This window comes from Streptomyces sp. NPDC001407, from assembly GCF_042895325.1.
Taxonomy (GTDB): Bacteria; Actinomycetota; Actinomycetes; order Streptomycetales; family Streptomycetaceae; genus Streptomyces.
On the sequence record NZ_JBIAWF010000005.1, the window covers coordinates 56881 to 172223 of the forward strand.

At 72.9% G+C, this 115343-nt stretch carries 96 protein-coding genes and 1 tRNA gene (1 of these 97 running past the window's edge); 41 read left to right on the plus strand and 56 right to left on the minus strand.

Features of this window, described 5'->3' with window-relative positions; genetic code table 11:
* The first annotated feature begins 22 nt into the window (after positions 1-22).
* From ACFY1P_RS09525 to ACFY1P_RS09535, 3 genes are all read left to right on the plus strand, one after another.
* Positions 23-1051, plus strand: a complete 1029-nt coding sequence (locus ACFY1P_RS09525) for a glycosyltransferase family 4 protein (protein WP_361529527.1) — start codon at positions 23-25, stop codon at positions 1049-1051.
* A gap of 169 nt (positions 1052-1220) precedes the next feature.
* Positions 1221-1544: a hypothetical protein gene (locus ACFY1P_RS09530; RefSeq protein WP_361529503.1), complete on the plus strand. Its 324-nt coding sequence runs from the start codon at positions 1221-1223 to the stop codon at positions 1542-1544.
* Positions 1545-1697: 153 nt separating this feature from the next.
* Positions 1698-2390, plus strand: a complete 693-nt coding sequence (locus ACFY1P_RS09535; RefSeq protein WP_390750316.1) for a hypothetical protein — start codon at positions 1698-1700, stop codon at positions 2388-2390.
* Positions 2391-2544: 154 nt separating this feature from the next.
* Here ACFY1P_RS09535 and ACFY1P_RS09540 read toward each other — a convergent pair whose 3' ends face one another.
* Together ACFY1P_RS09540 and ACFY1P_RS09545 are read right to left on the minus strand one after the other, a co-directional pair.
* Entirely contained in the window at positions 2545-3288 is a 744-nt protein-coding gene (locus tag ACFY1P_RS09540) for a 3-keto-5-aminohexanoate cleavage protein (RefSeq protein WP_361529509.1), read from the minus strand.
* 15 nt (positions 3289-3303) lie between these two features.
* Positions 3304-3909, minus strand: coding sequence for a TetR family transcriptional regulator (locus ACFY1P_RS09545; protein ID WP_361529512.1), 606 nt, complete (start codon positions 3907-3909; stop codon positions 3304-3306).
* Between the two features lie 96 nt (positions 3910-4005).
* Between ACFY1P_RS09545 and ACFY1P_RS09550 the strand changes: the two genes are divergently transcribed.
* A complete protein-coding gene (locus ACFY1P_RS09550; protein ID WP_390750317.1) occupies positions 4006-4827 on the plus strand; it encodes a carboxymuconolactone decarboxylase family protein in 822 nt (273 codons plus the stop codon).
* A gap of 31 nt (positions 4828-4858) precedes the next feature.
* Here the strand turns inward: ACFY1P_RS09550 and ACFY1P_RS09555 are convergent, their stop codons facing one another.
* The 17 genes from ACFY1P_RS09555 to ACFY1P_RS09635 form a co-directional block, all read right to left on the minus strand.
* The gene (locus ACFY1P_RS09555) at positions 4859-6271 is read right to left on the minus strand and encodes an aspartate aminotransferase family protein (protein ID WP_390750318.1); all 1413 of its coding nucleotides are present in this window, start codon (positions 6269-6271) and stop codon (positions 4859-4861) included.
* The gene (gene dxs / locus ACFY1P_RS09560) at positions 6268-8220 is read right to left on the minus strand and encodes a 1-deoxy-D-xylulose-5-phosphate synthase (protein ID WP_390750319.1); all 1953 of its coding nucleotides are present in this window, start codon (positions 8218-8220) and stop codon (positions 6268-6270) included. Before dxs ends, ACFY1P_RS09555 begins: the two co-directional genes overlap by 4 nt.
* A gap of 83 nt (positions 8221-8303) precedes the next feature.
* Positions 8304-9470, minus strand: coding sequence for a flavodoxin-dependent (E)-4-hydroxy-3-methylbut-2-enyl-diphosphate synthase (gene ispG / locus ACFY1P_RS09565; protein ID WP_361527167.1), 1167 nt, complete (start codon positions 9468-9470; stop codon positions 8304-8306).
* 5 nt (positions 9471-9475) lie between these two features.
* On the minus strand, positions 9476-10498 hold the full coding sequence (gene hpnH, locus ACFY1P_RS09570; RefSeq protein WP_361527169.1) for an adenosyl-hopene transferase HpnH: 1023 nt from the start codon (positions 10496-10498) through the stop codon (positions 9476-9478).
* A 5-nt stretch (positions 10499-10503) separates the two neighbouring features.
* Positions 10504-11154, minus strand: coding sequence for a 1-hydroxy-2-methyl-2-butenyl 4-diphosphate reductase (locus tag ACFY1P_RS09575; RefSeq protein WP_361527171.1), 651 nt, complete (start codon positions 11152-11154; stop codon positions 10504-10506).
* Positions 11154-13157, minus strand: a complete 2004-nt coding sequence (gene shc / locus ACFY1P_RS09580; RefSeq protein ID WP_390750320.1) for a squalene--hopene cyclase — start codon at positions 13155-13157, stop codon at positions 11154-11156. The genes ACFY1P_RS09575 and shc overlap by 1 nt, the downstream gene beginning before the upstream one ends.
* 115 nt (positions 13158-13272) lie before the next feature.
* Entirely contained in the window at positions 13273-14337 is a 1065-nt protein-coding gene (locus tag ACFY1P_RS09585) for a polyprenyl synthetase family protein (protein ID WP_361527175.1), read from the minus strand.
* A gap of 71 nt (positions 14338-14408) precedes the next feature.
* Positions 14409-15881: a hydroxysqualene dehydroxylase HpnE gene (gene hpnE, locus ACFY1P_RS09590; RefSeq protein WP_361527177.1), complete on the minus strand. Its 1473-nt coding sequence runs from the start codon at positions 15879-15881 to the stop codon at positions 14409-14411.
* 82 nt (positions 15882-15963) lie between these two features.
* Positions 15964-16914, minus strand: coding sequence for a presqualene diphosphate synthase HpnD (hpnD, locus tag ACFY1P_RS09595; RefSeq protein ID WP_390750321.1), 951 nt, complete (start codon positions 16912-16914; stop codon positions 15964-15966).
* A complete protein-coding gene (gene hpnC, locus ACFY1P_RS09600; protein WP_361527209.1) occupies positions 16911-17777 on the minus strand; it encodes a squalene synthase HpnC in 867 nt (288 codons plus the stop codon). Before hpnC ends, hpnD begins: the two co-directional genes overlap by 4 nt.
* 445 nt (positions 17778-18222) lie before the next feature.
* Positions 18223-18990: an ABC transporter ATP-binding protein gene (locus tag ACFY1P_RS09605; RefSeq protein ID WP_361527211.1), complete on the minus strand. Its 768-nt coding sequence runs from the start codon at positions 18988-18990 to the stop codon at positions 18223-18225.
* A gap of 25 nt (positions 18991-19015) precedes the next feature.
* Positions 19016-19960, minus strand: a complete 945-nt coding sequence (locus ACFY1P_RS09610) for an ABC transporter permease (RefSeq protein ID WP_390750322.1) — start codon at positions 19958-19960, stop codon at positions 19016-19018.
* Positions 19961-20038: 78 nt separating this feature from the next.
* Positions 20039-20935 (minus strand): glycosyltransferase family 2 protein, encoded by an 897-nt coding sequence (locus tag ACFY1P_RS09615; RefSeq protein ID WP_390750323.1) that lies wholly within the window; start codon positions 20933-20935, stop codon positions 20039-20041.
* Positions 20932-21717, minus strand: a complete 786-nt coding sequence (locus tag ACFY1P_RS09620; protein ID WP_390750324.1) for a CDP-alcohol phosphatidyltransferase family protein — start codon at positions 21715-21717, stop codon at positions 20932-20934. Before ACFY1P_RS09620 ends, ACFY1P_RS09615 begins: the two co-directional genes overlap by 4 nt.
* Positions 21695-22756: an iron-containing alcohol dehydrogenase family protein gene (locus ACFY1P_RS09625; RefSeq protein WP_116214710.1), complete on the minus strand. Its 1062-nt coding sequence runs from the start codon at positions 22754-22756 to the stop codon at positions 21695-21697. The genes ACFY1P_RS09620 and ACFY1P_RS09625 overlap by 23 nt, the downstream gene beginning before the upstream one ends.
* Complete coding sequence (locus tag ACFY1P_RS09630) at positions 22744-23481, minus strand: phosphocholine cytidylyltransferase family protein (protein WP_361527187.1); 738 nt, start codon at positions 23479-23481, stop codon at positions 22744-22746. The genes ACFY1P_RS09625 and ACFY1P_RS09630 overlap by 13 nt, the downstream gene beginning before the upstream one ends.
* Positions 23478-25286: a DUF5941 domain-containing protein gene (locus ACFY1P_RS09635; protein WP_361527213.1), complete on the minus strand. Its 1809-nt coding sequence runs from the start codon at positions 25284-25286 to the stop codon at positions 23478-23480. Before ACFY1P_RS09635 ends, ACFY1P_RS09630 begins: the two co-directional genes overlap by 4 nt.
* 288 nt (positions 25287-25574) lie before the next feature.
* Here ACFY1P_RS09635 and galE point away from each other — a divergent pair, with 288 nt between their 5' ends.
* From galE to idi, 3 genes are all read left to right on the plus strand, one after another.
* Complete coding sequence (galE, locus tag ACFY1P_RS09640) at positions 25575-26558, plus strand: UDP-glucose 4-epimerase GalE (protein ID WP_390750325.1); 984 nt, start codon at positions 25575-25577, stop codon at positions 26556-26558.
* Between the two features lie 170 nt (positions 26559-26728).
* A complete protein-coding gene (locus ACFY1P_RS09645; RefSeq protein ID WP_390750326.1) occupies positions 26729-27673 on the plus strand; it encodes a cation diffusion facilitator family transporter in 945 nt (314 codons plus the stop codon).
* Between the two features lie 56 nt (positions 27674-27729).
* Positions 27730-28341, plus strand: coding sequence for an isopentenyl-diphosphate Delta-isomerase (idi, locus tag ACFY1P_RS09650; RefSeq protein ID WP_361527193.1), 612 nt, complete (start codon positions 27730-27732; stop codon positions 28339-28341).
* Here the strand turns inward: idi and ACFY1P_RS09655 are convergent.
* On the minus strand, positions 28316-28819 hold the full coding sequence (locus tag ACFY1P_RS09655) for an ATP-binding protein (RefSeq protein ID WP_361527195.1): 504 nt from the start codon (positions 28817-28819) through the stop codon (positions 28316-28318). The genes idi and ACFY1P_RS09655 overlap by 26 nt on opposite strands.
* A gap of 201 nt (positions 28820-29020) precedes the next feature.
* Complete coding sequence (locus tag ACFY1P_RS09660; protein ID WP_361527197.1) at positions 29021-29590, minus strand: DUF308 domain-containing protein; 570 nt, start codon at positions 29588-29590, stop codon at positions 29021-29023.
* Between the two features lie 78 nt (positions 29591-29668).
* Here ACFY1P_RS09660 and ACFY1P_RS09665 point away from each other — a divergent pair, with 78 nt between their 5' ends.
* Complete coding sequence (locus tag ACFY1P_RS09665; RefSeq protein ID WP_390750327.1) at positions 29669-30427, plus strand: enoyl-CoA hydratase/isomerase family protein; 759 nt, start codon at positions 29669-29671, stop codon at positions 30425-30427.
* A 100-nt stretch (positions 30428-30527) separates the two neighbouring features.
* On the opposite strand, the gene ACFY1P_RS09670 is transcribed toward ACFY1P_RS09665, so the two are convergent.
* Both ACFY1P_RS09670 and ACFY1P_RS09675 read right to left on the minus strand, forming a co-directional pair.
* On the minus strand, positions 30528-31151 hold the full coding sequence (locus ACFY1P_RS09670; RefSeq protein WP_361527201.1) for a DJ-1/PfpI family protein: 624 nt from the start codon (positions 31149-31151) through the stop codon (positions 30528-30530).
* A 32-nt stretch (positions 31152-31183) separates the two neighbouring features.
* A complete protein-coding gene (locus ACFY1P_RS09675; RefSeq protein WP_390750328.1) occupies positions 31184-32152 on the minus strand; it encodes a GlxA family transcriptional regulator in 969 nt (322 codons plus the stop codon).
* Positions 32153-32282: 130 nt separating this feature from the next.
* Between ACFY1P_RS09675 and ACFY1P_RS09680 the strand changes: the two genes are divergently transcribed.
* From ACFY1P_RS09680 to ACFY1P_RS09690, 3 genes are all read left to right on the plus strand, one after another.
* Positions 32283-33155: a hypothetical protein gene (locus tag ACFY1P_RS09680; protein WP_390750329.1), complete on the plus strand. Its 873-nt coding sequence runs from the start codon at positions 32283-32285 to the stop codon at positions 33153-33155.
* A gap of 83 nt (positions 33156-33238) precedes the next feature.
* Complete coding sequence (locus ACFY1P_RS09685; RefSeq protein WP_361527207.1) at positions 33239-35614, plus strand: Tex family protein; 2376 nt, start codon at positions 33239-33241, stop codon at positions 35612-35614.
* Positions 35615-36041: 427 nt separating this feature from the next.
* Positions 36042-36854, plus strand: a complete 813-nt coding sequence (locus ACFY1P_RS09690) for a pentapeptide repeat-containing protein (protein ID WP_390750330.1) — start codon at positions 36042-36044, stop codon at positions 36852-36854.
* 27 nt (positions 36855-36881) lie between these two features.
* Here the strand turns inward: ACFY1P_RS09690 and ACFY1P_RS09695 are convergent, their stop codons facing one another.
* The 4 genes from ACFY1P_RS09695 to ACFY1P_RS09710 form a co-directional block, all read right to left on the minus strand.
* Positions 36882-38330, minus strand: a complete 1449-nt coding sequence (locus tag ACFY1P_RS09695) for a M1 family metallopeptidase (protein ID WP_390750331.1) — start codon at positions 38328-38330, stop codon at positions 36882-36884.
* Between the two features lie 16 nt (positions 38331-38346).
* Positions 38347-42564, minus strand: a complete 4218-nt coding sequence (locus ACFY1P_RS09700; protein WP_390750332.1) for a Pls/PosA family non-ribosomal peptide synthetase — start codon at positions 42562-42564, stop codon at positions 38347-38349.
* A 361-nt stretch (positions 42565-42925) separates the two neighbouring features.
* Positions 42926-44563: an ABC-F family ATP-binding cassette domain-containing protein gene (locus tag ACFY1P_RS09705; protein ID WP_361533433.1), complete on the minus strand. Its 1638-nt coding sequence runs from the start codon at positions 44561-44563 to the stop codon at positions 42926-42928.
* Between the two features lie 109 nt (positions 44564-44672).
* Entirely contained in the window at positions 44673-46652 is a 1980-nt protein-coding gene (locus ACFY1P_RS09710) for a Xaa-Pro dipeptidyl-peptidase (RefSeq protein WP_390750333.1), read from the minus strand.
* Between the two features lie 186 nt (positions 46653-46838).
* On the opposite strand from ACFY1P_RS09710, the gene ACFY1P_RS09715 reads away from it, so the two are divergent.
* Both ACFY1P_RS09715 and ACFY1P_RS09720 read left to right on the plus strand, forming a co-directional pair.
* Complete coding sequence (locus ACFY1P_RS09715; protein ID WP_390750334.1) at positions 46839-48347, plus strand: M1 family metallopeptidase; 1509 nt, start codon at positions 46839-46841, stop codon at positions 48345-48347.
* A gap of 166 nt (positions 48348-48513) precedes the next feature.
* Positions 48514-49227 carry a MerR family transcriptional regulator gene (locus ACFY1P_RS09720; protein ID WP_361533424.1) on the plus strand — a complete coding sequence of 238 codons (714 nt, stop codon included), beginning with the start codon at positions 48514-48516 and terminating at the stop codon, positions 49225-49227.
* Positions 49228-49602: 375 nt separating this feature from the next.
* Here the strand turns inward: ACFY1P_RS09720 and ACFY1P_RS09725 are convergent, their stop codons facing one another.
* The 10 genes from ACFY1P_RS09725 to ACFY1P_RS09770 all read right to left on the minus strand — a co-directional run bounded on the left by ACFY1P_RS09725 (position 49603) and on the right by ACFY1P_RS09770 (position 62616).
* Positions 49603-51768 (minus strand): 3-hydroxyacyl-CoA dehydrogenase NAD-binding domain-containing protein, encoded by a 2166-nt coding sequence (locus tag ACFY1P_RS09725; RefSeq protein ID WP_390750335.1) that lies wholly within the window; start codon positions 51766-51768, stop codon positions 49603-49605.
* A gap of 71 nt (positions 51769-51839) precedes the next feature.
* Positions 51840-53054 (minus strand): acetyl-CoA C-acetyltransferase, encoded by a 1215-nt coding sequence (locus tag ACFY1P_RS09730; RefSeq protein ID WP_361529767.1) that lies wholly within the window; start codon positions 53052-53054, stop codon positions 51840-51842.
* 64 nt (positions 53055-53118) lie between these two features.
* Positions 53119-54261, minus strand: a complete 1143-nt coding sequence (locus ACFY1P_RS09735) for an acyl-CoA dehydrogenase family protein (RefSeq protein WP_390750336.1) — start codon at positions 54259-54261, stop codon at positions 53119-53121.
* The gene (locus ACFY1P_RS09740) at positions 54258-55397 is read right to left on the minus strand and encodes a CaiB/BaiF CoA transferase family protein (protein ID WP_390750337.1); all 1140 of its coding nucleotides are present in this window, start codon (positions 55395-55397) and stop codon (positions 54258-54260) included. The genes ACFY1P_RS09735 and ACFY1P_RS09740 overlap by 4 nt, the downstream gene beginning before the upstream one ends.
* Positions 55398-55535: 138 nt before the next feature.
* Positions 55536-56603 carry an acyl-CoA dehydrogenase family protein gene (locus ACFY1P_RS09745; protein WP_390750338.1) on the minus strand — a complete coding sequence of 356 codons (1068 nt, stop codon included), beginning with the start codon at positions 56601-56603 and terminating at the stop codon, positions 55536-55538.
* Complete coding sequence (locus tag ACFY1P_RS09750; protein WP_361529755.1) at positions 56603-57772, minus strand: acyl-CoA dehydrogenase family protein; 1170 nt, start codon at positions 57770-57772, stop codon at positions 56603-56605. The genes ACFY1P_RS09745 and ACFY1P_RS09750 overlap by 1 nt, the downstream gene beginning before the upstream one ends.
* A 28-nt stretch (positions 57773-57800) precedes the next feature.
* Positions 57801-58994 (minus strand): CoA transferase, encoded by a 1194-nt coding sequence (locus ACFY1P_RS09755; RefSeq protein ID WP_361529752.1) that lies wholly within the window; start codon positions 58992-58994, stop codon positions 57801-57803.
* 56 nt (positions 58995-59050) lie between these two features.
* A complete protein-coding gene (locus ACFY1P_RS09760; RefSeq protein ID WP_390750339.1) occupies positions 59051-60472 on the minus strand; it encodes a CoA transferase in 1422 nt (473 codons plus the stop codon).
* Positions 60473-60541: 69 nt separating this feature from the next.
* On the minus strand, positions 60542-61279 hold the full coding sequence (locus ACFY1P_RS09765) for a helix-turn-helix domain-containing protein (RefSeq protein WP_361529746.1): 738 nt from the start codon (positions 61277-61279) through the stop codon (positions 60542-60544).
* Positions 61280-61680: 401 nt separating this feature from the next.
* Positions 61681-62616: a dihydrodipicolinate synthase family protein gene (locus tag ACFY1P_RS09770; protein ID WP_390750340.1), complete on the minus strand. Its 936-nt coding sequence runs from the start codon at positions 62614-62616 to the stop codon at positions 61681-61683.
* A 245-nt stretch (positions 62617-62861) separates the two neighbouring features.
* Here ACFY1P_RS09770 and ACFY1P_RS09775 point away from each other — a divergent pair, with 245 nt between their 5' ends.
* Together ACFY1P_RS09775 and ACFY1P_RS09780 are read left to right on the plus strand one after the other, a co-directional pair.
* On the plus strand, positions 62862-63368 hold the full coding sequence (locus ACFY1P_RS09775) for an inorganic diphosphatase (protein WP_361529740.1): 507 nt from the start codon (positions 62862-62864) through the stop codon (positions 63366-63368).
* Between the two features lie 17 nt (positions 63369-63385).
* Positions 63386-64912, plus strand: coding sequence for a hypothetical protein (locus ACFY1P_RS09780; protein ID WP_390750341.1), 1527 nt, complete (start codon positions 63386-63388; stop codon positions 64910-64912).
* A 29-nt stretch (positions 64913-64941) separates the two neighbouring features.
* Here ACFY1P_RS09780 and ACFY1P_RS09785 read toward each other — a convergent pair whose 3' ends face one another.
* The 3 genes from ACFY1P_RS09785 to ACFY1P_RS09795 form a co-directional block, all read right to left on the minus strand.
* Complete coding sequence (locus ACFY1P_RS09785; RefSeq protein WP_361535307.1) at positions 64942-65355, minus strand: SsgA family sporulation/cell division regulator; 414 nt, start codon at positions 65353-65355, stop codon at positions 64942-64944.
* A gap of 127 nt (positions 65356-65482) precedes the next feature.
* Positions 65483-66664: a histidine kinase gene (locus tag ACFY1P_RS09790; protein ID WP_361535304.1), complete on the minus strand. Its 1182-nt coding sequence runs from the start codon at positions 66662-66664 to the stop codon at positions 65483-65485.
* An 85-nt stretch (positions 66665-66749) separates the two neighbouring features.
* Positions 66750-67049 (minus strand): YciI family protein, encoded by a 300-nt coding sequence (locus tag ACFY1P_RS09795; RefSeq protein ID WP_361535301.1) that lies wholly within the window; start codon positions 67047-67049, stop codon positions 66750-66752.
* Between the two features lie 169 nt (positions 67050-67218).
* Here ACFY1P_RS09795 and ACFY1P_RS09800 point away from each other — a divergent pair, with 169 nt between their 5' ends.
* The gene (locus tag ACFY1P_RS09800) at positions 67219-67923 is read left to right on the plus strand and encodes an endonuclease V (RefSeq protein ID WP_390750342.1); all 705 of its coding nucleotides are present in this window, start codon (positions 67219-67221) and stop codon (positions 67921-67923) included.
* Positions 67924-67938: 15 nt separating this feature from the next.
* On the opposite strand, the gene ACFY1P_RS09805 is transcribed toward ACFY1P_RS09800, so the two are convergent.
* Positions 67939-68946 carry a DMT family transporter gene (locus tag ACFY1P_RS09805; protein ID WP_390750343.1) on the minus strand — a complete coding sequence of 336 codons (1008 nt, stop codon included), beginning with the start codon at positions 68944-68946 and terminating at the stop codon, positions 67939-67941.
* Positions 68947-70307: 1361 nt separating this feature from the next.
* On the opposite strand from ACFY1P_RS09805, the gene ACFY1P_RS09810 reads away from it, so the two are divergent.
* From ACFY1P_RS09810 to ACFY1P_RS09840, 7 genes are read left to right on the plus strand one after another with little or no spacing between them, the layout of a single operon-like run.
* A complete protein-coding gene (locus ACFY1P_RS09810; protein WP_390750344.1) occupies positions 70308-71150 on the plus strand; it encodes an alpha/beta fold hydrolase in 843 nt (280 codons plus the stop codon).
* A complete protein-coding gene (locus ACFY1P_RS09815) occupies positions 71147-72712 on the plus strand; it encodes an amino acid adenylation domain-containing protein (protein ID WP_390750345.1) in 1566 nt (521 codons plus the stop codon). Before ACFY1P_RS09810 ends, ACFY1P_RS09815 begins: the two co-directional genes overlap by 4 nt.
* 24 nt (positions 72713-72736) lie before the next feature.
* Positions 72737-73000, plus strand: a complete 264-nt coding sequence (locus ACFY1P_RS09820) for a phosphopantetheine-binding protein (RefSeq protein WP_361534119.1) — start codon at positions 72737-72739, stop codon at positions 72998-73000.
* The gene (locus tag ACFY1P_RS09825) at positions 72997-74166 is read left to right on the plus strand and encodes an acyl-CoA dehydrogenase (protein ID WP_361534122.1); all 1170 of its coding nucleotides are present in this window, start codon (positions 72997-72999) and stop codon (positions 74164-74166) included. The genes ACFY1P_RS09820 and ACFY1P_RS09825 overlap by 4 nt, the downstream gene beginning before the upstream one ends.
* A 17-nt stretch (positions 74167-74183) precedes the next feature.
* The gene (locus tag ACFY1P_RS09830; protein WP_390750346.1) at positions 74184-75410 is read left to right on the plus strand and encodes an acyl-CoA dehydrogenase family protein; all 1227 of its coding nucleotides are present in this window, start codon (positions 74184-74186) and stop codon (positions 75408-75410) included.
* Positions 75407-76648 carry an MFS transporter gene (locus ACFY1P_RS09835; protein ID WP_390750347.1) on the plus strand — a complete coding sequence of 414 codons (1242 nt, stop codon included), beginning with the start codon at positions 75407-75409 and terminating at the stop codon, positions 76646-76648. Before ACFY1P_RS09830 ends, ACFY1P_RS09835 begins: the two co-directional genes overlap by 4 nt.
* A gap of 25 nt (positions 76649-76673) precedes the next feature.
* Positions 76674-77222, plus strand: coding sequence for a flavin reductase family protein (locus ACFY1P_RS09840; RefSeq protein ID WP_361533366.1), 549 nt, complete (start codon positions 76674-76676; stop codon positions 77220-77222).
* Positions 77223-77277: 55 nt separating this feature from the next.
* On the opposite strand, the gene ACFY1P_RS09845 is transcribed toward ACFY1P_RS09840, so the two are convergent.
* Positions 77278-78726, minus strand: coding sequence for an MFS transporter (locus tag ACFY1P_RS09845; protein ID WP_361533369.1), 1449 nt, complete (start codon positions 78724-78726; stop codon positions 77278-77280).
* Between the two features lie 167 nt (positions 78727-78893).
* Positions 78894-78981 (minus strand) — tRNA-Leu (locus ACFY1P_RS09850).
* Between the two features lie 106 nt (positions 78982-79087).
* Here ACFY1P_RS09850 and ACFY1P_RS09855 point away from each other — a divergent pair.
* Positions 79088-80419, plus strand: coding sequence for a DUF2254 domain-containing protein (locus tag ACFY1P_RS09855; protein WP_361533372.1), 1332 nt, complete (start codon positions 79088-79090; stop codon positions 80417-80419).
* Positions 80420-80894: 475 nt separating this feature from the next.
* Positions 80895-81728 (plus strand): formate dehydrogenase accessory sulfurtransferase FdhD, encoded by an 834-nt coding sequence (fdhD, locus tag ACFY1P_RS09860; RefSeq protein WP_390750348.1) that lies wholly within the window; start codon positions 80895-80897, stop codon positions 81726-81728.
* 9 nt (positions 81729-81737) lie between these two features.
* On the opposite strand, the gene ACFY1P_RS09865 is transcribed toward fdhD, so the two are convergent.
* Positions 81738-82181, minus strand: coding sequence for a MarR family winged helix-turn-helix transcriptional regulator (locus tag ACFY1P_RS09865; protein WP_390750349.1), 444 nt, complete (start codon positions 82179-82181; stop codon positions 81738-81740).
* Between the two features lie 84 nt (positions 82182-82265).
* Here ACFY1P_RS09865 and ACFY1P_RS09870 point away from each other — a divergent pair, with 84 nt between their 5' ends.
* Together ACFY1P_RS09870 and ACFY1P_RS09875 are read left to right on the plus strand one after the other, a co-directional pair.
* Positions 82266-83198 carry a zinc-binding alcohol dehydrogenase family protein gene (locus ACFY1P_RS09870; protein WP_390750350.1) on the plus strand — a complete coding sequence of 311 codons (933 nt, stop codon included), beginning with the start codon at positions 82266-82268 and terminating at the stop codon, positions 83196-83198.
* A 137-nt stretch (positions 83199-83335) separates the two neighbouring features.
* Complete coding sequence (locus ACFY1P_RS09875; RefSeq protein WP_390750351.1) at positions 83336-85279, plus strand: exo-alpha-sialidase; 1944 nt, start codon at positions 83336-83338, stop codon at positions 85277-85279.
* A gap of 79 nt (positions 85280-85358) precedes the next feature.
* Here ACFY1P_RS09875 and ACFY1P_RS09880 read toward each other — a convergent pair whose 3' ends face one another.
* Positions 85359-86369, minus strand: coding sequence for a bile acid:sodium symporter family protein (locus tag ACFY1P_RS09880; RefSeq protein ID WP_390750352.1), 1011 nt, complete (start codon positions 86367-86369; stop codon positions 85359-85361).
* Between the two features lie 85 nt (positions 86370-86454).
* Here ACFY1P_RS09880 and ACFY1P_RS09885 point away from each other — a divergent pair, with 85 nt between their 5' ends.
* The 4 genes from ACFY1P_RS09885 to ACFY1P_RS09900 all read left to right on the plus strand — a co-directional run bounded on the left by ACFY1P_RS09885 (position 86455) and on the right by ACFY1P_RS09900 (position 90822).
* Entirely contained in the window at positions 86455-87336 is an 882-nt protein-coding gene (locus ACFY1P_RS09885; protein ID WP_390750353.1) for a LysR family transcriptional regulator, read from the plus strand.
* 156 nt (positions 87337-87492) lie between these two features.
* Positions 87493-89319 carry an AMP-dependent synthetase/ligase gene (locus ACFY1P_RS09890; RefSeq protein ID WP_390750354.1) on the plus strand — a complete coding sequence of 609 codons (1827 nt, stop codon included), beginning with the start codon at positions 87493-87495 and terminating at the stop codon, positions 89317-89319.
* Positions 89320-89411: 92 nt separating this feature from the next.
* Entirely contained in the window at positions 89412-90242 is an 831-nt protein-coding gene (locus tag ACFY1P_RS09895; RefSeq protein WP_361534714.1) for an aldo/keto reductase, read from the plus strand.
* A gap of 109 nt (positions 90243-90351) precedes the next feature.
* On the plus strand, positions 90352-90822 hold the full coding sequence (locus ACFY1P_RS09900; RefSeq protein ID WP_361534717.1) for an Asp23/Gls24 family envelope stress response protein: 471 nt from the start codon (positions 90352-90354) through the stop codon (positions 90820-90822).
* A 239-nt stretch (positions 90823-91061) separates the two neighbouring features.
* Here ACFY1P_RS09900 and ACFY1P_RS09905 read toward each other — a convergent pair whose 3' ends face one another.
* On the minus strand, positions 91062-91370 hold the full coding sequence (locus ACFY1P_RS09905) for a 4a-hydroxytetrahydrobiopterin dehydratase (RefSeq protein WP_361531486.1): 309 nt from the start codon (positions 91368-91370) through the stop codon (positions 91062-91064).
* Between the two features lie 178 nt (positions 91371-91548).
* Here ACFY1P_RS09905 and ACFY1P_RS09910 point away from each other — a divergent pair, with 178 nt between their 5' ends.
* From ACFY1P_RS09910 to ACFY1P_RS09920, 3 genes are all read left to right on the plus strand, one after another.
* Positions 91549-93324 (plus strand): FAD-dependent oxidoreductase, encoded by a 1776-nt coding sequence (locus tag ACFY1P_RS09910; protein ID WP_390750355.1) that lies wholly within the window; start codon positions 91549-91551, stop codon positions 93322-93324.
* Between the two features lie 63 nt (positions 93325-93387).
* A complete protein-coding gene (locus ACFY1P_RS09915; RefSeq protein ID WP_361531492.1) occupies positions 93388-93969 on the plus strand; it encodes a TetR family transcriptional regulator C-terminal domain-containing protein in 582 nt (193 codons plus the stop codon).
* 96 nt (positions 93970-94065) lie between these two features.
* A complete protein-coding gene (locus ACFY1P_RS09920; protein ID WP_361531495.1) occupies positions 94066-94827 on the plus strand; it encodes a glucose 1-dehydrogenase in 762 nt (253 codons plus the stop codon).
* On the opposite strand, the gene ACFY1P_RS09925 is transcribed toward ACFY1P_RS09920, so the two are convergent.
* Positions 94817-96205, minus strand: a complete 1389-nt coding sequence (locus ACFY1P_RS09925) for an amino acid permease (protein WP_361531498.1) — start codon at positions 96203-96205, stop codon at positions 94817-94819. The genes ACFY1P_RS09920 and ACFY1P_RS09925 overlap by 11 nt on opposite strands.
* Positions 96206-96441: 236 nt before the next feature.
* Here ACFY1P_RS09925 and ACFY1P_RS09930 point away from each other — a divergent pair, with 236 nt between their 5' ends.
* Positions 96442-96960 (plus strand): GNAT family N-acetyltransferase, encoded by a 519-nt coding sequence (locus tag ACFY1P_RS09930; protein WP_361531501.1) that lies wholly within the window; start codon positions 96442-96444, stop codon positions 96958-96960.
* An 85-nt stretch (positions 96961-97045) separates the two neighbouring features.
* On the opposite strand, the gene ACFY1P_RS09935 is transcribed toward ACFY1P_RS09930, so the two are convergent.
* From ACFY1P_RS09935 to ACFY1P_RS09945, 3 genes are all read right to left on the minus strand, one after another.
* Positions 97046-98074, minus strand: coding sequence for an MBL fold metallo-hydrolase (locus ACFY1P_RS09935; RefSeq protein ID WP_361531504.1), 1029 nt, complete (start codon positions 98072-98074; stop codon positions 97046-97048).
* A gap of 126 nt (positions 98075-98200) precedes the next feature.
* Positions 98201-99409 carry an aminotransferase class I/II-fold pyridoxal phosphate-dependent enzyme gene (locus ACFY1P_RS09940; RefSeq protein WP_361531507.1) on the minus strand — a complete coding sequence of 403 codons (1209 nt, stop codon included), beginning with the start codon at positions 99407-99409 and terminating at the stop codon, positions 98201-98203.
* A gap of 379 nt (positions 99410-99788) precedes the next feature.
* The gene (locus ACFY1P_RS09945) at positions 99789-100637 is read right to left on the minus strand and encodes a SigB/SigF/SigG family RNA polymerase sigma factor (protein ID WP_390750356.1); all 849 of its coding nucleotides are present in this window, start codon (positions 100635-100637) and stop codon (positions 99789-99791) included.
* 358 nt (positions 100638-100995) lie between these two features.
* On the opposite strand from ACFY1P_RS09945, the gene ACFY1P_RS09950 reads away from it, so the two are divergent.
* Positions 100996-102684 (plus strand): thiamine pyrophosphate-requiring protein, encoded by a 1689-nt coding sequence (locus ACFY1P_RS09950; protein WP_361531513.1) that lies wholly within the window; start codon positions 100996-100998, stop codon positions 102682-102684.
* 16 nt (positions 102685-102700) lie between these two features.
* Here ACFY1P_RS09950 and ACFY1P_RS09955 read toward each other — a convergent pair whose 3' ends face one another.
* Positions 102701-103273 carry a TIGR03086 family metal-binding protein gene (locus ACFY1P_RS09955; protein ID WP_390750357.1) on the minus strand — a complete coding sequence of 191 codons (573 nt, stop codon included), beginning with the start codon at positions 103271-103273 and terminating at the stop codon, positions 102701-102703.
* Positions 103274-103700: 427 nt separating this feature from the next.
* Here ACFY1P_RS09955 and ACFY1P_RS09960 point away from each other — a divergent pair, with 427 nt between their 5' ends.
* The 4 genes from ACFY1P_RS09960 to ACFY1P_RS09975 all read left to right on the plus strand — a co-directional run bounded on the left by ACFY1P_RS09960 (position 103701) and on the right by ACFY1P_RS09975 (position 107495).
* Positions 103701-104573: an oxaloacetate decarboxylase gene (locus ACFY1P_RS09960; protein ID WP_390750358.1), complete on the plus strand. Its 873-nt coding sequence runs from the start codon at positions 103701-103703 to the stop codon at positions 104571-104573.
* A gap of 108 nt (positions 104574-104681) precedes the next feature.
* Entirely contained in the window at positions 104682-106160 is a 1479-nt protein-coding gene (locus ACFY1P_RS09965) for a bifunctional phosphatase PAP2/diacylglycerol kinase family protein (protein WP_390750359.1), read from the plus strand.
* A gap of 95 nt (positions 106161-106255) precedes the next feature.
* Entirely contained in the window at positions 106256-107068 is an 813-nt protein-coding gene (locus tag ACFY1P_RS09970) for a class I SAM-dependent methyltransferase (protein WP_361531319.1), read from the plus strand.
* A gap of 73 nt (positions 107069-107141) precedes the next feature.
* Complete coding sequence (locus ACFY1P_RS09975) at positions 107142-107495, plus strand: VOC family protein (RefSeq protein WP_361531316.1); 354 nt, start codon at positions 107142-107144, stop codon at positions 107493-107495.
* Positions 107496-107959: 464 nt separating this feature from the next.
* Here ACFY1P_RS09975 and ACFY1P_RS09980 read toward each other — a convergent pair whose 3' ends face one another.
* From ACFY1P_RS09980 to ACFY1P_RS10000, 5 genes are all read right to left on the minus strand, one after another.
* On the minus strand, positions 107960-109987 hold the full coding sequence (locus tag ACFY1P_RS09980; protein WP_390750360.1) for a DUF5107 domain-containing protein: 2028 nt from the start codon (positions 109985-109987) through the stop codon (positions 107960-107962).
* Between the two features lie 15 nt (positions 109988-110002).
* Positions 110003-110560: a GNAT family N-acetyltransferase gene (locus ACFY1P_RS09985; protein WP_390750467.1), complete on the minus strand. Its 558-nt coding sequence runs from the start codon at positions 110558-110560 to the stop codon at positions 110003-110005.
* A gap of 170 nt (positions 110561-110730) precedes the next feature.
* The gene (locus ACFY1P_RS09990; protein WP_390750361.1) at positions 110731-112131 is read right to left on the minus strand and encodes a CoA transferase; all 1401 of its coding nucleotides are present in this window, start codon (positions 112129-112131) and stop codon (positions 110731-110733) included.
* Between the two features lie 92 nt (positions 112132-112223).
* Entirely contained in the window at positions 112224-112721 is a 498-nt protein-coding gene (locus ACFY1P_RS09995) for a MarR family transcriptional regulator (protein ID WP_361531307.1), read from the minus strand.
* A gap of 208 nt (positions 112722-112929) precedes the next feature.
* The gene (locus ACFY1P_RS10000; RefSeq protein WP_390750362.1) at positions 112930-114363 is read right to left on the minus strand and encodes an MFS transporter; all 1434 of its coding nucleotides are present in this window, start codon (positions 114361-114363) and stop codon (positions 112930-112932) included.
* A gap of 428 nt (positions 114364-114791) precedes the next feature.
* Between ACFY1P_RS10000 and ACFY1P_RS10005 the strand changes: the two genes are divergently transcribed.
* On the plus strand, positions 114792-115343 hold the start of the coding sequence (locus ACFY1P_RS10005; protein ID WP_390750363.1) for a SulP family inorganic anion transporter. The gene runs 1191 nt beyond the window's last position; 552 of the gene's 1743 nt are visible here — the first part of the coding sequence; its start codon is at positions 114792-114794; its stop codon lies off the right edge, out of view.

A 115343-nucleotide genomic window follows, 5' to 3' on the forward strand; every position in this document is an offset into this window, starting at 1 on the left:
TGCACGCACCAAGTCATGGAGCCTGTCCATCGCGGCCCGGGTGTACGGATATCCACCGGCCCACAACGCGGGATCCGAGTGGATGCTCCACTCGATGCTCCGCCCGCTGGCCGAGCGCGGCCACCGGGTGACCGTCTGGCTTTCCCACCCCGGGAGCATCGAGAAGAGTTACGACATCGACGGGGTGCACGTCATCCCGTATCAGGAAGGCGCCGACTTCGCCGCCGCCTCGCAAAAGGCGGACGTACTCCTCTCCCACTTCGAGAACGTCCCCATCGTGTCGGGCCTGGCCCAGGCCCGCCGGATTCCCGTGGCCGTGATCTGCCACGACAACTTCGCCACGAGCTTCCACAACGCGGCCGGAGCCGATCTCGTGGTCTACAACAGCGAATGGATCCGGCGGGACGGGGAGATCTTCTATGCGCGCTACCCTCCGGAATTCCTGCCCAAGCGCACGGTCGTCGTCCGCCCTCCCGTGATCGCGGAGGATTACCGCACCGAACCGGGCGACCGCGCCACCCTGGTGAACCTCAACCCCGACAAGGGCGGCGACCTCTTCTGGCAGATCGCCGCATGGACGCCGGAGTGGCAATTCCTGGGCGTCCGTGGTGCCTACGGGCAGCAGATCATGCCACCGCCACGGCTGCCCAACTGCGAAGTCGTCGACGGCGTACCCGGAAACGAGATGCGCACGCACGTCTACGGCCGGTCCCGCGTGATGCTCATGCCCAGTCTGTACGAGTCCTGGGGACGGGTGGCCGTGGAGGCGTTCGCGTCCGGCATCCCGGTGATCGCCCATCCCACCCCCGGGCTGATCGAATCCCTCGGCGAGGCTGGGATCTTCGCCTACCGCGACGACATGGACGCCTGGATCCACGCTCTGATGGGGTTGAGAGACCCGAAGAACTGGGCGAGGGCCTCCCGCCGGGCGAAGGCCCGATCCGACGAACTGACCAAGACCCCCGACCTCGATGTCTGGTGCGAAGCCATCGAGTCGCTGGGCAGTGAGAGCCGACGGACCTCCTTCCGCATAGCGGGCTCGGCGCGCTGACCAGCGTCCCTCTCGGCGGAATGACCACCGCCCCATATGCGATCACTCAGGCGGAAGAATCCGGAGTGGTCACGACAGAAATACCGCCGACGAACTTCCGACCCGAACCGGAGGCAAGGCAGTGCCTGTCGAATTCAAACCGGTCACGTTCACGGTGAGCGATACACCCATGGGTGACAGCCCCTGCAAGCAGACGGTGGGGTTCGCACTCAACGGCAAGGTCCGTAAGGACCTGAGGAACAAGTCCGTCTGGAGTGTGGCGCTTCAGTCGTATTCCCTCGAAGCGGTCTACGACCACAAGGCGGACGTCGACCAGATCCTGACGCTCGACCAAGTGGGATTGAAGATCGTTTCAACCGAGAATCCGGATTACGACGCGGCCGTCGAGCTGACCATCTGGCGCCGCACCCGCCCCGGTGCGACCTCGGACAACAACCGGCAGTTCAGGGGGACCGTCACCGCACTCGTCATCGCCGACATCACCAGTACCTGACCGAAGAGCGGCAGCCCGAACACAGGCAACGCACCGTCCGCCGCTGACGCGAAGGCCCTCCGGCCGACGACCCCGCCGGCCGGTGGGCCTTCGCATTCGGCCGCCACCACCCCGCCGCTCCCGTAGCGGCCGCGCACCGTCCCAGGAGGAGCCGTGAACATCGCCGTCGCCATACCCTGGCGGCCCCAGCCCGGCCGCGAGGAAGCCCACGACATCAGCGTCGCCCACTGGCTCCGCACGCTGCCCGCCGCCGCGGTGCTCGACGTGGACACCGACGACGAGCCGTTCAACCCAGCCGCCTGCCGCAACGCGGGGGTGCGCCGTGCCGAGCGGCCCGGGGCCGACATCGTCATCATCGCCGACGCCGACACCTTGGCCGAGGAAGCCCCGCTCCGGAACGCCGTCGAGGGCGCCGCCGGAAGCGACCTCGTCCATCTGCCGTACACCGAATACCGGTCCGTCGACGCCGAAGGCAGCGCGCAGCACCGTGCGGGAGTGGCGCTGTCCGAGTGCAGCGCCCTCACGGTCCAGGGCGCGTGCAGTGGCGTCTACGTGACCACTCCGGCGACGTGGTGGGCCCATGGGGGCCAGGACGAGCGGTTCCGCGGCTGGGGCTTCGAGGACGCCGCGTGGGAGATCGCCCACACCGCCCTTCTGGGCGCGCCCCCCGTCCGCCACGAAGGCCGCGTCTACGCCCTGCCCCACCCACCGGGGGTCAAGGAGGGGCTGCAGTACGTGGCCAACGCGGCGCTGTGCTATCGCTACCAGCAGGCCGCGGCCGACCCCGAGGCCATGCGCGCCCTTGTCGAGGAACGGGAGGCCGCCCGCTCCTCGTCCCGCCTCTGACGACCTGGATCCGGCACTCGCCGCCCCTGAGCCGGGTCCGGACGCTCAGCGGCCACCGTCGTGGCCGCGACCAGGCGACGTGACGGCGACTTCGAGGCTCGGCCCACATCACCGACGGCATCCGCCGTGACCGAAAACCCGCCGCCTGTCCGCCTCAACAACTATCGCGGACCCCGGACCCCAACTCTCGGGCCACCCGCACCAGATCCCCGTTGCCGGCGGCTCGCGCGCCGTCCGGCAAGCTCAGCACGTCCTCCAGACCGACGCGAACGGACAGCCCTTCCCGCACCGCCAGCCGCAGCACCGGCCACGCGCCGCCGTCCTGCCCGTGCAGCAACACCGGTATGCCGCCGTCCCCGAGCGCGCCGATGTCGGCCAGCAGGGCCCGGGCCGTGTCCTCGGCGGCGGCAGCGTCCGTGCCGGCCATGACCTCGGCGAGGATCCGCAGCACTTTCCCGGCGAACGGCGAGGCGGCGAACCGGGCGACCGCGTCCGTCCCTGCGAACAGCCCCGCCTCGATGCCGATGCCTCGTTCCGTCAGGGCGGCGGCGACCAGATCGGCGCCCTCCTCATGCCAGTTGACGGAGGCGTGGTCCGGCAGGACCGTCCACGACCGCACCAACTCGGCTCGCCGCCGCGGATCCGGCACGGCCCACGCACCGGTGGTGACTCCCACCGGAACACCGGGCACCGCGGCCCGCACCTGCTCGACCACCTCTGCGACCACGTCGGGCGCAAGGGTGTCCGCGCCCGCGGTGTCCTTGGGGTGTACGTGGAGGTCGACCGCGCCCGCGGCGACCGCCTCCCGCGCCGCCTCGGCGATCTCGGCCGGCGAGACGGGCAGGGACGGGAACTCCCGCTTGTTCCTGGGGCCATTCACACACGTCTGGAGAATCATGACCGCATCATGGCATCAGGACCGGCACTCCCTCGCCTGGCCCGACGTCAGTCGGCGGACCATCGCGACGAGGGTGGCCCGGGTCGCCTCCGGGGAGTCGTCGGTGCCGGTGAGAGCCATGCGGGCGAGCTGAGGCATCGTCAGCCACCAGGTCGCGAGGGCGAAGGCGGCGCAGAACAGCCGGCCGGGCGGGAAGTCCGCGGTGACCGTTCCGGAGTTCTGCAGGGCGGTGATGGCGGCGGCCTTGTCCAGGTAGTGGGCCGTGCGCTCGGACTCGGCGACGGCCGGGACGCGGCCGTCCCGCAGGCCCTCCCAGGACAGCAGGCGCAGCAGGTGCGGGTGGGCGAGGTGGTAGTCGAAGAGCAGGCCGGCGAAGTCACCGAGATCGCCCTCGCCGGCGCGGGGCAGCGGGGCCGCCGCCGCGGCCTTGGCCAGTTCGGCCTCCAGTACGGCCGTGAACAGCTGCTCCTTGCCGCCGAAGTACTGGTAGATGCGCTCCTTGTTCACCTTTGCCGCGGCGGCGACGCGATCGACGCGTGCGCCCAGCGGACCGTGCTCGGCGAATTCCTCGACTGCGGCCTCCAGCAGGAGGCGCTTGGTGCGTGCGGTGTCCCAGGCCATGGCATCACTATACGCAATATCCAACTGACGAGTTGGACATGGCGAGGCCGGACATGCCAGACTCCAACCCGTCAGTTGGATATTGAGGAGACCACCGTGCACGTCACCGGCCCCACCCCCGAGCAGACCCGCCTCGCCCGCGGCCTGGCCGTCCTCGACCGCGTCGGCGGCGGAGCCCCCACGCCGCTCGACACGCTCGCCGACATCGCCCCCGACCTCGCTCGCTATGCCGTCGAGTTCGCCTACGGCGACCTGTACACCCGCCCCGGTCTCGGCCTGCGGGACCGTCAACTGGCCACCGTCGCCGCCCTCGCCGCGCTCGGCAACGCCGCCCCTCAGCTGCGCTTCCACATCGCGGGCGCCCTGAACGTCGGCTGCACCCGCCGCGAAATCGTCGAGGTCCTCATGCACACCCTCGTCTACGCCGGGTTCCCGGCGGCTCTCAACGGCATCGCCGCCGCCCGCGACGTCTTCACCGAACGCGGCATTCAGGACGACGCGCAAGCCGACCGGCACGACCCCGCCACGACATCCGCCGACCGCTTCGAACACGGCAGCCGGACCCTGGCCGAGGTCGACGGCCACGCCGGGCAGCAGGTCATGGACTCCCTCGCCGACATCGCCCCCGACCTCGCCCGCTACGTCATCGAGTTCGTGTTCGGCGACATCTACCCCCGCGCCGGGATCGACCTGCGGACACGGGAGCTCGCGAGCGTCGCCATGTGCACCGCGCTGGGCACCGCCGCCCCGCAACTACGCGTGCACATCCACGGACTCCTCAACGTAGGCGGCACCCGCGACGAGACCGTCGAGCTGATCACGCACCTGGCCGCCTACGCCGGATTCCCGGCGGCACTCAACGGCATCGCCGCCGCCCGCGACGTCTTCACCGAACGCGACGAGAGGGCCGCCTGCTGATTCTTTCCCTGCCTGGCTCGACCGGAAGCGGTCAGCCTCTCCCCGCTTGCAAGGACTGCTTCACCAGCGTGCGCCCGAAGTCCCACATCAGGCCGCCGCCCGCGTGGGCGTCGTCCATGACGGCGGTGAACGCGGTCACGAAGCGGTCCACCTCGCGTTCGCCGATGATCAGCGGCGGGATGAGCTTGATGACCTCCAGATGGTCGCCGGAGACCTGGGTGAGGATGCGGTGCTTCTGGAGCAGCGGGACCACGACCATCTGCGCGAACAGGCCCTTGCGGGCGGCCTGGAGCATCGCCCAGCGGCTGCGCAGGCCCAGCGACTTGGGCTTGCCGAACTCGATGCCGATCATCAGGCCGCGGCCGCGCACGTCGTGCAGCAGCTCGTATCTGTCGACCAGCGCCGCCAGGCGTGTCCGCAGCAGGTCGCCCGTGTGCCGGGCGTTGGCCACGACCTCGGCGTCCTCCATCACGGACAGCACGGCGAGGCCCGCGGCCATGGCCTGGGCGTTGGAGCCGAAGCTGGCCGAGTGGACCAGCACGCGGTCCATCGAGGAGTAGACCTTCTTGAAGATCCAGTCCTTGCCGAGGGTCGCGCCGACGGGCACGTAACCACCCGAGAGGGCCTTGGCGACGCACACCAGGTCCGGCTCGACGCCGTCCTCGTGCTGGTAGGCGTAGAAGTCGCCGGTACGGCCGATGCCGGTCTGCACCTCGTCGGCGATGAGCAGCGCCTTGTGCCGGCGCAGCAGTTCCTGCGCCTGGCGGAGGAAGCCGGGCGGCGGCTCGTGGACGCCCTTGCCCTGGATGGGTTCGACGACGAAGGCGGCCACGTCACCGCGGCGCAGCTCCCTCTCCAGGGCGTCGAGGTCGCCGAGCGGGATCGCGGTGTCGGGCAGCAGCGGGGCGAAACCGTCGCGGAAGCCGTCCTCGCCGTTGACGGACAGCGAGCCCGTCGTCAGGCCGTGGAAGGCGTGCGCGCAGTAGAGGATCCGTGGCCGCCCGGTGGCGTAGCGGGCGAACTTCAGCGCGGTCTCGACGGCTTCGGTGCCGCTGTTGCCGAAGAACACCCGGTCCAGGTGCGGGGTGTACGACAGCAGCTTCTCGGCGAGGAGGCCGGGCAGCGGCTGGCAGTCGAAGCGGGTGAGATCGGCGAGCGAGGCGTCGAGGACGTCGTGCAGGGCCTTGCGGACCACGGGGTGGTGGCGGCCGACGCCCATCACCCCGAAGCCGGCGAGCATGTCGAGGTAGTCCTGCCCGTCGGCGTCCCAGAAGTACGCCCCTTCGGCCCGTTCGTAGACCTTGTCGAAGCCGATGGTGTGGAGCATGCGGGGCAGTTGGTGGTTGAGGTGGCGGGCGTGGAGCTCGTAGCGCTCGCCGCCGCGCTCGGCGAGGAGCCGGGTGAGGTCGAATCCCCCTCCGCCGTCGGTGCCGTCGGGTGTCATGCGTCGTTCTCCTTACGGGCCGTCCGCGCCGCCGCGGCCTCCTTACGGGCCAGGGCGGCGCTGATCCGGCCGGCGATCTCGGCGGGGGTGAGGCCCAGGTCGGCCAGGACCTCGCCGCGCTTGGCGTGGGGCAGGAACTGCTCGGGGATGCCGAAGGTGCGCACGGGGACGTCGATCTCGGCGTCGCGCAGGGCCTGGGCCACGGCCCAGCCGACGCCGCCGGTGCGGCTGTTGTCCTCGACGACGGCGACGATCCTGTGCTGTTCGGCGAGGGCGGGCAGGGCCGCGTCGACGGGCTTGACCCAGCGCGGGTCGACGACCGTGCAGGGGGTGCCGCGGGCGGCGAGCAGGTCGGCCGCCTGGAGGCAGACCTCGGCCATGGTGCCGACGGCGACGAGCAGCACCTCCGGCATGGGGGTACCTCCCATGCCGTTCAGGCTATGGGGGACGGTGCCGGGGCGGGCGATCACGTCCATGCCGCCGACCCGGTCGAGGGCCGGGACGGCCTCGCCCACGGTCTCCTTGGGGAAGCGGATGACGGTCGGGGCGTCGCTGACGTCCATGGCCTCGCGCAGCTGGGCGCGGAGCTGGTCGGCGTCGCGCGGGGCGGCGATCCGCAGGCCGGGGACGACCTGGAGGATCGACATGTCCCACATGCCGTTGTGGGAGGCGCCGTCGGTGCCGGTGACCCCGGCCCGGTCCAGCACGAAGGTGACGCCGCACTTGTGCAGCGCCACATCCATCAGCACCTGGTCGAAGGCACGGTTGAGGAAGGTGGCGTACACCGCGAAGACCGGGTGCAGACCGCCCGTCGCCAGACCGGCCGCCGACGTCGCCGCGTGCTGCTCGGCGATCCCGACGTCCCACACGCGGTCGGGGAACGCCTCGGCGAACCGGGTGAGGCCCACGGGGTGCAGCATCGCGGCGGTGATCGCCACCACGTCGGGCCGCTCGGCGCCGATCTTGAGCATCTCGTCACCGAAGACCGAGGTCCAGGACCGGCCGGCGGAGGCGACCAGGGGCTCACCGGTGAGCGAGTTCATCACGCCGACGGTGTGGAAGCGGTCCGCCTCGTCCTCCAGGGCCGGCTTGTAGCCGCGGCCCTTCTCGGTGCGGCAGTGGACGAGCACGGGGCCGTGGAAGCGCTTGGCCCGGCGCAGCGCCGATTCGACGGCCTCGATGTCGTGCCCGTCGATCGGCCCGACGTACTTCAGCCCGAGGTCCTCGAACATGCCCTGCGGGGCGAAGGCGTCCTTGAAGCCCTTCTTCGCGCCGTGCAGCGATTCGTAGAGCGGCTTGCCCACGACGGGCAGCCCCTGCACGGCGTCCTTGCCCCAGGACAGGAAGCGCTCGTAGCCGTCGGTGGTGCGCAGCGTCGCGAGGTGGTCGGCGAGGCCGCCGATGGTGGGCGCGTAGCTGCGCTCGTTGTCGTTGACGACGATGATCAGCGGCCTGTCGCGGGCGGCCGCTATGTTGTTGAGTGCCTCCCACGCCATGCCCCCAGTCAGCGCGCCGTCACCGATGACGGCGACGACGTGGCGGTTCCAGCGGCCGAGCACCTGGTTGGCCTTGGCGAGGCCGTCGGCCCAGCCGAGCACGGTGGAGGCGTGGCTGTTCTCGATGACGTCGTGCTCGGACTCCTCGCGCGAGGGGTAGCCCGACAGTCCGCCCTTGCCGCGCAGCTTGGAGAAGTCCTGGCGGCCGGTGAGCAGTTTGTGCACGTACGACTGGTGGCCGGTGTCCCACAGGATGCGGTCGGCCGGGGAGTCGAAGGCGCGGTGCAGGGCGATGGAGAGCTCCACCACGCCGAGGTTGGGCCCGAGGTGGCCACCGGTCCTGGCCACCGCGTGCACCAGGAAGTGGCGGATCTCCTCGGCCAGTTCGGTCAGGTCTTCGCCGTCAAGCACCTTCAGGTCGCGCGGACCGCGGATGTTCTCCAGCAACGACACGCGAGCCCCCTCCTCATTCTCTCGGCCTGGGCCGGGCTTGCCGCCTCGGCCCCTGATTCCCCCCGCGGTACGCCTTCCGGCGGTCAGCCGACGGTGACGTCGGGCACGCCGGAGGCGACACCCGCCGCCACCATGTCCTCGGCGATCCTCATCGCCTCGTCGATCAGGGTCTCCACGATCTTCGACTCGGGAACGGTCTTGACGACCTCGCCCTTGACGAAGATCTGCCCCTTGCCGTTGCCGGACGCCACGCCCAGGTCGGCCTCGCGGGCCTCGCCGGGGCCGTTGACGACGCAGCCCATGACGGCGACGCGCAGCGGCACCTCCATGCCCTCCAGACCGGCGGACACCTCGTCCGCCAGCTTGTAGACGTCCACCTGCGCCCGGCCGCAGGACGGACACGAGACGATCTCCAGGCGGCGCTGCCGCAGCCCGAGCGACTCCAGGATCTGCATGCCGACCTTGATCTCCTCGGCCGGCGGGGCGGAGAGGGAGACCCGGATCGTGTCCCCGATCCCCTCCGAGAGCAACGCCCCGAAGGCGACGGCCGACTTGATGGTGCCCTGGAAGGCGGGGCCCGCCTCCGTCACACCCAGGTGCAGCGGGTAGTCGCACTGGGCGGCCAGCTGCCGGTAGGCATTGATCATGACGACCGGGTCGTTGTGCTTGACCGAGATCTTGATGTCCCGGAAGCCGTGCTCCTCGAAGAGGGACGCCTCCCACAGGGCGGACTCGACCAGCGCCTCGGGCGTGGCCTTGCCGTACTTCTCCAGCAACCGCCGGTCCAGGGAACCGGCGTTGACGCCGATACGGATCGGGGTGCCCGCGTCGGAAGCCGCCTTGGCGATCTCCCGCACCTTGTCGTCGAACTGGCGGATGTTGCCCGGGTTGACGCGCACCGCCGCGCAGCCCGCGTCGATCGCGGCGAAGACGTACTTCGGCTGGAAGTGGATGTCCGCGATCACCGGGATCTGCGACTTCTTCGCGATCACCGGCAGCGCCTCGGCGTCGTCCTGCGAGGGACACGCCACCCGCACGATCTGACAGCCCGCCGCCGTGAGCTCCGCGATCTGCTGGAGCGTGGCGCCGATGTCGGCCGTCACGGTCGTGGTCATCGACTGCACCGACACCGGTGCTCCCCCGCCGACAGCCACCGGCCCGACCTGGATGCGCCGCGAGGTGCGGCGCATCGCGAGCGGCCGGGCCGGCACGCCGGGGAGCCCCAGAGAAACCGGCTCCGAGGATCCCATGGCGATCAGCTCCGGTTTCCCGCGACGCTCTCGCGGACGGCGCGCAGCGACTCCTTCAGCGACCCCATGGTGGCGAGGACCGCCGTGGGCTCATAGCCGCAGTGGGCCATGCAGTTGTCGCAGCGGGGGTCCTTGCCGCGGCCGTACTTGTCCCAGTCGGTCTTCTCGATCAGCTCCCGGTACGTCGGCACATAGCCGTCGCTCATCAGATAGCAGGGGCGCTGCCAGCCGAAGAGGGAGTAGTTGGGGATGGCCCACGCGGTGCACGGGAAGTCGACCTTGCCCTCCAGGAAGTCCAGGAAGAGCGGGCTGTGGTTGAGCCGCCAACGCGCGCGGTTGCCGCCGGAGAATGCCTTCTTGAAGAGCTCGCGGGTCTGCTCGACCCCCAGGAAGTGGTCCTGGTCGGGAGCCTTCTCGTAGGCATAGGCGGGCGAGAGCATCATCTCGTCGACCTGGAGCTCGTCGTTGAGGAAGTCGAGCACGTCGACGATGGTCTGCGGGGTGTCGGTGTTGAAGAAGGTGGAGTTGGTGGTCACCCGGAAGCCACGCCGCTTGGCCTCCTTGATGGCCTCCACGGCCTCGTCGAAGACGCCTTCCTTCGCAACGGACTCGTCGTGCCGCTCCCGCAGCCCGTCGATGTGCACCGCGAACGCGAAATAGGGGGAGGGCGTGAACTTCTCCATCTTCTTGCGCATCAACAGCGCGTTGGTGCACAGGAAGACGTATTTGCGCTTGGCGACGAGCTGCCGGACGATTTCATCGATCTGAGGGTGCATCAAGGGCTCGCCGCCGGCGATGGACACCATCGGCGCGCCGGACTCCAGCACGGCACCCACGGCCTGGGCAACGGGCATGCGCTGCTTGAGCACGCCCGCGGGGTGCTGGATCTTGCCGCAGCCCTCGCACTTCAAGTTGCACGCGAAGAGCGGTTCGAGTTCCACGATCAGGGGGAACTTCTCCCGCCTGCGGAGCTTCTGTTCAAAAAGGTAGGTTCCCACCCGGATGGACTGACGGAGCGGCATGGCCATCTGGCTCACCTCCTGGGGAGCAGTAAAGAACGGTGCCATTCGATAAATGCGGGAAGGACGGTGCGGAGCACCCGGAAGGCTGATATTCCACCCCGCAACGTCCCGATTCGTACGAGTTCATGTTCTGGAGCGTCCACGACCACCCGGACGGCCGCAACGGGGCGCGGGCCCATCCGCACGGCGCTCCGGAGCGTGGCGGCGGACTCCATGTCCACCGCGATCGCGCCCGCGGCGTGCAGCGCCGAGCGTTCCGCGCCCCTCACGACGTGGTCCGAGCCCACGAGCGGGCCGGTGTGGATGACGCGCTTGGGCACGGCCCGGGCGAGCTCCTTGGCGAGCAGCTCGACGCCGGAGCACTCGGTGCGGCCCTCGCGGTCGTGTGTCTCATCGGCGACGACCAGGTCCCCGGGGTGCATCCCGGGGGCCAGGCCGGCGCAGAATCCGGTGGCGATCACGGCCGCGTCCCGCATGGCCGTGCCGTCACCGAGCGCTTGCGTGACGGCCTGGTCCGCGGCGTGCGGTCCCATGCCGGTGCGCAGGACGGTCACGGGTCCGGCCGCACCGCCGAGGCCGCCGCCGCGCAGGGCGAGGCGCTCGATGCCGAGCGCGCAGGCGATCAGCAGCGGTGCGGACGCAGGACCCGTGCCCGTGGTCATCACGCCTCCCGGCGGTTCGGGGTGAAGGGCTCCCCGTGCACGTAGCGGCCGAGCGCCGTGACGGGGAACACCTGCCGGTAGAGGTGGTAGTTGATGGAGAAGTCCCAGGGGAACCCGGTGCCGGTGAAGTACGGCTCGTCCCAGGTGCCGTCCTCGGTCTGGGTCTCCACCAGATAGGCGATGCCGCGCTCGACGGCCTTGCTCTCCCGCTCCCCCGCAGACAGCAGCGCCATCAGCGCCCACGCCGTCTGCGAGGGGGTGGAGGCGCCGCGGCCGATCCACTCGGGGTCGCGGTAGGAGCGCAGGTCCTCGCCCCAGCCGCCGTCGGCGTTCTGCACGCTCTCCAGCCAGCGCACGGCCCGGCGGACGGCCGGGTGGGAGGCGGGGATGCCCGCGGCGGCCAGGGCGGGCAGCACCGATCCGGTGCCGTAGACGTAGTTGACGCCCCAGCGGCCGAACCAGGCGCCGTTCTCCTCCTGTTCGGCGAGCAGCCACTCGATGCCGCGGCGGGTGCGCGGGTGGTGCTGCTGCCCGAGGACCGCCAGCATCTCCACCACGTGCGCGGTGACGTCCGCGGACGGCGGGTCGACGACCTCGCCGAAGTCGCAGAACGGCAGCCGGTTGGGGAAGGGGCTGGTGTTGTCGGCGTCGAAGGCGCCCCAGGCGCCGTTCTTCGACTGCATCCCGAGGTTCCAGCGGGCGGCCCGCTGGATCGCGGCCTCGACGCGTACGGGGTCGGGGTGCGCGACGCGCTTGAGCGCGAGGACCACCTCGGCGGTGTCGTCGATGTCGGGGTAGTTGTCGTTGTGGAACTCGAACGCCCAGCCGCCCGGGGTGAGTCCGGGCCGTCGCACGACCCAGTCGCCGGGCCGGGTGATCTGCTCGTCCAGCATCCAGTCGACGGCCTTGACGAGCGCCGGGTGGTCGGCAGGCAGCCCGGCGTCGGCCAGGGCGATGGCGGCGAGGCAGGTGTCCCAGACGGGCGACTGACAGGCCTCGATCATCCGCGAGCCGTCCTCCCGCCACACGGCGAAACGGTCCAGCGACTCCAGCCCGGCGCGCAGCACGGGGTGGTCGAGGTCGTAGCCGAGGAGGTGGAGGGCGATGACGGAGTAGACCGCGGGTGGCTGGATGCCGCCCCAGCAGCCGTCGTTCTCCTGCCGCTCGATGATCCACCGGGCGGCCGCGTCCAGCGCGTTGCGGCGCACTCTGCGCAGCGGGAACTTCCGGTACTGGTGCAGCGCCTTGTCCAGGCGCTGGAAGACACCGTCCCAGCTGGCCAGCGGCGCCGGCGGGCGCGGGGGGCTGGGCCGCGCCGGGTCGGTGTGCAGCTCGTCCAGGGCGAACGGCGCGGGCCGTACGGGCCGCTTGGCCGAGACGACGGTCAGCGGCACGATGGTCTGCCGCGCCCAGCAGCCGAAGTCGTAGATGTTGAGCGGTACCCACTTCGGCAGGTACATGATCTCGGGTGGCAGCTCGGGGAGGTCGTCCCACTTCCACCAGCCGAAGAGCGCGAGCCAGATCCGGGTGAAGACGCGGGTGGCCGCCATGCCGCCCTGGGAGCGGATCCACTCGGAGGCGGCGGCCATGTGCGGGGCGTCGGGGGCGTCCCCCGCGAGCCGCAGGGCGACATACGCCTCGACGGTGGCGGAGAGCTCGCCCGGCCCGCCGTGGAAGGTGGCCCAGGTGCCGTCCGGACGCTGCTCGGACCGGATGAAGAGGGCCGCCGCCCGTGTGGTCTTCTCGTCCTGGATTCCCAGGAACTGACGGAGCAACAGGTCCTCGGCGTCCATGGTGACGTTGGTCGCCAGGTCGCCCTTCCACCACCCCTGGTCGTCCTGACGGGCCAGGAGGTGCTCCACGGCCCGGGCCGTGGCCCGCTCGGCGGCCGTCGCGACGGTGGAGTCACCGGCCGGGAGCGGAGGTGTCGCTGTGGTGCTGTCGTTGGCCGCGGCTGCGCGGGGTGCGAGGGCCCCGGTGCTTCCGTCGGTCGTCGCTGTCATGGTTTCCCCTTTTTGCAGTGATCTTTCTTCTCTGCCGTGCTGGGGGCTCCGTCGGCCGACGCTCCGTCAGGGCGTCGGCCGGCGACTGCGATCTGTCAGGTCGGGTAAATGGTGATCATCTCTTTCGTACGACGACGAAGTCGGCGAGCGCGGTGAGCTGCGCCCGGACCTCGGTGGGCATGTCGACCCCGTCGAGCGCCTCGATCGCGGTGGCGTGCTGGCGGCGGGCTTCCTGGGAGGTCCACTCCCGGCCGCCCGCCTCCTCGATCAACGCCGCGCGGCTGGCGAATTCTTCCTCGTCGAAGTCGGCGGACTGGGCGTCGCTGAGCTTGGCGTCAGCGGCGAGGATGTCGGCGAGCCGGGCCGAGGCCGGGCCGCCCGCCGCGAGAGCGGCGACGACCGGGAGCGACTTCTTGCGCTGGCGCAGGTCGCTCCAGGTCTGCTTGCCGGTGGCCTCCGGGTCGCCCCAGATGCCGAGCAGGTCGTCCACGGCCTGGAAGGCGAGGCCGAGGTGGTAGCCGTACGCCTCCAGGGTGTCGGCCGTGCGGTCGTCGGCGCCGCCGAGGACCGCGCCGATGGAGACGGCACAGGCGAGCAGGGCGCCCGTCTTGTTGCCCTCCATCTCCAGGCACTCCTCGACGGTGACCCGCTCGCGGTGCTCGTAGGAGATGTCCTGGGCCTGACCGTCGATCAGCTTGCGGGTGGCGGTGGTCAGCCGCCGGGTGGCGCGGCCCGCCTCGACGGTGCCGAGCTCCAGCAGCACCTCGTTCGCGAGCGCGAACAGTGCGTCACCGACCAGGATGGCCTGCTCGGGGCCGTACACCTTCCACACCGTGTCGCGGTGCCTGCGCTGCTCGTCGCCGTCCATCAGGTCGTCGTGGAGCAGCGAGAAGTTGTGCACGAGCTCCACTGCGACGGCGCCGGGGATGCCCACCTCGGGACGGGCGCCCGCGGCCTCGGCCGAGAGCAGGGCGAGAGCGGGCCGTACGGCCTTGCCGCCGTCGCCGTGCGCCGGCCGGCCTTCGGCGTCGATCCAGCCGAAGTGGTAGGCGGCGACGGTGTCCATGGGCGGCGCGAGCCGGTTCACGGCAGCACGCAGCACCGGCGTGGCAAGCGTCCGTCCGCGCTCCAGCAGGGCGTTGACGCCTGCGGTGTCGACAGCTGGGATCGCCGAAGTCACGGTCTCTCCTCTGGTGGTCGTGCTCGTACGCGCCCCTTCGCGGGGCGGCACGCCTGGATGGCTCGCCTCGTTCATGCCGCCTCCCACAAGGGGTTCCGGCGGGGTAGGCCGAGCTCGGAGAGTGCCGCGCCGGCGGCGCTGACACCGCTGCGCACCGCGCCCTCCATGGTCGCGGGCCAGCCGGTGGCGGTCCACGCACCGGCCAGACAGAGGCCGGGCGCGTTCGTGGGGGCGTGCGGCCGCAGCCGGCCGACGCCCGGGGTGGGGGCGAACGTCGCTGTCCGCTCCCGGGTCACGAAGAAGTCCCGTACGCCGGCGCCGCGTGCCGCGGGCAGCAGCCGCTCCAGCTCGGGAAGATAGCGCTCGCGGAGCTCGGCGACGGGCCGGTCGATGTCGTCGTGCGCGGCCGACTGGGAGACGGCCAGGTACTGGCCGCCGTCGGCGCGGCCGCCGAGTCCGGAGGAGTCCGTGCGGTCGAAGACCCACTGCACCGGCGAGCCGAGCGCCGCGAAGAACGGCTGGCGCAGGACTTTGCGGTCGTATACGACGTGGAGGTTGAGGATCGGCGCGGTGCCGATCTCCAGCAGCCGGTCCGGGTCGTCGAGGGCGCCCTCGGGCAGCAGGCCGTGGGCCTCGCGCTGGGGCACGGCGAGCACGACGGTGCCGGCGGCGAGCCGCTCGGTGCCGCCGGGCCCTGCCTCGATGTCGACGAGCCAGCCGCCGTCCTCGCCCCGGGTGATGGCGGTGGCGCGGGTGCGCAGCTCGGTGCGCACCCCGGCCTTGTCGAGGGCGGTGCGGGCACGGACGTCGTGCAGCTCGCCGAGCGGGACGCGGGCCCAGCCGATGTCGGCGGCGCCCGGCTCGGACAGCAGCCCGGTCTTGAAGACCTTGGCGGCCAGGCCCAGCGAGGACCGGTCGGCGGTGGCGTTGAGCGTGGCGACGCCGACGAGGTCCCACAGGGCCTCGATCGCGCGGTCCGACTGGCCGTGGCGGTGCAGCCAGCTCGCGAAGTCCTCGCCGTCCAGGGCGGGGTCGTCGAGATCGAGGCCGCCGAGGGCCAGCGCGGCGCGCCCGACCTTGGCCCGCTCGGCGAGCGAGAGGTGCGGGTAGGTGGCGAGGCTCGCGGCGAGGTGCAGGGGCACGGGCAGCTGGGCGCGGCGCAGCCGGCCGAGGCGCGGCCGCCCGGAGGGGTGGCCGATGTCCAGCACGGGGACGTCCAGCCGCTGTTGCAGCGGTGCGAGCCCGGCGGCGTCGACGCGGTCGAGGAACCACCGGTAGGCGGTACAGCAGCGCAGATAGACGTGCTGTCCGTTGTCGATCGTCAGTTCACCGCGACGGAAGGAGAAGGCGAGCCCGCCCAGCCGCGGCCGGCCCTCGAGGAGGGTGACCCGCAGCCCGGCGTCGGCGAGTTCGAGCGCGGCGGTGACACCGGCGAGACCGCCGCCGATGACCACCGCGGCCGCGCCTACGGGGCGGCCGTCCTCGTCCGAGCGCTGCCGCTCGGATCTCGTCGTCGTCAGTGGAGACGTGCGTGGAGTCGTCATGCGCCCACCCCCTCGGCTGCTGTCAGTGACGTGTGCGATCGCCGGAGGGTTGCACACCGCCCACCGGTAGGAGTAGGGCGCATCAAGTGCGCCCCCCGGCGGTCCGCCGGTCGACGCTCCGGGCGTCGAGGCCGGACAGGCCGCGCACGGCGACATAGACCTTCTCGCGCCCGGGGAGCGAGACCCGGCCGCGCAGCACCGCCTCGGGGTCCTGGGCGATGCGGTCCAGGAGTCTGCGGTAGATGCCCGACATGGCAGCGACGCAGGCGCCGCTGCGCCGGTCGAGCATGGGCAGCAGCTTGGTGCCCTCGGCGAACAGCGCACGGGCGCGCCGCGCTTCGAAGTGCACCAGGCCGGTGAAGTCCGATCCGGCGGGCGGCCGCACGGAGTGGAAGCCCGCGGAGCAGCCGAACTTGGCGAGGTCGTCGGAGGGCAGATAGGTGCGGCCGTTGGCCGCGTCCTCGCGGACGTCGCGCAGGATGTTGGTCAGCTGAAGCGCGAGCCCGAGCGTGTCGGCGTACTCCGCGGCGCGCGCGGCATCCCGCGCGCCCGGCACGGTGCCGAACACCCCGAGGGAGAGCCGCCCGATGGCGCCCGCGACACAGCGGCAGTACGCCGCGAGGTCGTCCCAGGTCTCGTAGGTCTCCCCGCGCACGTCCATCTGCACGCCGTCGATGAGCTCGTCGAGCCCGTCGAGCGGGATCGGGAAGCGGCGCGCGGCATGGGTGAGCGCGACGGCCACCGGGTCGGTGTCGTCCTCCTCGACCTTGCCCTCCCGGATACGGGCGAGCAGGGCCCGGGTCTCCTCGAGCCGGTGCCGCTTGGATTCCGCGTCCAGTGGGCCGTCGCCGATGTCGTCGACCCGCCGCGAGAAGGCGTACAGCGCGGACATGGCGCGCCGCTTGGCGGTCGGCAGAAGCCTGATGCCGTAGCTGAAGTTACCGGCCTGCTGTCCGGTGACTGCCTCGCAGTAGCTGTACGCGGCGAGTACCGGCGCGGACGCGTCTGGCGATCCGTTCACGGTCCCGCTCACCCCTCTCTTCGCAGTGTCGCTCCCACCTCGCGCAGCAGGCTGAGCTTGGTGGGCTTGGGCGGTCCGGGCAGTACGTCGTATCCCGCGGCGGAAACCGCTCTGAGCGCGGCCCTCCCCCCGCCCACGAACCCCGCGAGCAACAGCTTCAACCTGCCGTGGACGCTACCCACCAGGGGGGTGCCTTCATTCAGCAGTTCCCCGGCGCGTTCCGCCTCGTACGCGACCAGGGTGCGCAACGACGCGCCGCTGGTCGGACGGGCGAGGTCGGCCTCGCCGACGCGGAACCGTTTCATGTCCTCGGCCGGGAGATAGATGCGGTCGCGCCCGAGATCCTCGGCGACGTCCTGCAGGTGTTCGACGATCTGCAGAGCTGTGCAGACCGCGTCCGAGCGGCGGATCCGCTCGGGGCTTGCGGTGCCGGTGATGCCCAGGACCAGGCGGCCGACGGGATTGGCGGACAGCTCGCAGTAGGCGAGCAGGTCCTGGTAGGTGGCGTAGCGGCGGACGCGCTGGTCCTGGCGGTTCGCCTCGATCAGGCCCAGGAAGGGCTCCGGGGTCAGGCCGCACCGGCGGACGGTCGGCCGCAGGCGGAGCAGCAAGGGGTGGCGCGGTCCCGTGCCGGAGCTCTCGAAGACCCGGCGCAGGTCGGCCTCGAGGGCGTCGAGCATGGCGAGGCGGTCGTCGGTCTGCTCGCGGTGGAGGCCGAGCAGTTCGGCGTCGCGGCCGCCGGGGGCGAGATCGCCGTCACCGATGTCGTCCACGAGTCTGGCGAAACCGTAGACGGCCATGAGATCGTCCCGCCAGGCGCGTGGCACGAAGAAGGGCGCCACGGGGAAGTTCTCGTGCGCGGCCTTGTCGAGCACGGCGCGCTCGTGCGCGTCCGTCCCCGCCGTCACCGCGGGCTGCCCGGACCGGGGACGGCGGACACGCCTCGGAGCTGGAGAGTTCCCGTAGCCATTGCCGTCACATCTCCCGTTCTACACTGCCGACCCAGAACATCCCATTTCGGACACGCCGCAGGACAGACCTCCCCCTGCCCCCCTCGACACCTCCTGCTGACCAGCCACGGAGCCGCGCCCCGCGGACGGAGATACACCGGTATCGCCCCGCTTCTCCGCAAATCAGCACGGTACAGCGTACGACGTACAGGTGTCCGACGCGCGCCCGGGTAGGTGCTTGATCCATACAATGCCACGCGGGGAACGAATCAACCCTGTCAATAAGTGAGTTGATCGTTACGGAAAGGTCAAGGCCCCCGCCGAACGCGTCACAGCGGGGGCCTCGGGGGCGCTTTTCGGTCCCGCCGGACTAGCGGGCGGTCTCCTTCTCGTAGGCCCGGACGACTTCCTCCGTGGGCCCGTCCATGAGCAGCTGGCCGTGTTCGAGCCAGAGCACGCGGTCGCAGGTGTCGCGGATGGACCGGTTGTTGTGGCTCACGAGGAAGACGGTGCCGGCGCCCTTGCGCAGCTCGCGGACGCGGGCCTCGGAGCGCTTCTGGAACGACCGGTCGCCGGTGGCCAGCGCCTCGTCGATCATCAGCACGTCGTGGTCCTTGGCCGCCGCGATGGAGAACCGCAGGCGGGCCGCCATGCCGGAGGAGTAGGTGCGCATGGGCAGGGTGATGAAGTCGCCCTTCTCGTTGATGCCCGAGAAGTCGACGATCTCCTGGTAGCGCTCGCGGATCTGCTCGCGGCTCATGCCCATCGCCAGGCCGCCGAGCATCACGTTCTTCTCGCCGGTGAGGTCGTTCATCATGGCCGCGTTGACGCCCAGCAGCGAGGGCTGGCCGTCGGTGTAGACCTTGCCGCGCTCGGTGGGCAGCAGCCCGGCGATCGCCTTCAGGAGGGTCGACTTGCCGGAGCCGTTGGACCCGATCAGGCCGATCGCCTCGCCGCGGTAGGCGGTGAAGCTCACACCCTTGACGGCGTGCACCTCGCGCACGCCGGCGTTCGGCTTGCGCCGGACGAGCCGGTTGAGGGCCGCGGTGGCGCTGCCCCGGCCCGTGTTGCCGCCGTAGACGCGGTAGACGATGTGCACGTCGTCCGCGATCACCGTCGGGACCTGGGAGGTCGACATGGGCGCCTTCGCGGCGCCGTTCTGCTCAGCCACGGCCGTACTGCTCCTCAGCCTTCCAGAAGAACACGAAGCCCCCGAGGCCGATCAGCAGCGACCAGCCGACGGCCAGCGCCCACACGTGCGGCGGCAGGTCGATGTGCTTGTGCGCGGCGTGGCCGCTGATCAGGGAGGAACGCATCAGGTTGATGAAGACGGCCGCCGGGTTCGCGCTCAGCACGTCGATGAGCCACCCCGGGGAGTGCTGCTTCTTCAGCGCCTCGACCAGGTTGTACATCACGCCGGACGCGTACATCCACGTACGCAGGATGAACGGCAGCAGCTGCGCCAGGTCGGGGGTCTTGCTGCCCGCACGGGCCAGGATCATCGCCAGGCCGGTGTTGAAGACGAACTGGAGCACCAGCACCGGGACGATCAGCAGCCAGGACAGCTGCGGCGTGTGCCCGAACCCGAGCAGGAAGAGGAAGAGCACCACCATCGAGAACATCAGCTGCTGGAGCTGCTGGAGCGCGAAGGAGACGGGCAGCGCCGCCCGGGGGAAGTGCAGGGCCCGCACCAGCCCCAGATTGCCGGAGATCGACCGGACGCCCGACATCGCCGAGCTCTGGGTGAAGGTGAAGACGAAGATGCCCGTCACCAGGAACGGGATGTACGTCTTGATGCCCATGCCCTTGCTCTGGCCCATCAGCAGGCCGAAGATCAGGAAGTACACCGTGGCGTTCAGCAGCGGCGTCGCCACCTGCCACACCTGACCCAGCTTGGCCTGGCTGTACTGAGCGGTCAGCTTGGCGCGGGAGAAGGCGACGATGAAGTGCCGTCGGTCCCACAGCTGCCGCGCGTACTCCACCAGCCCGGGCCGGGCACCGCTCACCGCGAGGCCGTACTTCTGGGCCAGCTCGGCGGCGGAGAGTCCGTCGTCGGGTGATGGCGGGGCACTCATGGCGACCGCACTGTCGTGCGTTGTCTCGCTCACAGTTGACACTTTCGTCCTCAAGGTGCGCTCCCGGGGCCGGGCCCCGGTTCGCGCCCGATGCTCATCGACAAGAGCTTGTCAGATCACGGGAGGGCGACCCAGTCGGGTCAGGCGCCACACGGTACGCCACTTCATGGGACGCCGTGGACCGCACGGCGTCGACCAGCCCTCCCGGAAGCCGCCGAACCACGCGCGCAGCGCCGGCAGCGAGGGCCGCCGCGCCAGGGTCAGCAGCAGCCACACCCCGACGTAGACCGGGACGAGGGGCGCGGGCAGATTGCGGCGCGCCAGCCACACCCGGTTGCGGGCGACCATCCGGTGGTAGACCGCGTGCCGGCTCGGGGCCGTCGTCGGGTGGTGCAGGACCATGTCCGCGCGGTAGTCGATCATCCAGCCCGCGTCCAGGGCCCGCCAGGCGAGGTCGGTCTCCTCGTGCGCGTAGAAGAAGTCGTCGGGCAGCCCGCCGACCTCGGCGAAGACCCGGGTACGGGCGGCGTTGGCGCCGCCGAGGAAGGTCGTCACCCGCGAGGACCGCAGGGGGTCCGAGGCGCGCAGCCGGGGCACGTGGCGGCGCTGGGTGACCCCGGTGTCGGGGTCGGCGATGCGGAAGCTGATGATGCCCAGCCGCGGGTCCTCGGTGAACGCCCGCCGGCACAGCTCGGCGGTGTCCTGGCCCGGCAGCAGTCCGTCGTCGTCCAGGAAGAGCAGCACGTCGACGTCGCGCCCGGCGGGGCCGAACGCCTCGATGCCGACGTTGCGGCCGACCGGGATGCCGACGTTCTCGGACAGCTCCACCGTGCGCACGGTGAGTCCGGGCACGGCGAGCGGGGGCAGCGGGGAGCCGTTGCCGACGACGACGACCTCGATCGGGTCGCCGTCCTGCTTGGCCACGGACTCCAGCAGCGCGCGCAGCTCGGCGGGGCGGTTGCCCATGGTGAGGACGACCGCGCCGACCTTCAGCGAGGGGGCACTCATTTGAGCCTGCTCGAAGCGAGGATGGACACGAGGTGCAGCACAGTCTGCAGGACGGCGACGGCCGCGAGCAGGACGACCGCGATCCGGGTGAACAGCAGGTCGTGGTGGACGAAGTCCGCGATGCCGGCCACCAGGATCACCAGCGACGCCTCGACGCCGCCGACGAGCCGGTGGAACTTCAGCGCGGCCGCGGCCTTGCGGGCCAGCGCCATGCCCGACGAGCGGGGCGTGGCCGCGGAGTCCTGCACGGCCGGCATGCCGCTGCGGGCGCGGGCCACGTCGACCAGGTCCGTCTCGGCCTTGATCAGGATCGCGCCGAGCGCGGCCACCGTGCCGAGGAACGCCCACTGCCACTGGGTGGCGGCGCCGTCCTTGTGGAAGACGTCCGCCGCGCGGACGCCGAAACCCACCAGAAGAGCGGCCTCGGAGAGGTAGTGCCCCACCCGGTCGAGGTAGACGCCGGTCGTCGAGGTGACCTTGCGCCAGCGCGCGAGCTCGCCGTCGACGCAGTCCAGCAGCAGGTACAGCTGGATGAGCAGCATGCCCAGGATCGCGCCGGTGAGGCCGGGCACCAGCAGGGCCGCGCCCGCCGCCACGCCGGCGAGGATCATCAGGCCGGTGTACTGGTTGGGCGTGAGCCTGCTGTTGAGCAGCACCCGGGTGCAGCGCAGCGAGACCTCGCGCATGTACAGGCGCCCGGCCCAGTGCTCACCGCTGCGCCGGTCCTTGAGGCCGCCGGGGTGAACGACCGGACGGAGTTCAGCTAGTGACGGTTTTGGCATAGTCGGCGTAAGCGTCCCTGATCTGGTCGGTGGAGAGGTCGAGGTGCTCCAGGATCGTGTAGCGCCCGGGGCGGGTCCGCGGGGCGTACTCGACCGCCTTGACGAACTCCTCGGTGCTGAAGCCGATCTCCTGCGGCAGCACCGGCAGCCCGTGGCGGCGCAGCACCTCGACCATCAGCGCGGACTCCGCGCGGGCTCCGCGCAGGTACATCGCGAAGGCGGCGCCGAGGCCGCACTGCTCGCCGTGGCTGGCGGCCCGCTTAGGGTAGAGCAGGTCGAAGGCGTGGTTGATCTCGTGGCAGGCGCCCGAGGCGGGGCGGCTGTCACCGGCCACCGACATCGAGATGCCGGTGAGGACCAGGCCCTCGGCGAGCACCTGGAGGAAGCCGTCGTCGCCGACGCCGCCGGGGTGGCGCAGCACGGCCTCGCCGGCCTGCCGGGCCATGGCGGCGGCCAGGCCGTCGATCGACTCGCCCGTCTCGCGGTGGGAGAGCTCCCAGTCCGCTACGGAGGAGATGTTGGAGATCGCGTCGCCGATGCCGGAGCGGACGAACCGGGCCGGGGCCTCGCGGATGACGTCGAGGTCGATGACCACGGCGATGGGGTTGGGCACCCCGTAGGAGCCGCGGCCCGCGTCGTTGTCGAGGGTGGCGACCGGCGAGCAGAGGCCGTCGTGCGACAGGTTGGTCGCGACGGCCACCAGCGGCAGGCCGACCCGCGCGGCGGCGTACTTCGCGCAGTCGATGATCTTGCCGCCGCCGAGGCCCACGACCGCGTCGTAGTGCCCCTTCTTCATGGCGTCGCCGAGCTTGATCGCGTCGTCCAGCGTGCCGCCGCCGACCTCGTACCAGGTGGCGCCGGGCAGCGCCGGGGCGAGCCGCTCGCGCAGCACCGCCCCGGAGCCGCCGCTGATGGCGATGGCCAGCTTGCCGGAGCTGGAGATCCGCTGGTCGGCGAGCACGCCGGCCAGGTCGTCCAGCGCTCCGGCGCGGATGTCGACGACGACCGGCGAGGGGATGAGCCTCGTCAGTACTGGCACGCGATCCCCCGGCCCTTGGCGAGGTCGTCGTGGTTGTCGATCTCGACCCACTTGACGTCGCCGATGGGCGCCACGTCGATCTTGAAGCCGCGGTTGACGAGCTCCTGGTAGCCGTCCTCGTAGTAGAGGTCGGGGTCGCGCTCGAAGGTGACCTTGAGGGCGTCGGCCAGGTCGGCGGCGGCCTCGCCCTCGATGAGGGTGACGCCGATGTACTCGCCGGTCGCCTCCGCCGGGTCCATCAGCTTGGTGATGCGCTGGACGCCCTTGTCGGGGTCCACGACGACCTTCATCTCCTCGTCGGCGAGCTGCTTCACCGTGTCGAGGGCGAGGATGATCTTCTGGCCGTTGCCGCGGGCGGCGAGCAGGGTCTTCTCGACGGAGACCGGGTGCACGGTGTCACCGTTGGCGAGGATCACGCCGTCCTTGAGGGCGTCCCGGCCGCACCACAGGGAGTAGGCGTTGTTCCACTCCTCGGCCTTGTCGTTGTCGATCAGGGTGAGGCTCAGGCCGTACTTGGCCTCCAGGGCCTCCTTGCGGGCGTACACGGCCTCCTTGCGGTAGCCCACGATGATCGCGACCTCGGTCAGACCGATCTCGGCGAAGTTGGCCAGGGTGAGGTCGAGGATGGTGGTGTCGCCATCGACGGGCACCAGGGCCTTGGGCAGAGTGTCGGTGTAGGGACGCAGACGCCGTCCGGCGCCGGCGGCCAGCACGAGGCCGATCATGCGGGTTCTCCTGATTCGTCGTGTACTGCGGGCGCCCCGGAGGACACCCAGAAGCGGATGCTCTCGATGAGCACCGTGAGCGCGATGGCGGCCGCGAGGACCGTCAGCGCGATCGTGAAACCTTGGTCGTGCCACAGGGCGGCGGCGATCGAGACCGCCAGGATCCGTCCCTCGTGCCCGCCGATCGCCCGCACCAGCCAGTGCGGGGGCGCCCCGGTGCCACCGCGGATGCGGTACACCGTGTCGTAGTGATGGTAGGCGACCGCGGCCACCAGGCCGAAAGCCGCGGGCAGGGCGCCGGGGACGCCGGAGGTGGCGGCCAGCGCGAGGATCATGCCGTATTCCGCGGCCCGGAAGACCGGCGGTACGAGCCAGTCGAGGGGGCCCTTGAGCGGGTGGGCGACGGCCACCCCGGCGAGGATCGCGTAGACGACGGCCTGCGGCACGGCCCGCCAGGTGCCCACGGTGTGCGCGACGAGCGGCCAGACGAAGAGCGCGGCGGTCCCGAGCAGCGCCCAGTAGGGGGCGCTGTAGGTGCCCGCGGCCATCGTCCGGCCGAGCGTGCGGCTCGCGAGCTGGGCGAGGGGGCCGGAGTCGGCGAGGTCGGCGAGCGCCCGCGCGGCGCGGTCGGTGCGGCGGGCCTTGCGGGTCAGGGAGCGCAGCACGCGGCCGGCGGTGGTGTAGCAGGCGGCCAGCGCGCAGCCGATGAGCAGGGCGTAGAAGACGACGCGGGGCGTGGTGAGGGCGGTGAGGACCGCGATCATCGCCCAGCGCTCGCCGATGGGCAGCACGATCATGCGGCGGGCCCAGACCGTCCAGCCGACGCTGTCGAGCCGGTCGGAGAGGGCGGCGGTGGGGCTGGTGTTGGCCGCGGCGTCGTGGTTGGCCTCGTTGAAGGAGAAGTCGACGACGTGGCGGCAGGTCTGGAGGACCATCGCGCCCAGCGCGAGCGCCCAGACCTCGTCGGTGCCGCCGCCGCGGGCCGCGCCGACGGCGAGGCCCGCGTAATAGGCGTATTCCTTGGCGCGGTCGAAGGTCGCGTCGAGCCAGGCGCCGAGCGTGGAGTACTGCAGGGAGTAGCGGGCGAGCTGCCCGTCGGTGCAGTCCAGGACGAAGGAGAAGAGGAGCAGCACGCCCGCGGCGACGAAGCCGGGCCGGGTGCCGGTGGCCGCGCAGCCGGCCGCGATCAGCGCGGTGAGCAGCGAGGCGGTGGTGACCTGGTTGGGGGTCAGGCCGCGGCGGGCGCACCAGCGCGCGAGGTAGCGGGAGTAGGGGCTGATGAAGAAGGTGGTGAAGAAGCCGTCGCGGGACTTCACTGCGGAGCGCAGGCGTACGGCCTCGTCGTCGACGGCCCGGACGTCGGCCTCGGCCTTGGCCCGGATGTCGGCGTCGGCCGGCACGGTGGCGACCAGGACGCCGAGGTCGGGGCGGTGCGGGGCGACGCCCTCGGCTTCCAGCCGGTGGGCGAGGGCGTCGGGCAGCGCGGCCTCGGGGCCGTCGGCCGGCAGGGCCGTTCCGGTGGCCGCCCGGGTCAGGGCGGCGCGGGCCTCGGGCCGCACGGTCAGCGCGCCCTCCACCGCGGCGGCGGGGAAGCGGGGGTCGGTGAGCGCCAGGCGCAGGGCGTGGACGTGGCCCACGAAGCGCGCGTCGACGAGCGCGACCCGCTCGTCCGCGGGGACGGCGGCGAGCTCGGTGGTGACGGCGGCGGCGTCAGCGGCCACGCGTACGCCGAAGCCCAGGGACCGCAGGTCGTCCTCGAGGGAGGAGCCGACGGGCGGCGAACCGGTGACGATGGCGGTCGACAGACGAACTCACTCCTTGGAAGCGGATGCGGCCGCCTCGGTCCGCGGGGCGTCCGGGCAGCGGGCGTGGCACGCGCCGGTCCTGCGGGGCGGGCGGCGTGCGGGCACGTCGGCAGAGGCTATCGGATCAACGGAAGGCGCCGTTCACCGCACGTGCGCCGGGGCTTCCCGACACTGACTGGACGCTCGGGCCGCCTGTGGGGTTCCGGGGGCGTGCGGGAGGGGGCACAGCGGGGGCGGACAGAGGTGAAGGGAACAGGACCCTTACGTCGGCTGGATTAGGGTGCCGACATGACATGGCTGATCACAGGTGGAGCCGGGTACATCGGGGCGCACGTGGCACGGGCGATGGTGGACGCCGGGGAGCGCGTCGCCGTGCTGGACGACCTGTCCACGGGCGTGGCCGGGCGGCTGCCCGCCCAGTGCGCGCTGGTGCGCGGCTCCGTCCTGGACCGTGAGCTCCTGGACCGTACGTTCGCCGAGCTGGATGTCACCGGTGTGGTGCACCTCGCGGCGAAGAAGCAGGTCGGGGAGTCGGTGGAGAAGCCGCTGCTGTATTACCGGGAGAACGTGCACGGCCTGACGGTCCTTCTGGAGGCCGTGGTCGCGGCGGGCGTGGGCAGCTTCGTCTTCTCCTCCTCCGCCGCCGTCTACGGCATGCCGGACGTGGATCTCGTCACGGAGGAGACGCCGTGCCTGCCGATGAACCCATACGGCGAGACCAAGCTCGCCGGTGAGTGGCTGGTGCGTGCCACCGGGGCCGCGCACGGGCTGTCCACGGCGTGCCTGCGCTATTTCAACGTGGCGGGCGCGGCCGTGCCGGAGCTCGCCGACACCGGGGTCTACAACATCATCCCGATGATGTTCGACCGGCTCACGCGGGGCGAGAGCCCGCGCGTCTTCGGTGACGACTACGACACCCCTGATGGCACCTGTGTGCGTGACTACATCCACATCGAGGACCTGGCCACCGCCCACCTGGCGGCCGCCCGGCGGCTCGCGGAGCGGCCGGGCACGGGCGACCTCACACTGAACGTGGGCACGGGCCGCGGTGTGTCCGTCCGGGAGATGGCGGACCTGATCGCCGAGGTGACCGGCCGCTCGGAGCCCGCGCCCGTCGTCGAGCCGCGTCGTCCGGGTGATCCGGCGCGTGTCGTCGCCTCGAACGAACTGATCGCGAAGGAGCTCGGCTGGAGCCCGGTGCACGGGGTGCGGAGCATGGTCGCCTCGGCCTGGGAGGGCTGGTGCCACCACCACCCGCGGGCTCGCTCGTAGGCGGTCGCCGCAGGTCGCGCCCATAGCCGTCACCGTAGGCATCGCCGCAGGTCAGGGCACATGACAACGGTGTTCAGTGCCGCGTTGCCCGATACCCCCCACCCGTAGTTCACTGGGTGCTCGGCCGGCGTCCGCCGGCCGTGCGGGCATCGTTATCAAAGGCGGCTTCCATGGGCGCAGGGCACGATCACGGCCATTCGCACGGCCCTCCGCCGGGGACGAGCGGCACGGCCGCCGCGGCCTACCGGGGCCGGCTGCGGATCGCGCTGGGCATCACGCTGACGGTGCTCGTCGCGGAGATCGTCGGCAGTGCGCTGACGGGTTCGCTGGCGCTGCTCGCGGACGCCGGGCACATGGCGACCGACGCCGTCGGGGTGGGCATGGCGCTGGTGGCGATCCACTTCGCCAACCGTCCGCCGGGCGGCCGCCGCACCTACGGCTACGCCCGTGCGGAGATCCTGGCCGCGCTGCTGAACTGTCTGCTGCTGCTGGGCGTGGGCGGCTTCATCCTCTTCGAGGCGATCAAGCGGCTGGCCAGCCCCACCGAGGTGCCCGGCGGCACGACCGTGGTTTTCGGTCTGGTCGGCGTGGTGGCCAATCTGATCTCGCTGGCCCTGCTGATGCGCGGCCAGAAGGAGAGCCTCAATGTGCGCGGGGCGTTCCTGGAGGTCCTCTCGGACGCCCTGGGCTCCCTGGCCGTGGTGATCTCCGCCCTGGTGATCATGGCCACGGGCTGGACGCAGGCGGACCCCGTCGCCTCCCTGCTGATCGGCCTAATGATCGTGCCGCGCACGCTCAAGCTGCTGCGGGAGGCGCTGGACGTCCTGCTGGAGGCGGCCCCCAAGAACGTCGACATGGCCGAGATCCGGTCACACATCATGGCGCTGCCCGGAGTGGTGGACCTGCACGACCTGCATGTGTGGACGATCACATCCGGAATGCCGGTGCTGTCGGCGCACGTGGTCGTCGACCACGCGACGCTGGACTCGGCCGGGCACGAGAAAATGCTCCACGACCTGCAGGGCTGTCTCGGCGAGCACTTCGACGTCGAGCACTGCACCTTCCAGCTGGAGCCCGGTGGCCACGCGGAGCACGAGGCGAGACTCTGTCATTGACGCCACGGCGGCGTACGGCAGACTTGAGGGCCGAAGACCGACTACGAGGATGGTCAATGCCGATCACACCTGCCAAGGGCCTGTCCGCCGACGACTCGGCGGTTCCCACCTCCGACGGCGCAGCTGAACCGATCATGCTGGAACTGGTCGACGAGTCCGGCAGAACCATCGGCACCGCCGAGAAGCTCTCCGCGCACATCGCCCCCGGGCGGCTGCACCGCGCCTTCTCGGTCTTCCTCTTCGACGAGCAGGGGCGGCTGCTGCTCCAGCGCCGGGCGCTGGGGAAGTACCACTCCCCCGGTGTCTGGTCCAACACCTGCTGCGGCCACCCCTATCCGGACGAGCCGCCGTTCGTCGCCGCGGCCCGCCGCACGGGCGAGGAGCTGGGCGTCGCCCCCTCGCTGCTGCGCGAGGCCGGCACCGTGCGCTACAACCACCCCGACCCGGCGTCGGGCCTGGTGGAGCAGGAGTTCAACCACCTCTTCGTGGGCACCGTGAGCGCGGCGCCGCACCCGGATCCGGAGGAGGTCGAGGAGACGGCCTTCGTGACCCCGGCCGAGCTCGACGAGCTGCGGGAGAAGTTCACCTTCTCGGCGTGGTTCATGGATGTGCTGGACACCGCGCGCCCGGTGGTGCGCGAGATCACCGGGGACGCAGCGGGCTGGTAGCCGGCGTGCCGAGCGGCAGGGCGGCCCAGACCACCTTGCCGCCGCTCGCGGTGTGCTCGACGTCGCACAGGCCGCCGGCCTCGTCCGAGATGGTCTTGACGAGCAGCAGGCCCCGGCCGCCGATGCGGTCGTCGTCCGCCTCCAGGGGCTTGGGCCGGTACGGGTGGTCGTCCTCGACGGCCACCCGTACCCAGTGCGGGCCGATGGAGACCTCCACGGCGACCTCCGGCGAGAGCAGCGCGGCGTGCTGCACGGCGTTGGTGACGAGCTCGGAGACGATCAGCAGCAGGCCGTGCAGGAGGTCGTCGCGCAGCGGCACCCGCTGACGGCCCAGCAGGTCGCGGACGGCGTGTCTGGCCCGGGGCACGGAGGAGTCCTGTGCGGGAGCGGTGAACCGCCAGGCACCGTCGAACTCGATCGGCCTGCGCGGCGGCGGGGCCTGTCCCGGTTCGGGCGGAACGCTCCCGAGGATCTCCATGTCCGATACCAACCCCTCACCGTGGTCGACCGCACATCGAGTGTTGGGAACGTAAGGGTCCGCACCGGCATTCTGAGCACAAGTCGGCGCCTATCGACGGGATTTGATCGCGCGCGTATGCCAGGGTCACTGACGCGACTGTTCCTGGCCACCCTGGTCGTTGTTCGCTGAACGATCCGGAGCACCTTCTTCCGAGGCCGCCTACGTGACCAGGCCGACGACCCGGCGGCCCCCGACCCCGAGGGCGATCAGGCCGAGCCCGTCGAAGAGCAGGGCGAGGGAGAAGAAGGTGCCGATCACATAGCGGCTGCTGTGCGGCCAGTCACCCAGCACCAGGATGCCCAGCAGCAGCCCGAAGGCACCCTGCAGGAGCGTCCAGCCCATCTGCGGCCCGCGCACCACCAGGCTGCCCACCAGCCGGAAGACACCACCGGTCAGGAAGAGCAGCGCGGCGAACATCGTCAGGCCCTCGGCGGCGACCTCGGGCAGCCGGATCACCACCACGCCCGCGGCGATGTTCAGCGCGGCGACCACCACGCCGAGCCAGAAGAAGCTGCTGCCCCGCGACTGGACGGCGTGCACCAGGCCGACGAGCCCGCCGATCAGCAGCAGCCAGCCGAAGAGAAGCATGGTGGTGAGGGTCGCGAAACCCGCGTAGGCCAGCCCCACCAGCCCGGCGAGCACCAGGATCCCGCCCAGCAGCGCCAGCACCCCGAACTCGCGGCTGAGCCGGTGGCCCGGCGACCGCGCCCGTCTCGTGCCCCTGGACATGAGCGCCTCCTCGTAGCGCCCCCTTTTTTTTGATCATAGGGCGGATCATGGAATCGCGCCCCGGATAGCATCCGGACCATGGAGCCCGCACTGCATCTGGACATCGCCGACGCCACCGCGACCGTCCGTATCGCCAACCCCGCCAAGCGGAACGCCATGACGACCGGCATGTGGCGGGCCCTGCCCGGCCTGCTGGAGCGCTGCGCGGCCGACCCGGCGGTACGCGTCCTGGTGCTCACCGGCGAGGGCGACACCTTCTGCGCGGGCGCCGACATCTCCTCGCTCACCGACGGCGGCGAGGGCTCCCGCGAGCTGGCCGTCGCGGCCGAGGAGGCGCTCGCCGCCTTCCCCAAGCCGACGCTCGCGGCGGTGCGCGGCTACTGCGTGGGCGGCGGCGTCCAGCTCGCGGCCGCCTGCGACCTGCGCTTCGCGGCGGAGGGTGCGTCCTTCGGCGTGACCCCGGCGCGGCTGGGCATCGTCTACGCGGCGTCGTCCACCCGGCGGCTGGCCGAGCTGGTGGGCCCGTCGGCCGCCAAGTACCTGCTGTTCTCCGCCGAGTTGATCGACACGGAACGGGCGCTGCGCACCGGGCTCGTGGACGAGGTGTGGCCGGCGGACGCGCTCGGCAAGCGGGTGGCGGAGTTCGCGCGGGTGCTGGCGTCGCGGTCGCTGCTCACGCAGGTGGCGGCGAAGGAGTTCACCGCCGCCGGAGGGGACGCGCGGTGGGAGCACTGGATGCGGGAGGCCCGCGGCAGCGGTGAGGCGGCGGAGGGGGCGGCGGCGTTCCTGGAGCGGCGGGCCCCGCGGTTCGCCTGGCGGGTGCCGGGCACGGCCTGACGGCCGCCTGGCGGGTGCCCCGGACGCGGCCTGCCGGCCGGGGAGGGCCGGACCCCCGTCCCGGTCCTCCCCGGCCGTCGTGTCCGGCCCCGCGCCCCGGTCAGATCCCCCGGGCCCGCCACTCCGCGACGAGGTCCGCGGGCGCCTTCTCCGGCGAGCCCGCGTCGTACGGCGGCTGGGGGTCGTACTCGACGAGGAGCTGGATCGCCTGGGCCGCGCGGTCGCCCGCGATCCGGCCGGCGAGCGTGAGTCCCATGTCGATGCCGGAGGAGACGCCCGCGGCGGTCACGTACTTGCCGTCGGTGACGACCCGTTCGCCGGTGGACTCGACGCCGTACGACGCCAGTTCCGCAAGGCGCAGCCAGTGCGAGGTGGCCCGGCGGCCGGTCAGCAGTCCGGCGGCGGCGAGGATCAGGGAGCCGGTGCACACGGACGTGGTCCAGGCCGTGGTGCGGTCGACGGCCCGCAGCCACTCCCGCACGGCCTCGGACCCCTGCGGCCCGCTCGTGTCGGGTGCGCCGGGCACCACGACGATGTCGGGGCGCGTGACCTCGGCGAGCGAGGCGTCGGCGACCATGGCGAGTCTGCCGCTGTCGTTGCGCAGCGTGCCGGGGTTCTCGGCGACGAAGACGGTCTCCGCCCCGGGGAGGTTGCCGAGCACCTCGAACGGGCCGACGGCGTCGAGCGCGGTGAAGCCGGGGTAGAGCAGGATGGCGATCTGCACGATCGTCCTTTCGTACGCGGTACCGGGCCGGTTCAGGCCGGGGTGAGCGGGCGGAAGCGGCGCCGGTATTCGGCCGGGGACGCTCCCAGGGCCCGGACGAAGGCGCGGCGCATCGCCTCGGGCGTGCCGTAGCCGCACGCGCGCGCGACGGACTCGACGCCGTCGGCGGTGTCCTCGAGGAGTCTGCGCGCGGCTTCCAGCCGGACCCGGTCGACGTAGCGGCCGGGCGTCATGCCGACCTCGCTGTGGAAGGCGCGGGCGAAGTGACGGGGCGACAGGCCGGCGCGGTCGGCGAGCGCGTCGACGGAGAGGTCGGCCTCCAGGTTCTCCACCACCCAGTGCTGGATGTCGCGCAGCGGCGCCCGCCGGGCGGCCTGGACGGCCAGCTGGGCGCTGAACTGTGTCTGGTTGCCCGGGCGGCGCAGGAAGACGACGAGCCTGCGGGCGACGGCGAGCGCCGGCTCCCGGCCCAGGTCCTCCTCCACGAGGGCCAGCGCGAGGTCGATGCCCGCGGTGACGCCGGCGGCGGTGGCGATGTTCCCGTCGCGTACGTAGATGGGTTCGGGCTCCACGCGGATCGCGGGGTACCGCTCGGCGAGGTCCGCGCAGTGGGCCCAGTGGGTCGTCACGCGCCGTCCGTCGAGGAGCCCGGCCGCGGCGAGCAGGAACGCGCCTGTGCACACCGACACGATCCGTTCGGCGCGCGGGGCCGTCTCGCGCAGCCAGTCGACGAGCCGCGGGTCGGGGGCGCGGGTGCCGGTTCCGCCCGGGACGACGAGGGTGTGCGGGGCCTCCGCGTCGTGGAGGGCCATGTCGGGCATCAGCCGCAGGCCACTGCTGGTGCGGACCGGCTCGCCGTCGACGGTGGCGGTACGGAGCTCGTAGAGATCCGGGTCGCCGGCCACGAAGCACGCGCGGTCGAACACTTCGAGGGGGCCCGTGACGTCGAGGCTCTGCACCTCCTCGAAGAGGGGGAAGAGCACGGTGCGGCGAGGAGTCATGCGCACCATGCTCGCCCGGGCCCGGCGCGTCCGCAATGACGAAGATCCCACCTTTCCTGCCATCTCCTGCCACCGGCGCTGATCGTCCCCGGGCCTTCCCGCCGTACCGACCAGTCGGTAACGTGCGGGCATGACCACTTCCCAGCGCCTGCCCGAGGGCGCCGCGCGCCGCTGTCACCACGTCGTGAACCCCCTCCACTCCCTCGTCTACTTCTCCCCGGACACCCACCGGGAGTTCACGGCACTGGGCGTCGAGGACCGCCCGTCCGTCAACCTGGCGGCGCGCAGTGCCGCGTTCGGGCGGGTGGGCGCGGGCGTGGTGGCCGCCGCGTTCTACAACTACAAGTACGAGCTCGTGGCCCGGCACATCCCGGCCGTCTGGGACACCGTGACGCCCGAGGACGCGCTCGTCGCCCGGCTGCGCGCCGCCGACGCGACCCTGCGCCGCCTCCTCGGCGACGATGCCGTCGCCTCCCCGGAGATGGCCGAGGCCGCCCGCCTCGCGCTGCGCGCGACCGAGGGCTGCACGCGGGGCGGCCGCCCGCTGTACGCCGCCCACGCGGACCTGCCGGTGCCGGACGCGCCGCACCTCGTCCTCTGGTACGCCGCGACGCTGCTGCGCGAGCACCGCGGTGACGGCCATGTGATGGCGCTCGTCCAGGCCGGACTCGACCCGGTGGAGGCCCTCGTCAGCCACGGCGCGACCGGCCGCGGCATGACCCGCAAGTGGCTGCTGGCCACGCGCGGCTGGAGCGAGGAGGAGCTGGACGCGGGCCTGGACCGGCTGCGGCAGCGCGGACTCCTCGACGCCGAGGGCGAGTTGACGGACGCCGGCATCACGCTGCGCGAGGAGCTGGAGAACACCACGGACCGCCTGGACGCGGCCCCCTACGAGCACCTGGGCGCGGCCGGCACCGAGCGCCTCACCGAGCTGGCGACCGCCTTCACCACGACGGCGTTCACCGCGGGCGGCTTCCCCGCGGACCTGCTCGGCAAGGGCTGAGCACCCGGGGCCGCGAGGCTCGCGCGGGCGTTGTCGGTGGCACCTGCCACAATGCAGATCGCAGCTCGAGGAGAAAGCGGAGCGTGATCGTGACGGCAGCGGGTGCGTCGACCGAGGACAGGATCGCAGGCAGGATCGCCGAGGAGCTCGGCGTCCGGGAGCGGCAGGTGAAGGCCGCCGTCGACTTGCTCGACGGCGGCTCGACCGTGCCCTTCATCGCCCGCTACCGCAAGGAAGCGACCGAGATGCTCGACGACGCGCAGCTGCGCGCCCTCGAGGAGCGGCTGCGCTATCTGCGGGAGCTGGAGGACCGCCGCACGGCGGTCCTGGACTCCGTGCGCGCGCAGGGCAAGCTGGACGCGGCACTGGAGGCACAGATCCTCACCGCCGACTCCAAGGCCCGGCTGGAGGACATCTATCTGCCCTTCAAGCCCAAGCGGCGCACCAAGGCGCAGATCGCCCGGGAGGCCGGTCTCGAGCCGCTGGCCGACGGGCTGCTGGGCGACCCGGGCGTCGAACCGCTCGCCGCGGCGGCCGCCTTCGTCTCCGCCGAGCGCGGTGTCGCGGACGCCGCGGCCGCGCTGGAGGGCGCCCGCGCCATCCTCACCGAGCGCTTCAGCGAGGACGCCGACCTGATCGGCGAGCTGCGCGAGCGCATGTGGACGCGCGGGCGCGTCGTGGCGAAGGTGCGGGCGGGCAAGGAGGAGGCGGGCGCGAAGTTCGCCGACTACTTCGACTTCGCCGAGCCCTTCACCGCGCTGCCCTCGCACCGGGTGCTGGCCATGCTGCGGGGCGAGAAGGAGGAGGTCCTCGACCTCGCCCTGGAGCCGGAGGAGCCGTCGGCCGCCGAGGGCCCCACGGCGTACGAGCAGGCCATCGCCCAGCGGTTCGGCATCGCCCAGCGGGGCCGCCCGGCCGACAAGTGGCTGGCCGACACCGTGCGCTGGGCCTGGCGCACCCGCGTCCTCGTCCACCTCGGCATCGACCTGCGGCTGCGGCTGCGCCAGGCCGCCGAGGACGAGGCAGTCCGGGTCTTCGCCGCGAACCTCCGCGACCTGCTGCTCGCCGCCCCGGCGGGCACCCGCGCCACGATGGGCCTCGACCCCGGTTTCCGTACGGGCGTGAAGGTCGCCGTCGTGGACGCGACCGGCAAGGTCGCCGCGACGGAGACGATCTACCCGCACGTGCCGCAGCAGAAGTGGGACGCGTCGCTGGCCACCCTCGCCCGGCTCGCGCGCGAGCACGGCGTGGAGCTGATCGCGATCGGCAACGGCACGGCGTCGCGCGAGACCGACAAGCTCGCGGCCGACCTGATCGCGCGCCACCCGGAGCTTGGCCTGACCAAGGTGATGGTCTCGGAGGCGGGCGCCTCGGTGTACTCCGCGTCCGCGTTCGCCTCGCAGGAGCTGCCGGAGCTCGACGTGTCGCTGCGCGGCGCGGTCTCCATCGCACGCCGGCTCCAGGACCCGCTCGCCGAGCTGGTGAAGATCGACCCCAAGTCCATCGGTGTCGGGCAGTACCAGCACGACCTGTCCGAGGTGAAGCTCTCCCGCTCGCTCGACGCGGTCGTGGAGGACTGTGTGAACGGCGTCGGCGTCGACGTGAACACCGCGTCCGCGCCGCTGCTCGCCCGGGTCTCCGGCATCAGCTCGGGCCTCGCGGAGAACATCGTGGCCCACCGCGACGCCAACGGCCCCTTCCGGTCCCGCAAGGGCCTCAAGGACGTTGCCAGGCTCGGCCCGAAGGCGTACGAGCAGTGCGCGGGCTTCCTGCGGATCCGGGGCGGCGACGACCCGCTCGACGCGTCCAGCGTGCACCCCGAGGCGTATCCCGTGGTGCGGGCGATGGTGAAGTCCACGGGCGGCGAGGTCGCCGCGCTCATCGGCAACACGAGCGTGCTGCGCTCGCTGCGCCCGGAGAGCTTCGTCGACGAATCCTTCGGCCTGCCGACGGTCACCGACATCCTGCGGGAGCTGGAGAAGCCGGGGCGCGACCCGCGCCCGGCGTTCCGGACGGCGACGTTCAAGGACGGCGTCGAGAAGCTCGGCGACCTCGTGCCGGGCATGATCCTCGAAGGCGTCGTCACCAATGTGGCGGCCTTCGGCGCCTTCGTGGACATCGGTGTGCACCAGGACGGCCTCGTGCACGTCTCCGCGATGTCGAAGAACTTCGTGAAGGACCCGCGGGACGTCGTCAAGCCCGGTGACATCGTGCGGGTGAAGGTCATGGACGTCGACATCCCGCGCAAGCGGGTGTCGCTGACGCTGCGGCTGGAGGACGAGACTGCTCCCGCGGAGGGGTCTGCGCCGCGGAAGGGGGCGCGCGGTGGGGCGCCCCGGCAGCGGCGGGGTGAGGGGGCGCCGCGGGGGCCGCGCGAAGTGCGGCAGGCGGCGCCGGGGAATGATGCGATGGCGGATGCGTTGCGGCGGGCCGGGCTCTTGGATCCGAAGCGACGCTGACGCGGGTCCGCTGCGCGGCGCTTGTTCCCCGATCGACGCCTGCGGCGGGCTTTGTTCCCCTACCCCGCCCCTTCCCGGCTGCATCTGATGTGCGGCTCCGCCGCGTGCGGGGCTCGTGCCCCAGGCTCCCGGCTGCGGGTGCGTTGCCGCCTGCGGCGGGCTTGTTCCCCAGCCCCGCCCCTTCCCGAAACCGGGGAGACCCCGGACCCCAACCCGGCTTCGCCGGGTGTCCTCAAACGCCGGACGGGCTGGATTTGGCTGATGTGAGTGCCAATTCAGCCCGTCCGGCGATTGAGGCAGCGCGCGAAGCGTGCTTCGGGGGTCTGGGGGCGCAGCCCCCCACGCGGCGGAGCCGCACATCAGACGCAGCCGGGAAGGGGCGGGGCTGGGGAAAGAAAACGAATCATCAAGCCAGGAGATCCACCCGTTGTCCCACATACCCACCGGCCCCGACCTCGCCGCAGACTGCGCGAACTGCTTCGGACTCTGCTGCACAGTCCCTGCCTTCTCCGCCTCCTCCGACTTCGCGATCGACAAGCCCGCCCGGACGCCCTGTCCCAACCTACGGGCGGACTCCCGGTGCGGTATCCACACCGAGCTGCGGCCGCGCGGCTTCCGGGGCTGCACGGTCTACGACTGCTTCGGTGCGGGGCAGAAGGTGTCGCAGGTGACGTTCGGCGGCCGGGACTGGCGGCAGGCGGTGGACGGCGGGCAGCTGATGTTCGACGTGTTCCCGGTCATGCGTGATCTGCACGAGCTGCTGTACTACCTGGCCGAGGCGCGGGAGCTGCCCGCGGCCCGGCCGTTGCGCGGTGAGCTCACCCGCGCGCTGGCGAAGACCGAGCGCCTCACCGGCCTGGACGCCGAGGCGCTGGCGGCCGTGGATGTCATGGCGGTCCGGCAGGAGGTCAACCCCCTGCTGCTGCGGGCGAGCGAGCTCGCGCGTGCCGGGTTCGGCGGGAAGAAGAAGGAGCGCCGCGGGGCGGACCTCATCGGGGCGAAGCTCAGGGGCGCGGACCTGCGCGGGGCCAGTCTGCGGGGTGCCTGTCTCATAGGCGCCGACCTGCGGGGCGCCGACCTGCGGCTGGCCGATGTCATCGGGGCCGATCTGCGCGGGGCGGACCTCAGGGGCGCCGACCTCACCGGCAGCATCTTCCTCGTCCAGTCCCAGCTCGACGCCGCGAAGGGCGATGCCACCACCGTGCTGCCGCCGTCGCTGAACCGCCCGGCGCACTGGTAGGCGCGCCGGGCGGTCCGGCGGCGGGGGTCACGCCCCGGCGGTCCCGGCCGGGAACTCCGGCAGCGACCTGTCGAACAGCCAGGGGTGGAGCAGGCCGACCAGCGGCCGTCCCGCCGTCCGTTCCGCGTGGGCGATGAACGCGTCGGTGTCCGCGCTGCCGCCCCGGTGTGCGGCGTGCCAGGTGCGCAGCACCGTGAAGAACCGCTCGTCGCCGAGGGCCAGCCGGAGCGCGTGCAGGGTGCACGCGCCCCGGACGTAGACCCGGTCGTCGAAGATGCGGCTGCGCCCGGGGTCGCCGATGCGCAGGTTCTGCCGGTGGCCGGACAGCTCCTGGCGCGCCTGCACGGCGAGGGTGTGGGCGTCGTCCTCGTCGATGTGCTCGGACCACAGCCACTCCGCGTAGGTGGCGAACCCCTCGTTGAGCCAGATGTGCCGCCAGTCGGTGAGGCTGACGCTGTTCCCGTACCACTGGTGGGCGATCTCGTGGGCCACGAGCGTCTCCCAACCGCGCTTGCCGTCCATGTGGTTGCTGCCGAAGACGGAGAGCGTCTGGTTCTCGACGGGTGCCGCGAGTTCGGCGTCGACGACGACCGCGCCGTAGGTCTCGAAGGGGTAGGGGCCGAAGAGTTCCGTGAAGGCGCGCAGCATCTGCGGCTGGCGGGCCAGGTCGTACCGGGCCCGGTCGGCGAGGTGGGCGGGGTAGGCGTTGCGCAGCGGCACGGGTGAGCCGCTGCTTTCGGTTTCGTACGTCTCGTGCGTGAACCGGCCGGTGTAGACGGCCGCGAGGTAGGAGGCCATCGGCCCGGGGTGGTGGTAGGTCCAGCTCACCGTCCCGTCGTCGAGCTCCCGGCGCTCGCGCAGGGTGCCGTTGGCGAGCGCGTGGTGGCCGCCCGGCACCCGCACGGTGAAGGTGTAGGCGGCCTTGTCGTCCGGCCGGTCGTTGCACGGGAACCACGAGGGCGCGCCGAGCGGCTGGGAGGCGACGAGGGTGCCGTCGTGGCCGTCACCGGTCCGGTCCCAGCCGATCGCGCCGAACGGGGTGCGTACGGGCCCCGGGCTGCCGCTGTAGCGGATGTCCGCGGTGAACGGCTGTCCCGGGGCGAGCGGCCGGGCGGCGGTGAGCACGGCCTTGCCGTCCCGGCGTTGCACGGTCGCCGGTTCGCCGTCGATCTCCGCGGCGTGCACGGTCAGCCGTGCCAGGTCGAGTTCGACCCGGCGGGTGCTCTCGTTGGCGACGGCCTTGATCGTGGCGTGGCCGTCCAGCCACGCGGACCCCGGGTCGTAGGCCAGCCGCAGGTCGTAGGCGAGGGTGCGGTGGCCGTACGACCCGTTGCGCGGGAAGTAGCGTGCCGCCGGGCCGCCCTCGCGGGCGGCCCGGTCGCGGGTGCCGGCCGCGGTCGCGGCCAGCGGGAGGGCCGCCGCCGCGGCCGTGAGGACGGCGCGGCGGCTGCACGGGATGCGGTCCCGGAGGGTCATGACGCGTCGTCGCCCCTCATGCCACACGCTCCCCTGCGATCGGATTGCCCGCCCAGCGGGTCCCGGCGGGCACGGACTCGCCGCGCATGACCAGCGAGGACGGCGCGATGGCCGCGTGCTCGCCGATGCTGGTGCCGGGCAGGACGATGCCGTGCGGGCCGAGCGAGGCGCCGTCGGCGAGGTGGACGGTGTCCATCCGCATGATCCGGTCGTGGAAGAGGTGGGTCTGCAGGACGCAGCCGCGGTTGACGCTGACGCCGTCACCGAGGGAGACCAGGTCGGTCTCGGGCAGCCAGTGCGTGTCGCACCAGACGCCGCGGCCGATCCGGGCGCCCAGGCTGCGCAGCCACCAGTTGAGGACCGGGGTGCCGGTGAAGGGGCCGGCCATCCACGGCACGGCGAGGGACTCCACGAAGGTGTCGTAGAGCTCGTTGCGCCAGACGAAGGAGCTCCACAGCGGGTGCTCCCCCACCTTGAAGCGGCCCATGAGCAGCCACTTCGCGGCGGTCGCGGTGAGTCCGGCGGCGGCCGCGGCGGCCAGCAGCAGGGGCGCGCCGACGGCCGCGGCGAGGCCGGGGCCTCCGGTGTCGAGGGCGTCCTGTTCGCCCAGCAGGACCAGTTCGGCGAACGCGAAGCCGATGATCAGCGGCAGGACGCGGCACATCTCGACGGCCGCGCGGGCGAGGACGAGGCGGCGCGGCGGCGCGAAGGTGCGGCCCGCCTCGGCGACGGTCGCGACGCGGGGCAGCGGCATCGCGGGGCGGCCCAGCCAGGAGGAGCCCGGCTCGCTGTGCTCGGGGGTGTCGGAGAGGACACCGATCAGGCCGTTGTCGGGCACGCTCCGGCCGGGGCCCACGATGCCGGAGTTGCCGACGAAGGCGCGCCGCCCGATGTGCGCGGTGCCCAGCCGCATCCGGCCGCCGTGCAGCTCGTAGGGGGCGACCAGGGTGTCGTCGGCGAGGAACGCGCCGTCGTCGACCGTGAGCAGCGAGGGGAGCGGGAGGACCGTGGAGATCTCGGCGCTCTTGCCGACGCGGGCGCCGAGCAGGCGCATCCAGACGGGGGTGGCGAGGCCCGCGTAGAGCGGGAAGAGGCTGGAGCGCGTGGAGTCGAGCAGCCGGGTGACGAGCCAGGCCCGCCAGGCGACGCCGCCGGTGGCGGGGTGGTCGCCGGGGGTGATCCCGCGTCCGAGGAGGCGGACGACACCGGCGACGAGCAGCGCCCAGCACAGGGTGGTGGCGACGGTGAGCACGGGCGCGGCGGCGAGCAGCACCAGCGTCACGGACAGCAGCGTGGCGCAGCCCTTGACCAGGTAGTACGTGCCGACCAGCGACGGGAGCGCCGAGACGAGCGGCAGCAGGGGCACGAGCGCGAGGGACAGCGCGTAGGCGAGTCGCCAGCGCGGCGTCATCCGTTGCGTGGCGGGCGGGGTGCGGCGGGCGCGCCGCGCGCGGCCGCCGGGGCCGCCGTGGCGGAGCGGGTCCTTGCCCCGGCCCGCGTACGGCTCGGGGCGGCCGGTCGGCTGCGGGCGGACGGAGCCGCTGCGCGAGCCGCGGCGGTTCCGCAGGGCCGAGCGGGTGGCGGCGCGGTCACCGGCGTCCGTCGTGTGGCCGGGGCCGTCGAAGGCCTCGTCCACGACGAGCGCGGCCGCGAGGGCGGCGTCCGTGCGGGAGGCCGGCACCGCGGTGCCGTGCGCGGCTCCTCGGCCGAGGCCGTCGGCGGCTGCCGCGCTCGCGGGGCGGGGCACCGCGGTGCGGGGCGTCGTCGCGCGGGGGCGGGGGCGCGCCGGCGATCCCTCCCAGGTCTCGCCCGCGGGGACGTGGCCGTCCAGGCAGGCGCCGGAGGTGAGTTCGGCGCCCGCGCCCAGCGAGGCGCCGGGCATCATCATGCTGCGGTGGGCCACCCGGGCGCCCGCGCCGATCTTCACGGCGCCGACGCGCAGGAGCCCGCCGTCGAGCCACCAGCCGGAGATGTCGGCCTCGGGTTCGACGCCGCAGGCGTCACCGAATTCGGCGAGGCCGGTCACCGGGGGCATCGCGTGCAGGGCGACGCCGCGGCCGGCCTTGCAGCCGAGGGCGCGGGCGTAGAGGGCGGCCCAGGGCGTGCCCAGGAGGGTGGGGACGCCGAAGGAGGCCACCGTGCGCTCGGCGGCCCACAGCCGTAGGTGCACGCGGCCGCCGCGCGGGTACGCGCCGGGCTTGATGCCGCGGGTCAGGGTGCGGGCGGCGCAGGCGCCGATCGCGAACCGGGCGGGTGCGCTGAAGAGCACCACCCAGCCGATGAGCACCAGCCACCAGGAGGTGTGCGGTGCCCACGCCTGGGGGGCGAGCAGGCCGAGGACGTTGTCGGCGGCGGCGAGGCCGACGAGTCCGCGGAGCCCGGCGACGCCGAAGAGCGCGCACTGCACGAGGATCTGGGCCGCGCCGGTGCGCCGCCGCACGGGCCGCACGGGGCGCACCTCGGGCGCGGGGCCGGTGGCTCGCGCGGGGGCGAGGGAGTCGATGTGGTCGGCCATGTCGCGCAGGACGGTGTGCCGGTAGAGGCCCGCGACGGAGACGCCGGGGTGGTGCTCGCGCAGGGCGGAGGCCATGCGGGCGGCGGTGAGGCTGGTGCCGCCCAGGGCGACGAAGTCGGAGTCGGCGGTGGGCCGGGTGCCGAGCAGTTGCTCCCACAGGTGGGCCAACCGGGCGGCGGTGCCGCGCAGTTCCTCGCCGTCGTCGGCGGACTGCGGGAGCGGCCACGGCAGGGCGTCGCGGTCGACCTTGCCGGAGGTGCGGGTGGGGAGTTCGCCGACCTCGGCGAGTACGGGGACCAGCGCGGCGGGGAGCCGCTCGGCCAGCAGGGCTCTCGCCTTGTGGCGGTCGTACCCGCCGTCGGGCAGGACGTAGCCCACGAGGATCTTGCCGCCCGCCGGGGTGGTGCGCACGGCCGCGGCGGCGCCGTGCACGCCGGGCAGGGAGCTCAACGCGGCGTCGATCTCGCCCAGTTCGAGGCGGCGGCCGCCGATCTTGATCTGGTCGTCGGCGCGGCCGGCGAAGACCAGGCCCTCGGGGTCGGCGCGGACGAGGTCGCCGGTGCGGTAGGCGCGGTCGGTCCCCAGGGCGTCCGAGCGCCGGTAGCGGTCGGCGTCCTTGACCGGGTCGAGGTAGCGGGCGTTGCCCGCGCCCGCGATGACGAGCTCGCCCTCGGCGCCGTACGGCACGATCTCGCCGTCGCCGTCCACGACGGCCAGTTCCCAGCCGTTGAGCGGGAGTCCGATGCGTACGGGCTCGCCGGGCAGCATCCGGGCGGCGCAGGCGACGACGGTGGTCTCGGTGGGCCCGTAGGTGTTCCACATCTCGCGGCCGGCCACGGCGAAGCGGTCGACGAGCGCGGCGGGGCACGCCTCGCCGCCGACGATGAGCAGGCGCACGCGGTCCAGGCACTCCGGGGGCCACAGGGCCGCGAGGGTGGGCACGGTGGAGACGACGGTGATGCCGCGTTCGACGAGCCAGGGGCCGAGTTCGTGGCCTGCGCGGACCAGGGCGCGGGGGGCGGGCACCAGGCAGGCGCCGTAGCGCCAGGCCAGCCACATCTCCTCGCAGGAGGCGTCGAAGGCGACGGAGAGTCCGGCCAGCACCCGGTCGCCGGGGCCCAGCGGGCTGTCCTGGAGGAAGAGCGCGGCCTCGGCGTCGACGAACGCGGCGGCGCTGCGGTGGGTGACGGCGACACCCTTGGGGGCACCGGTGGAGCCGGAGGTGAAGATGATCCAGGCGTCGTCCTCGGGGAGCGGCTGCGGCCGCTGCGTCCGCAGGGGATCGACGGGCCCGGCGGCATGGAGGCCGTCGGCACCGAACACGGCGCAGACGCCGGCCTCGCCGAAGACGGTGGCGGCGCGCTCGTCGGGGTCGTCGGCGTCGACCGGCACATAGGCGGCGCCGCAGGCCAGCACGGCGAGGATGGCCAGATACAGCTCCGCGGTGCCCGAGGGGACGCGGATGCCGACGCGGTCGCCGGGGCCGATGCCGATGCGGCGCAGCCGGTCGGCGCGGACGGTGATCTCGTCCCTCAGGGCCCGGTAGGTGAGTGCTTCGGTGCCGGTGTCGAGGGCGAGGGCCTCGGGGTGTGCGGCGATCGTGGTGTCGAGTACGTCGAGCAGGGTACGCGGGTGCGGTGCCGGGGCACTGCGGTAGCGGGCCTGCCCCACAGGGGGATCCTGTGTGCCGGGTTGTGGGCCGGAAAGGGACGGGGACATCGGTACGCCTCTATTCGCCTTAATTCGACGGCGGGTGGAACGGACGCCCTCGGGACGTCCGCCACCACAGACGCCGACCTCTGGCGCTGGGTTCGCATGGTGAAGCCAACATTCCGCAAATCGAACACCTGCTGGAGCATTCCCATCAGGAGTTCAAATCCGCCACCGTGCGGGGCTGAGGGACGACCGGCCCCGGCGCGTCGCCCCACCCGTCATGACGAGCGCTTGGCCAAATATTGGCCTGCTCCTGGGTTTGTTTTCGGCCACCGCTTCACCCGGACGGGCTGTTGCGGTTTCCCATCCTGTCGGTCCGCTGTCCGATCCTTGTCGATTCCCTGTGCGTCCGGGCGCGTCCGACCTGTCAGTTCTCTGTGAGACGGCCGTCCGCGACCTCGATGCGGCGGGTGGTGTGCACGGCGTCGAGCATCCGGCGGTCGTGGGTGACGAGCAGCAGCGTGCCCTCGTACGAAGCGAGCGCGGACTCCAGCTGCTCGATGGCCGGCAGGTCGAGGTGGTTGGTGGGCTCGTCGAGGACCAGCAGATTGACGCCGCGGGCCTGGAGCAGCGCGAGGGCGGCGCGGGTGCGCTCGCCCGGGGAGAGGGTGGCGGCCGGGCGCAGCACGTGGGCGGCCTTCAGCCCGAACTTCGCGAGCAGCGTGCGGACGTCGGCGGGCTCCAGCTCGGGCACGGCCGCCTCGAAGGCGTCCAGCAGCGCCTCGGTCCCGAAGAAGAGGGCGCGCGCCTGGTCGACCTCGCCGACGACGACGCCGGGGCCGAGCGCGGCGGCGCCCGCGTCCAGCGGCAGCCTGCCCAGCAGCGCTGCGAGGAGCGTGGACTTGCCGGAGCCGTTGGCGCCGGTGATCGCGACCCGGTCGGCCCAGTCGATCTGGAGGTCGGCGGGGCCGAAGGTGAAGGAGCCGCGGCGGGCCTCGGCGCCGCGCAGGGTGGCCACGACCGCGCCGGAGCGCGGAGCGGCGGCGATCTCCATGCGCAGCTCCCACTCCTTGCGGGGCTCCTCGACCACGTCCAGCCGCTCGATGAGCCGCTCGGTCTGCCGGGCCTTGGCCGCCTGCTTCTCGGTGGACTCGGCGCGGAGCTTGCGGCCGATCTTGTCGTTGTCGGTGGACTTGCGGCGGGCGTTCCTGACGCCCTTCTCCATCCAGTTCCGCTGGGTGCGGGCGCGGGCCTCCAGGCCGGCGCGGGTGTCGGCGTACTCCTCGTAGGCCTCGCGGGCGTGCCGGCGGGCGGTCTCGCGCTCCTCCAGGTAGGCGGTGTAGCCACCGCCGTAGAGCGAGATCCGCTGCTGGGCGAGGTCGAGCTCGAGGACCTTGTCGACCGTGCGGGCGAGGAACTCGCGGTCGTGGCTGACGAGGACGGTGCCCGCGCGCAGCCCGGTGACGAAGGACTCCAGGCGGGCCAGGCCGTCCAGGTCGAGGTCGTTGGTGGGCTCGTCGAGGAGGAAGACGTCGTAGCGGCTGAGCAGCAGCGAGGCGAGGCCGGCGCGGGCGGCCTGGCCGCCGGAGAGCGCGGTCATGGGCCGGTCGAGGCCGACGGTGAGGCCGAGGGAGCCGGTGACCTCCTCGGCGCGCTCCTCCAGGTCGGCGCCGCCGAGGTCGAGCCAGCGGTCGAGGCTGTGGGCGTAGGCGTCGTCGGCGCCGGGGGCGCCGTCCACCAGGGCCTGGGTGGCGGCGTCGAGGGCGGCCTGCGCGGCGGCGACGCCGGTGCGGCGGGCGAGGAAGGCCCGCACGGTCTCGCCGGGGCGCCGCTCGGGCTCCTGGGGCAGGTGGCCGACGGTGGCGGTGGGCGGGCTGAGCCGGACGGCGCCCTCCTCGGGGGCGGCCAGGCCCGCGAGCATCCTCAGCAGCGTCGACTTGCCCGCGCCGTTGGCACCGACCAGTCCGATGACGTCGCCGGGCGCGACGACGAGGTCGAGCCCGGAGAAGAGGGTGCGGTCGCCATGTCCGGCGGCGAGGTCCTTGGCGACGAGGGTGGCGCTCATGATGCGCCGACTCTAACCGCTGGAGGGCCCGGTCCCATAACAGTTTTTTCTGTGGACGGCCTGTGACACCCGCGCGATCCCGCCACCGGGGCGGGACCGCGCGGCACGGTCAGGCGGCCGGGATGTGGGACGGCGCCACCGGGCGGATGCCCCGCGGCGGGGTGCTCTGGTGCGGCACGGGGCGGTGGCCGCCGGCCGTGGCGCGGGCGAAGGCGGCCCACCCGCCGACGAGCGGCAGCTGGGCGGAGGTGCGGCTGAGGTCCACCGTCAGCCGCGGGCTGGTGGCGGCGGGCTCGATGAGCCCGGCGTCGGTGCCCGCGACGATCAGGGCGAGGCGGTGACCGGCCGGGACGACGTGGTCGGTGGCGGCGAGGTCGAGGGTGAGGGAGTACGGCTTGCCGGGGGTCAGCGGGCGCGCCTTGCCCCCGGCGTAGTGGCCGAGGTCGGCCCAGCCGCGGCTGAAGACGGTGTACCCGACCTGCTCGGTGTCCGCCGCGGTGTCCTTGAAGCAGCCGGTGTCACCGGGGGTGCCGCTCCCCCAGCAACTGCTGGCGGGCAGGGTGCGGATGCCCTCGCCGTCGCCCGCGTAGTTGCGGATGGTGGCCGGGCCGAGGTCCACCAGGACGGCCGAGAGATGGGCGGAGGCGGTGGACGGGGTGACGGTGAGGCGGACCGTGGAGGAGCCGGACAGCCGCAGGTCGTGGGTGAGCGGGCCGGTGGTGAACCCCGCCTTGCCCGGGGTCGCCTCGTCGAGGTGGGCCGACCAGTCGCCCTCGTTCAGCTTCGGGTCGTCGGTGAAGGCGGCGGTGGTGCCGGCCGGGGCCGGCTTCAGGCCCAGGGTGCCGACACCGGTGACGGGGCCCGCGGCCGGGCGGAGCGTGGTGGCCCGGGTGCCGCTCGGCGGCCAGACGCGGTCGGTGGACCACTGGTCGGGGGCGCGCTCGATGTCGGCCATGGGCTCGCGCTCGATGCCGTTGTCGTAGCCGAGGAGGTAGTGGTCGAACCAGCGGTGCAGCGTCGGCACCCAGGCGTCGCGGCGGAAGTCGAAGGGGTCGACGTGCCCGGCCTGCGACAGCCAGATCTTGCGCTCCACACCGTGCTGCGCGAGCGCGTCCCACCACTGGCCGAGGTGCTTGGTGCGGACGTTGAGGTCCTGCGCGCCGTGCACGGCGAAGACGCTGGCACGCACCTTGGCGGCGTCCTTGACGTAGTCACGCGCCTCCCACAGGGAGGTCCAGTCGCCGTTGCGCGGTGCGCCTTCGACGAGTTGGCGCTGCACGGCCTGGCAGTGGCCGCGCGCCTCGGGGCTCTCGATGCCGTCCGAGAGCCCGTCGGGTCCGCCGTCGTAGAGGGCGGCGCCCTTGGCGAAGTAGTAGTCGTACCAGGAGCTGATTCCCCCGATCGGGACGATGGTCCGCAGCCCCTCGACACCGGTGGCGGCGACGCCGTTGGCTACGGTGCCGTCGTAGCTCTTGCCGATCATCCCCACGGCGCCGGTGGTCCAGCCGGCCTTGACGGCCGATCCGCCCGTGCGGCTGCTGTAGCCGCGGGCGCGGCCGTTCAGCCAGTCGACGACGGCCTTCGCGGACTGGATGTCGGAGCGGCCGCCGATGTCGACGCAGCCGTCGGAGCGATTGGTTCCGGCCAGGTCCACCAGGGCGACGGCGTAGCCGCGCGGGACGAAGTAGTTGTCGTAATAGAGCGGGAACTGCACAGGCTTGCCCTGTGCGTCGTAGGTCTTCTTCTGGCTCTCGTTGCCCCGCCCGCAGCAGGAGTAGTACGGGCTCGCATCCATGATCACCGGTATGCGTCTGCCCTGTTCGGCGGGCTCGCGGGGGCGGATGATGTCGACGGCGACCCGGTCGGACCGGCCGTCACCGTCGCCGTCGGTCCTGATGTCCACCCATACGGACTCGCGCACGGCACGGTCGTACGAATAGACGGGTCTGCTCTCCTTCGGCTTCGCCGCGCCGCCGCCGGTCGCGGCGGTCGCCGCTCCCGGGGCGAGGAGCGCGGCCAACAGGGCGGCCACCGCCGCCAGTACGAGTGAGGTCCAGGGTATGCGGGTGTCCCGCGGGCGTGTGCGCACCGCCGGACCGTAGCGCGGCGGACTGCCGCGCAGAAGGGGATGCGAGCGGTCTCACGAGGTGGCCGGAAACACAGTTCATGACAGGCGCATGACGATCCTATGTCGCATGCCCCATGGACATACCCTCCCTCACAGTGAGTTCATAGGCTCCGAGTGATCGTTCTCCTCTACGAGTTGGAGTGACTCGTGCGTCACAGACTCATCGTTCCGGGCGCGGCCGCCGCCTGCCTGCTGCTGGCGGTCCCCGCGTCGGCCGCCGAGCCCACGCCGGGCGCCCCGGGCGTCGGGGACTCCTACTACCCCGACGCCGGGAACGGCGGCTATCACGTCTCGCACTACGACCTGAGGCTGAAGTACCAGCCGAAGACGGACAAGCTGGAGGGCACGGCGACCCTGCTCGCCACCACCACCCAGGACCTGTCCCGCTTCAACCTGGACTTCCTGCTCGACGTCAACGAGATCCTGGTCAACGGGAAGAAGGCCACGTTCGCCAGGTCGGGCGTCCACGAGCTGGAGATCACCCCGTCCGCCGCCCTGCCCAAGGGCAAGGACATCAGCGTGGTCGTCCGCTACAGCGGCACGCCCTCCCAGGTGAAGGTCGGCAACTTCACCGCCTGGAACCGCACGCCGGACGGCGCGGTCGTGGCGCAGGAGCCGGAGGGCTCGGCCTGGTGGTTCCCCAGCAACGACCACCCGACGGACAAGGCCACGTACGACATCTCGGTCTCGGTGCCGGACGGCTATCAGACCGTCAGCAACGGCATCCTGACCTCGCAGAGCTCCAAGCTCGGCTGGACGCGCTACAACTGGCGCTCCGCCAGGCCGCAGGCGACGTACCTGACCACGCTCGCGGTGGGCAAGTTCGACATCACGCGGGACACCACGGCCAACGGGCTGCCGGTCCTCAACGCCTACAGCAAGGACCTCGGCGAGAACGGCCCCGCCGTGCGGGCGAGCGTCGAGCGCACCCCCGAGATCATCGACTGGGAGAGCTCGCTCTTCGGGCCGTACCCCTTCACCGCGGTCGGCGGCTATGTGGCCAATGTGAAGACGGGCTACGCGCTGGAGACCCAGACCCGGCCGTACTACAGCCCGAGCAGCTTCAGCAACGGCGCCAACACCTCGCTGATCGTGCACGAGCTCGCCCACCAGTGGTTCGGTGACAGCGTCTCGGTGAAGGACTGGCGCAACATCTGGATCAACGAGGGCTTCGCCACCTACGCCCAGTGGCTCTGGTCGGAGAAGGAGGGCGAGGGCACCACCCAGGAGCTCGCCGACTACATCTACAACGGCGTGCCCGCCGACAACGCCTTCTGGACGGTCAAGCCGGGCGACCCGGGCGCGGACAAGCAGTTCGACCGCGCGGTCTACGACCGGGGGGCGCTCGCGCTCCAGGCACTGCGCACCAAGGTCGGCGACAAGACCTTCTTCGAGATCCTCCAGGGGTGGACGGCCGCGAACAAGTACGGCAACGCCTCGGTGCAGGACTTCGTGGCCTTCGCCGAGAAGGTCTCCGGCAAGCCGCTGGCGCAGCTCTTCGACACCTGGCTGTTCGCCACCTCCAAGCCCGCCGTGTCGCCGAACTCCACGGGCACGGCGGCCAAGGCGGCGAAGTCGCTCAAGGCCCCGGCCCAGCCGAAGTCCTGGAAGAAGATCCAGGAGGCGCAGGCCGCGCATCCGCACCCACACCACTGATCCCCGCACGTCCGGCAGGGCCCGTCGCACCGCGAGCGCCGCGGTGCGACGGGCCCTGTGCCGTACGGGCCGGGCGGCCGGGAGGTTTCACAGTGGCGGTGGTACAGCAATACTGTTGAACCCCAGAGGTCCCCAGGGGTGCGGAACAGAGAGCGAGGCGCCGCCGATGGCCACGGACACCGAGGAAACCGGCCTCACCGTCGACGAGTTGGCCGCCCGCGCAGGCGTGACCGTGCGCACCGTGCGCTTCTACAGCACTCGTGGCCTGCTGCCGCCGCCCGAGATCGGCCCCCGCCGGGTCGGCCGCTACGGCCCCGGGCACCTCGCGCGGCTGGCCCTGATCGAGGAGCTCCAGCACCAGGGCCTCACCCTCGCCGCCATCGAACGCTATCTGCGGCAGCTCCCCGACGGGATCAGCCCGCACGACCTCGCCATCCACCGCGCCCTGGTGGCCTCGTGGACGCCGGACAAGCCGCAGGAGACGACGCGAGCGCAGCTGGAGCGGCGGGCAGGCCGGGCCCTCACCGACGAGGACGTCGACAGGCTCACCGCGATGGGCGTAGTGGAACCCCTCGCCGCCGAGGACACCTTCCGGGTCGACGTGGGCCTGCTGCCGCTCGGCGTCCGCCTGCTGGACGTCCCGATAGCCCCCGAGACCCTCCGCGCCGCCCGCACGGCCCTGCTCGACCACGCCCGCGCGACCGCGCGCGAGCTCACCCGGCTCTTCCACGACGAGATGCCGGGGCCGGATGTGGCGGCGATGAAGTCCTTGTCGGCGCATATGCAGCCGCTGGTCGTGCAGGCGTTGGTGACGGCTTTTCAGAGGTCGCTGCGGTCTGAACTGCGGGGGCTTTACGGGGAGGCGGAGGGGGCTCGCTAGGTGGCCGGTTTCTTCCCCTACCCCGCCCCTTCCCGGCTGCGTCTGATATGCGGCTCCGCCGCGCGGGGGGCTTCGCCTGCGGCGCTTTGTTCCCCTACCCCGCCCCTTCCCGAAACTGGGGCTGCCGCCCCAGACCCCGCAACACGCTTCGCGCGCTGTCCTCAAACTCCCCCAGCTACCTCCCCCAGACTCCGTCCGGGGGTGCCCCCAGAGGTGCCCCCAACGGGGTGGATTTGGCTGATGTGGGTGCCAATTCAGCCCGTCCGGCGATTGAGGACGCGCCCGAAGGGCGCTGGGGTCCGGGGTCTCCCCCCACGCGGCGGAGCCGCACATCAGACGCAGCCGGGAAGGGGCGGGGCTGGGGAAAAATCCCCCCTACTCGAACCGTTCGCCCCGCTCCGCCTTCTCCAAGAGCAACCCCGGCACCGCGAACCGCTCCCCATAAGCCGCCTGCAAAGCCCGAGCCCGCGCCACGAACCCCGGCAAGCCCCCCTCATAACCGTTGATGTACTGAAGCGCACCCCCCGTCCACCCCGGGAAGCCGATCCCCAGGATCGACCCGATGTTCGCGTCGGCGACCGATGTCAGGACGCCCTCCTCGAGGCAGCGCACCGTGTCCAGCGCCTCGGCGAAGAGCATCCGCTCCTTCATGTCCTCGAACGGAATCGACGCGTCCGCCCGCGTGAAGTGCTCCCGCAGCCCCGGCCACAGGCCGGCCCGCTTGCCGTCCACGTAGTCGTAGAAGCCCGCGCCGCCGCTGCGCCCGGTGCGGCCGAACTCGTCGATCATCCGGTCGAGCACGGCATCCGCCGGGTGCGGGGTCCAGGTGCCGCCCGCCTCCTCGACCGCGCGGCGGGTCTCCTCGCGGATCCGGCGCGGGAGCGTGAAGGTGAGCTCGTCCATCAGGGTGAGCACCTTGGCGGGGTAGCCGGCCTGGGCCGCGGCCTGTTCGACGGAGGCGGGGTCGATGCCCTCGCCGACCATCGCCACGCCCTCGTTGATGAACCGGCCGATCACCCGTGAGGTGAAGAAGCCACGCGAGTCGTTGACGACGATCGGCGTCTTGCGGATCTGCTGGACGAGATCGAACGCGCGGGCCAGCGCCTCGTCCCCGGTCCGCTCCCCCTTGATGATCTCCACCAGCGGCATCTTGTCGACGGGCGAGAAGAAGTGCAGGCCGACGAAGTCGGCGGGCCGCTCGACGCCTTCGGCCAGCGCGGTGATCGGCAGGGTGGAGGTGTTGGAGCACAGCAGCGCGTCGGGGGCGACGATGTGCTGGATCTCCTGGAAGACCTTGTGCTTGAGGGACGGGTCCTCGAACACCGCCTCGATGACGGCGTCGCAGCCCGCGAGGTCGCGGGGGTCGGCTGTGGGCGTGATCCGGGCGAGCAGGGCGTCCCGCTCGGCCTCGGTCGTACGGCCCTTGGCCAGCGCCTTCGCCAGCAGGCCCGCGGAGTAGGACTTGCCCTTGTCGGCCGCCTCCTGGGAGACGTCCTTGAGCACGACCTCGATGCCCGCCTTGGCGCAGGCGTAGGCGATGCCCGCGCCCATCATCCCGGCGCCGAGGACGGCGGCCTTCGTGACCTTGCGGGGCGCGACGTCCGAGGGGCGGCTGGCGCCGGAGTTGACGGCCTGGAGGTCGAAGAAGAACGCCTGGATCATGTTCTTGGCGGTCTGGCCCGTGACCAGCTCCGTGAAGTAGCGGGCCTCGATGACCTGCGCGTTCTCGAAGTCGACCTGTGAGCCCTCGACGGCCGCCGCGAGGATGTTGCGCGGCGCGGGGTAGGGGGCGCCCCCGAGCTGCTTCTTGAGGGTGGCCGGGAAGGCCGGGAGGTTGGCGGCGAAGCGCGGGCTGGCCGGGGTGCCGCCCGGGATCTTGTAACCCTTCTCGTCCCAGGGCTGCCGGGACTCGGGGTGCGCGTCGATGAACGTACGGGCCTTGGCCAGCAGTTCCTCGCCGGTGGCGGCGAGCTCGTGGACCAGGCCCGCGTCGAGGGCGCGCCGCGCGCTGTGGCGGGTGCCCTGGAGCAGCACCTTGAGCAGGGCGTCGGTGATGCCGAGGAGCCGTACGGTGCGGGTGACGCCGCCGGCCGCCGGAAGGAGTCCGAGGGTGACCTCGGGCAGGCCGATCTTCACATGCGGGGCGTCGAGGGCGACGCGGTGGTGGCAGGCGAGGGCGATCTCGTAACCGCCGCCCAGGGCCGCGCCGTTGACGGCGGCGACGACCGGCACGCCGAGGGTCTCGATCCGGCGCAGGTCTCGTTTGATGGTCATGGACGTCTCGAAGACCTGCTGGGCGTCCTCGGGCCCGACCTTGATCATGTCCTTGAGGTCGCCGCCGGCGAAGAAGGTCTTCTTCGCGGAGGTGATGACGACGCCTCGCACGGACTCCTTCTCGGCCTCCAGGCGGTCGGCGGCCGCGGTGAGGGACGCCTTGAAGGCGGCGTTCATGGTGTTGGCGGACTGGGCGGGGTCGTCCAGGACGAGCGTGACGACGCCGTCGTCGCTCCGCTCCCAGCGAATGGTGTTCGGCTCGGTCATGTGGGTTCTCCGTAGGTTCCGGGGCGGTCGGCCGGTGCGGGGACGGTGGTGTCGGGGTGCGCGTCGGAGGGCTACAGCCGCTCGACGACGGTGGCGATCCCCATCCCGCCGCCCACGCACAGCGTGACCAGTCCGTACCGCTGGTCCCGCCGCTCCAGCTCGTCGATGACCGTCCCGAGCAGCATCGCCCCGGTGGCCCCCAGCGGGTGCCCGAGCGCGATCGCCCCGCCGTTGACGTTGATCTTGTCCAGGCTGATGTCCATGTCCTGGGCGAAGCGCAGGACGACCGCGGCGAACGCCTCGTTCATCTCCACCAGGTCGATGTCGGCCATGGTCAGCCCGGCCTTGGCGAGGGCCTTGCGGCTGGCGGGCGCGGGGCCGGTGAGCATGATGGTGGGGTCGGCGCCGGAGACGGCGGCGGAGACGATGCGGGCGCGGGGGGTGAGCCCGAAGCGCTCGCCGGTCTCGCGGTTGCCGATGGCCACGAGCGCGGCGCCGTCGACGATCCCGGAGGAGTTGCCCGCGTGGTGCACGTGGTCGATCTTCTCCACCCAGTGGTACTTCTGCAGCGCCACGGCGTCGAAGCCGCCCTGCTCGCCGATCGTGGCGAAGGAGGGCTTGAGGCCCGCGAGGGTCTCGGGGGTGGTGCCGGGGCGGACGTGCTCGTCGCGGTCGAGGACGACGAGGCCGTTGCGGTCGCGCACGGGCACCACGGAGCGGTCGAAGCGGCCCTCCTTCCACGCCTGGGCCGCGAGCTCCTGCGAGCGGGAGGCGAAGACGTCGACGTCGTGACGGGAGAAGCCGCCCAGGGTCGCGATGAGGTCGGCGCCGATGCCCTGCGGCACGAAGTTGACGTCGAAGTTGGTCATCGGGTCGGCGAACCAGGCGCCCCCGTCGGAGCCCATGGGCACCCGCGACATCGACTCGACGCCACCGGCGAGGACGAGGTCCTCCCAGCCGGAGCGGACCTTGGCGGCGGCGAGGTTGACGGCTTCCAGGCCCGATGCACAGAAGCGGTTCTCCTGGACGCCCGCGACGGTGTCGGGCAGCCCGGCGGCGATGGCGGCGACCTTGGCGATGTCGGAGCCCTGGTCGCCCAGGGGGCTGACGACGCCGAGCACGATGTCGTCGACGGCGGCCGGGTCGAGGCCCGGGAGGCGCCGCCGCAGCTCGTGGATGAGGCCGACGACGAGATCGACGGGCTTGGTGCCGTGCAGGGCGCCGCCCGCCTTCCCGCGGCCGCGCGGGGTGCGGATCGCGTCGTATACGTACGCTTCGGTGCTCAAGGTCGTGGGCCTTTCGAGGGGGCGGCTTCCGCGGCTGCGGCTTCGAACGTTCAGGAGGGGCGGATCAGGCGAGCAGGGAGCGGCCGATGATCTCCTTCATGATCTCGGTGGTGCCACCGTAGATCGTCTGGATCCGGCCGTCGGTGAACGCCTTGGCGACGGGATACTCGGTCATATAGCCGTATCCGCCGTGCAGTTGCAGGCAGCGGTCGGCGACGCGCTTCTGGAGCTCGGTCGCCCACCATTTGGCCATGGAGGCGTGGACGGCGTCGAGCTCGCCCGCGGCGTGCTCGGTGATGCAGCGGTCCACGAAGGCACGGGTGACCGCGCACTCGGTGGCCATCTCGGCGATCTCGAAGCGGACGTGCTGGAGTCTGGCCAGCGGTCGGCCGAACGCCTCGCGCTCCTTCACATGGCGGGTGGTGAGCTCCAGCAGGTGCTCCGCGGCCGCGATCCCGGCGACGGCGATGGTCATGCGCTCCTGGGCGAGATTGGTCATCAGGTGGCCGAACGCGCCGTGCAGCTCGCCCAGGAGGTTCTCCTTGGGCACCTGCACGTCCTGGAAGAAGAGTTCCGCGGTGTCCTGGGCCTTCTGGCCGATCTTGTCGAGGTTGCGACCGCGCTCGAAGCCGGGCATGCCCCGCTCGGCCACGAGGAGGCTGAGGCCCTTCGCCCCGCCCTGCGGGGTCGTCCGCGCGACCACGATGACGAGGTCGGCGAGGATTCCGTTGGAGATGAAGGTCTTGGAGCCGTTCAGCAGCCAGTGGTCGCCGCGGTCCTCGGCCGCGGTGCGGATGCCCTGGAGGTCCGAGCCCGCGCCCGGTTCGGTCATCGCGATGGCCGTGATGATCTCGCCGGTGCAGAAGCCGGGCAGCCAGCGCCGCTTCTGCTCGTCGGTGGCGAGGGAGGTGAGATAGGGGCCGATGACGTCGTTGTGCAGCCCGACCGCGAGCCCGGCGGCGCCCGCGCGGGCGAACTCCTCGGTGAGCACGGCGCTGTAGCGGAAGTCGGTGGTGCCCCCGCCGCCGTACTCCTCGGGCACGGCCGGGCCGAGCAGCCCCTGCCGCCCGGCCGCCAGCCACGCCTCGCGCGGGACGATGCCGTCCCGCTCCCACCGCGCGTGGTGCGGCACGACCTCCTTGGCCAGGAAGGTCCGCACCGTCGCGCGGAACGCCTCGTGGTCGGCGGTGAAGATCTGACGCTTCATCGGTGCGGGCCCTTCCGGTCGGGGGCGAGGCCGGGGACGTCCCAGTCGCGCGCCACCTCGGCGGTGTCCGCGCCCGGCCGGGCGGGCGGGCGGCGTACGGAGCCGGGGGTGGCGGAGAAGCGCGGGGCCGGGGCGGGCTGGGTGAGGCCGCCGTGCTCGACGAAGGTGCCGCGGGCGGCGAGGTGCGGATGGCCGGGGGCCTCCCGCAGGGAGAGGACGGGTGCGACGCAGGCGTCCGAGTGTGCGAAGACCTCCGTCCACTCGGCACGGGTGCGCTGCTTGAAGCGTACGGCGACGGCGTCGCGCAGCGCGTCCCACCGGGTGGGGTCGTCGCGGTCGGGCACCTCGCCGGTGAGGCCGAGGCGGTCGAGGAACTCCGCGTAGAAGCGCTTCTCCAGCGCCCCCACCGCCATGTGGCCGCCGTCGGCCGTCTCGTACGTCCCGTAGAAGGGCGCTCCCCCGTCGAGGAGATTGGCACCGCGCCGGTCCTGCCAGGCGCCCGCGGCGAGCATGCCGTGGATGAGGGCGGTCAGGTGGGCGGTGCCGTCGACGATGGCGGCGTCGACGACCTGGCCGGTGCCGGTGGCGCGGGCGTGCTGGAGGGCGGCGAGGACGCCGATGACGAGATAGAGCGAGCCGCCGGCGAAGTCGCCGAGGAGGTTGGCGGGGGCGTACGGCGGCCCGCCGGCGGGCCCGGCCAGGCCGAGGGCGCCGGTGACGGCGATGTACGCGATGTCGTGCCCGGCGGTGTCGGCGAGCGGGCCGTCCTGCCCCCAGCCGGTCATCCGGCCGTAGACCAGGCGGGGGTTGCGGGCGTGGCAGTCCTCGGGCCCGATGCCGAGACGCTCCGCGACGCCGGGCCGAAAGCCCTCCAGGAGGACGTCGGCACGCTCGACGAGAGCGAGCACGGCCGGGGGCCCCTCCGCCGACTTGAGGTCCACGACCACCGAGCGCTTGTTGCGGTTGGTGACGTCGTGGCGGGGGTCGATGTGCAGCCCGGGACCGTCGGGGCGGTCGACGCGGACGACATCGGCCCCGAGGTCGGCCAGCAGCATGGCGGCGAACGGCGCGGGCCCGATCCCCGCGAGCTCGACCACGCGGACGCCGGTGAGCGGACCGTTCGCCGTCTCTGCCATCCAGACCCCAGTCCTATGACACAAGTGCTGTAACACTCGCGATGTTAAGAACGGGTTCCACTTTCCACAAGACCTGGCCGTAGGTTCGCATTTCACCTGTCCTGTTCTCATCGACCGTGGCCCTTGTCCGGCCCGGTGTCAGGGCGTGGTGGTGAGGGCCGGCCAGAGGGTGGTGGCGCTGAGGGACTGGGCCAGGCGGCGTGCCCAGTAGGTCTCGTCGCCGTCTTCGTCACGCCAGGACCACAGGCGGGTGGTGGCCAGGTGGAGCGGGTGGAGCCGGGTGATCCCGATGGCGCCGTGCAGTTGGTGGGCGATGCGGGCGATCTCGGCGGCCGAGGCGGATGCCTGGGTCTTGGCGGCGGCGACGGCGAAGTGGGCGGCCGCACCGCCGGTGTCCAGCGGCGTGGCGGCGGCCTGGACGGCGGCGCGGACCAGGGCGGCCTCCTCGATCAGCCGTGCCTCTTCCTGCTTGACGGCCTGGAAGCGGCTGAGCGGACGGCCGAACTGCGTGCGGGCGGTGGTGTGGGCGACCGTCAGGTCGACGCAGCGTTCGGCGGCTCCGGCCATCAGGGCGGAGCGGGCCAGGGCCGCGCGGAGCCGGGCCTCGTCGAGCAGTTCGGGGGAGATCCGGCGGACCTGTGCGGCGGGGACCTCCAGGGCGGCGAGGTGGAGGTCGTCGCGGGGCTCCTCGGCAAGGTCGGTGCCGGGGGTGAGGACGGCCTGGTCGGGGGTGAGGGTGAACAGGACGGGGCCCGTGGGGGCTGTGGCCAGGACGATGACGGCGGTGGCGACGCGGGCCCAGGGGACGCGGCGCAGAGTGCCGGTGACCAGCAGGGTGTCGTCGTCGCCGGAGCAGCCGGCCGAGCCGACGGCGGAGGTGGCGGGGTGGGCGTAGCGGATCGTCAGCTCGGGAGTGATGGCGTAGCTGAGCGGGCCGTCCGGCACCGGAAGGCCGACGCGGCGCAGCAGGGGGCGGGCGACCAGGGCGGTCTCGGCGAGAGGGGCGGGGACGGCGCGGCGTCCTGCTTCCTGGGCGGCGGCGAGGAGTTCGGCGGTGGAGGCGCCCTCGGCGGGAAGCGCCACGGCGTCGGGAGCAGTGGTGTTGGCGACGGTGGCGATGGCGTCGGGATCGGCGTAGAAGGCGGTGGTGTCGTAGGCGTCGGCGGAGATGACGGGGGCGCTGGTGTCGATCGTGTGGGTGTTCATCAGTGCTGCTCCAGACCACGAGTGATGATGCCGCGAAGGATTTCGTTGGTGCCGCCGCGCAGGGTGTAGCCGGGGCTGTGCAGCAGGGCGAAGGCGAGAAGTTCGGGGTGGCTGCCGGGGGTGGCGTGCGGATCGGCCGGGGTGGGCAGGATGCCGCGGACGGTGTCGACCAGCGCGCCCTCCAGGCGGGTGCCGAGGTCCTTGACCAGGGCGGCCTGGGTGTCGGGCGAGGCTCCGGCGTCCAGGGCAGCGGCCACGCCGAGGGAGAGCTGGCGGATGCTGTGCAGACGGGCCGTCAGGACGCCTACCTGAGTGAGCTGTTCGGCCGTGGGCGGGCGCTGCTCCAGTTCGCGGAGCAGGGAGATGAGCAGGGGGAAGGTGGAGAGGTAGCGTTCCGGGCCGCTGCGTTCGAAGGCGAGTTCGCCGGTGACCTGCTTCCAGCCGTCGCCCTGCTGCCCGAGCAGCATGCCGTCGGGGACGTGGACGCCTTCGAGGTGGACGGCGTTGAAGCGGTGCTCGCCGCTCATCAGGTGGATCGGCTCGACCCGTACGCCCGGAGCGCGCAGGTCGACGATGAACTGGCTCAGGCCCGCGTGCCTGTCCTCGGCCTCGTCGGTGCGGGCCAGCACGATGGCGTAGTCGTTGACATGGGCTCCGCCGGTCCACATCTTGGTGCCGGTCAACCGCCAGCCGTCGGCGGTGCGTTGGGCGCGAGTGGTGACCGAGGCGAGATCCGAGCCGCTGCTCTTCTCGCTCATCCCGATGGAGAAGAAGCACTGCCCGGCGGCGATCCGGGGCAGGAGGAAGCGGCGCTGCTCCTCGGTGCCGTGCTGGAGGATCGACGGTCCGGCCTGCCGGTCGGAGACCCAGTGGGCGCTGACCGGGGCGCCGGCGGCGAGCAGTTCCTCGATCACCACATAGCGCTCCAGGAAGCCGCGGCCCGCGCCGCCGTACTCGGTGGGCAGGGCCATGCCGACCCAGCCGTGCTCGGCGAGGCGGCGGCTGAAGCCGGGATCCCAGCCGGCCAGCCAGGAGTCGGGCCGGCCGAGCACGGTGCCGCGGGCGCGCTCCTCGTCGAGGAAGGCGCGGACCTCGGTGCGGAGCCGGTGGGCCGATGCGGGCAGTGTGACGTCGGGGAACGCGATCGGTGACAGCGTCGAAGGTGACATGGCTGATTCGCTCCTGGGGTCGGTGAGGTCAGTTCACGGGGTGCAGCAGGGAGGGGTCGAAGCCGGCTTCCCGGAGCACCTCGTCGGTGTGCTGGCCGATGCCCGGGCAGGGCCGCAGCTCCGGCTCCGGGTCGGCCGAGTAGCGGACCGGGCGGCCGATGACCCGGTAGCGGCCCTCGGTGGGGTGGTCGGCCTCGTACAGCAGGCCGCCCTCCTGGGCGTAAGCGGTGGTGGCGGCGGACTCCAGATCGAGCACCGGGGCGGCGGCGATGCCCGCCCGGTCGCAGAACTCCTGCCATTCGGCACTGGTGTGCCGCGGTGTCAGTGCCGCGAGCACTGGATAGAACACGTCGGCGTTGCGGGCGCGTTCGGGGCCGGTGGCGAAGCGTGGTTCGGCGGCCAGGTCGGGGCGGCCGACGAAGGCGGTGAAGTCCCGCCAGTTGCGGTCGCTGTGCGGCAGGATGCACATCCAGCCGTCGGCGGTGCGCAGGGCGCGGCGCTCCGGGCTGAGCGAGCGGGCCGAGCCGAACTCGCCGTCGGTCTCCAGGGTGGCCGCGCCCAGGTGTTCGACCAGGTTGAAGGCGAGCATGGTGTCGGCCATCGGGACCTCGATGTGCTGGCCGGTGCCACCGTGCTCCCGGTAGTGCAGCGCGGCCAGGACCGACTGGGCGATCTGCATGCCGCAGATCTTGTCGGCGAGGACGGTGGGAACGTAGTGCGGTTGGCCGGAGACCTGGTGGTTGAGCCAGACCAGGCCGCTGGCCGCCTGGATGATGTCGTCGTAGGCGGCATGGGTGCCGTGGCTGCTGTCACTGCGGAAGCCCTGTGCGTTGGCGTAGATCAGGCCGGGGTTGACGGTCGCGACGTCGTCGTAGCCGAGGCGGAGCTTCTCCAGGGCCTGCGGGCGCAGGTTGGTGATGAAGACGTCCGCGGTGCGCAGCAGGGCGAGCAGGGCGTCGCGGCCGTGCGGGGCCTTGAGGTCGATGACGGCGCTGCGCTTGTTGCGGTTCAGGTTGAGTGCCGTGCCGCCCATGCCGGGGTGGCGCCGCGGCGGGTAGTGGCGCGTCATGTCACCGGTGGGCGGCTCGACCTTGATCACGTCCGCGCCCAGGTCGCCGAGCTGCTGTGCTGCGTACGGACCCATGATCACGCTGGCCAGTTCGACGACGCGGACGCCGGCGAGGAGTCCGCGGCCGGACGGGCCGCTCGGCTTTTCGGACATCTTGCGGTGCCTCCTGGGAGATCGGGTGGGGTGGGGTGAAGGTGGAACGAAGTGGTCTAGCGCCACTGGAGCGCGGCAGAGCCGAGCGGGGAGCGCCGTCCGGGCTGGGGGACCGTGCGCCCGCTGTACGCGAACGGTGTCGCCGGTTCGGTGAGCGGGCCGAAGTCGGTCGCGGTGGTCGACAGCGCGGCGAACGGCGCGCGCCCGGGGCGGGCCAGGTCGGTGACGTCCTCCCGTGCCAGCAGCCCGAGTTCCTGCACCCAGTGACACACCCCGGCCAAGGTCACCCGGATCCGCCACGAGCCGCCCTCCGCCGCGCGCCGGCGCAGGACCGTCGCCACGGCGGCGGCCCCGAGGTACGCGGCGAGGTAGTCGTTGAGCAGGTACGTCGGGGGCAGCGAGGGCCGGTCGGTCCACTCCTCGACGGCGAATCCGGTTGCCGAGCAGGCGAGCTGGTCGAACCCGCCGCGTTCGCCCCAGGGGCCGTCGGCGCCCCAGGCGTGGTATTCGAGGACGATGAGTCCGGGGCGACGCCGGACGAGCTCCTCGGTCTGTGCCCCGTGCCGGGCGAGTCCCCGGTAGGCGTGCACGAAGACGTCCGCGTCCTGGAGCGCGTCGTGGAAGGCCGCACGGTCGTTCTCGTCGCGCAGGTCGCAGTAGGCGTTGCGCTTGCCGCCGCCGGTCAGCGCGATCATCGGGATCGGGTCGGGGCGGTCGGGGCGTGACAGGTGCAGCACGTCGGCCCCGAACTGGGCGAGGAGCCGCGCCCCGACGGGACCCGCGATGACATGGGTGAGGTCGAGCACCCGTACGCCCGCGAGCGCCTCGTCGGCCTCGCCGATCGGCTCCAGCGGACGGGCCGGGCCGTCACCGACGCGTTCGATCTCGACGACCGGGCGCCGCGCGACGTACCGCCCCGCGGGGTGCGCGAGCCACTCGTCCCGGCTGCGCACGACGCAGGCGACGCCGCCCCGCGCGCAGATGGCGTCCTCCAGCGTGAAGGCGTCCCAGGCGGCCGCGGCTTGCGCGATCCCCACCGTGTCGAGCGGGCACCGCAGCACGGAGCCGACCGCGTCCCGCAGATGCGGATAAGTGGTGATGATGAAGATCCATCGGCCGTCGCGCGCCCGGTAGAAGTCGTTGTTGCCGAGCAGCGCCGGGTCGTCGAGGAGAGTGCCGATCGGGCGCCCCGAGAGCGTCGTGTGATACGTCGCCATGAGCTGGTCGATCGCGGCCCCGGCCTGCACCTCCACCTTCTGGTGGAGGTGGCCGCGCTGTTCGCCGAGTGCCGCCGTCTGCCGCCCGAAGACGCCGATCGCGGCGGACATGGCGTCGGCGAGGCGGTGCACCGAGGGCACCAGGGGGTCGGCCCCGACGACGGTGATGTCCTCGGCCCCGCGGGCCGGGTCGGGGTCGCCGAGGGTGTGCAGCAGCCGGGAGACGATCTCACCGGTCGTGATCAGTGGGTTCGAAGTCATGCCGGGATGCTCGTTCCCGGCCCCGCATGAGCACCCGCATTCACGGATATCCGTGAATCGATGCGGACATCACGTCCGCGTCTGCTGGATGTGCGCGAGGAGCCGGGCCGCCGCCCGGTCCAGGGACAGCCGCTCCGAGCGGCCGCGGCGCCGGTGTATCAGAGCGAGGGCTCCCGTGACGACGGAGCCCTCGGTGACGGGGATCGCGAGTGCGCTGGCCTCGGGGTCGGCCAGACCCTCGCTGCGGCTGATCCGCGACGCGCGGATCGCCGGAAGAGCGGAGCGGAACTCGGCGACCGCCTCGGGGTCGCGGCGGGCGAGCTCGTCGAGCAGCCCGCGGCGCTCCGCCTCGTCGGTGAAGGCCAGCAGCAGACGGCCCGCGGCGGTACGCAGCAGCGGCCGGGCCACGTGCTCGTCGGCGAGCGGCACGAGGCGCGGAATCTCGTCCTCGCCGCCGCGCGCGAGGTGCACGGCGTCGAGCCCGACCCGCACCGTGAGCAGCACCGGGGTGCCCGCGACGCGGCTCAGTTCGTCGAGCTCGGCCTGACTGATCCGTGGGACGATCCGGCCGGCGATGAGGTTGAGGACGTGCGGGGCGGGCCCGAGCCTGAAGCGCCCGTGCTGTTCCAGCAGAAAGCCCGTCACGACAAGGCCGTTGACCAGATCCTGCACCGAACTCGCCGGCGCCCCGACCGTCCGCGCCACCTCGGCCACGGTCACCCCGCCCGGCGCCCGCGCGGCGGCCTCCAGGATCCACACGACCCGGTCCACCGTACGATGACGCCGCCGTCGGCCGTGCCCACTCATCCCGCCCCACCTTGTCCTTCTCGCACATCGCCGGTCACTCGCGCCGACACAGCTCGTCGATCTTTCCCCCCGTCACCCCGCCGAGCAAGTCTGCCCCGGCCCCGGCTGCTCGCGGACCACGGCAAGTTCCATGCGCCGCATGGCCGCCGCGAATTGCCAGGGAGATCCGGTACTCCCGTTCACTCTCCAGGATCGTCGGCCTCGGCGCGCTCGGCGATGCGCTTCTTCAGCTCGGCCGGCGGATCACCGGTCAATACGTACGCGAACCCCACGCCGACAGCGACCCGGAGCAGAAGGCGCTGCCGGCCGAGCCGGTCGGACGGGCTCTGCTGGTTGTGCTGGACCGGCCGGCTCCGGACGAGTGGGCTGCCTTCGAGTGACGCGCTCGGGCCCGCGCGGCGTCAGAGCAAACCCGCCTCGCCCAGCAGCCGCCGCACCACCCCCACCGACTCCTCCGGCAAGCCGCGCGGGTGCGCCGCCGTCGCCGGGCACGCGATGACGCCGAGCAGGTGGAGGGCCGTCTTGAAGCCGGCGAGGGCGGACGAGCCGGCGCTCATCGCCGTCGGATCGCCCGTGTCCGCGAGGGCGAAGAGGGCCGTCAGCCGGTCCTGCTCCGTGGTCGCCTCGCGCCAGCGGCCCGCGCGGGCATGGGCGTACAGCCGTACGTATCCCGCGGGGTCCACGTTGCCCAGGCCCGGCACGACGCCGTGGGCCCCGGCCAGCAGGGCGGCGTCGGCGGCCGGTTCGGAGCCGGTCAGGACGGCGAACGTGCGGTCCAGGCCGCGCTCGCGCAGGGCGACGAGCAGGCGGCGCAGCGCGCCGAGGTCGCCGCTGCTGTCCTTCAGCCCGGCCAGCGTGCCGTCCTCCACGAGGGGCAGGAGGACGGCGGGGGTGAGCTTGCTGTGGACGGCGGGCGGGATGTCGTACGCGATCAGCGGCAGGTCCGTGCCGGCCCGGACCCGGCGGAAGTGGTCTGCGGTCTCGGCGGGGTGGGCGCCCGCGTAGAAGGGGGCGGTGACGACGAGCGCGTCCGCGCCGAGCGCCGCCGCGGCGCGGGCCTGCGCCTGGACGCGGGCCGTCGTCATGTCGATGGCCCCCGCGAGCACGGGCACCCGGCCGTCGACCGCCTCCACGACGGCCCGCAGCGCCGTGCGGCGCCGGTCGTCGGTCAGGAAGGCGGCCTCGCCGCTCGACCCCAGCGCGAACACGGCGTCGACGCCCGCCGCCAGCACGTGCTCCACGAGCGCGCCGAGCGAGCGGACGTCCACGTCGCCGTCGGGCGTGAGCGGCGTGCAGAGTGGAGGCACGACCCCGCCGAGGGGCACGGGCAGTCTCATGCGGATCCCCTTCCACCGTTTCCCCGGACGAGGGCTCTGCCCTTGGCCTCGCTGCCGGAAACGTCGGCTGAGCGGTGATTTTTGACCGCGGGTCCGTTTCACCTGCGGCGGGCGGTCTCAAAGGCCGGCCGGGCCGGCAACGCGGCCTGCGACCGACATCCGCTCCACCCCGGTCCGAACCATGGTGCGCCGCCTCTCCCCGCGCCACCATGGAAGCCGGCCGACCGCCAAAGGGAAGGGCACCCGTGGACTTCGACGTCGTCGTGGAGATCCCGCAAGGCAGCCGCAACAAATACGAGATGGACCACGAGCGCGGCCGGATCCGCCTGGACCGGCTGCTGTTCACCTCCACCCGCTACCCCGCGGACTACGGCTTCGTCGAGGACACCCTCGGCGCGGACGGCGAGCCCCTCGACGCCCTGGTGCTCGCCGGTGAGCCGACCTTCCCCGGGGTGGTCATCCGGTGTCGCGCGATCGGGATGTACCGAATGAGGGACGAGCAGGGCGAGGACGACAAGGTGCTGTGCGTGCCCGCGAACGACCCGCGCCATGAACACATGAGAGATCTGCGGCACTTGCCCGAGTACGACCGGCTGGAGATCCAGCACTTCTTCGAGGTCTACAAGGAGCTCGAACCCGGCAAATCCGTCGACAGCGGAGCATGCTGGGCCGACCGTGCGGCGGCGGAGGCGGAGATCGCCGCGTCGGCCGAGCGGGCGGCCGCCACGAAGAAGGGGCAACAGCGGCCGTAAGTACGGTAGAAGGGGGCATGGCCCCCACGGAACGGCACACCGACCGCGCGCGCACGGCGCCCCCTCGGCTGCCCGGCCCCCTCCTTCAGGACCGGCCGGCGCCCGAGGGCCGGGCGCCGGTGCGGCGGATCCCGCCGCTCGCCGCCGTCGCGCTCCTCTACGGCATCGCCCAACTCTGCTACGCGGTGGCGCACATGAACCTCGGCTGGGACGAGACCGTCTATCTCTCCCAGGTCGACCCCCGGCACCCCGCCGCGTTCTTCAGCGCTCCCCGTTCCCGGGGCATCACCTTCCTCGTCGCTCCCGTCGCCGCCGTGACGTCCTCCCCGCTCGCCGTGCGCGTGGCGCTCGTCCTGCTGTCGTCGGCGGCGCTGTACGCGGCGTTCAAGGTGTGGGAGCCGCTGCTCGGGCGGCTGCGACCCGCGCTCGCGGCCGCGCTCCTCGGCAGTCTGTGGATCACCGTCCTCAGCGGTCCGCAGGTCATGCCGAACCTCTGGGTCGCGCTGACCGCGGTCGCCGCCGTCGGCTGGTTCCTGCGCACCCGTGCCGAGGCCGGCCGCCGCCGGGCCCTCGCCGGCCTCGCCCTCTCGCTGGCCGCCGCCACCCTCTTCCGCGCGCCGGACGGCGTCTGGCTCGCGCTGCCGCTGCTCGTGGCCTGCGCGACCGTCCGCGCGTGGCGGCGCTTGAGCACCGTGGCGGCCGTTCTCGGCGGGCTCGCGCTGGGCGGGGCGCAGTGGACGGTCGAGGCGTACGTCCGCTTCGGCGGGATCGGCCGGCGGCTGGACATCTCCAGCGACACCGAGGGCGGCATGGGCGCGCACCTCGGCGGCGGGCTGTCCGCGGCCTACCGCGGGCTCGACGGGCCGCTGCTCTGCCGCCCCTGCCACATCGCCGCGCCGCCGCTGACCCACTCGCTGTGGTGGCTGCTGCTCCCCGTCCTCACCGCCACGGCCTGCGCGCTGGCAGTGCGGGCCCGCCGCCACAGGGCCGTGACCCTGCTGCCCGTGGCCTGCGCGCTGTCGGTCGCCGTGCCCTATCTGCTCCTGCTGGACTACTCCGCGCCGCGCTTCCTGCTGCCCGCGTACGCGCTGGCCGCCCTGCCGGTGGCCGGCGTCGCGGCCCACGCGCTCCGGTCCGCGCGCGAGGGCCGGGCCCGCACGGGCGTGGCCGTGCTGCTGTGCGCGGTGCTGGGCGCGCACCTCACCGTCCAGTGGGAGGAGTTGCGGGCGAACACGGCGGACGCGCGGGACACCACCGTGCGCTACCGCCGCGCCGCGGACGGCCTGGAGCGGCTGGGCCTGCGGGCGCCGTGCCTGGTCAGCGGGCCACGGGCGCAGCCGATCGCCTACGAGGCGGGGTGCGCGTCCGCGCAGACGATGGGCAACAACCGGTCGACCACGACGGCGGCGCTGGAACGCGCCGCCGCCCGGGAGCCGATGGCCGTGCTGTACGACCCGGCCGACGGCTATCTGCCGCCGTACGCGCGCGGCTGGCGGCCCCACCCGCTGCGCGGCACGGACTGGGTGGCCTACGTAGCGCCGTAGCCGGGGCCCGGACCGCGGCGCCGGGCGGGCTACGCCTCCCGCAGCAGTGTCGTCAGGTCCGCGTCCAGGTCGAGGTGGGCGGACTCCGCGCCGGCGGGGACGAGGGCGTAGGAGCGGGCCAGGAAGCGGCGGAGTTCGGCCGTGGCGATCTGGACCATGGCGATGCCCTCGGGGGCGTGGAACTCCAGCACGGTGCGGTCCGGGCCGCACGGCCAGACGTGCACGTCGCCTCCGCCCGCGGGGGAGATGAGCCCGCAGGCCAGGAGTTCGCGCGCGAACGCCCATGCCACGTCCGCCCCGTCGAGGGAGGCCATGGGAGGAAACGCGATATGCACGGCGAAGGGGTCGGAGGGCACATATCGGAGTTGCGCGGGAACGGCGCGGTCCTTCGGGGCCGATGCGATCAGTCGTGCCTGGACAGCCTGGTCGATGACGGTGGACAACGCGTGCTCCCTTGCGGTCGGGGTGGGTGGTGCGGGTCCGGGCCTCTCTCTGCTTCTTCTGGAGAGACGGCGGATCGATTACGTCAGCCGCATGAATCCGATGTGACCTGCGTCACTCCCACTCGTGTCAGTGCTGGACCGGCAGCACGGCGAGCACTTCCCAGCCCCCGCCCGGCACCGGCCCGGCGGTCAGCGAGCCGCCGATCGCGTCGGCCCGCTCGATAAGGCTCACCAGCCCCAGCCCGCCACTGTCCTCGGGGGTGCGGCGGGCGTGCTGCGGGCCGGGGCCGTCGTCGCGCACGGAGACGAAGAGGCGCGGGCCCGCGTCCCGGAGCTCCACCTCCACCGACGATGCGCCGGGGCTGTGCTTGGCGACGTTGGCCAGGGCCTCGGTGACGATGCGGTGGACGGATGCGGCCAGTTCGGGCGCCAGCCCGGCGTCGAAGCAGGGGTCGACGTGCAGGGACACGCGCGGGGCACCGCTCGTGCGGGAGAAGTCGTCGACCAGCTCCGCGATCCGGTCCAGGCCGGGCAGCGGCTCGCGGTGGGCCTCGTCCTGGTGCAGCACGCGCAGCAGCCGTCGGGCCGTGGTCATCGCCTCGCCGCCGGCTTCCTCGATGTCCCGCAGCGAGGCAGCGACCCGTTCGTCCCTGGCCAGCGAGCCGGTGGCCTTCGCCAGCAGGGTCATCGCGGCGACGTGGTGCGAGACGAAGTCGTGCAACTCACCCGCCAGCTCAAGCCGTTCGGCCTCCCGGGCGGCGGCCACGAGCCTGGCGCGTTCGGCGTCGCGGTAGCGCAGGCACAGCCCCAGGGCGGCGACCCCGGCCACGACGAGGGAGTAGGCGACCACGGTGGTGCTCAGCGCGTCGGCGTCCCGTACGGGCGCCGCGAGCACGCCCGCGGACAGCGCGATCCCCAGCGGCACGGCGACCCGTACGGGCGCCCGCCAGGCGACCAGCGCCAGCAGGACGAGCAGCGCCGCGCCCTCGGTCAGCCCCCACACGGGCATGTGCGCCCCGACCGTCAGCAGATAGCCGGTCGCCGACCAGGAGACGACGACGGCGGCCACCGCGCGGACGGCGAGCGCGGCCCACGGCAGCACGCACGCGGCGACCAGCAGGCCCGCGCACCAGACCACCAGGTGCGCGTGGTGCCCGCCGGCCTGGCCGGGGTAGGCGGCGCCCCGGCTCAGCAGCCGCCCCTCGGCCATCCACAGCCCGCACAGCCCGGCCAGCAGCCACCCGTGGCGGCGCCACGGCCGGGGGGCGGGAGGGCGGCCGGGGGACGAAGGCAGGGTTATGGGGGCCATGCGTTCACGTTATGAGCGGCCCCCGGGCGGGGGGATCGCCCTTACAGCCACCCGCCATGGGCCGAAAGGATGAATCTTTGACTGTTCAGGACGGCAACTCCTGGCGGTACGGCTCCAGCGGCGGCGCCGTCTTCGTCGCGATGAACTCCGTGATCGAGTATTCGCACACCCCCGCCACCATGAACGGGTCGCTCTTCGTGATCTCCTCGATCTTCGCGCGGTCGTCGCCGAGGGCGAGGATGACCCCGCCGTCGCGCGGGACCTTGCGCCCGGAGGCGATGAAGACGCCCGAGGCGTAGTGCGCGTCGAGCCAGGCGACGTGCTCGGCGAGGGCGGCGTCGATGCGCTCGATCGGCGCGATGTAGGTCAGCTCAAGTACGAACATGATCCACAGGCTACGCTCGCGGGCCCGGCGACGCCTCGGCGCTCCGCTTGGAGTGCCGCGAGGGGCCGTCAATCGTCTGCGGCGCCATTGTGGCTGGTCGCGCAGTTCCCCGCGCCCCTTCAGGGCCCGGCCTGCTTGGGCGCACCCGGCCGGTAGCGTTGGGCCCACCATGAGCGACACACCTGACGAGCTGCCCGCGGGCTGGCCCACGACCGAGGCGGAAGCGACCGCCGTCCAGGACGAGTTGCGGGGCCGGGTGGTGCGGGACGAACCGGGCCCCTCCCCCGACGCCGCCCTGATCGCCGTCGGCGTGGACGTGGCCTACGACGACGAGCGGGACCTCGTCGCGGCGGCGGCCGTCGCGCTCGACAGCGGCACCCTGGCGGTCGTGGCCGAGGCCACGGCGGTCGGCCGCATCGCCTTCCCGTACGTCCCCGGGCTGCTCGCCTTCCGGGAGATCCCCACCGTCCTGGCCGCGCTGGAGCGGCTGCCGGTCACGCCCGGCCTGGTGGTCTGCGACGGCTACGGGCTCGCGCACCCGCGCCGGTTCGGTCTGGCGAGCCACCTCGGCGTCCTGACGGGCCTGCCGACGATCGGCGTCGCCAAGAATCCCTTCACCTTCCGCCACGCCGAGCCGGGACCGTCGCGCGGTGACACCTCGCCGCTGCTGGACGGCGAGGAGGAGGTCGGCCGCGCGGTGCGCACGCGGGCCGGTGTGAAGCCGGTCTTCGTGTCGGTCGGCCACCGGGTGAGCCTCGACCACGCCTGCGGGTTCACCCTGCGGCTGGCGCGTGACTTCCGGCTACCGGAGACGACGCGGGCGGCGGACGCGCTGTGCCGTACGGCTCTGCGCGCGGCGGCCGCGGGTCTGTAGGCCCCGCGGGGAGGCTCAGTCCCCCGGGGACGAGCCCGAACGCATCGCGGGCCGCCGGTCGCACGCGGTGAAGCCGGCCCGGCCGGGGGCCGGGGCCGCCCGCCACAGCCGCGACGGGGTCGCGCCGGAAGGCCCGTGGCCCGGCCCTCCCGGGACGGGACCGCGCGCGGCGGGCAGGGAGGCCGGGCCCGACGGCGCGCGGTCCGCGCCGCGCGCCGTCAGCGTGATCACGCCGCTCGCGGCCACCGCACCGGCCACGGCGGCCAGCACACCGCCGGCCAGGCCGTAGCGGAAGCCCTCGCCGAGCACCGCTATCCCTATGGCGGCGGCCACCACGGGGTTGACGACGGTGAGCGTGGCGAGCGGGGCGGCGAGACCGGCGCCGCGGTAGGAGGTCTGGGAGAGCAGCAGTCCGGCCGAGGCGAAGACCACGACGCCGGCCAGGACCAGCGGCAGGGAGCCGGTCTCGTGCGAGGTCCAGTCCTCGGCGGCGGCCTTGGTGAAGACGGAGCCCAGGCCGAAGGCGACACCGGCCGCGGAGGCCAGCACCACGCCGCGCGGGGCCGGGCGGTGCACCCAGCGCGCGACGATCATGAGGACGACGACGGCGCCGAGCCCCGCGGCGGCGAGCACGGGTCTCGCGCCGCTGTCGAGGAACTCGGTGCGCGGTGACCCCGTCAGCATCAGCAGGGCGACCAGCCCTCCGGTGGCGAGCAGCGCGCCGCGCCAGCCGACGGCGCCGACGGGTCTGCGGGCGAACACGGCGGCCATCGGCAGGGCGAAGACGATCGTGAGCGCGCCCAGCGGCTGCACCAGGCTGAGCGGGCCGTAGGCCAGGGCCAGCACGTGCAGCCCGGCGCCCACCCCGGTCAGCCCCACGGCACCCCACCAGCTCGGGTGGCGCAGCGGACCGCAGGCACCACCGGCACTGGTGGTGGCGACACGCTCCTGCACGATGGCGGCGCCCGCGTAGCAGAGGGCGGACACCAGACACAGCAGCACCGACATCACCAGCGAGCTCACGTCACCCCTCGCCGGTCCGTCCCGAAGCCCTTCATACCTCCACCATGCCCCGGCGGGCCCAAGACGTCGTCGTACCTGAGAACGGACTGTCGGGTACTACAGATGGAGTACGGGTCCACAGGCGCACGTAGGGGCCACCCCGAGACGTCCCCGAATGCCGTTCCCCATTCGCCGGGGAGTAGGCGCGCGGAATGGCACGTGGAATCCGGGGCAGCCCAGGGAATTCCGCGCGGGCGCCGGAACCCCCGGTTACGGAGCTATGGATTCCCTATCTCCGGGCGGGAGTGCGGCCCGTGTCTGTGGCGTCGGCCGGCGGGAGGTCCCGCACGACGGGGGTGCGGCTCGCCTCGCTGCCGCGCCCGCTCCGGCACACCTTGCGGGCCCAGGGCAGGCCCATTCCGCCGGATACGGCCTTCGCCGTCCGGTATGACTCGCCCGTCACCGCCCCCGGCGGGCCCGGCGCCCTCCGCTGACGTACGGGTGCCGTGGCATCGGCCCCGGGCCGCCGCACGCACCGGAACGACGCCGGGCGCGCGTTCACCGAGCGCGGGACCCGCGGCGTGGGCACCCCACCGCTACGCACACGGGTGGCCGACTGCCGCCGCCTGGCGTACGTCCTCGTACGACCCGACGGCCACGCCTCCTGGCGCGGGCCGCGATCGCCACCGGCTCCCGGAGCGTCGGCGGACACCGCGCGGAGCGGGAAACGGTGAGGAATTTTACGACCCGCGACTACACCCCCGAGGGCCGCGTCTTCCGCGCAATTCATCGGCCCGGACAGAGCGCCGACACCTTCCGTGCGAGAAGGAGCCGCGCGCGGCGGGAAGGGGAGGATTCCAGGGCCCTGAGGAATTCCTCCAGGGCGGGCCCGGCGGGGCTCGTGGACGACTCGCGAGGAAATGACGTCCGGTGCGCGCGATATGACATCGACTCCGCCAAATAAAAGGGCAGTTCAGGATAGCCGCGACGCAACGTACGGCGCCACCGGTTTATCGCGGCCGTGGCACCTTTCACCCGACGGCGTCCACCGACCCGGAACGGTCCGCCGGATCGCCTCGAATGGGGAGGGAGCACGACAACTGGAGGGCGCGCACCGCGATGTCCGGCTTGATCACGGAGGGCCGCACTCCCCCTGCGCGTCCACCCGGGAGAACGCCGCCGGACCGGCTCCCCACACCCCCACGCGGCGGGAATTTCACATTCCGCGGTCCGCGCAGTTTACCGTGTCCGGCGCCACTTCGGATTCAACTCCCTTACTCCTGAAAGCAGTTGACGGACACATTGCCGTCAGCAAGTATCGGTTCCGCCGATGGTCGGCGATCCCCTGTTCACCCAACCGGCACTCACAGCGAGGACATCGGATGTCCACCATCGAGTTATCGCGCGGCCCCGTCGAATACACGGTGTTCGGCGGCGATCCCGGAGCGGCGCCGCTGGTTCTCCTTCATGAAGGACTCGGCTGTATCGCCATGTGGCGGCGCTTTCCCGCACGTCTGGCGGCTGCCACCGGGCGGCGCGCCCTGGTCTTCTCCCGTCATGGTTACGGCAGTTCGGGGCCCGCCCGGTTGCCGAGGCCGCCCCGTTATATGCACGAGGAGGCGCTCGACGTCCTGCCCGAGCTCCTCGACCGGCTCGGCCTGCACCGGCCCGTGCTCGTCGGCCACAGCGACGGGGCCTCGATCGCGCTGCTGCACGCGGCCGCGCACCCCGTCGAAGCGGCCGTGGTGATGGCCCCGCACCTCTTCGTCGAGGACCGCACGCTGCGCGGCATCGAAGCGGCGCGCGCCTCCTTCGCAGCCGGTCCGCTGGCCCGTGAGCTGGCCTTCTACCACCAGGACCCGGGCGCCGTCTTCCACGGCTGGAGCCAGGTGTGGCTCTCGCCGGGGTTCCGCGACTGGGACATCACACCCGGCCTCGCCGGGGTCACCGCCCCCGTCCTGCTCGTCCAGGGCGACCGCGACCGCTACGGCACCATGGCCCACCTCGACGCGGCGGAGCGCGCCGTGACCGGTCCCGTACGCCGCCTGGAGCTGGCCGGCTGCGGCCACACCCCGCACCTGGAACGGACCGACGACGTGATCGAAGCCGTCCGCACCTTCCTCGCCGATCCCCTGGCCGAGCCCCTTCCCCTGGCCGAGCCCCCCACCGATTCCCGTGCCGATTCCCTCTCCGACCCCGCGCCGCGCCAGGAGACACACCCATGAGCGACACCGCCGACATCCGCCTGGACGCCCTGCTCGCCGCCTCCGCCCACCGCCACCCCGGCCGACCGGCCCTGACCGCCGAAGGACACACCTGGACGTACGCCGAACTTGACCGCACTGTCGATGAGTTGGCGCGGCAGCTGGCCGCGGCCGGGGTCGCGCCCGGCGACCGGGTGGGCGTGTACGCCCCCAAGGGGACGGCGGCGGTCCTCGGTATCTACGCGGGCCTGCGTGCCGGGGCGGTCGTCGCCCCGCTCGACGTGGCGGACCCGCCCGTACGGACCGCGCACATGGTGCGCGGCGCGGGGATCTCCGTCCTGCTCACCTCCGGCCGGGCGCTGGCGGGTGCCCGCAAGGCCGCGGCGGAGGCCGCCTCGCCGGGGCCGGGGCCGGACCCGCAGGCGGAGGGCCCGCTGGAGCACGGCCTCCACTGGCTCCGCACCCTGCCCGAAGCGGACCGGCCCGCGCCGCTGCCCGCCCCGGCCGACCGCGGCGGCTATGTGCTCTTCACCTCCGGAAGCACCGGCCGCCCCAAGGGCGTCCTGCTCTCCCACGCCAACGTCGCCCACTTCGCCCTCTGGGCCGCGGACGAGCTCGGTCTGACCGAGACGGACCGGGTCGGCTCGCAGGCCGCGCTCACCTTCGACCTCACGACCTTCGACCTGTTCAGCACGGCCGCCGCCGGGGCCTGCGCCGTGCTGATGCCCGACATGCTGCGGGCCTTCCCGCGCGACGTCGTCGGCTGGCTCACGGAGCAGCGGATCACCGCCTTCTACGCGGTGCCCTCGCTCTATCAGGGCATGCTCGAACAGGGCGGTCTCGCCGAGCGGTTCCCCGCCTCGCTGCGCGTCGCGGCCTTCGCGGGCGAACCCTTCCCGCCGCGCCCCCTTCAGCGCTGCCTCGGCCTCCTGGGCGACATCCCCCTCTACAACCTCTACGGACCCACCGAGACCAATGTGTGCACCTACAGCAGGGTGCCCGCCGGCTGGACCGCCGAGGAGGAGATCACCATCGGCCGGGCCGTGGAGGGCGACACCGTCGACGTCCTCGACGAGAACGGCCGGCCCACGGACGGCCAGGGCGAGATCTTCGTCGCCGGGGCCACCGTCTTCCAGGGCTATCTCCAGGACGGGACGCTGACCGACCCCACGCGCACCGTCGTCTTCCGCGACGGTGTCCCCCGCCGCGCGTACGCCACCGGTGACCTCGGCCGGATCACCGACGACGGCCGGGTCTTCCTGCGCGGCCGCGGCGACTCGCAGGTCAAACGGCGCGGCCACCGCATCGACCTGCTCGACGTCGAGAGCGCCGTGCTCGGCCTGCCGCGGGTCACCGCGGCCGCGGTCGTCGCCAAGGACGGCGCGCACCACGGCGAGATCTGGGCGTACGCCGAGGCCACCGCGACCGCCGAGGACATCCTCGCGGGGCTGCGCGGCGTCCTGCCCCTGCGCATGCTGCCCGACCGGGTCGTCACCACCGGCTCGCTGCCTGTCAACGCCCGCGGCAAGGTCGACCGCCGCGCGCTCTCCGCTGCCACCGCCACCGCCGACGCCACCGACTGAACCTCCCGCCGAAGGAGCCCGACCGTGCACACCGTGGAAGACCTCTGCGCCCTGATCAGCAGCAAGATCACCTGGGGTCGGGGAGAGGAGCCCCAGCGGCTCCTGCCCGACACCCCGCTGCTCGAACTGGGCCTGCTCGACTCGCTCACCATCATGCAGATCGTCACCGCCCTCGACGCCGAGGCCGGTCTCACCCTGCCGGACACCGAGATCGTCGCGGCCAACTTCCGCAGCCCCGCGGCCCTGTGGGCCGTCCTCGCGAACACCGGGGCGGGGGCCGCGCGATGACCGCGACCGACCGCCTGCTGCGCACCGGCCCCACCGCGACCGAGGCCGTGGTGAGCACTTACCGCGACCGGGCCCGGCCCCTGGCCGAGCAGCTGGCCGGCAAGAGTTTCCGCGACCAGTGGGAGGCGCTGGCCGGGCTCGGGGTGCTGCGGCTGGACCCGCCGGAGCCCGAAACGGAGCCGGCGGAGCCCGGCCCCGTCACCCGGTCCCTGGCCATGATCGAGGGCATCGGCCTGGCGGGCGTCGACCCGGGGGTCGTCTACGCCCTGGCGTCCCAGGTCTTCGGCATGCAGTACCCCCTGCGCGCGGTGCTCCCCGAGGAGGAGTGGCGCTCGCTCGCCCGCCTCCAGGACGGGCGGGTCCTGCTGTGCCACGCGCTGACCGAGCGCAGGGGCGGCAGCGATCCGCTGTCGATGGACACCCGGGCCCGCCGTGCGGACGGCGGCTATGTGCTGAACGGCGCCAAGACCTTCATCACGGCGGCCCCGGTGGCCGATCTGGCCCTGGTCTTCGCCCGCACCGAGGAGAACCGGTCGCCGTTCGCCCTGACCGCCTTCCTCTTCCCCGTCGACACCCCGGGGGTGACCCGCGCCGACGCGTTCGCCAAGACCGCGCTGCCGGGTGTGCCCATGGGGGAGCTGGCCCTCGACGGCGTACGCCTGACCGCGGGCCACCGGATCGGCGCGGAGGGCTCCGGCCTCGCCATCCTCTCCTCCACCACCACCTGGGAGCGGGCCCTGCTGCTCGGCTACGCCCTCGGCCCGATGCGGCTCACGCTCCAGCGGATCACCACCTGGGCGTCCGAGCGCGATCACTTCGGACGCAGGATGGGCGCCAGCCACCAAGTGGCCGCCCGCGTCAGCGACATGGCGCTCGCCCTGCACCGCTCCCGCACCCTGCTGTACGGCATGGCGGCACGGCTCGACGCGGGCACGCCCACCCGCAGGCTGTCCGCCGAGGCGGCGCTCACCAAGATCTCCGTGTCGGAGGACTACGTCCGGCTGACGGGCCACGCCACCGCGCTCTCCGGCGTACGGGCCTTCATCGCCGACTCCGAACTCCCCGCGGACCTGCACAGCCCCATGGCGGCCCTCACCTATGCCGGTCCGAACGACCTGCTGCGCGTGGGCGTCGCCCGGGAGTTCGGCCTTCCCGTAGAGAACTGATTCCCGAAAGGCCCCTCATGGCCCTGTCCGTACCTTCCGCACCCTCCACACCCACCGAGCCCCTGCCCACCGACCTCGAAGAACTCCTCCAACTCGCCGAGAAGACGGGCGCGGCCCTCGCGCCGCTGGCCGCCGACGTGGACGCCGGCCGCTCCGACGGACACGAGACGTACCGCATCCTCAAGGACGCGGGCCTGCTGGGGCTGCTCGTGCCGCGGGAGGCGGGCGGCGCCGGGCTCGGCTTCGCCGGGTACTCCCGCGTGCTGGCCGTGCTGGGCGCCCACAACGGCGCCGCCGCCCTCGGCTTCAACATGCACAACGTCGCCATCGGGTCGCTGTGCGAGTCGGCCACCCTGCCGCTGCCGCCCGCCGCGGAGGCCTTCCGTTCCTGGCTCTACGGCGAGGTGGTGGGCGGCCGGAAGATCTTCGCGTCCGCCACCTCCGAGGCCGGCAGCGGCGCCAAGCTGCGCGGGGTGCGCACCACCCACCGCCCCTCCGCCGACGGCCGGGGCTACATCCTGACCGGGGAGAAGTCGTTCGTCTCGCTGGCGGGCGTGGCGGACTACTACGTGGTCGCGGCCCGCGCCGAGGGGACGGAGGGCAGCGGCGAGGTCTCGCACTTCGTGGTGGCCGCCGACGACCCGGGCGTCCGCTTCGGCGAGGTGCACAGCCTGTCCGCGATGTACGGCACCAGCACCGCGAGCATGGTCCTCGACGCCGTTCCGGTGCCGCGCTCCCGGCTCTTCCTCGGGGTCGAGGGCATGTCGATGTACAAGCTGGTGCGCGAGCCGCACTGGATGATCTCCGGCTACACCGGCGCGTATCTGGGCATCGCCGAGGCTGTCCTGCGCTTCACCACCGACCACGTCGCCGCCTCGCCCCGCCGTGCCGGCTCCCCGGTGCTGCGACGGGAGCTCGGCCGGATGGCCGCGCGGCTCGGCGCGGCGCGGGCGCTGGTCCACGAGGCGGGCGCGCGGATCGACGGCGCGCGGGGCACGGTGGAGGCCAACGCCGCGGTGCACGCCGCGAAGTACATCGTCGGCGAGGTGGGCCCGGCGCTCGCCCAGGACGCCGTCCGCATCTGCGGGTCGGCGGCGCTCAGCCGCTCGCAGCCGCTGGAACGGCTGCTGCGGGAGGCGTCGTTCGCCTCCGTCATGCCCGCCAAACCGGAGGAGTGCCTGGAGTACCTCGGCAAGGCGGCCCTCGGCGTCAACCTCCACGACGCGACGGCCTTCGACTGGTGAGCGCCGTCGGCCCGCACGGGCAGGCCGCCACCGGAGGCGCGCCCGCCACCGCTGTGCCCGTCGTCACGTATGTGCTGTTCGTGGTGATGGCGGGCGGCACCGTTCCCACACCCGTCTACGCGCTGTACGCGCAGCGCCTGCACCTGTCCCCGCCGGTCGTGGCCCTGGTCTTCGCCGCGTACGCGGGCGGCATCCTGGTCTCCCTGCTGCTGTTCGGGGGACTGTCGGACCAGATCGGGCGGCGGGCCACGCTCGCCCCGGCGCTGCTGGTGGCCGCGGTCAGCTGCGTCGTCTTCATCGTCTTCCCGACGCTCCCCGGGCTGTTCGCCGGGCGCGTGCTGTCCGGCGTCTCGGTGGGGCTGACCACGGGCGCGGCCACGGCCTATCTGGCGGAGCTGCACCCGGACCGGCCCCGGGCGGCGCTGATCGCGTCGGTCACCAACATGGCCGGTCTGGGCAGCGGTTCCCTGCTGTCGGGGCTGCTGGTGGAGTACGCCCCCTCCCCCACCGCCCTGCCGTACGCGGTCCTGGCCGCCCTGCTGCTGCCGGGGTTCGCCCTGGCGGGGCTGCCGGAGGCCGTCGCGCCGCGCGGCGGCGGGATCCGGCCGCAGCGGCTCGGCGTACCCGCGGCCGCGCGGCGGAGCTTCGCCGCGGCGGCGGTCGCGGTGTTCGCCTCCTTCGCCCTGCTGGGGCTGCTGGCCTCGCTGGCGGGGAACTTCCTGGTCCAGGGGCTGCACAACCACAGTCATCTGGCGGTCGGGCTGGTGGCGTTCAGCGCCTTCGGCTCGGCGGGCGCGGCCCAGCTGTTCGCGGTGCGGCTGCCGCCGCGCACCGGTCTGAGCGTGGGCATGATCGGCGTGCCGCTCGGGCTCGCGCTGATCGTGGCGGGGCTTTCCGCCGCGTCGCTGCCGCTCTTCCTGTGCGGTTCGGTGCTCGGGGGCGCGGGCGCGGGCACGTCCTTCAAGTCCGGCCTGGCGCTGGTGGCGTCGCAGGCGCCGCCCGGCCGGGTCTCGGAGCTGGTCTCCAGCTATTTCGTGGCCGCGTATCTGGGCCTGACGCTGCCGGTCGTGGGGGTGGCCGTGCTGCTGTCGCACGGCACGCTGATGACGGCGGCGGGCATTTTCGCCGGAGTGGTGACGGTGCTGTGCGTGGCGAGCGTCACGGTCACGGCGGCGGCCGCGCCCCGGGCGGCACACCGGGCGGCACACCCGGCAGAACACCCGACGAGGACGTCATGACCAACGAATCCGGGAGGACCCCGCCATGACACCCGCATCCGGCAGGAGCGGTGCCGTCGACGACGGCACGGCCACGCTCACCGCCCTGGATCCCGACGGCTTCCGCGCGCTGATGGCCTCCCATCCCAGCGGGGTGGCCGTGGTGACCACGCGGGACGGGCTCGGCAAGCCGTACGGCTTCGCGTGCACCGCCTGGTGCGGCGTCTCCCTCGCCCCGCCGCTGCTCCTGGTCTGCGCCTCCGGCACCGGCAGCACGCTCCCGGTGCTGGAGGCGCACGGCTGGTTCGCCGTGAACCTGCTGCACGGGGCGGGGCGGCGCGCGGCGGAGGCGTTCGCCACCAGGGACGCGGGCCGCTTCGAGAAGGTCCCCTGGCACCTGTCCCCGGGGCTGCGGCTCCCGGTCCTCGCGCAGGACGCGCACACCTGGGCGGAGTGCCGGGTGACGCGTCTCACGCGGGCGGGTGACCACACCGTCGTGCTGGGCGAGGTCGTCCGTACGGGCACGGCGCCGGAGCCGCGCCCGGCGCCGTTGCTGTACGGCATGCGCAGGTACGCCACATGGCCCGTGACTTGACCGCGCGGGGGCTGCCGCGGGGGCAGCCCCCGCGGGGACCGGAGAGCGGGACGCGTCAGGCGTGCGCTTCTGCCGCCACCGGCTTGGGGATCAGGAAGGAGGTGGCGATGGCCACGGCCAGGATGACCACACCGGCGATCATGCCGGAGGTGTAGCCGGTGGACGACGCCGCGTCCGAGGGGGCGACCGCGGTCTTGACCGCGTACAGCAGGGCGAAGCTGAGACCGGCGCCGAGGTTGAAGGCGCCCGCGTTGAGCCCGGGCAGGAAGCCCGGGTTCTCGCTCGGGGACAGCACGATGCCGAGCCCGTTGAGAACGATGTTCGCCACGCCCGCGTAGGTGATGCCCACGAGCACCGAGGCCACCAGCAGCAGCACGCGGGAGTGCGCGGGCATGGTGAGGATCATCAGGACGACCGAGGCGACCGACCCGACGAGCCCGATGCGCAGGATCCGCCCGTAGCCGAAGGTGGCGGCGAGCCGGCCCGCGACCGGGCCCATGGCCAGTCCGGCCAGCGCGTAGGGCGTGAGGGTCCACCAGGCGGACTGCTCGGCGCTCATGCCGAGGCCCGCCTGGGCGTCCTGCGCGAACGCGGGGATCAGGCCGTTCATGACGGCGAACACGCCCGTCATGGTGAGCACGGTGGTCAGCAGGGTCGCCCAGGTCGAGCGCTGGCGCAGGTGCCGGGTGGCGACGAGCGGGTGGGTGCTGCGGTCCTCGTTCCGCCAGAACAGCGCGAAGGCGACGGCGGAGACGACGACGAGGCCGCCGACGAGCGTCCAGTTCGCGGCGCCGAGCTTGCCCGCCTCGTTGAGCGCGATCAGCAGCGAGCCGACGGAGACGACCAGCAGGCCGACGCCCGGCCAGTCCATCCGGTCGGCGGCCGGGACCTTGGACTCGCGGGTCAGGGTCGCGACGAGCGCGGTGGCGACGACCGCCACGACGGCCATCGCCCAGAAGACGGACCCGAAGCCGTGGTTGTCGGCGAGATAGCCGCCCGCGAGGGAGTCGACACCGGCGATGCCGCCGTTGACCGCGGTGATCACACCGAGGAGGGTGCCGTACTTCTTGGGCTCGGTCACCTCCTGCCGCAGCATGATCAGGCACAGCGGGACGACCGGGCCGGAGGCGCCCTGGACGACGCGGCCGACGAAGAGCATGGGCACGCTGGTCGCCAGCGCGGCCACGACGCATCCGACGGCCATCAGCGCCAGCATCCCGGCCAGCACCTTGCGACGGCCGAGGACGTCACCGAGGCGCGGCAGGAACAGCGAGAAGAGCGCGGCCGAGGTGAAGAACGCGGTCTGGGTGAGACCGATCTCGGCGGAGCTGGCGCCGAGGCTGTCCTCGATGCTCTTCAGCGCGGGGCTGAGCATGCTCGCGTTGAGCTGGAAGGCGATGCAGGCCGTCAGGAGAGCGGTGACGAGCACGCCCACCCGGACGGGCCGGTGGCCGGTCAGGTCGGACCGGTCACCCTGGATGCGGTCGGTAAGGGAAACGTTCATGCCTCGTGGATCTCTGGGAACGCAGCGGCGGCTGCTGCCGGAGAGGCCAAAGGTACCGGCTCCGGTCAAAAGGGCTATTTCTCTGGGCTGCTGGTCACGCACCCATCACGCCGGTGCGCACCGCCTCCCAAACACAGAAAAACCCCAGCAGATGCTGGGGTTCTCGCTGGTGTCCGAGGGGGGACTTGAACCCCCACGCCCGATAAAGGGCACTAGCACCTCAAGCTAGCGCGTCTGCCATTCCGCCACCCGGACCAGGTGTTTGTCTCTGCGGGGTGTTCCCCGCGGCGACATGGACAACAATACCAAGGTTTCGGAGTGCCTTTCACCTGGGTATCAATGCTGGCCATAAGCTCCATTTATGAGCAATGCGGGGCAAACCAGGACAGCGAGCGGTGTCACGCGGCGCAGGCCGCGGCCGCTGTCGCCGTTGCGGGAGCATCTGCGGGACACGTTCTGGTTCGCCCCGGCCGTGGGGCTGGCGGGAGCCGCGGTGACGGCGGCGGTGGCGCTGGAGCTCGACTGGCTGCTGATCGAGAGCCTCCAGCGGGACGGCGACTACGACACCGTCTCCTCCCTGATCGACCTCGCCGACGACACGAAGTCGATCATCACCACCGTGGGGTCCGCGATGCTGACCTTCATCGGTGTGGTGTTCTCCATCAGCCTGGTGGCGCTCCAGATGGCCAGCGGGCAGTTCTCGCCGCGCGTGGTGCGGCTCTACGTCCGTAGCCGGATCACCAAGTGCACGTTCGCGGTCTTCCTCGCGACGTTCCTGTTCGCCCTGCTGGTGCAGGCGTCCTACCAGGGGGACACCGATCCCCGGACGGTGCGGACGGTGCCGTTCATCTCCAGCATCGCCTGTGTGGCGATGGTCATGGTGAGCCTGGTGCTGTTCGTCGCCTATGTGAACTCCACGATCCGGCTGATGCGGGTCAGCCACGTCATCGACCGCATCGCCTGGGAGTCCTTCCGCGTGCTGGACAAGCACGGCCCGGCGGGCGGCGAGGCACCCGAGCTGGGCCCCGCCTCGGCCGAGATCGCGCACCGCGGGCGCGCGGGGGTGCTGCGGGACGTGAACATCGCGCGCCTGGTGCGGGTGGCCCGGCGGTACGGGGTCGTGCTGCGGCTCATCCCGCGCATCGGGGACTTCGTGGTGCCGGGCACGCCGGTGCTCGCCGTGCACGGCGGTACGGTGCCGCCGCCGCGGGCGCTGCGCTACACCGTGTCGGTGGGCGTGGAGCGGACCTTCCACCAGGACCTGGGGTTCGGGCTGCGGCAGCTGTCCGACATCGCGCAGCGCGCCCTGTCCCCCGCCGTGAACGACCCGACGACGGCCGTGCAGTGCCTGGACCGGATCGTGCAGATCCTGGCCACCGTCGCCGGCCGCCCCCTGGGTACCCTGCGCCACATCGACCGCAAGGGCACGGTGCGGCTGGTCCAGGACCTGCCCGGCTGGACGGACCTCGTCGACCTGGGCTTCGCGGAGATCCGCGGCTGCGCGACGACGGCTCCGCAGGTGACCCGGCGCTTGATGGCCGCCCTCGACGACCTGTCGGCTCTGGCCCCCGAGGAACGGCGCGCGCCTTTGCGGCGGCATCGCGTGCTTTTGGGGAGGGCGGTGGAGAGGGGGGTGCCGGAGGCGGCGGACCGGGCTTTCGCCCTGCGGCCGGACCGGCAGGGGATCGGGTGAGGGGGTCGGCCTCGCCTGCGGCGGGCTTTGTTCCCCTACCCCGCCCCTTCCCGAAACTGGGGCTTCGCCCCAGACCCCTGACCGCGCTCCGCGCGGTGTCCTCAAACGCCGGACGGGCTGAATTTCACGGAACGTGGGTTCGCAGCCTGCGGGCCGCAGGAATGGGGACCACGGTCCGCACAATCAGCCCGTCCGGCGTCGCAGGCTCCGGACTACGCTCCGCGCAACCAGCCCGTCCGGCGTTTGAGGACGCTCCCCCAGACTTCGTCCGGGGGGACCCCCAGCAGGGCGCTCTCCGCCGCAGGCGGCAATGGACCCGCGCATCGGGGTCTGGGGCAGCGCCCCAGCTTCGGGAAGGGGCGGGGTAGGGGAACAAAGCCCGCCGCAAGCGGCACCGCACCCGCACGCCACACAGCAGAGACCGCCAGAGAGAATGAGGCGTCCACCGCCACCACCAGCACCGGGACTGATCGCCATGGGACGGGTCACCGCACGACGCCGCGTCATCCGCATCCGGGACGGAGCCGTCGGCACCCGCCCCGACACCCTGGTGGCCGAGGAGCCGATGGAGATCCGGCTGAACGGCAAGCCGCTCGCGATCACCATGCGCACCCCCGGCGACGACTTCGCGCTCGCGGCCGGGTTCCTGGTCAGCGAGGGCGTGCTGGGCACGGCCGAGGAGCTGGCCAACATCGTCTACTGCGCCGGGGCCACCGACGACGGAGCGAACACGTACAACGTGGTCGACGTGCGGCTCGCGCCCGGCGTCCCGCTGCCCGACATCGCGCTGGAGCGCAACGTCTACACCACGTCGTCGTGCGGCCTGTGCGGCAAGGCGAGCCTGGACGCCGTACGGACGACCACGCGGCATCCGGTCTCCGACGGCCCGTCACCCATGCGGCTGGAACCGGAACTTCTCGCCGTCCTGCCCGACCGGCTGCGCGCGGCGCAGCAGGTCTTCGACCGGACCGGCGGCCTGCACGGCGCGGCGCTGTTCTCCGCGGACGGCGAACTACTCGACGTGCGCGAGGACGTGGGCCGGCACAACGCCGTCGACAAGATCGTCGGCCGGGCGCTCCAGCAGGGGCTGCTGCCGCTGTCGGGCACGGTGCTGCTGGTGTCGGGGCGTGCCTCGTTCGAGCTGGCGCAGAAGGCGGTCATGGCGGGGATACCGGTGCTCGCGGCGGTGTCGGCGCCTTCGTCGCTCGCGGTGGACCTCGCCGTGGAGACCGGGCTGACGCTGATCGGCTTCCTGCGGGGTTCGTCGATGAACGTGTACGCGGGTGAGCAGCGGGTGGTGCTGGACTGACGCCCGCTCTCAGTCCTGCACCTGGGCTACGCGGGTCAGGAGGGCCAGGAACTGCTCGCGTTCGGCGGGTGAGAGGACGGCGAGGAGCGTCTCGTTGGCCTCCTCACCGAGGATCGCGAGGCGGGCCCGGAGCCGGTGGCCCTCGGGGGTGAGGGAGATCGCGTTCTTGCGGCGGTCGGCGGGGTCGGGGGTGCGGGTGATCAGCTCGGCGGCCTGGAGGTCGTTGAGGATGCCGACCATGTCCTTGGGGTCGAAGCCCGTGGTGCGGCCGAGCTCCGCCTGGGCGACCGGGCCGAGGTCGGCGACGGCGGACAGCACGGCGTGGTGCGGCATGCGCATCCCCTCGCGGGCGAACGCCTCGCCGACGAGGCGGCGGCCGCGCGCGGAGGCGCGGTTGAGCAGCCAGCTGGGGAGGGTGCGGATCCGGTTGAGCGTGGGCTCGTTCTCTGCCATGGCGGGAGCCTATCGAAGAAAACGTTGGGCCTCCCAATAAAACTGGGATACGTTGGGGCCACCAACGAAACCTGTGAGGTGCCCATGCGTCGTATCCGCTATCACGAGAACGGCGGCCCCGAGGTCCTGCGCGTCGAGACCACGGACGTCCCCCGCCCCGGCCCCGGCGAACTCCTGCTGCGCACCGAGGCCGTCGGCGTCACCCTCCCCGTCGTACGCAAGGTGCGCGAGGGCGGCATGCCGCTGCCCGCGAGCCTGGGCGGCGAGGTCGCCGGGGAGATCGTCGCCCTCGGCCCGGAGGTGACCGGCTTCGCCGTCGGTGACCGCGTCACCGGCCTGTGCTTCGCGGACGGCTACGCCGACCACTCCCTCCTGCACTCCTCCATGGCCTCGCCCGTGCCCGCCTCCGCGAGCGCCACGGACGCCGTCGCACTCGTGCGCTGCGGCCTGGTCGCCCTCGGCGCCCACGAGGCCGCCCGCCCGGCCGAGGGCGAGTCGGTGCTGGTGACGGCCGCGGCGAGCGGCGTCGGCCACCTGGCCGTACAGCTCGCCAAGGCGCGCGGCGCGAAGCGGGTGGTGGGCGCGGTGAGTTCGGCCGCGAAGGCCGACTTCGTCCGGTCGCTGGGCGCGGACGAGGTCGTGACGTACGACGCGCTCGCCGATGCCGCACCGGTCGACATCGTCCTGGACGCGGTCGGCGGCGAGCTCCTCTCCCCGGCGCTCGCGGCGCTCGCGCCCGGCGGGCGGCTGGTGGCGTACAGCTCGGGCGGCGGCACGATCCAGGCGTACGACCTCCTGGTCGGCGCGAAATCCGCGATCGGCTTCCAGATGGCCCTCGTCGCCCGGCACCGGCCCGCGCTGATGGAGCAGTGGCGCCAGGAGCTGTGGGAACTCTTCGCCTCCGGCCGGCTGCGCCCCCGCGTCCACGCCGAACTCCCGCTGGAGGAAGCCGCCGAGGCGCACCGGATCATCGAGTCGCGCGTCAATCTCGGCAAGGTGGTGCTGCGCCCCGTGTGAGCTCATTGGCGCAATCCGCCTTGTGGGACCACGGCTCGCCCCGTACGTTCGGGCTGGCCGGGCAGAGGCGGAAGCGCTGCCCGGTTCCCGCGTGTCACGACAGCTCCCGCAGTGCCTCGACGCGAAAGGGCCGGGCCATGGCGCCGCTCTCCCGCACAGGTCACCGACACACCGTCACCTCCCTCTCCCCCGGCCCCCGTCGCGCCGCCGCGCGCTCGGCGGCGGCCGCGCTGTCCGCCGCGCTGCTCACCCTCGCGCTCCAGCCCGTACGGGCCGGGGCGACCGGAGCGGACGGGTTCGAGGAGCGCGTGCTGTTCAAGGCCGGGCAGGAGGCGGACGAGGACGACAGCGGGGACGAGCCCTACGCCTGCTTCCGCATCCCCGCGCTCGTGACCACGGTCCGCGGCACCCTGCTCGCCTTCGCCGAGGGCCGAAGACACAACTGCGGCGACGCCACCGACATCGACCTCGTCCTCAAGCGCTCCACCGACGGCGGCCGCACCTGGGGGCCGCTGCGGGTCGTCGACGAGGGGCACGGCGACACCCACGGCAACCCGGCACCCGTCGTCGACCGGCGCACCGGCCGGATCGTGATCACCACGACCTACAACGCGGGCCGCCCGGACGCGGGCAACTGCGACGTGCCCTGCGACCGCACCCCGCACGCGCAGTACAGCGACGACGACGGCTCGACCTGGTCGCCGCCGCGCGACATCACCCGGCAGATCCGGCCGCGCGGCTGGAACTCGTGGTACGCCACCGGCCCCGGCCACGGCATCCAGCTCACCCACGGGCCGCACCGCGGCCGCCTGGTCGTCGGGGTCAACGCCCAGAGCCACGACGGCACCCGGGACACCGCCGCCCACGCCGCGCTCGCCCTCAGCGACGACGGGGGCGCGCACTGGCGGCTGGGCGCCGTGGACACCCACCGCATCGCGCCCGACGGCACGTACGACCAGATGCCGTCCGAACTCACCCTCGCCGAGCGGAGCGACGGCGCGATCCACGTCAACGGCCGTGAGCAGGGCGGCACCGACCTCGGCAACCGCGACGTCGCGGTCAGCCGCGACGGAGGGGGCACCTTCGAGCACCCCTTCAGCGCGCTGCCCGACCTCTACGCCCCCATGGTGCAGGGGTCCGTCGTGCCGCTGCGCGACGGCCGCTGGCTGCTGTCCACGCCCGCGGACCCCGACCGCCGCCGCGCGATGACCGTCCGGTCCTCCTACGACCAGGGGCGCACGTGGGAGAGCGCCGAACGCGGCAGGCGCGTCACCGCCGACTGGTCCGGCTATTCCGACCTGACCGTCATCTCCCCCGGGACGGCCGGCCTGCTCTACGAGGCGGGCAAGGCCGACGCGAAGGACGAGATCCGCTTCGCCCGCTTCACCGAGGACTGGCTGGGCCCGCGCCGAGGCCCCGACCCGACGACCCCGGACCGGGCCCCGGGCGCGCCGGGCGCGTACGTCCTCGGCGGGGCACGGCCGGTCGAGGGCCGCTTCGGTGGAGCGCTGTCGTTCGACGGCACGGACGACGCGGTGCGACTGCCCTACCGTCCCGAACTTCCGCTCGACACCCGGGACTTCACGGCCGTGCTGTGGTTCAGGCAATCCGCTGCCGCGCGCGGCGAGCAGCCGCTGCTGTGGATGGGCGGGGTCGGAGGCGCTCCCCAGGTCTCCCTGCGCAGCGACGCCCAGGGCGTCAGCGGCTCCCTCACCGCCGTGACCGGCCCGGGCCCTGCCCGGTCGGCGACGGCGCGGTCGTCCGGCGCGTACCGCGACGGACGCTGGCACTTCGCCGCGCTGCGGCGGGCGCGTGGACGGCTCACGCTCACGGTGGACGGGGCGTCGGCGTCGGCGCCGGCCGCTGCCGGGTCGGTGAGCCGCACGTCGACGTTCGGTGTGCATGTGGGGCAGCGGCCGGACGGGCGGGGGTATTTCCGGGGTTCGCTCGATGAAGTGCGGGTGTACGGGCGGGGGTTGTCGGATCGCGAGCTTTCCCGGTTGGGCGGGGGGAATGGCGGGGTGGGGGCTTGGGGGCTCTTGGTGTGGCTGCCGCTGGATGGGCGGGCGGGCCGCCGCTGATTTCGCGAGCCCCGGGGCTCGCCTACGCCGGGGCTCGCGCCCCGGGCCCCCGGCTGCGGGTCCGTTGCGCCTGCGGCGCTCACACCCGCGCCGTCGACTCCCGCACCACCGGCCCAGCCACCCCGTTCCCCCGCGCATACCTCTTGGCAAGCACCGCACACACCATCAACTGCATCTGATGAAAAAGCATCAACGGCAGCACAGCCAAACTCGCCTGCCCCCCAAAAAGCACACCAGCCATAGGCAAACCCCCCGCCAAGCTCTTCTTCGAGCCGCAGAAGACGATCGCGATGCGGTCCTCGCGGCTGAAGCCGAGGCGGCGGGAGCCGTACGTGGTGAGGGTGAGCATGATCGCCAGGAGTACCGCTTCCACACCGACCAGGGCCAGCAGGCGTACGGGAGTGACCTGGTGCCAGATGCCGCGGACGACGCCTTCGCTGAACGCCGCGTAGACGACGAGCAGGATCGAGCCCCGGTCGACGTAGCCCATGACCTTCTTGTGGCGGACGAGGAAGCCGCTCACCCAGCGGCGCAGCAGCTGGCCCGCGAGGAAGGGGATCAGGAGCTGGGTGACGATCGACAGGAGGGAGTGGGCGGAGAAGCCGCCGCCGCTGTTGCCCAGGAGCAGGGCGGCGAGGAGCGGGGTGAGGACGATGCCGACGATGCTGGAGAAGGAGCCCGCGCAGACCGCCGCCGCCACGTTGCCGCGCGCGATGGAGGTGAAGGCGATGGACGACTGGATGGTCGAGGGGACGAGGCACAGGAAGAGCAGCCCTGAATGGAGCTGCGGGGTCAGGACGTAGGGGACGAGGCCGCGGGCAGCCAGGCCGAGCAGGGGGAAGAGCACGAACGTGCAGGCCAGGACGGTGAGGTGCAGCCGCCAGTGGCGCATGCCGTCCATCGCCTCGCGGGTGGAGAGCCGGGCGCCGTAGAGGAAGAACAGGAGCGCCATCGCCGCCGTGGCCGTGCCGCCGGCCACCGGTGCGGCGGCGCCGCGGGCGGGGAGCAGGGCGGCGAGGAGGACCGTGCCGAGCAGGGCGGCTATGTAGGGGTCCACGGGGACGCGGGAGAGGAAGGCAGGGCGTCGCATGCCTCTCAGCCTGCCTCTGACCTGCGGTATCGGGAACCCCGTTCACCGCACTGACTGTTATCACGTACAGCGATAACCTGGTGGGGTGTTCGATCCCGTGCAGCTGCGTACGTTCCTGGCCGTCGCCCAGACCCTGAGCTTCACGCAGGCCGCGCGGCGGCTGGGGCTGCGGCAGTCGACGGTGAGCCAGCAGGTGCGCAGGCTGGAGGCGGCGGCCGGGCGGCAGCTGTTCGCCCGGGACACCCACGGCGTGGAGCTGACCGAGGACGGCGAGGCGATGCTCGGCTTCGCCCGCACGATCCTGGAGGCGAACGAGCGCGCCGCGGGCTGGTTCGCGGGCACCCGGCTGCGGGGGCGGCTGCGGTTCGGGGCGTCCGAGGACTTCGTGCTGACCCGGCTGCCCGAGATCCTGGAGGGCTTCCGCAACGACCATCCGGACGTCGACCTGGAGCTGACCGTCGACCTCTCGGGGACGCTGCACCAGCAGCTGGAGGCCGGGCGTTTCGACCTGGTGCTGGTCAAGCGGCATCCCGACGAGCCGCACGGGCGGCTGGTCTGGCGGGACCGGCTGGTGTGGATCGGCAGCGAGCGGCTGCGCCTGGACGCGCACCGGCCGCTGCCCCTGGTCGTCTTCCCCCCGCCCGCGGTGACCCGGGCCCGCGCCCTGGAGGTGCTGGAGCGGCACGGCCGCGCCTGGCGGGTGACCTGCACCAGCGGCAGCCTCAACGGCCTGGTGGCGGCGGCCCGCGCGGGGCTGGGCGTCATGGCCCACACCCAGGGCATGATCCCGCCGGGCCTGGTGCGGATCCCGGCCCGCGCGGGCCTGCCGGAGCTGGGCGGGATCGACGTGGTGCTCCTGCACGGCCCGCTTTCCTCCGCGCGGGGCCCGGCGGAGGCGCTGGCCTCGGCGATCCTGGCCTCCGGCGACCGCCTCCAGACCGCGGGGCCGACCGGGGCCCCGGGCTGAACCCCGCCTCCCGCGGTGGACGACAAGCGCAGACCACGTGGGGATTCCGTGCCGGGACCGCGCAAGGACGTGCGGAAAAGGGTTCGGGACCCACCCTGATCGGGTACGGTCACGGCGCTGCACGGAGCGTCACGAGAACAAGCAGGAGCTGGCCAGTTGCGCGAGTTCACCGTCCCACCGCTGGTGACGGCGCCCCACGTCGGAGGACTGGCGGACGTCGTCTTCGACCGCGCGGCCGAGCACCCGGAAGAGGTCGCGCTCGCCCGCAAGGGCCCGGACGGCCGGTGGCGGGACGTGAGTGCCGCGACGTTCCGCGACGAGGTGCTGGCCCTGGCGAAGGGCCTGCTCGCGGAGGGGATCCGGTTCGGCGACCGGGTCGCCGTGATGTCCCGTACGCGCTATGAGTGGACGCTCTTCGACTTCGCCCTGTGGACGGTCGGCGCGCAGTCCGTGCCGCTCTATCCCACGTCCTCGCCCGAGCAGGTCGGCTGGATCCTGCGCGACGCGGGCGTCACCGCCTGCGTCGTCGAGCACGAGGACCACGCGATGACCGTCGGCTCCGTCGTCGACGGGCTGCCGCGCCTGACGCGGCTGTGGCAGCTGGACGCGGGCGCCGTGGAGGCGCTGACCGCCGCGGGCGAGCGGATCGGGGACGAGGTCGTGCACCGGCACCGGCTGGCGCTGACCGCCTCGACCCCGGCGACCGTCGTCTACACCTCCGGCACGACCGGCCGCCCCAAGGGCTGTGTGCTGACCCACGCCAACTTCATGGCGGAGGCCGACAATGTCGTCGAGCGCTACGCGGGCGTCTTCCGCTCCCGGCCGGGCGAGACGGCCGCCACCTTGCTCTTCCTTCCGCTGGCGCATGTCTTCGGGCGGATGGTGCAGGTCGCGGCGGTGCGGGGCGGGGTCAAGCTGGGCCACCAGCCCGAGCTGACGGCGGCGGCGCTGCTGCCGGACCTGCGGGCCTTCCAGCCGACGTTCGTGCTCGCCGTGCCGTACGTCTTCGAGAAGATCCTCGCGGCGGCCCGCCGCGCGGCGCAGTCCGAGGGGCGGGGCGCCGCCTTCGACAAGGCCGTCGAGGTCGCGGTGCGGTACGCGGGGGCGCTGGAGGAGCGGGCCTTCGGCACCGGTCCGGGCCCGGGCGCCGCACTGCGCGTGCGGCACCAGGTCTTCGACCGGCTCGTCTACGCCCGGGTGCGCGCGGCCCTGGGGGGCCGGGTGCGGTACGCCATGTCGGGCGGCTCGGCGATGGACCGCGAGCTCGGGCTGTTCTTCGCGGGCGCGGGCGTCAGCGTCCTGGAGGGGTACGGCCTGACGGAGACCACCGGCGCGGCGACCGCCAACCCGCCGGAGCGGACCCGCTTCGGGACGGTGGGGCAGCCCGTGCCGGGCACGACCGTGCGCATCGCGGAGGACGGCGAGATCTGGCTGCGCGGCGGGCAGGTCTTCTCCGGCTACCTCGGCGACGGGCGGGACACGGACGCGGTGCTGCGCGACGGCTGGTTCGCCACCGGGGATCTGGGCGCGCTCGACGCGGACGGCTATCTGACCATCACCGGCCGGAAGAAGGAGATCCTGGTGACCTCGGGCGGCAAGAGCGTCTCGCCGCTGCCGCTGGAGGAGCGGGTGCGGTCGCACCCGCTGATCGCGCACTGCGTCGTGGTCGGGAACGACCGGCCGTACGTGGCCGCGCTGGTCACCCTCGACCTGGAGGCGGTCGGTCACTGGCTGCGGCTGCGCGGCAAGCCGTGGCGGGAGCCGGCCGAGCTGGTGCGGGACCCGGAGCTGGAGGCCGAGGTGCGACGGGCGGTGGTGGCGGCCAACACCCAGGTGTCCCAGGCGGAGTCGATACGCGCGTTCCGGATACTGACCGCCCAGTTCACCGAGGAGCACGGCCTGCTGACGCCCTCGCTGAAGCTCAGGCGCCGGGCCGTCGAGAGGGCCTACGCCCGGGAGGTGGAGGCGCTCTACCAGGGGTGACGTGCGACGGTACGGGTGAACCGGGAATGCGGCGGCACGCATTCCGGTTGACGATGGACGTCACTGCACGACCGACGTAAGGATCCATGCTCGTGAGCAAGGTCCCCTCCATCTCCCTGAACAACGGCGTCGAGATGCCCCAGCTGGGCTACGGCGTCTGGCAGGTGCCGGACGATCAGGCGTTCGATGCCGTCACCACCGCGCTGGAGACCGGCTACCGCAGTATCGACACCGCCGCGATATACGAGAACGAGAAGGGTGTGGGCAAGGCCATCGCCGCGACCGGCCTCCCCCGCGGCGAGCTCTTCGTGACCACCAAGGTGTGGAACTCCGACCACGGCTACGACCCCGCGCTGCGCGCCTTCGACGCGTCGCTGGAGCGGCTCGGCCTGGACTACGTGGACCTCTATCTCATCCACTGGCCCGTGCCGGCGCGCGACACCTTCGTGGACACCTACAAGGCCCTGGAGAAGCTCCTGGCCGACGGCCGCGCCAAGGCCATCGGCGTCTGCAACTTCCAGCCCGCCCACCTGGAGCGGCTGCTCGCCGAGACCTCCGTGGTGCCCGCCGTCAACCAGATCGAGCTGCACCCGAACCTGGCACAGTCCGAGCTGCGCGCCTATCACGCGCGCCACGGCATCACCACGGAGGCGTGGTCCCCGCTCGGCCAGGGCAAGGGGCTGCTCTCCGACCCCACCGTCGCCGGCCTCGCCGCCAAGCACGGCCGGACCCCGGCCCAGATCGTGCTGCGCTGGCACCTCCAGCTCGGCAACGTGGTCATCCCCAAGTCCGTGACCCCGTCCCGGATCCGGGAGAACCTCGACGTCTTCGGCTTCGAGCTGGACGGCGCGGACCTCCAGGCCCTCGCCGGGCTCGACAACGGCACCCGGCTCGGGCCGGATCCGGACGAGTTCGACCTCTGATTCGACCGCTGATTCGGCCTCTGCCGGACGGGCATGGATGAGCTCGGCGGTCCCGGACAGAAGTCCGGGTGGGAAACCGGCCGTACCACCGAGTCGAGGAGAGACGGTCATGACGACGAGCCCGTCCATAGCCACGTCCGGCGAACCGGGCACGACGGTCCAGCCCAGCACGCCCGGCGCGGACGCGCCGGCGGCCACCCGCGGCCGGACCACGATCGCCGACGGCGTCGTGGAGAAGATCGCGGGCCTGGCCGCCCGTGAGGTGCCGGGCGTGCACACGCTCGGCGGCGGGTTCGCCCGCACGCTGGGCGCGGTGCGCGAGCGGGTGCCCGGCGCGCGGTCGAGCGTCACCCGCGGGGTGAAGGTCGAGGTCGGCGAGCGCCAGACGGCGGTCGACCTCGACATCGTGGTCGAATACGGCGTCCCGATCACGGCCGTCGCGGGCGAGGTCCGCGAGAACGTCATCAACGCGGTCGAGCGGATGACGGGCCTCGAGGTGGTCGAGGTCAACATAGCGGTGATCGACGTCCGCCTCCCGGACGACGACGAGCCACTGGAATCCGAGGCGCGGGTGCGCTGACGCTCACCGGAACCTCGCTGATGACCGTTGCCGCCTGCGGGCCGGTTCGCCGCCTGCGGCGGAGAGCGCCCTGCGGGCGCGTCCTCAATCGCCGGACGGGCTGGATTTGGCTGATGTGGGTACGCAATTCAGCCCGTCCGGCGTTTGAGGACACCGCGCGGAGCGCGGTCAGGGGGTCCGGGGTCTCCCAGGTTTCGGGAAGGGGCGGGGCTGGGGAAACAAAGCCCGCCGCAGGCGAACTACGGCCGCGCCCCGTGCCCCGCGGCAATCGCCTCCACCCGACGCGCCAGCTCCACGTCCAGACCCGTCACCTTCCCGCCCACACTGTGCGTGTTCACGCTCACCCGAACCGTGTTGTAACCCAGCGTCAGATCCGAGTGATGTCCCAACTCCTCCTGGATCTGGGCGATGTGAATCACCATCGCCGCAGCCTGGAAGTGCCCCTCGAAGGCGTACGTGCGGCTGATCCGTTCACCGTCCGTCGTCCAGCCGGGCAGCTCCTGGAGGCGGTCCTCGACGTCCTTCTGCGAGAGCGGTTCGACGGCCATGAGGTATCCCCTTCGTCGCGGGTGCCGGTGACTCAAGCGTCCCACGGGACAGGGACGGTTTCGCGTCAATGTGCGGGGCGACGTACAGCGAGTCCCCTGAAGCCTTCCGGGGTGAGGGTGACACCCATATGCTCCGGCGCCGGAAGTGACGGGTCACCGGCGGCAGGGGGCTGGGCACATGGGCGGTACCGGCAGCACACGCAGGGGCTTCATCGGTGGCGCGGCGGCGGTCGCCGCGGCTGCCGGGACCACCGCGCTCGCGAGCGGCCCGGCGGCCGCGGCCCCGCGCAGGAGATCCGGCGGGCAGAGCGTCGCGGTGCTCGGCGGCGGCGTCGCCGGGCTGACCGCCGCCCATGAACTCGCCGAGCGCGGCTTCCGGGTGACGGTGTACGAGAAGAAGGCGCCCGGCGGCAAGGCCCGCAGCATGGACGTGCCGGGGAGCGCGCGGGGCAACCGCAGACCCCTGCCCGCCGAGCACGGCTTCCGCTTCTTCCCCGGCTTCTACCGCAACCTCCCCGACACCATGCGCCGCATCCCCTTCCCCGGCAACCCGGGCGGCTGTCACGACAACCTCGTGCCGTCCTCCGAGGAGCTGTTCGCCCGGATCGGCCACGAGGACATCCGGCTGCCCTTCCACACCCTCGGCCGGCCGCCCGCCGTCCTCACCCCGGACGCCCTGCGCCGCGCGCTCCTCGGCTTCTTCGACGCCTTCGGGAACATCCCGGCCGGCGAGCTGGCGTACTTCGCCGACCGGATGCTCGTCTGGTTCACCAGCTGCGAGCGGCGGCGGCTCGACGCGTGGGAGCGGATGCCCTGGTGGGAGTTCATCCGCGCCGCCCGCATGTCGCCGAACTACCAGCGGCTGCTGGCCATAGGCATCACCCGCAACATCGTGGCCACGAAGGCCGAGGTCGCCAGCACCCGGACCGTCTGCACCTGCGTGGAGGCGTTCCTCTTCAACGTGCTGGGCCGGGGCGCGGACGGCGAGCCGGACCGGGTGCTGAACGCGCCGACCGACGAGGCGTGGATAGACCCCTGGGTGGCCTATCTGCGCTCGCTCGGTGTCACCTTCCGCGTCGGCTGGACCGTGCGGGACCTCCGGCTCGACGGCGGCCGGATCGCCGAGGCCGTCGTCCAGGACCCTGCCGGGGCCCGGCAGTCGGTGACCGCCGACCACTTCGTCTCGGCCATGCCGGTGGAACACGCCCGCACCACCTGGAACGCGCAAGTGCGCGCAGCAGACCCCCAGTTGGGCCGCTGTGACGCATTGCGCACCGACTGGATGACGGGCATTCAGTTCTATCTGACGGAGCCGGCACCCGTCGTCCACGGCCACGTCAACCACATCGACTCCCCCTGGTCGATCACCTCCGTGGGGCAGGCGCAGTTCTGGTCCGGCCGGGACTTCCGCGCCGACTACGGTGACGGCGTGGCCGTCGACTGCCTGTCGGCGGACGTCTCCGAGTGGGACAAGCCGGGCATCCTCTACGGCAGGACCGCCAAGCAGTGCACCCGCGAGGAGGTCGCCCGCGAGGTGTGGGCGCAGATGAAGGCGGGGCTCAACGACACCGGGCGCACGGTGCTGAGCGACGCCTCGCTGCACTCGTGGTTCCTGGACCCGGCCGTGGAGACCGGCGGCCCGCGGCCCACCAACGACGAGCAGTTGCTCATCCACCCCGTGGGCACCTGGTTCAACCGCCCGCAGGCGCGTACGGCGATCCCCAACCTCTTCCTCTGCGGTGACTACGTCGCCACCGACATCGACCTCGCCACGATGGAGGGGGCCAACGCCTCCGCCCGCGCGGCGGTCAACGCGCTGCTGGACACCGTGGGTTCGCAAGCGGAGCGGTGCGCGGTGATCCCGCTGTACCGCGCGCCGGAGCTGGAGTTCTTCAGGGGGAACGACGAGGTGCGGTACGGCCTGGGGCTGCCGAACGCGCTCGACGTGGGGTAGCCCGCCACGAGATGCCCCGTCGATTATTGACTGATCGTTCTTGATAGGTCTACGGTCGGACACGTGGCCAGGACCAAGGAATTCGACCCGGACGCCGCTCTTCAGTCAGCCCTGGAGCTGTTCTGGGAGCGCGGTTACGAAGCGACGTCGCTGGCGGATCTCGTCGAGCGTCTCGGCATCGCACGGGCGAGCCTCTACGCGACTTTCGGGAGCAAACGTGAGCTCTACCTGAAGGCCCTGGAGCGCTACGGCGAGCAGAGCGACCCGCGCATCGTGGAGGAGTTGTCGCAGCCCGGTCCGGCGCTGCCCGCGGTGCGGGCCCTGGTGCGGCGCTTCGCCGACGAGGCCACCTGCGACGACCTGCGGCGCGGCTGTTTCGTCACCAACACGGCCGTCGAGCTCGCGGCACACGATCCGGCCGCGGCCCACAGGGTCGGGGAGAGCTGGCAGGGCCTGGAGACCGCGCTCGCCTCGGCGCTGATGCGGGCGAGGGCGCAGGGCGAGCTGCCCGCCGGGCGGGACCCGGTCGCGCTGGCGCGGATGCTGATGGTGCTGATGCAGGGGATGCGCGTGGTGGGCAAGGCGGACCCGGGGCCGGGCCGGCTGCGGGACGCGGCCGCGCAGGCGCTGTCCCTGCTGGACTGAGCCCGCGGCTCCCACTGGGGCGGCTCTTTGCGGCCCTTATTCAAGACCGATCATTCTTGTTCAAGCTTGTTCGAGAGAAACCGAAGGGTTGTCGTCATGACCGCACGCTTCACCGGCAGGACCGTTCTCGTCACCGGCGGCGGTACGGGCATCGGCCGGGCCATCGCGCTCGCCTTCGCCCAGGAGGGCGCGCGGCTCGTGGTCGCGGGCCGCAGGGAGGCGCCGCTGAAGGAGACCGTTGCGCGGATCGCGGCCGCGGGAGGCGAGGCCCTCGCGGTCACCGCCGACGTGACCGTGTCCGCCGAGGTCCGGGCGCTGGTGGAGCGGACCGTCGAGCACTTCGGCAGCCTCGACGTGGCCGTCAACAACGTCGGTCTGCTCCCGCCGCCCGCCAAGGTCGCCGACATCCCGGAGGACGACTGGGACGCGGTGCTGGCCACCAACCTCAAGGGCGTGTGGCTGTCGATGAAGCACGAGATCGACCACATGCGGGCCCACGGCGGCGGCGCCATCGTCAACGTCGCGTCCAACCTCGGCACCCATATGCGCCTGGAGGGCTTCGGCGCCTATGTGACGAGCAAGGCGGCCGTCTCCGCACTCACCCGCAGCGCGGCGCGGGACCACATCGGCGACGGGATCCGCATCAACGCGGTCAGCCCCGGCCCCGTGGAGACCCCGATGTCCAGCCGCCCCGGCGAGTCCGCGGGGGACAAGGCGGAGCGGATGCGGCAGACCGTGCCGGCGGGGCGTGCGGGCGCCCCCGGCGAGATAGCGGCCGCGGTCCTCTATCTCGCGTCGGAGGAGGCCGGCTTCACCGTGGGTGCCGACCTCCTCCTCGACGGCGGCATCACTGCCTGACGGCCTCCGCGGCCGGCTCGTCCGCGGCTTCCGGCGCGTCCTCCTGGGACGTGCCGGAAGCCGGGCGGCGGGCCGCGATCCACACGTACGCGAGGATGCCCGCGAAGAGGAACAGCACGCCCTGGTAGATCGCCGCGTAACCCGCGCCGGCCACCAGCCAGAAGGAGAAGGCGAACGCGCCGAGGGCGAGCACCATGTCCCGTGCCAGCCGGCCCGTGCGGACCTTGTCGCGCTGCCCCGTCAGCAGGAAGTACACCTGCGCGGCCGCGGCCAGCAGATACGGCACGGTCGCGGAGAAAGTGGTGATCAGGACGAGGATCTCGAAGACGCCGCCCTCGCCGAGGGTGTAGTTGACGAGGGTCAGCAGCGAGGCCAGCACGGCCGCCGCCAGCACGCCCACCGTGGGCACCCCGCGGCGCTTCTTGCCGAAGGCCGCCGGGAAGAGGCCGTCCTTCGCCGCCGCGTACGGGGCCTGGGCGCTCATCAGCGTCCAGCCGTTGAGGGCGCCCATGATCGAGATCACCGCGGCGGCCGCGATCAGCGTGCCGCCCCAGTGGCCGCCGAACATCGCGTTCACGGCGTCCGAGAACGGCGCGGTGGACTTCACGAGCTTGTCGTGCGGGACGGTGCCGAAGACGGACAGCGTGCCCAGGAGGTAGACCACGGCCGCGCCGATGGTGCCGAGCACGCTCGCGCGCCCGACGTTGCGCTCCGGGTCGCGGACCTCGCCCGCGCTCATGGCGGCGGACTCCACGCCCACGTAGCTGTAGAGCAGGATCGCGGCCGACGCGGTCAGGCCGCCCACCCAGTCGCCGCCGCTGCCCTCGGTGAAGGCGCCGAGGTTCGCGGGGTCGAAGTAGAAGAGGCCCACGACGGCGACGAACAGCATCGGGACGAACTTCAGCACGGTGGAGATCAGCTGGATGGCACCCACCCAGCGCGTGCCCGCGAGGTTCACCAGCGCCGGCAGCCAGAGAGCGGCCAGGGCCACGACGAGGTCGGTGCCCTTGGAGGAGGTGCCCCCGGTGAGCACATGGAAGTAGCCGACACCGGCGACGGCCAGGGCGGCGTTGCTGACCCAGGTCATCGTCCAGTACGACCACGCGGACAGGAACCCGGCGAAGTCGCCGAAGGCCGCGCGGGCGTAGACGTACGGTCCCCCGGTACGCGGATGGCGCTCGGCGAGCCGGCCGAAGACCAGGGCCAGCGCGATCGCGCCGATGGTGAGAACACCGAACGCGAGCAGGCTGACCGTGCCGAACGGCGCGACGGAAGCGGGCAGCAGGAAAATGCCGCCACCGATGATGTTTCCCATCACCAGGGCGACCGCGGTCGGTAGGCCGAAACGGCGGCTGTTCGTGCCGTCGGTGTCGTGCATGAGGTGGTGCGCCTCTCGTCCTGCGGGCAGGTCGCGGATCTGTGCGACAGGACATGGTGACCGGATGGTCGGCCTCCGCAAAATCCGTGATTTTTGTCCCGCGCAGCGGCACCGCGGACCGCAAAAGGTGCTGCCGGGCCCCCCGCCCGCCGTCATTCGTCCACCACCCCCGCCGAGCAGGGAGAAGAGGCACCCGCCGCCGCATCCGGGGTGGGGCCCCTGGGCAGGATGCCGGCATGACCTCGCTTCGTACGCCCCGACTGACGCTGCGCCGCTGGCGCGAGGACGACCTGGAGCCGATGACGGCGATCAACGCCGATCCGGAGGTGATGCGGTGCGTCGTGGACGGCTCCGCACGGGACCGGGAGCAGACGGCCGCGGTCATCGCGCGGTGGGAGCGGGAGTGGGACGAGCGAGGGGTGGGCCTCTTCGCGGTGGAGGTGCGGGAGACGGGGTGCCTGGCCGGGTTCGCGGGGCTGACCGTGCCGGAGTACCTGCCGGAGATCCTGCCCGCCGTGGAGATCGACTGGCGGCTGGGCCGCCCCTTCTGGGGCCGGGGCATCGCGACCGAGGCGGCGCGCGCTGTGCTGCACTTCGCCCTGCGCGACCGGGGGCTCGCCCGGGTGGTGGGCGTGCACAGGGTCGGCAACGACGCCTCGGAGGCGGTCATGCGGAAGCTGGGCATGCGGCGTGAGCGCGAGACGGTCGCACCGGCGAGTGGTTCGCCGGTGCGGGTCCATGTGCTGGAGGCTTAGCCGGACCTGTCCGCACCACCGCTGCGCGGCGGTGTCCTCAAACGCCGGACAGGCCTGATGTGGCTGATGCGAGTGCGCAGCCTTGTTAAAGGATCCGGCTGCCTCCGATCGGCAGGTCCCACAGGTCCTCGCGTGGGCGGCCCGTCGACTCCCACGCCGCGCGGACCCGGTGCAGTGGCTCCAGCGGGGGTTCCGCGGAGAGGACGAACGTCGACCAGTGCATCGGAGCCATCGCGCGTGCGCCCAGGTCGCCGCAGGCGCGTACGGCCTCCTCCGGGTCGGTGTGGACGGGGCCGAGCATCCAGCGCGGTTCGTACGCGCCGATGGGCAGCAGGGCGAGGTCGATGCCGTCGTAGCGGCGGCCGATGGCCTCGAACCAGTGGCCGTAACCGGTGTCGCCCGCGAAATAGACCCGGTGCCCGCCGGGAGCGGTGAGCACCCAGCCGCCCCACAGGGAGCGGCAGGTGTCGGTGAGGGTGCGCTTGCTCCAGTGGTGGGCGGGGACGAAGTCGCAGCGGACCGGACCCGCCGGGCCGGGGAGTTCGACGGATTCCCACCAGTCGAGCTCGGTGACGTGGGTGAAGCGGCGGCGCCGCGCCCAGCGGCCGAGGCCCGCGGGGAGGAGGAGGGGCGTGTCGCGGGGCAGGCGCTTGAGGGTCGGGGCGTCCAGGTGGTCGTAGTGGTTGTGGCTGATGAGGACCGCGTCGACGGCCGGGAGGTCCTCCCAGCGGACGCCGACGGGGGTGAGCCGGGCGGGCGTGCCGAGGATCTTGCGGGACCAGACGGGGTCGGTGAGGACCGTCAGACCGCCGGCGCGCAGCACCCAGCTGGCGTGTCCGGCCCAGGTGACGGCGGTGGTCGTGGCGTCGACGACGGGCAGCGGGCCGAGCTCGACGGGCAGGGCGGGGACCTGCCCCAGGGCGGCGGGGTCGGGCCGCAGTCTGCGCTCGCGGGCGAGCCGGGCCAGGGCGCGGATCCCGGGCAGCGGGGTGGTGAGGCGGTCGGCGAAGGACCGCGGCCAGAGGCGGTTCTCGCCAAGAGGGCGCGGCCGGGGGCGGGGGCGGGTGAGGGAGTCGGGGTGCTCGGTGAGGGAGCGCTCGGTCTGTTCGGTCATCGAGAGGGCTCCATTCCATGGGGAACCGTTGTGGTGCTGCGCGCGCCCGCCCGCGCGGCCGGCCTCGGGGGCGGCGGCCCGGTGGGCGCTGGAGGCTCGGTACGCACGGTCGGCATCGACGGTAGGTCAGCTGTCGGCGAGTTCGCTGAAGACCGAGCCGAATTCGGTCAGCGCCGCGCGGACACCGGGCACGGCCAGCGGGTCCGGCGCGGACAGGGCGCGCTGCCGCTCGGCGTCGGTGGCACCGAGGAGTGGTGGCGTGGACAGCCGGACCCGGAGGTCGTCGGGGGCGTCCCCGAAGCGGTGACCGCCGGGGACGGGCCGGCCGAGCACGGCGCTGAGGTGGGCCTCCAGTTCGACGGAGTCGGTGATGGCACGGGCGGCGAGGGCGGTGCGGAGCTCGCCGAGGTCGGCGTAGAGGTACGGGCCGGTCTGCGGGGGCCTGCTGAGCACCCCGGCGGTGGCGAGCCGTTCGCGGGCGGCGGCGCCGAGGGTGCCGTAGAGCCGGGCGGCGGCCGCTGTCCGGGCGCGTACGGGCCCGGGTTCGGTCAGGGCGTAGGCGGCGGCCGCGGCGACGGGGGGCGCCAGTTCGGCGCGTACGGCGGCGAGCGCCGAGGTGACCCGGGCCCGCAGCACGGGGCCGCGGCCCCCGGTGGGGAAGCGGGCCACGGCGGCGGGCCAGGCGGTCGGGGTGAGGGCCCCGGCGAGGTCGGTGAGGACGACGACGTGCTCGGGCCACATCTCGGCGGGGCCGAGGAAGACGGTCCCGCCCCGGTGGTGGCGCGTGTCGCGCCAGGTCTCGTCGCTGACGACGGTCATGTCCTCGGCGACCGCCGCCTCGCAGACCTCGTGCAGGATCTCGGGCGGTGCGATGGTGCCGGTCGGGTCGTCGGCGGCGGACAGGACCAGCAGGCGGGGCCTGCCGCCCTCGTCACGGATCCGGCGCACCGTCTCCAGCAGCGCGAACGGGTCGGGGACGCCCCCGCACTCGGCCGGCACGGGCACGTGGAAGGCGGGGCGCCCGGCGAGCCGGACGAGTGGCAGGTACCAGGCGGCGCAGGGGCGGGTGAGGAGGACGTCGCCGCCCGCGGCGGCGAGCAGGGCGAGGAGCAGCGGGGGGCCGCCGGGGGCGGCGATGACCTGGTCCGGTTCGGTGGGCAGGCCGCGCCGGGACCAGTAGCCGCAGGCGGCGGCGCGCAGCGCGGGGCCGCCGCCGAGGGGTTCGGGCTCGCTGCGGTCGGCGGCTCCGGCGAGGTGGGCGGCGAGCTCGGGCAGTACGGGGAGGCCGCGTTCCGGTGCGGTGACGGCCAGCAGCGCCGGAAGGCTCGCCTGCATCCGTACCTCCGCCCGCCTCGGCCCTGCGACCACCTTGGCAGATCACGGGCGCGGCGGCGGCCCGACACGGCTGGGCGGGTGAGCCGGGGGTTGTGCGGGGGTTGCGCCTGCGGCGCTTTGTTCCCCTACCCCGCCCCTTCCCGGCTGCGTTTGATGTGCGGCTCCGCCGCGTGGGGGGGGAGACCCCGGACCCCAGCGCCCTACGGGCGCGTCCTCAAACTCCCCCAGCTACCGCTGGGAGGTGCCCCCAACGGGCTGGATTTGGCTGATGTGGGTGCCGATTCAGCCCGTCCGGCGATTGAGGACACCGCGCGGAGCGCGGTCAGGGCTCTGGGGCGAAGCCCCAGTTCGGGAAGGGGCGGGGCTGGGGAACAGAACATCACGCCGCGCACACCCGCTCGCACAGCCGCGTGCAAGTCCGCGAGAGCAGGCGCGAGACGTGCATCTGGGAGATGCCCAGGTGTTCCGCGATGCGGCTCTGCGTCATGTCGCAGAAGAAGCGCAGGTAGAGGATCTCGCGTTCACGCTCCGGCAGCGCGCGCAGCTCCGGTTTGAGGGACTCCCGGTCGACGACGAGGTCGAAGCCGGGTTCGGGCTCGCCGAGGGTGTCGACGAGCGCGTAGCTGTCGTCGGCGCCGGGGAGTTCCGCGTCGAGGGAGAGCGTGTTGTAGCTCTGGAGTGCCTCCAGTCCGGCCCGTACCTCGTCCTCGGTGAGGCCGGTGTGGCGGGCGATCTCCTCGACGCCGGGGCCGCGGCCGTCGGCCGAGCGGGTGAGTTCGTGCCAGGCGGTGCGTACGCGGTTGCGGAGCTCCTGGACGCGGCGCGGCACGTGGACGTCCCACATGTGGTCGCGGAAGTGCCGTTTGACCTCGCCCACGATGGTGGGCACGGCGAAGCTCTCGAAGGCCGAGCCGCGGTCGGGGTCGTAGCGGTGCACGGCCTTGACCAGGCCGAGCAGCGCGACCTGGCGGAGGTCCTCCACCGTCTCGCCGCGGTTGCGGAACTGGAGGGCCAGCCGCTCGGCCATGGGCATCCAGGCGCGGACGATCTGCTGGCGCAGGGCGTCCTTGGCGGGTCCGTCCGGCAGGGCGGCGAGGCGTCGGAAGGCGGGCTGGGTGTCGGGCGCGTCGTGGTGGGGGTGCGGGCGCGGCGCGGCGCGGTGGGTGCGCTGCCGCCTGGCCGGGGAGGCCGGGGCGGTGGGGGCTGTCGTCGCACGGGTCATGGGCATGGAGGTCTCCCTGAACGGTGGGACGGTGACCGCGGAAGTTCCGGCTCGAAGGGGCTCCCGGACGGAAGGCGCACACGCCCGGAGCACGGTGGCTGCTCCCGCGGACGTGCTTCCCGTCCGAAGCACATGGGGCCGCTTGCCCGGGGCCGCCGGGGGTAAACCGCGCCGGCCGACGGGCGGGCGCGGGGACGCCGGCGGGGTTTCGATGGAGGGTGACCGGCCCACGCACCGGGCACAGCACCGCCGCACCTGCCAGGAGGACATGCCTCGTTGACCGCCCCTCACCCGCCCCGGCCCCGGCAACGGCCACCCGTACGGAGCAACGAATCCCGCCCCCATCCGAGACCAGGTGAGCCTCATGAGCCAGAAAGTGTCCGACTTCCTGCTGGCGAGGCTGCGCGCGTGGGGTGTGGAACAGGTCTTCGGCTGTCCCGGCGACGGGATCAGCGGGCTGCTGGCGGCCTGGGAACGGGCGGGCGACCTGCCCCGGTTCATCCAGTCCCGCCATGAGGAGATGGCGGCGTTCGAGGCGGTCGGCTACGCCAAGTTCAGCGGCCGGCTGGGGGTGTGCGCCGCCACGTCCGGGCCGGGCGCGATCCATCTGCTCAACGGCCTCTACGACGCGAAGCTCGACCATGTGCCGGTGGTGGCCGTCGTCGGGCAGGCGCACCGGTCGGCGATGGGCGGCGCGTACCAGCAGGAGGTGGACCTGCACTCGCTCTTCAAGGACGTCGCCTGCGACTACCTGGAGACGGTGAACGTCCCCGAGCAGCTGCCGAATGTCCTCGACCGGGCCGTCCGCACCGCGTACGCGCGCCGCTCCCCCACGGCCGTCATCATCCCCGGCGACGTCCAGGATCTCGACTACGCGCCGCCCGCGCACGCCTTCAAGATGGTGCCCTCCAGCCTGGACCTCAGCGGCTGGGAGACGGTGCCGTCCGCCGAGTCGCTGCACCGGGCGGCGGAGGTGCTCAACTCCGGTGAGCGGGTGGCCGTTCTGATCGGGCAGGGCGCGGCGGGTGCCCGCGCGGAGACCGAGGAGGTCGCGGACGTGCTGGGCGCGGGCGTCGCCAAGGCCCTCCTGGGCAAGGACGCGCTGAGCGACGAACTTCCCTTTGTGACCGGGGCGGTGGGGCTGCTCGGCACCCGGCCCTCGTACGAGATGATGCGCGACTGCGACACGCTGCTGACGATCGGCTCCAACTTCCCCTACACGCAGTTCCTTCCGGAGTACGACCAGGCCCGTGCCGTGCAGATCGACGTCGACCCGCGCCTGATCGGCATGCGCTATCCGTACGAGGTCAATCTGACCGGCGACGCGCGGGCCACCCTGCGGCTGCTGCTGCCGCTGCTGCACCGCAAGGAGCGGCGCGACTGGCAGGAGGGGATCGTCGCTGGGGTGCGGCGGTGGGAGGAGACGATGGCCCGGCGCGCCGGGGCGGCGGCGGAGCCGGTGAACCCGGAGTACGTGGCGCGGGCCCTGTCGCCGCTGCTCCCGGAGGACGCGATCCTCACGTCCGACTCCGGTTCGGTCGCCCATTGGTACGCGCGGCACATCAGGATGCGCGGCACGATGCGGGGCTCGCTGTCCGGGACGCTGGCCACGATGGGGTCCGGTGTGCCGTACGCGATCGGCGCGAAGTTCGCGCATCCCGGCCGGCCGGTGGTGGCGCTGGTGGGGGACGGCGCGATGCAGATGAACGGCATGACCGAGCTGATCACCGCGGCGAAGTACCACGGGCGGTGGGAGGACCCCCGGCTGGTCATCGGCGTGTGGAACAACCACGACATCAGTCAGGCGACTTGGGAGCTGCGGGCCAGGAGCGGCTCCCCGCAGTTCCTGCCGTCGCAGCAGCTGCCGGACGTGTCGTACGCGGCGTTCGGGCGCTCGATCGGGATGACGGGCATCCGTGTGGACCGGCCCGAGCACGTCGAGGGGGCGTGGCGGCAGGCGCTGGCCGCGGAGGTACCGGCGGTGGTGGAGTTCGTGACGGATCCGGCGGTGCCGCCACTGCCGCCGGACGTGGACCCGGCGGGCGGGGAGTGAGCGCGCGCCCGGCGGTTCAGACCTTCCGTCCCAGCTGCGCGAGCAGCCGGGTCTGGACGTCGGCGCCCTCGGGAGGCTCGACGGGGTCGGCGAAGAGGCCGGTGCCGGAGAGGTTTCCGGCATACGGCTCGACCTCGCGCCGGGTGAACTCCACGAGAGACGCGGGGAGATGCTCGTCGGCACCGATGGCCCGGGAGAGGTCCCAGGCGTGCACGACCGCGTCGGAGACCATCTGCGAGGCGTAGGCGTCGGCCGCGGTGGGCCCGTAGGAGAGCTGCACGGTCCGCTTCAGGGCGCCGGGCGCGGCGAACGCCTCGCGGGCCCCGGCGACGGCGGCGTCCCAGGTGGCGACCGGGTCGTCGCCGAGCACGTCGCCGTCGAGGGTGTCGCCGAGATCCTCGATGGACGCGCCGTCCAACAGTGGTGGCACCCACAGCTGTTCGGCGGTGAGGTGGTTGACCAGCTCGCGCACGGTCCACTCGGTGCAGGGCGTCGGATCGCTCCACTGACCGGGGCCGACGGCGTGCACGCGGTCGGTGAACAGGGCGAGGGCCTCGGCGTGCCGCTCCAGCAGCGTGTCGGAACTCATGGCACCCATTGTCGGCACGAATCCGGACGGCGGCGAGGCGGGCGGGGTGAACGCGCCATTGTGGGCGGGACGCCCGGACGCGCCCTTCTCCCCCGGTATCCGGAATGCGACGAGACGGCGGGCCGGGCGGCCACCCGGCGATGATCTCAAGGGCGTTGGGGCGATCGGCTCAAAAGCATCGCGGCGAACTCCTCTTTACTCGCCCAACATTGCCGCATGACCATTCCTTGACTAATGTCCGGACGGCACACCCCGAACACGGATCCACACGAACGAAGGCCGGGACCCCTCGCCACCGGCGTGGGTCTCGGCCCTGTCCCTGCTGCGTTTCCCAGATGCGTCCCGTGATGCACGCGCACCGGCCGGAGCTTCGCAGGCGGTTGGCCGGGGCGTCGCATCGACGCAACCCAATGTTCCGGAGGGTACCGTGAACCACCCCGATCGGCTACGTGCGGCCATCGCCGAAGACGGAACGACGCCCCTGATCGGTGTCTTCGACATGTTCTCCGCGTCCGCCGCCGCCCAGCACTACGACGGCATGTTCGTCTCCGGTTTCGGCTTCGCCGCGTCCCACTACGGCCTGCCCGACATCGGCTTCATCGCCTGGCCCGACCTGGTGGCCTTCGTCCAGCGGCTGCGCCTCGCCTTCCCCGCCCAGCACCTGCTCGTGGACATCGACGACGGCTACGTCGACCCGGAGACGGCCTGCCACGTCGTCCAGCACCTGGAGGCCATCGGCGCCTCCGGAGTGATCCTGGAGGACCAGAAACGGCCACGGCGCTGCGGGCACGTGGACGGCAAACAGGTGCTGCCCCTGGAGGAGTATCTGGACAAGCTCACGATGGTCCTCGAATCCCGGCGCGACCTCGTCGTCGTGGCCCGCACCGACGCCACGGAGGAGGCGGAGATCCTGCGCCGCGCGAAGGCCCTGGCGGCCACCGACGCGGACGTCGTGCTGGTCGACGGCGTCCGCAGCGTCGACTGGATACGCAAGGTCCGCGAGGTCATCGGCGACAAACCGCTGCTCTTCAACCAGATCGCGGGCGGCAAGTCCCCCCGGCTCTCCCTCCCGGAGCTCGGCGCGCTCGGCGTCGACGTGGCGATCTACAGCACGCCGTGCCTCTTCGCCGCGCAGACCGCGATGGACGCGGCGCTGACCGGCCTGAAGGCCGCGGACGGCCGCCTGCCGGAGTTCACGGCGGACAGCGTGGGGGTGGCGGAGTGCCTGGCCCTCCTGGAGAAGAACATCAGCCGCCACCATGACCGCGACGACGCCCCGAAGATGCCCGTGACGTCCTGACTTGGCAGACGAGGGCCGGAGGGGCCGCACGACCGGGCCCGTCCGGCCTTCGCGGCCGATCCGCGCCGGAGAAGCATCGACGCGGCGCACGGGGGTACCCGGCTCCCTATGCGCCACGTACTGAGCACCTGGGACCGCAAAGCCTTCCTGGCGGTGGCCGAACGGCACTGGCCGGGCGCCGACCGCGCCCTGCCCCGGCTCTCCCGCTGCGCGGACCACGGCCTCCTGTGGTTCGGCCTGGCGGCGGGCGCCGCGGCCGCCGGCGGCCGGCCCGCCCGGCGCGCGGCGCTCCGCGGGGTCGCGTCGCTGGCCGTCGCCTCCGCCACGGTCAACACCCTCGGCAAGCGCTCGGTGCGCCGCGTGCGGCCCGTAATGGACGCCGTGCCGCTCGTACGACGGCTCGCCCGCCAGCCGGTCACCACCTCCTTCCCCTCCGGCCACTCCGCCTCGGCGATCGCCTTCGTGACCGGGGTCGCCCTGGAGAACCGCAGGTGGGGGCTGGCGCTGGCGCCGATCGCCGCGTCCGTGTGCTTCTCCCGGATCTACACCGGCGTCCACTATCCGGGTGACGTGCTCGCGGGCGCGGCGCTCGGCGCGGGCGCCGCCTTCGCCGTCCGCGGCCTCGCGCCCACCCGCGCCCAGCTCGCGCCGCCCGCGCGCCCCCGGGCGGACGCCCCGGCGCTGCCCGGCGGCGCGGGCCTGGTCGTGGTCACCAACGCCGCCGCCGGGCAGCGCGTGGCCGTGCGCGCGGACGCCGCCGACGAGGTGCGGGCGGCCCTCCCGCGCGCGGAGGTCGTCGAGGCCGGCCCGGAGCCCGACGGGCCCGGCGAGCCGCTGGACAAGGCGCTGGAGCGGGCGGCCAACCGCGCCTTCGAACTCGGCGGCGCGCTCGGCGTGTTCGGCGGCGACGGCTCCGTCACCGCGGCGGCCGCCACCGCCAGACGGTACGGGCTGCCACTGGCCGTGCTGCCCGGCGGCACCCTCAACCACTTCGCGTACGACCTGGGCATCGAGACCGTCGCCGACGCCTGCCGGGCCGTCGAGTCCGGGGAGGCGGTGGCGGTCGACCTGGTCCGGATGGGTGACCACGGCTGGTTCCTGAACACCTTCAGCATCGGCGCGTACCCCGAGCTGGTGCGGGTGCGGGAGCGCTGGGCCCCGCGGATCGGCGCCTGGCCGGCCGGGATACTGGCCGCCGTGGAGGTGCTGCGGACGGCGCGGCCGACGCGGATCGAGATCAACGGCAGGTCGCGGGAGCTGTGGATGCTCTTCGCGGGCAACTGCACCTACCGCGGCCTGGGGCTCACGCCCTTGCGACGGCACGACCTGGCGGACGGCGTGCTGGACGTCCGCACGGTCTCCGGCGGCCGGCTGGCCCGTACGCGACTGCTCCTGGCGGCGCTGACCGGCGACCTCAAGCACTCGCCCGTGCTGAGATCCGCCCGGCTGCGGCACCTGCGGATCGACGGCATCGAGCCGGGCACGCATCTGGCGTACGACGGTGAAGTGGCGGCCGCACCACGTTCGTTGACCCTTTCGAAGGAGAACGAGGCACTGGTGGTCTACCGGCTGCCGACGACACCCTGACCAGATGATGAGACGGTGTTCTCATGATGTGGGAGCGCTGCGTACGGTGAGGTGTCCCGCCCGCGCCGGAGCGGGCGCTCACCGAGGGGGCCGCCATGCCGGAACCGTCCGCCGCCGTCTACACCCACGGACACCACGAATCCGTCCTGCGTTCGCACACCTGGCGCACCGCCGCCAATTCCGCCGCGTATCTGCTGCCCGAACTGACGCCGCGCCAGGAGATCCTGGACATCGGCTGCGGACCCGGCACCATCACCGCCGACCTCGCCGCGCTCGTACCGGAGGGCCGGGTCGTGGGGCTCGACACCGCGGAGGAGATCCTGGACCCGGCCCGCGCGACGGCGGGTGAACGCGGCCTGGACAACGCGCACTTCACGGTCGGCGACGTCCACGCCCTGGACTTCCCCGACGACTCGTTCGACGTCGTCCACGCCCACCAGGTGCTCCAGCACCTCGGCGATCCGGTGGGCGCGCTGCGCGAGATGCGACGGGTGTGCCGGCCCGGCGGGGTGATCGCGGTGCGCGACGCGGACTACGCGGCCATGACCTGGTATCCCCGGGTGCCGGGGCTGGACGACTGGCTCGGCCTCTACCACCGGGTCGCCCGCGCGAGCGGCGGCGAACCCGACGCCGGCCGCCACCTCCTCGCCTGGGCCCGCGGCGCCGGCCTCACCGGCATCACCGCCACCGCCTCCGCGTGGTGCTTCGCCTCCCCGGAGGAGCGGGCGTGGTGGAGCGGCCTGTGGGCGGACCGTACGGTCGCGTCGTCGTACGCGGGCCTCGCGGTGTCCGGCTCCTTCACGGACGAGGCGGGCCTGCGCCGGATCGCCGGTGCGTGGCGGACGTGGGGCGGCTCGCCGGACGCGTGGTTCGCGGTCCTGCACGCCGAACTCCTGTGCAGGGTATGACCGCCGGTGGGACCAGCGGGTTGTTCCGGTCGCCGGGCCCGCGGGGGCACCGCCTCCAACTAGCCTTGTTCCCATGAACATTCTGGGGACCTCGCTAAGGGTGTGCGTCAACGACCTCGATGCCGCCGTCGCCGTCTACGAACGCCTCACCGGCGCGGAAGCGCTCCGCTTCCAGCGCGGTGGCGTCTCCGTCGCCGCCGTCGGATGCTTCTTCCTGATGAGCGGTCCGGAGCGGGAGCTCTCGATCCTGCGGAAGATCACGGCCACGATCGCCGTCTCGGACGTCGACGAGTCGCTGGCCGATCTCCGTGCGGTGGGGGCACAGATCATCGCGGGGCCTGTCCCCACGCCTATCGGGCGGAATCTGGTGGCTCGGCATCCGGATGGGATGGTCTTCGAGTACGTCGACCGCAAGCCGGCGGTGTAGGGCGGGGGTTTGTTCCCCAGCCCCGCCCCTTCCCGGCTGCGTCTGATGTGCGGCTCCGCCGCGTGGGGGCGCGTGCGCCAGCCAGTGCCTGCGGCGCTTTGTTCCCCTGCCCCGCCCCTTCCCGAAACTGGGGCTTCGCCCCAGACCCCGCAACACGGCTTCGCCGCGTTGGTCCTCAAACGCCGGACAGGCTGATTGCACGGACCGTGGATTCGTACCTGCGGGTCGCAGGCAACGGACCACGGTCCGCATATCCAGCCCGTTGGGGGCACCTCTGGGGGCACCCCCGGACGGAGTCTGGGGGAGGTAGCTGGGGGAGTTTGAGGACGCGCCCGCAGGGCGCCCCCGCCGCAGGCGGCGAACCGGCCCGCAGCCGGGGGCCTGGGGCACGCGCCCCCCACGCGGCGGGGCCGCACATCAGACGCAGCCGGGAAGGGGCGGGGCTGGGGAAAAGCCCCCCGCCCCTACTCCGGCCGCATACGGAACTCATACCCCCACGGCACCCCCTCCGCCCGCACCCGCGCCCGCACCTCGTCCGTCACCGCCCCCTCGCCCGCGAGCAAACGCTCAGCGATCGCGTACCACGTCTCCGAGAGCGTCTCGTCGCCCTCCCGCAGGTCGGCTACCTCGAAGCCGGCGTCGAAGATTTCGCGCGCGGCCCGTGCGTCGCCGAGGGCGAGGAGGACGCGGGCGCGCAGGAGTTGGAAGCGGCCGCGTGCGGCGATGGCAGGAGGCAGGGCCGCCAGGACCGGGGTGGCGGCGGTGGGGCGGTTCACGGTGAGGAGGGCCTCGATCGTCTCCCGGGCGAGCGCGGCGAGTGCCGCCGTCCAGGAAGGGCCGTCCCCGGCCGCCTCGCGAGCGTCGGTGAAGGCGCGCAGGAAGCGGTCGGCGGCTCGCTCCGGGTGGCCGTCCTCCTGGTCGGCGACGGCGAGGCACCGCATCGACGGCCAGTGGGTCCCGGCGATCTGTTCCCAGCTGCGGACGGCCTGCGAACGGTCACCGGCGTGCCAGCGGGCGACGCCGAGGTGGTAGGCGAGGTAGTGGTCGTAGTGGGGGTTTCCGGTCTCGGCGGTCTCCAACTGGTCTCGCCAGTAGGGCGACACCAGCGTCGGCCCCGGGGGCAGCGCCCGCCGCGGCAGGGTCATGGAGCCGGTGCGCAGCAGCTCCAGCCAGGGCGCCTGCTCGTCGCCGAGGGTCGAGGGGTCGAAGGGCGTGCCGGGCAGGTCGAAGCGGCCGCGTTCGACTTCGAGGGCGCCCCAGCCGGAGCCCGTGGCCAGGCTGTCCTTGGGGTCGAGGTCGGCGTAGGGCCGCCACGCGGCGTACGCCCGCTCGACGTCCGCGCGCGGCAGCGCGGCCTCCAGCCGGGCCTCGGCCTCGGTGACCGCGGCGCGCCAGTCGGTGCCGTGCACGGTGGCCGGGTCGGCGGCCAGCGGACCGTACGCCTCCAGCCAGGAGAACTCGCCTTCCGCTTCGAGCCGGACGTGTTCCAGCTGGGTGCGGGCGAGGCCGGCCTGGATCTCGGCGTAGCCGGGGGTGCCGGGCTCGGTGAGCCACTGCTGCCAGCGGCGGCCGCCGGGCCCGGCGCCCCAGACGAAGAGCTTGCGGCCGCGCAGCAGGTCGGTCGAGGTCTGCACCAGGCCCCGGCCGTCGGCGTCCAGGGAGGCGATCCAGCGGCGCGCGCCGTCCGGGACCTCGTAGAAGAAGTCGGCGGCGTGCTCGCTGTTGAGGGGGTACGTGCGGTCGGCGCCCTCCCATTCGGGCACGGGGACGCGGCGCAGGCTGCGTTCGTAGCCGAAGCGCCAGGCTTCGGCGGCGGGGGCGAGGACCCGGCTCGTGGGGCTCTCCGGCACGGCGATGTTGGACCACCAGTAGACGGGCGCGGGCCGGTCGTGGCGGTTGCGGATCCGTACGCCCACGTAGAGGAAGTCGGAGTCGTCGGGCAGCCACAGGTCGACCTGGAACGGCAGGTCGCGCATCCGTTCCCACTCCCACAGGCGCAGCATCTCGCCGCCGTCGGGGGCCGGGACGCGGGCGGCGTGCAGGGGGGACATCGAGAGCGGGGTGTGGCCGGTGGCACCGATGTTCCACTCGATGCCGCCGGAGAACCACGCGCCGTTCAGCGCGAACTCGGCCGGCTGGACGACGGGGTTGGTGTAGAGCAGCTGGGTGCCGGTCGGCTTGTGCTCCAGGGAGTGGACGCGGCCGCCGAGGCCGGGCAGGACCGTCGCGCGCAGCCGGTCGTTCTCGATGACGATCGCCTCGACGTCGGCGGGGGTGCGCTCGCGGGAGTAGCCGTCGCGCCGCCGGACGGGCAGGACGGAGCGGAGCGGGCCGTAGCCCACCTGCCGGGCCATGGCGGCGGGGAGTCGCGCGCGCTGTGCCGCGTCGAGGTGGTGGGGCTTGAGGGGGGAGAGCAGTGCGGGCAGCGGGTTCTCCGGGCCCAGCGGGGCGACGGGAAGCGACAGCACAGCTCGTCCGATGGTCGTGGGCACGGCAACCTCGTTCTCTCAGCCCTCGTGGTCCGGGATCATTTCGGCGGTGATCGCCCAGCGCTCGTGGTCGCGCCACGCTCCGTCGATGAAGAGGAAGCCCGGTGAGAACCCCTCCCGGCGGAATCCGTGCCGCTCGACCAGTTTCAGGGAAGCGGTGTTGCCGGGCTGGATGTTCGCCTCCAGCCGGTGCAGGCCCAACGGGCCGAAGGCATGGCGGAGTACGAGCCCGAGGCCCTCGCTCAGGTGGCCGCGCCCGGCGCTGGGCGCGAAGGCGCCGTAGCCGAGTGCTCCGCTCTGGAAGCCGCCGCGCACGATGTTGTTGATGTTGACGAATCCCGCGATGGCCCCTCCGGAGTCGGGCAAGCACACCAGGAGGGACACGGACTGCCGCTCGGCGATGCGGTCGACGTAGGCCGTGAACGCGGCGTAGGCGGTGGGCATCGCCAGCCACGGGTGGTGGAGTTGCGCGCTGGCGCGGGCGAGGGCGGTGAACTCGGCCGCGTCGTCGTGGGTGAGGGGGCGGAGGGCGACGTGCGGGCCGCGGGCGATGTAGGGGGCGTGGTGCTGATCCAGGCCGTGCTGATCAGGGCCGTGGTGATCAGGGCCGTGGTGATCGGGAGCGGACACGTGGTCATCGTAAGGGCCGGTAGGGACATCGGACCGGCCCGGCAGCGGGTCCTGACGCGCCGGGTCCGCCGCGCGGCCGCCGCCCCGGGCCGTCGGCTCCGGCGTCATGGGAGTGCTCACGTCCACTTCGGCTCGTCCGTTCCCCATCGGCCGGGCGGCCGCGGCCAGTCGGCGGGGCCGCCGTCGAACCGCACCGGTGAGCCCGCGTATCGCACGCGTCCCAGCGGGCCGTCCGCTTCCCGCAGCCACTCCCCCGGCTCGTACGTACCGCCGGGCTCGCCCGTGTCCCGCGCGCCCGTTCCGCCACCGGTCAGCCACGCGGCCGTCTGCGCGAGGGCGAACCGCGCGAGGTGGGTGCCGCCGCCCGCGCACTGGTCGGTGAGCGCGCGCAGCACGGCCGCCGCCAGGAGGTATCCCGTGCCGTGGTCCAGCGCCTGCGCGGGCAGGGCGCCCGGCGTCCCGTCGGGCGCGGCCTCGGTGACCGCGATGCCGCAGGCCGCCTGGACCAGGCTGTCGAACCCGCGCCGGCCGCCCCACGGCCCGTAGCTTCCCCACGCGCTCAACTGCCCGATCACGAGGCCCGGCCGCCGTTCGGCGAGTGCCTCGGCGGACAGGCCGTGGCGGTCCAGGGCGCCGGGGCGGTAGCCGGTGACGACGACGTCCGCGGCCGCGAGGAGTTCCTCGAACGTGGCCCGGTCGGTGGGCCGTGCGAGGTCGAGCAGGGCGGAGCGCTTGCCGAAGCCCGTGTCGTTGTGGGCGTCCTGGCTCTCGGGCAGGCCCGGCGCGTCGACGCGCAGCACGTCCGCGCCGAGCAGCCCGAGCGTCCGGGTGGCCACGGGTCCGGCGATGACGCGGGTGAGGTCGAGCACGCGCAGGCCCCGCGCGGCCGGGCCGCGGTCGGGTCTGCGTACGGGCCCTGCCGCGATCCGCTCCAGGGAGAGCAGGGGGCGCCGCGCGACGGCGGCGCCCTGGGGGTGCCGGGCCCAGTCGGCGGGGGTGCGTACGGCGACGGCGAGCGCGCCTGCCGCGTACGCCGTCTCCTGCACCTCCTCGGCGCGCCGGTCGGCGAGCACGGCGGCGACGCGGGTGACGAGCGTGTCGTCGGCGGCGGTGGCGTCGACGCCGAGGGCGGCGAGGAGACGGGCGCGGTGGTGGGGGTAGTTGGCGTGGGTGCGCACCCAGCCGTCGGCGGTCCGCCAGAACCGGGACAGCGGCGCGAAGGTCGCGGCGGGGCGTCCGTCGACTCTGAGGTGGCGCTCGCTGAGGAAGGCGGTGGCCACGGCCCCGTCGTCCACGACGGCCTTCGGCAGGGTGCCGCCGCCCCGTCGTACGGCCGTCCACTCGGCCGCGGCGAGCGCGCACACCGCGACCGCCGCCCGCGCGAACTCCGCGACGGGCAGCGCGGACGGCAGTGTCCGGGCCTCGGGCCCGCCGTACCCGACGGCGGCGGTGAGCGCCGGATCACCGCCGAGCAGGGCCCAGGCCCGGTGCGCGGCGTCCGTTGATCGCTTGATCATTACGGCAGTCTGACACCGGGGGCCCGGGGCCACCAGCCCCAATTTCGTTGTCCTGCGGCCGGGCTGGAGCCCTCCGTGGCCCGTCTCCCCGGTCAGGAGGGGCTGTTGGGATCCAGGAGGTCGGCGATGCGGAGCAGGGCGGGCAGCGCCGTGCGGACGGCGGACCGCTCAGCCTCGTCCAGGGAGTCGAGGGCGTCGCTCAGGCGGCGTTCGTGGGCCTGTGCCCACGCGGTGAGTTGCCCGCGTCCGGCGTCGGTGAGGGTGACGGCGGAGGCGCGGCGGTCCTGGGGGTCGACGGCGCGGGCCACCAGCCCGGCGTTGATCATCTGGCCGATCAGGCCGCTGACGGTGCTGACGGCCAGGCGCTGCCGGGCGGCGAGGTCGCCGACCCTGGCGGGTGAGTGCTCGGCCAGGACCTGGAGCAGTTCGACCTGGGCCATGGGCAGGGTCTCCCATGGGTAGTCGGTGCGGATCGAGGCGCGCAGGGCCCGGCGGAGCCGGGTGACGGCCTCGGTCAGGAGCCGGGCGTCAGGTGCGCTCGCGGCGGCGGGCGGGGCCGCCGGCGGCCGGTTCCTGGACTGCGGGGACATGAACTCACCTTAATCGGCGGTGGGCCCGGCCGGTCCCCTGGCACAGCTCCCCGTGCCCGGCGGAGTCTTGCCCGGCTGCGGGCCTTTCGCCTCCTCCGGCCGCCTTCCCCGGACTCCGTCCGGGGTGCCCCGACGGACCGGGCCACACATCCGTATCGGCCGCGTCCAGCCCGTCCGGCACTTGAGGGCGCCGACCGGACCTGCCCGGTCACCGCTCGGCGCGAAAGCGAAGGCTGCGTGCGACAGCGAGCGTGGTCAGCGACACCAGGAGCAGGGTGAGGACGGCGCGCCGCGGGCCGTCCGTGCCGACGGGGAGTTGGAGGGCGAGGGAGACGAGGGCGACGCCGAGCGCCGTGCCCAGGCCGCGGGCCATGTTGACGAGCCCGCCGCCGGTGCCGGAGGAGCGCGCGGGGATCGCGGCCATGACGAGGGTGTTGTTGGCGGGGACGTGGACGCCGAGCCCCAGGCCGAGGAGGGCGAGGAGCGGTGTCAGCGACGTGGCGTCCCAGGGCAGGAGGAGCATCAGCGCCAGCGCTCCCGTGGCCATGGCGGCGCCCAGCGTGCAGCGGGCGCGACCGCCCCAGGTGTACGGCAGGGCCCTGTCGGCGGTGGCCGCGGCGAGGGCGAAGCCCGCCGGGAGCGCACTGAGCACCAGTCCCGCGCTCAGGTCGGAGTAGCCGCGCGCGGTGAGCGCGAGGGGCACGAGCACGAGGGGCCCGAAGAGGACCAGGTAGGCGCACAGGGCCCCGGTCAGCCCGAGCCGTACGGCCCTGTCGCGCAGCAGGGCGGGGCTGAGCAGGGGGCGGGCGGCGCGGCGCTGGCGGACGGTGAAGCCGCTGGTCGCGCCCGCCGCGAGGACGAACAGCGCGACGGTCCACGGGACGGGCACGGCCGGGCGGGACAGGAGCGAGAGGGCCAGCAGGAGGCCGGTGGTGGCGAGGGCCAGGAGCGCGAGCCCGGGCCAGTCGAAGCCGCCGGCGCGGTGGCGGGTCCGGGTGCGCGGCAGCAGGTAGTGCCCGGCGAGCAACGCGGCCAGTCCGACGGGGACGTTGAGGGCGAAGATCCACCGCCAGCCGAGGGTGGAGACCAGCACGCCGCCCGTAAGGGGCCCCAGCGCGAGCCCGAGCGCCTGGGCCGCCGCCTGCACTCCGAGTGCGAGGCGCAGCCGGCCCGGGGGCGCGCAGGTCCGCACCAGGGCGACGCTGTTGGCCTGCATCATCGCCGCGCCCGCCGCCTGCACGACGCGCAGGGCGATCAGCGCGGGGAGATCCGGTGCCAGCGCGCAGGCGGCGGAGCCGGCGGTGAAGACGACGAAGCCGTGGAGGTAGAGCAGTTTGCGGCCGTGGGCGTCGGAGAGCCGGCCCACGGGCAGCAGCAGGGCGACGAGGGTGAGGAGGTAGGCGACGGAGACCCAGGTGACGGCGGCGAGCGACGCGTGGAACTCCGCGCGGAGGCTGCCGTAGGCGAGGGTGACGATGCTCGCGTCGAGCTGGCCCATGAAGGCACCGAGGCACACGGTCGCGACGGCGGGCCGCCAGGCGCCCGGGCTGCTGCGTACGCGCTCCGGACGCTCGCGCTCGCGCGTCAGGACGCCGGGCACGCGGCGGCCGGGGGTGCGCGGACGTATCAGGTCGTCTGTCATGTGCGCCGCCTCCTGACCTCTCGCCTCCCCTTCTGCCCTCTTCCGAGATTACATCGGTCACCGAACTATTCGGCTACCGATGCATGACGGCGCACAGAGGCGCGGGTGGCGCCCGTGGGGCGCGCCCGACGGCGCGCGGGGCTGCGCGCGCTCCCGCGGGAAATCCCCGGAAGGGATTCCCTGGAATTCACCGGCATTCACTTTCCCGTGCACCTTCCAGGGAGTTCCCCGAACGTGGTTTCCCTCTTGCGGCGACGCCACCGGAAATGCCAGCGTGCAACGGACGACGCACAGCGATCAGAGGGCAGGAGTCCACCAAGAAAGCCGATCTACCTGCGGTGATGCCCGACGGTCCGCGTCGCCCGACCACCTGGTACCGGATTACGGCAGCGCGAGAAAAATTCCAGATGATAAACACAGGAGACGTCATGCCGCACCCGCAGACCATTCGGTATCTGTCGCGTGCGACGGCCCGGATCCGCGGGCTTCTGCCGGGCCGCGACGACCTCGCCGGAATGCGCACGTCACCGCGCGAGGACGTCCTGGCCGGACTGACCGTGGCCGTGGCCGCGCTGCCCCTGTCCCTCGGCCTCGGCATTGCCTCCGGGCTGGGCGCGCGGGCGGGCCTGGTCAGCGCCGTGGTGGCCGGGGGGCTCGCGGCACTGCTCGGCGGTTCGAAGCTGCAGATCACCGGCCCGACCGGGCTCCTCGCCGTGGCCCTGCTGCCGGTCGCGCGGGCCCATGGGGCGCCGGGGGTGCTGACGACGGGCCTGCTGGCCGGTCTCGCGCTCATGGCCGCCGCCCACCTCGGGCTCAGCCGGTACGTTCGCCTGGTGCCCGTACCCGTCGTCACGGGCTTCGTCACCGGCAGCGCCGGCGTGCTCCTCTGCCAGCAGCTTCCCACCGCGACCGGCAGCCGGGCCGCGGAGGGCGAGGGCGTCGTCGTCCCGGCGGTACGGGCCCTCGGCGACCTCGCGCCC

Bases quoted from the DNA above. Each gene is read 5' to 3' on its own strand.
- ACFY1P_RS09795 (WP_361535301.1), bottom strand. From the start codon at position 67,049: ATGTTCGTACTTGAGCTGACCTACATCGCGCCGATCGAGCGCATCGAC.
- ACFY1P_RS09655 (WP_361527195.1), bottom strand. From the start codon at position 28,819: ATGGAGATCCTCGGGAGCGTTCCGCCCGAACCGGGACAGGCCCCGCCG.
- ACFY1P_RS09900 (WP_361534717.1), top strand. From the start codon at position 90,352: ATGACGACGAGCCCGTCCATAGCCACGTCCGGCGAACCGGGCACGACG.
- ACFY1P_RS09905 (WP_361531486.1), bottom strand. From the start codon at position 91,370: ATGGCCGTCGAACCGCTCTCGCAGAAGGACGTCGAGGACCGCCTCCAG.
- ACFY1P_RS09665 (WP_390750327.1), top strand. From the start codon at position 29,669: ATGGAGCCCGCACTGCATCTGGACATCGCCGACGCCACCGCGACCGTC.
- ACFY1P_RS09930 (WP_361531501.1), top strand. From the start codon at position 96,442: ATGACCTCGCTTCGTACGCCCCGACTGACGCTGCGCCGCTGGCGCGAG.
- ACFY1P_RS09660 (WP_361527197.1), bottom strand. From the start codon at position 29,590: ATGTCCAGGGGCACGAGACGGGCGCGGTCGCCGGGCCACCGGCTCAGC.
- ACFY1P_RS09995 (WP_361531307.1), bottom strand. From the start codon at position 112,721: ATGTCCCCGCAGTCCAGGAACCGGCCGCCGGCGGCCCCGCCCGCCGCC.
- ACFY1P_RS09950 (WP_361531513.1), top strand. From the start codon at position 100,996: ATGAGCCAGAAAGTGTCCGACTTCCTGCTGGCGAGGCTGCGCGCGTGG.
- ACFY1P_RS09540 (WP_361529509.1), bottom strand. From the start codon at position 3,288: ATGATTCTCCAGACGTGTGTGAATGGCCCCAGGAACAAGCGGGAGTTC.
- ACFY1P_RS09935 (WP_361531504.1), bottom strand. From the start codon at position 98,074: ATGACCGAACAGACCGAGCGCTCCCTCACCGAGCACCCCGACTCCCTC.
- ACFY1P_RS09700 (WP_390750332.1), bottom strand. From the start codon at position 42,564: ATGTCCCCGTCCCTTTCCGGCCCACAACCCGGCACACAGGATCCCCCT.
- ACFY1P_RS09825 (WP_361534122.1), top strand. From the start codon at position 72,997: ATGACCGCGACCGACCGCCTGCTGCGCACCGGCCCCACCGCGACCGAG.
- ACFY1P_RS09545 (WP_361529512.1), bottom strand. From the start codon at position 3,909: ATGGCCTGGGACACCGCACGCACCAAGCGCCTCCTGCTGGAGGCCGCA.
- ACFY1P_RS09965 (WP_390750359.1), top strand. From the start codon at position 104,682: ATGCGCCACGTACTGAGCACCTGGGACCGCAAAGCCTTCCTGGCGGTG.
- ACFY1P_RS09815 (WP_390750345.1), top strand. From the start codon at position 71,147: ATGAGCGACACCGCCGACATCCGCCTGGACGCCCTGCTCGCCGCCTCC.
- ACFY1P_RS09810 (WP_390750344.1), top strand. From the start codon at position 70,308: ATGTCCACCATCGAGTTATCGCGCGGCCCCGTCGAATACACGGTGTTC.
- hpnH (WP_361527169.1), bottom strand. From the start codon at position 10,498: ATGGCCATGCCGCTCCGTCAGTCCATCCGGGTGGGAACCTACCTTTTT.
- ACFY1P_RS09790 (WP_361535304.1), bottom strand. From the start codon at position 66,664: ATGGCCCCCATAACCCTGCCTTCGTCCCCCGGCCGCCCTCCCGCCCCC.
- ACFY1P_RS09770 (WP_390750340.1), bottom strand. From the start codon at position 62,616: ATGAGACTGCCCGTGCCCCTCGGCGGGGTCGTGCCTCCACTCTGCACG.
- ACFY1P_RS09705 (WP_361533433.1), bottom strand. From the start codon at position 44,563: ATGAGCGCCACCCTCGTCGCCAAGGACCTCGCCGCCGGACATGGCGAC.
- ACFY1P_RS09940 (WP_361531507.1), bottom strand. From the start codon at position 99,409: ATGCAGGCGAGCCTTCCGGCGCTGCTGGCCGTCACCGCACCGGAACGC.
- idi (WP_361527193.1), top strand. From the start codon at position 27,730: ATGCCGATCACACCTGCCAAGGGCCTGTCCGCCGACGACTCGGCGGTT.
- ACFY1P_RS09990 (WP_390750361.1), bottom strand. From the start codon at position 112,131: ATGATCAAGCGATCAACGGACGCCGCGCACCGGGCCTGGGCCCTGCTC.
- ACFY1P_RS09910 (WP_390750355.1), top strand. From the start codon at position 91,549: ATGGGCGGTACCGGCAGCACACGCAGGGGCTTCATCGGTGGCGCGGCG.
- ACFY1P_RS09745 (WP_390750338.1), bottom strand. From the start codon at position 56,603: ATGAACACCCACACGATCGACACCAGCGCCCCCGTCATCTCCGCCGAC.
- ACFY1P_RS09615 (WP_390750323.1), bottom strand. From the start codon at position 20,935: ATGAGTGCCCCCTCGCTGAAGGTCGGCGCGGTCGTCCTCACCATGGGC.
- ACFY1P_RS09575 (WP_361527171.1), bottom strand. From the start codon at position 11,154: ATGACCACGGGCACGGGTCCTGCGTCCGCACCGCTGCTGATCGCCTGC.
- ACFY1P_RS09675 (WP_390750328.1), bottom strand. From the start codon at position 32,152: ATGACTCCTCGCCGCACCGTGCTCTTCCCCCTCTTCGAGGAGGTGCAG.
- ACFY1P_RS09920 (WP_361531495.1), top strand. From the start codon at position 94,066: ATGACCGCACGCTTCACCGGCAGGACCGTTCTCGTCACCGGCGGCGGT.
- ACFY1P_RS09945 (WP_390750356.1), bottom strand. From the start codon at position 100,637: ATGCCCATGACCCGTGCGACGACAGCCCCCACCGCCCCGGCCTCCCCG.
- ACFY1P_RS09830 (WP_390750346.1), top strand. From the start codon at position 74,184: ATGGCCCTGTCCGTACCTTCCGCACCCTCCACACCCACCGAGCCCCTG.
- ACFY1P_RS09740 (WP_390750337.1), bottom strand. From the start codon at position 55,397: ATGGCAGAGACGGCGAACGGTCCGCTCACCGGCGTCCGCGTGGTCGAG.
- ACFY1P_RS09875 (WP_390750351.1), top strand. From the start codon at position 83,336: ATGGCGCCGCTCTCCCGCACAGGTCACCGACACACCGTCACCTCCCTC.
- ACFY1P_RS09765 (WP_361529746.1), bottom strand. From the start codon at position 61,279: ATGAGTGGGCACGGCCGACGGCGGCGTCATCGTACGGTGGACCGGGTC.
- ACFY1P_RS09760 (WP_390750339.1), bottom strand. From the start codon at position 60,472: ATGACTTCGAACCCACTGATCACGACCGGTGAGATCGTCTCCCGGCTG.
- ACFY1P_RS09865 (WP_390750349.1), bottom strand. From the start codon at position 82,181: ATGGCAGAGAACGAGCCCACGCTCAACCGGATCCGCACCCTCCCCAGC.
- ACFY1P_RS09855 (WP_361533372.1), top strand. From the start codon at position 79,088: ATGAGCAATGCGGGGCAAACCAGGACAGCGAGCGGTGTCACGCGGCGC.
- ACFY1P_RS09870 (WP_390750350.1), top strand. From the start codon at position 82,266: ATGCGTCGTATCCGCTATCACGAGAACGGCGGCCCCGAGGTCCTGCGC.
- ACFY1P_RS09630 (WP_361527187.1), bottom strand. From the start codon at position 23,481: ATGATCGGCCTCGTGCTGGCCGCCGGCGCCGGACGGCGTCTGCGTCCC.
- ACFY1P_RS09970 (WP_361531319.1), top strand. From the start codon at position 106,256: ATGCCGGAACCGTCCGCCGCCGTCTACACCCACGGACACCACGAATCC.
- ACFY1P_RS09720 (WP_361533424.1), top strand. From the start codon at position 48,514: ATGGCCACGGACACCGAGGAAACCGGCCTCACCGTCGACGAGTTGGCC.
- ACFY1P_RS09925 (WP_361531498.1), bottom strand. From the start codon at position 96,205: ATGCACGACACCGACGGCACGAACAGCCGCCGTTTCGGCCTACCGACC.
- shc (WP_390750320.1), bottom strand. From the start codon at position 13,157: ATGACAGCGACGACCGACGGAAGCACCGGGGCCCTCGCACCCCGCGCA.
- ACFY1P_RS09680 (WP_390750329.1), top strand. From the start codon at position 32,283: ATGACCACTTCCCAGCGCCTGCCCGAGGGCGCCGCGCGCCGCTGTCAC.
- ispG (WP_361527167.1), bottom strand. From the start codon at position 9,470: ATGGGATCCTCGGAGCCGGTTTCTCTGGGGCTCCCCGGCGTGCCGGCC.
- ACFY1P_RS09755 (WP_361529752.1), bottom strand. From the start codon at position 58,994: ATGTCCGAAAAGCCGAGCGGCCCGTCCGGCCGCGGACTCCTCGCCGGC.
- ACFY1P_RS09645 (WP_390750326.1), top strand. From the start codon at position 26,729: ATGGGCGCAGGGCACGATCACGGCCATTCGCACGGCCCTCCGCCGGGG.
- ACFY1P_RS09695 (WP_390750331.1), bottom strand. From the start codon at position 38,330: ATGACCCTCCGGGACCGCATCCCGTGCAGCCGCCGCGCCGTCCTCACG.
- ACFY1P_RS09725 (WP_390750335.1), bottom strand. From the start codon at position 51,768: ATGACCGAGCCGAACACCATTCGCTGGGAGCGGAGCGACGACGGCGTC.
- ACFY1P_RS09530 (WP_361529503.1), top strand. From the start codon at position 1,221: ATGGGTGACAGCCCCTGCAAGCAGACGGTGGGGTTCGCACTCAACGGC.
- galE (WP_390750325.1), top strand. From the start codon at position 25,575: ATGACATGGCTGATCACAGGTGGAGCCGGGTACATCGGGGCGCACGTG.
- ACFY1P_RS09840 (WP_361533366.1), top strand. From the start codon at position 76,674: ATGACACCCGCATCCGGCAGGAGCGGTGCCGTCGACGACGGCACGGCC.
- ACFY1P_RS09735 (WP_390750336.1), bottom strand. From the start codon at position 54,261: ATGAAGCGTCAGATCTTCACCGCCGACCACGAGGCGTTCCGCGCGACG.
- ACFY1P_RS09800 (WP_390750342.1), top strand. From the start codon at position 67,219: ATGAGCGACACACCTGACGAGCTGCCCGCGGGCTGGCCCACGACCGAG.
- ACFY1P_RS09880 (WP_390750352.1), bottom strand. From the start codon at position 86,369: ATGCGACGCCCTGCCTTCCTCTCCCGCGTCCCCGTGGACCCCTACATA.
- ACFY1P_RS10000 (WP_390750362.1), bottom strand. From the start codon at position 114,363: ATGACAGACGACCTGATACGTCCGCGCACCCCCGGCCGCCGCGTGCCC.
- ACFY1P_RS09955 (WP_390750357.1), bottom strand. From the start codon at position 103,273: ATGAGTTCCGACACGCTGCTGGAGCGGCACGCCGAGGCCCTCGCCCTG.
- ACFY1P_RS09750 (WP_361529755.1), bottom strand. From the start codon at position 57,772: ATGTCACCTTCGACGCTGTCACCGATCGCGTTCCCCGACGTCACACTG.
- hpnE (WP_361527177.1), bottom strand. From the start codon at position 15,881: ATGACGACTCCACGCACGTCTCCACTGACGACGACGAGATCCGAGCGG.
- fdhD (WP_390750348.1), top strand. From the start codon at position 80,895: ATGGGACGGGTCACCGCACGACGCCGCGTCATCCGCATCCGGGACGGA.
- ACFY1P_RS09975 (WP_361531316.1), top strand. From the start codon at position 107,142: ATGAACATTCTGGGGACCTCGCTAAGGGTGTGCGTCAACGACCTCGAT.
- ACFY1P_RS09555 (WP_390750318.1), bottom strand. From the start codon at position 6,271: ATGACACCCGACGGCACCGACGGCGGAGGGGGATTCGACCTCACCCGG.
- ACFY1P_RS09620 (WP_390750324.1), bottom strand. From the start codon at position 21,717: ATGCCAAAACCGTCACTAGCTGAACTCCGTCCGGTCGTTCACCCCGGC.
- ACFY1P_RS09605 (WP_361527211.1), bottom strand. From the start codon at position 18,990: ATGTCGACCTCCCAGGTCCCGACGGTGATCGCGGACGACGTGCACATC.
- ACFY1P_RS09845 (WP_361533369.1), bottom strand. From the start codon at position 78,726: ATGAACGTTTCCCTTACCGACCGCATCCAGGGTGACCGGTCCGACCTG.
- ACFY1P_RS09780 (WP_390750341.1), top strand. From the start codon at position 63,386: ATGGCCCCCACGGAACGGCACACCGACCGCGCGCGCACGGCGCCCCCT.